This window comes from Paludisphaera rhizosphaerae (assembly GCF_011065895.1).
Taxonomy (GTDB): domain Bacteria; phylum Planctomycetota; class Planctomycetia; order Isosphaerales; family Isosphaeraceae; genus Paludisphaera; species Paludisphaera rhizosphaerae.
In genome coordinates this window covers 229,630-325,132 of the sequence record NZ_JAALCR010000008.1, presented here as the reverse complement: position 1 = coordinate 325,132, position 95,503 = coordinate 229,630, and the positions used below count along the sequence as shown (strand labels likewise).

At 67.5% G+C, this 95,503-nt stretch carries 74 protein-coding genes; 45 read left to right on the top strand and 29 right to left on the bottom strand.

All coding sequences use genetic code 11. The annotated features are described in order from the left end of the window. The 3 genes from G5C50_RS13085 to G5C50_RS13070 all read left to right on the top strand — a co-directional run. Nucleotides 1-1,351, top strand: a 1,351-nt coding sequence (locus G5C50_RS13085) for a M48 family metallopeptidase (RefSeq protein WP_206107678.1), incomplete at its 5' end; no start/stop codon positions are given. Nucleotides 1,352-1,556: 205 nt separating this feature from the next. Further along, nucleotides 1,557-4,535 (top strand): MMPL family transporter, encoded by a 2,979-nt coding sequence (locus G5C50_RS32630; RefSeq protein WP_240907069.1) that lies wholly within the window; start codon nucleotides 1,557-1,559, stop codon nucleotides 4,533-4,535. Between the two features lie 282 nt (nucleotides 4,536-4,817). Beyond that, the gene (locus G5C50_RS13070; RefSeq protein ID WP_165069904.1) at nucleotides 4,818-5,252 is read left to right on the top strand and encodes a hypothetical protein; all 435 of its coding nucleotides are present in this window, start codon (nucleotides 4,818-4,820) and stop codon (nucleotides 5,250-5,252) included. Nucleotides 5,253-5,291: 39 nt separating this feature from the next. Here G5C50_RS13070 and G5C50_RS13065 read toward each other — a convergent pair whose 3' ends face one another. The 4 genes from G5C50_RS13065 to rfbB all read right to left on the bottom strand — a co-directional run bounded on the left by G5C50_RS13065 (nucleotide 5,292) and on the right by rfbB (nucleotide 9,446). After that, nucleotides 5,292-6,053, bottom strand: coding sequence for a nuclear transport factor 2 family protein (locus G5C50_RS13065; RefSeq protein ID WP_165069901.1), 762 nt, complete (start codon nucleotides 6,051-6,053; stop codon nucleotides 5,292-5,294). A gap of 84 nt (nucleotides 6,054-6,137) precedes the next feature. Next, nucleotides 6,138-7,277 (bottom strand): alpha/beta hydrolase, encoded by a 1,140-nt coding sequence (locus G5C50_RS13060; protein ID WP_165069898.1) that lies wholly within the window; start codon nucleotides 7,275-7,277, stop codon nucleotides 6,138-6,140. 126 nt (nucleotides 7,278-7,403) lie between these two features. Then, nucleotides 7,404-8,375 carry a GDP-mannose 4,6-dehydratase gene (locus G5C50_RS13055; RefSeq protein WP_165069895.1) on the bottom strand — a complete coding sequence of 324 codons (972 nt, stop codon included), beginning with the start codon at nucleotides 8,373-8,375 and terminating at the stop codon, nucleotides 7,404-7,406. Nucleotides 8,376-8,441: 66 nt separating this feature from the next. Then, nucleotides 8,442-9,446: a dTDP-glucose 4,6-dehydratase gene (gene rfbB / locus G5C50_RS13050; RefSeq protein WP_165069893.1), complete on the bottom strand. Its 1,005-nt coding sequence runs from the start codon at nucleotides 9,444-9,446 to the stop codon at nucleotides 8,442-8,444. 286 nt (nucleotides 9,447-9,732) lie between these two features. Between rfbB and G5C50_RS13045 the strand changes: the two genes are divergently transcribed. After that, nucleotides 9,733-10,761 (top strand): DUF1559 domain-containing protein, encoded by a 1,029-nt coding sequence (locus G5C50_RS13045; RefSeq protein ID WP_165069890.1) that lies wholly within the window; start codon nucleotides 9,733-9,735, stop codon nucleotides 10,759-10,761. Between the two features lie 19 nt (nucleotides 10,762-10,780). Then, entirely contained in the window at nucleotides 10,781-11,338 is a 558-nt protein-coding gene (locus tag G5C50_RS13040) for a carboxypeptidase regulatory-like domain-containing protein (RefSeq protein WP_165069887.1), read from the top strand. A gap of 264 nt (nucleotides 11,339-11,602) precedes the next feature. On the opposite strand, the gene G5C50_RS13035 is transcribed toward G5C50_RS13040, so the two are convergent. Next, on the bottom strand, nucleotides 11,603-12,529 hold the full coding sequence (locus tag G5C50_RS13035) for a hypothetical protein (RefSeq protein ID WP_165069885.1): 927 nt from the start codon (nucleotides 12,527-12,529) through the stop codon (nucleotides 11,603-11,605). Between the two features lie 474 nt (nucleotides 12,530-13,003). Here G5C50_RS13035 and G5C50_RS13030 point away from each other — a divergent pair, with 474 nt between their 5' ends. Beyond that, on the top strand, nucleotides 13,004-14,161 hold the full coding sequence (locus tag G5C50_RS13030; protein ID WP_165069882.1) for an SGNH/GDSL hydrolase family protein: 1,158 nt from the start codon (nucleotides 13,004-13,006) through the stop codon (nucleotides 14,159-14,161). 19 nt (nucleotides 14,162-14,180) lie between these two features. Here the strand turns inward: G5C50_RS13030 and G5C50_RS13025 are convergent, their stop codons facing one another. Next, entirely contained in the window at nucleotides 14,181-17,543 is a 3,363-nt protein-coding gene (locus G5C50_RS13025) for a hypothetical protein (protein WP_165069879.1), read from the bottom strand. Between the two features lie 275 nt (nucleotides 17,544-17,818). On the opposite strand from G5C50_RS13025, the gene G5C50_RS13020 reads away from it, so the two are divergent. Then, entirely contained in the window at nucleotides 17,819-18,592 is a 774-nt protein-coding gene (locus tag G5C50_RS13020) for an RNA polymerase sigma factor (protein WP_165069877.1), read from the top strand. Between the two features lie 471 nt (nucleotides 18,593-19,063). Further along, nucleotides 19,064-19,489, top strand: a complete 426-nt coding sequence (locus tag G5C50_RS13015; protein ID WP_165069875.1) for a ribosome-binding factor A — start codon at nucleotides 19,064-19,066, stop codon at nucleotides 19,487-19,489. Nucleotides 19,490-19,569: 80 nt separating this feature from the next. On the opposite strand, the gene G5C50_RS13010 is transcribed toward G5C50_RS13015, so the two are convergent. Continuing rightward, a complete protein-coding gene (locus G5C50_RS13010; RefSeq protein ID WP_165069873.1) occupies nucleotides 19,570-20,925 on the bottom strand; it encodes a hypothetical protein in 1,356 nt (451 codons plus the stop codon). Between the two features lie 275 nt (nucleotides 20,926-21,200). Between G5C50_RS13010 and G5C50_RS13005 the strand changes: the two genes are divergently transcribed. Continuing rightward, nucleotides 21,201-21,392, top strand: coding sequence for a hypothetical protein (locus tag G5C50_RS13005; protein WP_165069871.1), 192 nt, complete (start codon nucleotides 21,201-21,203; stop codon nucleotides 21,390-21,392). Nucleotides 21,393-21,506: 114 nt separating this feature from the next. Here G5C50_RS13005 and G5C50_RS13000 read toward each other — a convergent pair whose 3' ends face one another. The 3 genes from G5C50_RS13000 to G5C50_RS12990 all read right to left on the bottom strand — a co-directional run bounded on the left by G5C50_RS13000 (nucleotide 21,507) and on the right by G5C50_RS12990 (nucleotide 25,804). Continuing rightward, nucleotides 21,507-24,146, bottom strand: a complete 2,640-nt coding sequence (locus G5C50_RS13000) for a glutaminase domain-containing protein (protein WP_165069870.1) — start codon at nucleotides 24,144-24,146, stop codon at nucleotides 21,507-21,509. 104 nt (nucleotides 24,147-24,250) lie between these two features. After that, entirely contained in the window at nucleotides 24,251-24,964 is a 714-nt protein-coding gene (locus G5C50_RS12995; protein ID WP_165069868.1) for a hypothetical protein, read from the bottom strand. A 63-nt stretch (nucleotides 24,965-25,027) separates the two neighbouring features. Continuing rightward, nucleotides 25,028-25,804: a sugar phosphate isomerase/epimerase family protein gene (locus G5C50_RS12990; protein ID WP_165069866.1), complete on the bottom strand. Its 777-nt coding sequence runs from the start codon at nucleotides 25,802-25,804 to the stop codon at nucleotides 25,028-25,030. A 162-nt stretch (nucleotides 25,805-25,966) separates the two neighbouring features. On the opposite strand from G5C50_RS12990, the gene G5C50_RS12985 reads away from it, so the two are divergent. The 3 genes from G5C50_RS12985 (at nucleotide 25,967) to G5C50_RS12975 (ending at nucleotide 28,871) form a co-directional block, all read left to right on the top strand. After that, entirely contained in the window at nucleotides 25,967-27,661 is a 1,695-nt protein-coding gene (locus G5C50_RS12985; RefSeq protein ID WP_165069864.1) for an apiosidase-like domain-containing protein, read from the top strand. Nucleotides 27,662-27,791: 130 nt separating this feature from the next. Beyond that, on the top strand, nucleotides 27,792-28,496 hold the full coding sequence (locus G5C50_RS12980; protein WP_165069861.1) for a DKNYY domain-containing protein: 705 nt from the start codon (nucleotides 27,792-27,794) through the stop codon (nucleotides 28,494-28,496). Between the two features lie 84 nt (nucleotides 28,497-28,580). Then, nucleotides 28,581-28,871 (top strand): type II toxin-antitoxin system Phd/YefM family antitoxin, encoded by a 291-nt coding sequence (locus tag G5C50_RS12975; protein WP_165069858.1) that lies wholly within the window; start codon nucleotides 28,581-28,583, stop codon nucleotides 28,869-28,871. 120 nt (nucleotides 28,872-28,991) lie between these two features. Here G5C50_RS12975 and G5C50_RS32310 read toward each other — a convergent pair whose 3' ends face one another. The 3 genes from G5C50_RS32310 to ggt all read right to left on the bottom strand — a co-directional run bounded on the left by G5C50_RS32310 (nucleotide 28,992) and on the right by ggt (nucleotide 33,891). After that, the gene (locus G5C50_RS32310) at nucleotides 28,992-31,406 is read right to left on the bottom strand and encodes a serine hydrolase (protein WP_206107677.1); all 2,415 of its coding nucleotides are present in this window, start codon (nucleotides 31,404-31,406) and stop codon (nucleotides 28,992-28,994) included. Between the two features lie 136 nt (nucleotides 31,407-31,542). Further along, on the bottom strand, nucleotides 31,543-32,061 hold the full coding sequence (locus tag G5C50_RS12965) for a hypothetical protein (RefSeq protein ID WP_165069856.1): 519 nt from the start codon (nucleotides 32,059-32,061) through the stop codon (nucleotides 31,543-31,545). Nucleotides 32,062-32,175: 114 nt separating this feature from the next. Continuing rightward, the gene (gene ggt / locus G5C50_RS12960) at nucleotides 32,176-33,891 is read right to left on the bottom strand and encodes a gamma-glutamyltransferase (RefSeq protein ID WP_165069948.1); all 1,716 of its coding nucleotides are present in this window, start codon (nucleotides 33,889-33,891) and stop codon (nucleotides 32,176-32,178) included. Between the two features lie 294 nt (nucleotides 33,892-34,185). Here ggt and G5C50_RS12955 point away from each other — a divergent pair, with 294 nt between their 5' ends. Then, nucleotides 34,186-35,454, top strand: a complete 1,269-nt coding sequence (locus tag G5C50_RS12955) for a glucuronyl esterase domain-containing protein (RefSeq protein ID WP_206107676.1) — start codon at nucleotides 34,186-34,188, stop codon at nucleotides 35,452-35,454. Nucleotides 35,455-35,699: 245 nt separating this feature from the next. On the opposite strand, the gene G5C50_RS12950 is transcribed toward G5C50_RS12955, so the two are convergent. Further along, nucleotides 35,700-36,521 carry a DnaJ domain-containing protein gene (locus tag G5C50_RS12950; RefSeq protein WP_165069853.1) on the bottom strand — a complete coding sequence of 274 codons (822 nt, stop codon included), beginning with the start codon at nucleotides 36,519-36,521 and terminating at the stop codon, nucleotides 35,700-35,702. 380 nt (nucleotides 36,522-36,901) lie between these two features. Then, entirely contained in the window at nucleotides 36,902-40,186 is a 3,285-nt protein-coding gene (locus G5C50_RS12945; protein ID WP_165069850.1) for a PAS domain S-box protein, read from the bottom strand. A gap of 249 nt (nucleotides 40,187-40,435) precedes the next feature. Between G5C50_RS12945 and G5C50_RS12940 the strand changes: the two genes are divergently transcribed. Both G5C50_RS12940 and rtcA read left to right on the top strand, forming a co-directional pair. Next, entirely contained in the window at nucleotides 40,436-41,371 is a 936-nt protein-coding gene (locus tag G5C50_RS12940) for a hypothetical protein (RefSeq protein ID WP_165069848.1), read from the top strand. Nucleotides 41,372-41,624: 253 nt separating this feature from the next. Further along, complete coding sequence (gene rtcA, locus G5C50_RS12935; protein ID WP_206107675.1) at nucleotides 41,625-42,701, top strand: RNA 3'-terminal phosphate cyclase; 1,077 nt, start codon at nucleotides 41,625-41,627, stop codon at nucleotides 42,699-42,701. A 19-nt stretch (nucleotides 42,702-42,720) separates the two neighbouring features. Here rtcA and G5C50_RS12930 read toward each other — a convergent pair whose 3' ends face one another. Continuing rightward, complete coding sequence (locus tag G5C50_RS12930) at nucleotides 42,721-44,817, bottom strand: ligand-binding sensor domain-containing protein (RefSeq protein WP_165069846.1); 2,097 nt, start codon at nucleotides 44,815-44,817, stop codon at nucleotides 42,721-42,723. A gap of 93 nt (nucleotides 44,818-44,910) precedes the next feature. After that, complete coding sequence (locus G5C50_RS12925; RefSeq protein WP_165069843.1) at nucleotides 44,911-46,482, bottom strand: hypothetical protein; 1,572 nt, start codon at nucleotides 46,480-46,482, stop codon at nucleotides 44,911-44,913. Between the two features lie 119 nt (nucleotides 46,483-46,601). Between G5C50_RS12925 and G5C50_RS12920 the strand changes: the two genes are divergently transcribed. From G5C50_RS12920 to G5C50_RS12905, 4 genes are all read left to right on the top strand, one after another. Then, the gene (locus tag G5C50_RS12920) at nucleotides 46,602-47,609 is read left to right on the top strand and encodes a Gfo/Idh/MocA family protein (RefSeq protein WP_165069841.1); all 1,008 of its coding nucleotides are present in this window, start codon (nucleotides 46,602-46,604) and stop codon (nucleotides 47,607-47,609) included. 64 nt (nucleotides 47,610-47,673) lie between these two features. Next, nucleotides 47,674-48,105: a HEPN domain-containing protein gene (locus G5C50_RS12915; RefSeq protein ID WP_165069839.1), complete on the top strand. Its 432-nt coding sequence runs from the start codon at nucleotides 47,674-47,676 to the stop codon at nucleotides 48,103-48,105. Further along, nucleotides 48,084-48,485 carry a hypothetical protein gene (locus tag G5C50_RS12910; RefSeq protein WP_165069837.1) on the top strand — a complete coding sequence of 134 codons (402 nt, stop codon included), beginning with the start codon at nucleotides 48,084-48,086 and terminating at the stop codon, nucleotides 48,483-48,485. Before G5C50_RS12915 ends, G5C50_RS12910 begins: the two co-directional genes overlap by 22 nt. A gap of 111 nt (nucleotides 48,486-48,596) precedes the next feature. Beyond that, nucleotides 48,597-50,126, top strand: a complete 1,530-nt coding sequence (locus G5C50_RS12905; protein WP_165069835.1) for a hypothetical protein — start codon at nucleotides 48,597-48,599, stop codon at nucleotides 50,124-50,126. A gap of 16 nt (nucleotides 50,127-50,142) precedes the next feature. On the opposite strand, the gene G5C50_RS32305 is transcribed toward G5C50_RS12905, so the two are convergent. After that, a complete protein-coding gene (locus G5C50_RS32305; protein WP_206107674.1) occupies nucleotides 50,143-53,619 on the bottom strand; it encodes a sulfatase-like hydrolase/transferase in 3,477 nt (1,158 codons plus the stop codon). A gap of 149 nt (nucleotides 53,620-53,768) precedes the next feature. Between G5C50_RS32305 and G5C50_RS12895 the strand changes: the two genes are divergently transcribed. The 13 genes from G5C50_RS12895 to G5C50_RS12835 all read left to right on the top strand — a co-directional run bounded on the left by G5C50_RS12895 (nucleotide 53,769) and on the right by G5C50_RS12835 (nucleotide 72,902). After that, on the top strand, nucleotides 53,769-54,995 hold the full coding sequence (locus tag G5C50_RS12895) for a glycoside hydrolase 5 family protein (RefSeq protein ID WP_165069833.1): 1,227 nt from the start codon (nucleotides 53,769-53,771) through the stop codon (nucleotides 54,993-54,995). 76 nt (nucleotides 54,996-55,071) lie between these two features. Then, the gene (locus G5C50_RS12890; protein ID WP_165069832.1) at nucleotides 55,072-57,258 is read left to right on the top strand and encodes a DUF2961 domain-containing protein; all 2,187 of its coding nucleotides are present in this window, start codon (nucleotides 55,072-55,074) and stop codon (nucleotides 57,256-57,258) included. A gap of 212 nt (nucleotides 57,259-57,470) precedes the next feature. Further along, entirely contained in the window at nucleotides 57,471-59,453 is a 1,983-nt protein-coding gene (locus G5C50_RS32300; RefSeq protein ID WP_206107673.1) for a hypothetical protein, read from the top strand. Between the two features lie 203 nt (nucleotides 59,454-59,656). Then, nucleotides 59,657-61,174, top strand: a complete 1,518-nt coding sequence (locus G5C50_RS12880) for a trypsin-like peptidase domain-containing protein (protein ID WP_165069831.1) — start codon at nucleotides 59,657-59,659, stop codon at nucleotides 61,172-61,174. 28 nt (nucleotides 61,175-61,202) lie between these two features. Next, nucleotides 61,203-62,165 (top strand): DMT family transporter, encoded by a 963-nt coding sequence (locus G5C50_RS12875; protein ID WP_165069830.1) that lies wholly within the window; start codon nucleotides 61,203-61,205, stop codon nucleotides 62,163-62,165. Between the two features lie 92 nt (nucleotides 62,166-62,257). Continuing rightward, the gene (locus G5C50_RS12870) at nucleotides 62,258-64,279 is read left to right on the top strand and encodes an ABC-2 transporter permease (RefSeq protein WP_165069829.1); all 2,022 of its coding nucleotides are present in this window, start codon (nucleotides 62,258-62,260) and stop codon (nucleotides 64,277-64,279) included. Continuing rightward, complete coding sequence (locus G5C50_RS12865; protein WP_165069828.1) at nucleotides 64,191-66,113, top strand: esterase/lipase family protein; 1,923 nt, start codon at nucleotides 64,191-64,193, stop codon at nucleotides 66,111-66,113. Before G5C50_RS12870 ends, G5C50_RS12865 begins: the two co-directional genes overlap by 89 nt. Before the next feature lie 131 nt (nucleotides 66,114-66,244). After that, a complete protein-coding gene (locus G5C50_RS12860) occupies nucleotides 66,245-67,306 on the top strand; it encodes a lipid-binding SYLF domain-containing protein (RefSeq protein ID WP_165069826.1) in 1,062 nt (353 codons plus the stop codon). Nucleotides 67,307-67,406: 100 nt separating this feature from the next. Then, nucleotides 67,407-67,955 (top strand): formaldehyde-activating enzyme, encoded by a 549-nt coding sequence (gene fae / locus G5C50_RS12855; protein ID WP_165069825.1) that lies wholly within the window; start codon nucleotides 67,407-67,409, stop codon nucleotides 67,953-67,955. Nucleotides 67,956-68,051: 96 nt separating this feature from the next. Further along, the gene (locus tag G5C50_RS12850; protein WP_165069823.1) at nucleotides 68,052-69,278 is read left to right on the top strand and encodes a mandelate racemase/muconate lactonizing enzyme family protein; all 1,227 of its coding nucleotides are present in this window, start codon (nucleotides 68,052-68,054) and stop codon (nucleotides 69,276-69,278) included. Between the two features lie 248 nt (nucleotides 69,279-69,526). Continuing rightward, complete coding sequence (locus G5C50_RS12845) at nucleotides 69,527-70,729, top strand: DUF6807 family protein (protein WP_165069822.1); 1,203 nt, start codon at nucleotides 69,527-69,529, stop codon at nucleotides 70,727-70,729. Next, nucleotides 70,726-71,496, top strand: coding sequence for a ThuA domain-containing protein (locus tag G5C50_RS12840; protein ID WP_165069820.1), 771 nt, complete (start codon nucleotides 70,726-70,728; stop codon nucleotides 71,494-71,496). The genes G5C50_RS12845 and G5C50_RS12840 overlap by 4 nt, the downstream gene beginning before the upstream one ends. Continuing rightward, nucleotides 71,493-72,902 (top strand): Gfo/Idh/MocA family protein, encoded by a 1,410-nt coding sequence (locus tag G5C50_RS12835; protein WP_206107672.1) that lies wholly within the window; start codon nucleotides 71,493-71,495, stop codon nucleotides 72,900-72,902. Before G5C50_RS12840 ends, G5C50_RS12835 begins: the two co-directional genes overlap by 4 nt. A gap of 110 nt (nucleotides 72,903-73,012) precedes the next feature. Here the strand turns inward: G5C50_RS12835 and G5C50_RS12830 are convergent, their stop codons facing one another. Both G5C50_RS12830 and G5C50_RS12825 read right to left on the bottom strand, forming a co-directional pair. Continuing rightward, nucleotides 73,013-74,614: an ATP-dependent DNA ligase gene (locus G5C50_RS12830; protein ID WP_165069817.1), complete on the bottom strand. Its 1,602-nt coding sequence runs from the start codon at nucleotides 74,612-74,614 to the stop codon at nucleotides 73,013-73,015. Next, a complete protein-coding gene (locus tag G5C50_RS12825) occupies nucleotides 74,611-75,672 on the bottom strand; it encodes a ligase-associated DNA damage response exonuclease (protein WP_165069815.1) in 1,062 nt (353 codons plus the stop codon). Before G5C50_RS12825 ends, G5C50_RS12830 begins: the two co-directional genes overlap by 4 nt. An 82-nt stretch (nucleotides 75,673-75,754) precedes the next feature. On the opposite strand from G5C50_RS12825, the gene asnB reads away from it, so the two are divergent. After that, the gene (gene asnB, locus G5C50_RS12820; protein WP_240907067.1) at nucleotides 75,755-77,704 is read left to right on the top strand and encodes an asparagine synthase (glutamine-hydrolyzing); all 1,950 of its coding nucleotides are present in this window, start codon (nucleotides 75,755-75,757) and stop codon (nucleotides 77,702-77,704) included. A 238-nt stretch (nucleotides 77,705-77,942) separates the two neighbouring features. Next, nucleotides 77,943-78,668 carry a metallophosphoesterase family protein gene (locus tag G5C50_RS12815; protein ID WP_165069812.1) on the top strand — a complete coding sequence of 242 codons (726 nt, stop codon included), beginning with the start codon at nucleotides 77,943-77,945 and terminating at the stop codon, nucleotides 78,666-78,668. 391 nt (nucleotides 78,669-79,059) lie between these two features. On the opposite strand, the gene G5C50_RS12810 is transcribed toward G5C50_RS12815, so the two are convergent. Continuing rightward, a complete protein-coding gene (locus G5C50_RS12810; RefSeq protein ID WP_165069809.1) occupies nucleotides 79,060-79,590 on the bottom strand; it encodes a BON domain-containing protein in 531 nt (176 codons plus the stop codon). Between the two features lie 349 nt (nucleotides 79,591-79,939). Between G5C50_RS12810 and G5C50_RS12805 the strand changes: the two genes are divergently transcribed. After that, the gene (locus G5C50_RS12805; RefSeq protein WP_206107671.1) at nucleotides 79,940-80,632 is read left to right on the top strand and encodes a DUF2306 domain-containing protein; all 693 of its coding nucleotides are present in this window, start codon (nucleotides 79,940-79,942) and stop codon (nucleotides 80,630-80,632) included. On the opposite strand, the gene G5C50_RS12800 is transcribed toward G5C50_RS12805, so the two are convergent. The 7 genes from G5C50_RS12800 to G5C50_RS12770 form a co-directional block, all read right to left on the bottom strand. Further along, nucleotides 80,613-81,425, bottom strand: coding sequence for a DUF1559 family PulG-like putative transporter (locus tag G5C50_RS12800; protein ID WP_165069806.1), 813 nt, complete (start codon nucleotides 81,423-81,425; stop codon nucleotides 80,613-80,615). The two genes, G5C50_RS12805 and G5C50_RS12800, sit on opposite strands and share 20 nt — an antisense overlap. Nucleotides 81,426-81,453: 28 nt before the next feature. Next, nucleotides 81,454-82,230 (bottom strand): DUF1559 family PulG-like putative transporter, encoded by a 777-nt coding sequence (locus G5C50_RS12795; protein ID WP_165069804.1) that lies wholly within the window; start codon nucleotides 82,228-82,230, stop codon nucleotides 81,454-81,456. Continuing rightward, on the bottom strand, nucleotides 82,227-83,051 hold the full coding sequence (locus G5C50_RS12790) for a DUF1559 family PulG-like putative transporter (protein ID WP_206107670.1): 825 nt from the start codon (nucleotides 83,049-83,051) through the stop codon (nucleotides 82,227-82,229). The genes G5C50_RS12795 and G5C50_RS12790 overlap by 4 nt, the downstream gene beginning before the upstream one ends. Nucleotides 83,052-83,095: 44 nt before the next feature. Continuing rightward, on the bottom strand, nucleotides 83,096-83,869 hold the full coding sequence (locus G5C50_RS12785) for a DUF1559 family PulG-like putative transporter (protein ID WP_165069798.1): 774 nt from the start codon (nucleotides 83,867-83,869) through the stop codon (nucleotides 83,096-83,098). Between the two features lie 7 nt (nucleotides 83,870-83,876). Then, nucleotides 83,877-84,701: a DUF1559 domain-containing protein gene (locus G5C50_RS12780; protein ID WP_165069795.1), complete on the bottom strand. Its 825-nt coding sequence runs from the start codon at nucleotides 84,699-84,701 to the stop codon at nucleotides 83,877-83,879. A 116-nt stretch (nucleotides 84,702-84,817) separates the two neighbouring features. After that, nucleotides 84,818-85,630, bottom strand: a complete 813-nt coding sequence (locus tag G5C50_RS12775; protein WP_165069792.1) for a DUF1559 family PulG-like putative transporter — start codon at nucleotides 85,628-85,630, stop codon at nucleotides 84,818-84,820. A 113-nt stretch (nucleotides 85,631-85,743) separates the two neighbouring features. Further along, complete coding sequence (locus tag G5C50_RS12770) at nucleotides 85,744-86,529, bottom strand: DUF1559 family PulG-like putative transporter (protein ID WP_165069789.1); 786 nt, start codon at nucleotides 86,527-86,529, stop codon at nucleotides 85,744-85,746. 214 nt (nucleotides 86,530-86,743) lie between these two features. Here G5C50_RS12770 and G5C50_RS12765 point away from each other — a divergent pair, with 214 nt between their 5' ends. Continuing rightward, complete coding sequence (locus G5C50_RS12765; RefSeq protein WP_165069786.1) at nucleotides 86,744-87,697, top strand: cupin domain-containing protein; 954 nt, start codon at nucleotides 86,744-86,746, stop codon at nucleotides 87,695-87,697. Between the two features lie 300 nt (nucleotides 87,698-87,997). On the opposite strand, the gene G5C50_RS12760 is transcribed toward G5C50_RS12765, so the two are convergent. Next, nucleotides 87,998-89,824 carry a glycoside hydrolase 64/thaumatin family protein gene (locus G5C50_RS12760; RefSeq protein WP_165069784.1) on the bottom strand — a complete coding sequence of 609 codons (1,827 nt, stop codon included), beginning with the start codon at nucleotides 89,822-89,824 and terminating at the stop codon, nucleotides 87,998-88,000. A 278-nt stretch (nucleotides 89,825-90,102) separates the two neighbouring features. Between G5C50_RS12760 and rpsJ the strand changes: the two genes are divergently transcribed. The 9 genes from rpsJ (at nucleotide 90,103) to rplP (ending at nucleotide 95,492) form a co-directional block, all read left to right on the top strand. Then, the gene (gene rpsJ, locus G5C50_RS12755; protein ID WP_165069781.1) at nucleotides 90,103-90,435 is read left to right on the top strand and encodes a 30S ribosomal protein S10; all 333 of its coding nucleotides are present in this window, start codon (nucleotides 90,103-90,105) and stop codon (nucleotides 90,433-90,435) included. Nucleotides 90,436-90,789: 354 nt separating this feature from the next. Continuing rightward, nucleotides 90,790-91,422 (top strand): 50S ribosomal protein L3, encoded by a 633-nt coding sequence (gene rplC, locus G5C50_RS12750; protein ID WP_165069779.1) that lies wholly within the window; start codon nucleotides 90,790-90,792, stop codon nucleotides 91,420-91,422. Nucleotides 91,423-91,466: 44 nt separating this feature from the next. Continuing rightward, a complete protein-coding gene (gene rplD / locus G5C50_RS12745) occupies nucleotides 91,467-92,195 on the top strand; it encodes a 50S ribosomal protein L4 (protein WP_165069776.1) in 729 nt (242 codons plus the stop codon). A 4-nt stretch (nucleotides 92,196-92,199) separates the two neighbouring features. After that, complete coding sequence (rplW, locus tag G5C50_RS12740) at nucleotides 92,200-92,526, top strand: 50S ribosomal protein L23 (RefSeq protein ID WP_165069774.1); 327 nt, start codon at nucleotides 92,200-92,202, stop codon at nucleotides 92,524-92,526. A 115-nt stretch (nucleotides 92,527-92,641) separates the two neighbouring features. Further along, nucleotides 92,642-93,499 (top strand): 50S ribosomal protein L2, encoded by an 858-nt coding sequence (gene rplB, locus G5C50_RS12735; protein ID WP_165069771.1) that lies wholly within the window; start codon nucleotides 92,642-92,644, stop codon nucleotides 93,497-93,499. Nucleotides 93,500-93,583: 84 nt separating this feature from the next. Beyond that, nucleotides 93,584-93,865, top strand: a complete 282-nt coding sequence (gene rpsS / locus G5C50_RS12730) for a 30S ribosomal protein S19 (RefSeq protein ID WP_165069768.1) — start codon at nucleotides 93,584-93,586, stop codon at nucleotides 93,863-93,865. A 106-nt stretch (nucleotides 93,866-93,971) separates the two neighbouring features. Beyond that, nucleotides 93,972-94,337, top strand: coding sequence for a 50S ribosomal protein L22 (gene rplV, locus G5C50_RS12725; protein ID WP_165069766.1), 366 nt, complete (start codon nucleotides 93,972-93,974; stop codon nucleotides 94,335-94,337). A 95-nt stretch (nucleotides 94,338-94,432) separates the two neighbouring features. Beyond that, on the top strand, nucleotides 94,433-95,134 hold the full coding sequence (gene rpsC, locus G5C50_RS12720; RefSeq protein WP_165069763.1) for a 30S ribosomal protein S3: 702 nt from the start codon (nucleotides 94,433-94,435) through the stop codon (nucleotides 95,132-95,134). Further along, nucleotides 95,073-95,492, top strand: a complete 420-nt coding sequence (rplP, locus tag G5C50_RS12715; protein WP_165069760.1) for a 50S ribosomal protein L16 — start codon at nucleotides 95,073-95,075, stop codon at nucleotides 95,490-95,492. The genes rpsC and rplP overlap by 62 nt, the downstream gene beginning before the upstream one ends. Nucleotides 95,493-95,503 lie beyond the last annotated feature (11 nt).

Sequence of the window (95,503 nt, the reverse complement as noted above, 5' to 3'; positions counted from 1 at the left end):
TAAGATCGGTGTCAACGAACCGGGGGAACGAACGACGGAGGAGGCGCGGATGGGGAAGGCCTGGTTGTGGCTGATCGTCGTCGTGGCGGGGTCGGGTCTGGGGATTGCGCGGGGACAGGAGCCGACGGCGGACGCTTCTCCAGCGGTGACCGCGGCGTCCGAAGTCGATGAGAACGCGCCGGTGGCCGTGCCGGAGGCTTCCGAGAAGGCCATGGAGTTCTATCGCACCGGGATGGGATTCTGGGCCTTCAACCGGGTCTGGGGGATCCTGCTGCCAGCGGCGATCCTGTTCTCCGGGTTCTCGGCCAGACTGCGGAACATGGCGTCGGGGAGTGGTCGATGGCCCTGGGCGGTCGCCGTCGCGATTTATGTGCCGCTGTACATGCTGCTGGTCACGCTGGTCGAGTTGCCGCTGGATTATTACCAGGGCTACGTCAGGCTCCACGCTTACGGCCTGTCGAATCAGACGCAGGGCAAGTGGCTCCAGGACCACTTCATCGCCCTGGCCGTCGACGCCGGGGTCGGAGTCCTGATAGCCCTCGGGTTGTTCGCCTTTTTGAGACGGACCCGGAAGCGCTGGTGGCTCTGGATGTCGCTGGCGTCGATTCCCTTCCTGCTGCTGGGGATGATCGTCAAGCCGCTCTACATCGACCCGCTGTTCAACACGTTCGGGCCGATGAAGGACAAGGCGCTGGAGCAGTCGATCCTGAGCCTGGCCGAACGAGCGGGGATCGAATCGAGCCGGGTCTTCGAGGTGGAGAAGAGCGTCGACACCAAGGCGGTCAACGCCTACGTCACCGGGTTCCTCGACACCAAGCGGATCGTCCTCTGGGATACGCTGCTGGCCAAGCTGAATGAGCGCGAAGTCCTCTTCGTCATGGCCCACGAGATGGGGCATTACGTCCTGGGCCACGTCGTCCGATCGATCCTGTTGTCTTTCGCGGTAACGCTGGCGGGGCTCTACTTCGTGCACCGAACTGCGCACGGGCTGATCGACCGCTTCCGGGGCCGGTTCGGATTCTCGGAACTGGCGGACGTGGCGTCGGTGCCGCTCTTCCTGGTCCTGCTCCAGGTCGCAACGCTCGTTCTGATGCCCGTGGCCATGGCTTATAATCGCTATCAAGAGCACGAAGCGGATAGGTTTGCGCTCGATTTAACGGGAACGAAGCACTCCGGCGCGACGGCCTTCGTGAAGCTCCAGCAGGAGAATCTGGGAAACCCGCGGCCCGGTTGGGTCTACCGGGTCTTCCGCGCCTCGCATCCGAGCATCGGCGAACGCATTGATTTCTGCAACGAATACCAGCCCCCCCAAACGACTTCCGTAACCCCGACGACCCCTCCCGGAGGGTGATGGGTGGGTGCGGATTCGGATTGTCGGACGGGGCGATGGTACTTATAAAGAGGATTTGAAGGTCGTCATTCACTGGTCCGGATGAAGGGTTTGCGAGCGACCGACGACGGGTTGCAACCCCACCCGAGCCGGGGACGGCACGAGTTTTTCTGTGATCGAGGGGCGTCGACGGACGGAGCGACGTGGTCCCCAGGAGCCGGGAACGATGCCTCTGCTAGAATCGATCAAGACGGCATCTAGCCGACACCCAATTTGGGTGACGCTGGCCTGGCTCGCGCTGGCGGCGGGCGTCGGACTGAAGGCGCCCGATCTCACCAGGTTGGCCGCGGAAGGGCAATCCAAGCTTCTGGGCGAGGAGGCCGAGAGCCGTCGCGCCGCCGAGTTGGTGCGCATCTGCTGGCCCGATTCGGCCTATGAATCGACGGCCGTCGCAGCCATGACCCGGCCGGGAGGGTTGACCGAGGCCGACCACCGATTCGCGGCCGCCCTGGCGAAGCGATTCGAGGCGGCCGACCGGCCGTCGACGATCCTTCGCGTGCTGGGGCCGGAGTCGCAGAAGGAGATCGCCGAGCGGCTCGTCAGCCGCGACGGGACGGCCGAACTCGTCGTCGCTCCGCTCGACGCCACCAACGTCGCCCCCGCAGCGCATGAGGCCGTCGCCTGGATGCAGGAGCAGGCCGAGGCCCTGGCGAAAGCCTCGCCCGACGCCGCCGGCCTCCAGATCCTCTGGACAGGGGACTCGGTGATCGGACGCGACTTCATGCGGCTGGTGCAGGTCTCGCTCGACCGCGCGGCCGTCGTCACGGTGATCCTGCTGCTCATCGTGCTGATCGTCGTCTACCGCTCGTTCTGGCTGGCGCTCGTGCCGCTGGCGACGATCGGCGTCAGCCTGGTGATCTCGCGGAGCCTGCTGGCGTGGCTCTGCGGCGTGGGCTGGCAGATCTCGCCGCTGGTGGAGCTGTTCCTGGTCGCCCTGCTGTTCGGGACTGGGACGGATTTTTGCCTGTTCCTCTCATGGCGGTTCGGGGAGCACTTCAACCCCCGGAACCCGGCCGGCGTCATGCGAATGACCCTGGCGCGGTCGTTCGTCCCCCTGGTCACCAGCGCCGGGACGATCATGGTCGGGCTGCTGCTGATGGGGACGACCCAGTTCAAGTTGTTCTCCACCACCGGCCCGAGCGTCGCTCTGGGGCTGGCGATCTCGCTGCTGGCGACCCTGACGCTGACGCCCGCCCTGCTGGTCCTGCTGGCGAAGGTCCGGCCGTCCTGCTTCGAGGCGTTCGGCGCCGCGCCGAGCGGCTGGTGGGAGTCGATGGGCCGCAAGGCCATGACCCGGCCGTTCCGAAGCTGGGCGCTGACGCTGGGGGCCATGCTCCCGCTGGCCGCGCTGGCCAGCCAGACCCGGTTCGTGATGGACCTCATCAGCGAGATGCCCGCGGACTCGGAGTCGGCCCAGAACCTCCGGCTGGTGCTGGACAAGTTCGACGCCGGCATGACCGCGCCGGTGACGATCGTCCTGGAATCGGACGTCGACCTACGGGAGTCGACCGGGTTGGCGATGATCGACGACGTGAGCCGGCTCCTCTCAAACCAGCGCCGCAACGGCGAGGTCCGTTCGGCCACCCAGCCGCTGGGGAGCCCGGAGCCGCTCCGGCGGGCGCGGCTGGCCTCGCGGTTCGGCGAGGTGAACCAGGGCTTTCAGCAACTCGCCGATGGGGCCTTGAGCCTGGAAGAAGGGCTCAACACCGGCGCGGCCAAGCTCCGCGCGGCCCTCTGGATGGAGGAGAAGCTCGGCCTGAACATGAGCGGCCCAGCCGCCCCGAAGCCTCCCGCCGAGACCCCGCAGCCGCAGCAGCAGCAGCCGAAGCCCGCCCCGTCGTCCCCGGAGGCGATCGCCCAGGGGATGCGCACGGCCTCGACCGCCATGCTCTGGGCCCAGGGCGCCCCGGCGACGTGGAACGTCCCGGCGCTGGCCTCGGCGTTCAACCAGGTGGCCCTCGAAGGGGCTCAGACGGCCCTTCAGGGGGCCAAGGACGGCGCTCGTCGTCGTGTGGGCGAACGCAACGCCGGCCTCTTCGACGCGGCCGTCCGGCTCGTCGGCGGCGGCGCCGCGCCAAAGTCGGAACCATCGACGTCCCCAGCAACCAACGTCGCGACTGCCCCCGCGGCCCCGACCCAGATCGCGCCCGAGGCCCCTTCCACCCCATCGACGCCGCCGGAGAAGCCCGCCCAGACGCTGCTCCGCGAATTGACCCGGGCCGCCGAGGGCGCAGGGCAGATCGCGGCCGGCGCCGAGCGGGCCCATCGCGAGGTCAGCGCGATCCTGACCGATCCCCTGGGTCGGATCGCCCTCGACCGGCTCCTGATCACGCCCGAGACGGTCGAACAGAACCCGGACCTGCTCAAGAGCTTCGCGGCTTACATCACGCCGGACGGCCGCCACGCCCGGATCGACCTGACGCTCAAGGATCGGGTCTTCTCGGATGGTGCGATGAGCCAGGTGGAGACGATCCGCCGCCGGCTGCAAGACTACCTGGCCGATTACGAGGGCGTGCACGAGGTCCGGGCGTACGTCGCCGGGGCCAACGCCGAGTCGGCCGACGTCCGCAAGATGACCCGCGCCGACCAGGTCCAGAGCTGGTTCGTGGTCCCGCTGGGGGTCTTCCTCGTGCTGCTAATCGCCCTCCGCGATCCGCTGGCCTGCTTCAACCTGGTCGCCACGATGGTCCTGACCTACGCCTTCGCGCTGGGGGCGACCCACCTGGTGTTCGTCACGATGCTGGGGGCGGAAGGGCTCGACTGGAAGGTCCCGTACTTCCTCTTCGTGCTGCTGGTGGCGGTGGGAGTGGACTACAACGTCTTCCTGATGACGAGGCTCCACGAGGAGACCGCCGAGCACGGGTTCCGGGGCGGCATCGTCCGGGCGATCGGCCAGACCGGCGGCCTGATCACGTCGGCCGCGGCGATCACGGCGTGCAGCTTCGCCTCGTTCCTGTTCAGCCCGCTGGGCTCGCTCCAGCAGTTGGGCTTTGCCCTGGTGGTCGGCATCACGGTCGACGCCGTGCTGGTCCGCCCCCTGCTCGTCCCCTGCGGCCACTGGCTGCTGCGGCGTTCCCGCGAGGTCCTGGCCCCCCGCTACAGCGTCTCCACCGAAAGCTTCCGCCTGACCAGCGTGCCGGATTGATTCGATCGGCCCGATTGCGTCGGCATTCCGGTGGCGGCGCGAGCTGAACTCGGGTATAATCCTGAGCGTCGGCGAGGTTCCCGAACCACGACGACGCCTCCCGACCGTCCCGCCCGCGCCCGGCTTCTCCCCGCCGGCCGGAGGACGCTCACCCGCCGTAGCTCCTCAGGCGCTGAACAGAGCGCCCCCACAGGCCCCACCCAACCGACCGCCGCACGGCTCCCTTGAGGGCCGCTGAAGACGAGCGGGGCCTCGTCCCGAGTTGGAGTTTCTTAACATATTATGAAAATTACCCAATTTGAGGTTCTCCTCACCCTGGCGACTGCGCTGGGGATCGGCTGGATCGTTCACGACTACACCGGCTTCGGAACGGTTCCGACGCAGGGTCTTACGGGAACCGTCCGCCTTGGGGGACGGCCGATGTCCCGAGGGATCGTGCGGTTCGTTTCGTTGGACAGCCAGCAGTGCGCCTCCGGCGGCTACGTCAGGAACGGCCGCTACGAGGTCTCCGCCGATCTCGGACTGATGCCGCATCGGTACCACGTCGAGTTCAGCAGCAACGACGACGAAACCATGAAGCAGGCGGCCGCGGCCAACATCCGCGGGGAAGTGCTGGAGGTGAAGGAAGAAGTCCCCGAGCGCTACAACCGACTCAGCCAGATCGAGATCGACCTCTCGTCCGGCTCGGTCCTGGAAGCCGACTTCGACCTGAAGTGAGCCCGAGGGTGAAGGCGTCGATGGGCAGGCTGGGGTGGGTCAATACCCGCTTCGGCCCCAGCCGCCAGAGCCCAGGTGCTTGCGGTCCAGCCGAAAAGGTCCTTGACGACGGCCGTCGGAGCCGCCGGGTGCCGGCGGCGACCCGCCGAGCGCGGGGTCCATCATCCCGCCTTCCATGTTGAACCCCGGACTCCGCCCGAATTCACGGTGGACCGATGGGGCGTTGAGAATGGAGGGATTGAACGAGGTCGCCACGGGCGTGATTCGGTTGACCTTCCAAACCCCGGACTTGGTCTGCTCGAACCCCAGCGACCAGGTCGAATCCGAGCCGCCGCTGCCGGCGAACCCGAACGGCCCCTGCACGGTCCCCTTCACGAGCGCCTTGAATTCGGCCTTCCCCCGTTTCGTCAGCCGTCCGGCGCTGGTTTGAAGCTCGCGAATCCGCACGATGTCGAGCTTCGAGCCGTCCATCGCGTTGCGGATGAGATTCCGGGTCTCGTTGGACGACCGCGGCTCACCCGACTGCACGTACTGGACGTCGGGCGTCAGGTGAGCCAGCACGCCGTCCGCGTCCGAGGCCAGCAGCGCGCGGCGGAGGTCGTAGACGACGGCTTCAATCCGCTCCTCGTCGGTCACCCACATCCATTCCACCGTCAGGACCAGGGCCGCCAGCCCCAGCGCCGTCAGGCCCCAGATCAGGTACTTTCCCTCCTGCCGCACCCTGAGCCCCACGAAACAGAGCGCGGCGACGAAGAGAAGCGCTCCTACCGGCCAGGTCGGGTCGTCCGAGAACATACTCATCCCGCCCCCTCCTTCCCTCTGGTCTTACGACTGTAGTAGCCAGGGGAATTGTCGCCCGATTCCGAGGCCGCGACCAGTCTGATTTTACTCGGATTTCGCGGATTTTGAGTCGCCGGGGGCCTTCTTTTCCTCTTCGCCCTTCTTTTCGTCAGCCTTCTTCTCCTCGGCTTTCTTCTCGTCAGCCTTCTTCTCCTGGGCCTTTTTGTCCTCAGGCTGTTGGCGGCGGACGGTCTGGACGTCGGAGAAGGTGATGGGGACCTGGTTGTAGCGGGGTTCCCACTCGTTGGGGCGGAGCTTGATCTCGGCGTCGAGGAACTTCACAAGGGCCTCGGCGGCGCCGGGCTCCAGGCGGAGGAGTTTGTAGCCGCGGAGGGAGGAGGGGAAGATTTCGATCTTGTTGCTGCGGCTCCGCTCCAGGTCCTTGCGGACGGCCTCGACAGCGTCCTTGGAGGCGGCGTCCTTGGCCCCGGCGCTGATGAAGATGGGGACGCGCAGGGCGAGCGGCGGCAGCACCCGTGACAGCACGTAGCCTGAGCCCTCCGGCTGGGGCGAGATCATCGCCAGCGCCCCGAGGTCGCCGGCGCGGCCTTCGGTGGAGACGGCGGCGCCCGGTTGATAAGCCCAGGCGGCGGCCAGGTTGGCACCCTCGCCGACCCCCACCACGCCCAGCTTGCCGACGTTCAACTCGCCCCGATTGTGGCGGTCCAGCAGGAACTGGTAGGCCGCCTGGAGGTCGTCGGCCATGGACTCCCGTTCCTCGGCCCCGACGTTCCGACGGGGGTTCTGCCCCTGCCCTCGCAGGTCGAACGAGAACACGGCGTAGGTCTCGTCCTGAAGATGCTCGGCGAAACCTTTCCCCTTCAGCGCGAGAACCGCGTCCTCGAAGTCCTTGCGCGAACGGTTGTGCTCATGGACGAGCACCACCACCGGCGCATTGGCGCCGATCTTCGACGGATAGTACGAGGCTGCCAGCGGCGTGCCGTCGAACGACCGAAGTTTGAACGTGTAGTGGTACGTCCCCGGCCCGGCTTTGGGGTCGTCGGCCTGCTTCAGCAGGGGGTCCCCCCCTTGGGGCTGGACCTTCTTCAGGGGCGCGCCTCCCTGGTTCCGCAACGGACGCCCGTTGCGCCGCTTCGGCTCCTGAGCCGCAGCCGCGGCCAGCGTGGTCGCCAGGGCGACCGCGACGACCAGGAGGAACTTCCGATTCGCCAAAGCCTTGCGCATGGGTCGCCCCCGCCGTTCCCGCGTCGCCTCGACAGTTGTTCCGAGCCAGCGGCCCGTTTCCCCAATCCTAAGCCGCCGGCCGAAGAACCACAAGCGGACGCGGAGCGTCTTGCAAGGCGGCCTCGCTCAGCCCCGCGCGGCGACGCGGCGACGGGCGTCGGCCAGCATGTCGGCAAGGGTCTGCTCGATGGGGATCAACGGCTCCCAGCCGACGTCGCGGCGGAGCTTGAAGGCGTCGGCGACGAGGTACGGAAGGTCGATCGGCCGGACCCGCGCCGGGTCGACGCGGACCTCGATCGGGCGAGTCGCCAGCGAGCGGAAGGTCTCCAGGGCGTCGGTCAGCTTCAGGCCCTTGCCGGTCCCCAGGTTGTAGATCTCCCCGGCGCGTCCACGCTCGGCCAGCAGGCGATAAGCGCGGACGACGTCGCGGACGTCGGTGTAGTCGCGGACGACGTCAAGATTGCCGACCTCCACGGCCTCCTTGAGCCCAGCCTCGACCTCCGCGACCTGTTCGGCGAGCGTCGCCAGGACGTACCGCGACGACTGCCGGGGCCCAGCGTGGTTGAACGGCCGGGCCATGACGACGTCGAGGCCGTCGGACAGGTGCATTTGCACGCCCAGCAGGTCGGCTGCCGCCTTGCTCGCGGAGTAGGCGTTGTTAGGCCGCAGCGGGCAGGATTCGGAAACCGGGATGCACTCCGGCGGCGGGTCGCCGTAGCAGACGCCCGAGCCCACCACCACGATCCGGGGCTTCGGCTGCAGCCCCGCGGCCTTCACGGCCAGGAGCAGGTTGAGAGTTCCGCCGAGGTTCAGCGCCCAGGTGCCGCGAGGATCGTCGAAGCTGGCCCGAGGGTTCGACTGCGCGGCCAGATGGTAGATCGCCTGGGGAGCCTTGTCGGCGATCAGGTCGACGAATTCGGCCGGCCGGGCGGCCATCAGGTCGAACCGCTCCACCCGCGCCGAGCGCCCGAGATGGACCAGGTCCTCGGAGAACGCTCCCGAGGTCGAGAAGCCGACGACCTGGTCTCCCTTCTCCAGCAGGTGTTCGGTCAGGTGCCCGCCCACGAATCCACTGATGCCGGTCACGAACGCTCGCACGCGGAGATCCTCTCCAGTTCAGGGGGTGCTGCTGCGATGAACGAACAGCCGGCCGTCGCCGAACGGTCAGCCCTCGCGGTACGCGCCGGACTTCACCCGCTCGACCCACCGGGCGTTGGCCTTGTACCAGGCGACGGTGTCTTCCAGGCCCTGCTCGAAGGTCACGGTCGGCTTCCAGCCCAGCTCACGCTCGGACTTGGCGCAATCGACGGCGTAGCGGCGGTCGTGGCCGGGGCGGTCGGTGACGTACTTGATGAGGGCCTCGGTTTTGCCGGTCAGCTTCAGGACGCCCTTGGTGACGTCCATGTTGAACCGCTCGCTGCGGCCGCCGAAGTTGTAGACCTCGCCGGCCTTCCCCTTCCGCAGAGCGGCGTCGACGCCCAGGCAGTGGTCCATCACGTGAATCCAGTCGCGGACCTGCATCCCGTCGCCGTAGACCGGCACGGGGACGTCGGCCAGGGCGTTGGTGATGAAGAGGGGGATGAGCTTCTCGGGGAACTGGTACGGCCCGTAGTTGTTCGAGCAGCGGGTGGTCACCACGTCCATGCCGTGGGTGTGGAACGCGGCCCGGACGAGCAGGTCGGAGCCCGCCTTGCTGGCCGAGTACGGGCTGTTGGGCGTAAGCGGGGTCTCCTCGGTGAACGCCGGGTCCTTGGGGCCGAGGGTGCCGTAGACCTCGTCCGTCGAGACGTGGACGAACCGGGGGACCTTCGCCGCGCGGGCGGCGTCGAGCAGGTTCTGGGTGCCGATGACGTTGGTCCGCAGGAACGGCGTGGCGTCGTCGATCGAGCGGTCGACGTGGCTCTCGGCGGCGAAGTGGACCACCGCGTCGAAGCCGCCGTCGGCAATCAGCTTGATGACGAACGGCCGGTCGGCGATATCCCCCTTCACGAACGTATACCGCGAGTCGCCGGCCAGATCGGCCAGGTTGTCGGGGTTGCCGGCGTAGGTCAGGGCGTCCAGATTCGTGATCGCAACGTCTGGATATTCCCCGAGTTGCAGCCGGACGAAGTTGGACCCGATGAACCCGCTGCCGCCCGTGACGAGGATCCGCCTGTAAGAGGATGCCATGTCCGCCCCTGTCCAACCCTGAACCATCGACGATTCCGTTTACATACGCGAATCGACAGGGTAATGGCCGCAAGCTTTCACGACAAGGCGGATCGTCGCCGCCCCCGGTTCCAGCTCACCGGAGAACTTCCCGACGACGTCGCGCCGTTTTCACGCAACCTTCATGTCGACGCATAAACTGCTATTGAGGCCCTGTCGCCTCCCCCCTTTGCCGATTTCCCTACCTGTTTCCGCGATCAAGCGCCGGCCGGCGCCGCGGAACTCAATCAGAGAAGAATCGAACGTTATGCGCCTCTCTCGTGGTCGGTCGGGTTTCACGTTGATCGAATTGCTCGTCGTCATCGCCATCATCGCCGTGTTGATCTCGCTCTTGCTGCCGGCCGTGCAGTCGGCCCGCGAGGCCGCTCGGCGGGCCCAGTGCGTCAATAACCTCAAACAGGTCGGCCTGGGCCTGCACAACTTTGAGAGCGCCAACACCTTCTTCCCGCCGTCGGGCATCCGGGCGTCGGGCGTCTGCCGGCCGATGAACATCAACGTCGACGCCTCCGGCGCGCAGCTGCCCAAAGGCCAGCGGGCGGCGAGCTACGTCTTCACGCACATCCTGCCCTACATGGAGCAGCAGGCTCTCTACAGCGCTTACAACGTCAAGCTGGACTTCCGCTGGGCCCAGAACTCGACGGCCATCGTCACGGTGATTCCCACGCTGCTCTGCCCGTCGTCGGCCAACGGCAACAAGTTCGACGTCGAGGCCACCGACAACGGCAGCGACTACGCGGACGCCGGCGGACCGTTCACGAACGTCAAGTGCGCTGTCACCGACTACGCAATCAGCAACGGCATTGAGGCCGGCCTGGCCGCCTCGGGGTTGGTCGACCTGACCTCCAGCGGCCAGTATTCCATGCTTCAGAACGTGACCGGCGGCGAGCCCGACAACATCACCCGGATCTCCCAGGTGACCGACGGCCTCTCCAACACCATCATGATGAGCGAGGACGCCGGCCGGCCCGACTACTACATCGCCGGAGCCAAGCGGCATCCGAGCTACCTCCCCGGCCCGGAGACCGGCGGCGGCTGGGCCGACTACGACACCGGCTACACCCTCCACGGCTACACCGCCGACGGCAGCAAGTACCCCGGCCCCTGCTTCACCAACTGCTACAACAGCAACGAGGACTACTCGTTCCACCCCGGCGGCAGCAACTACCTGATGGGCGACGGCTCCGTCCGCTTCCTCAAGCAGTCGACCAGCATCCGGGTCTACGTCCGGCTCCTGACTCGGGCAATGGGCGAGATCGTCTCCACCGACCAGTATTGATCGAGAGGAGAGATCCACCATGCCACGCCTGTCCCTCATCCTCGCCTCGACCCTCGCCCTCGCCTTCGCTGGTTGCGGCGGGGGCGACGTCGACCTCGGCTACCGCCTCCCCGTCCAGCCCACCTCCGGGACGTTGACCTGGAAGGGGGGGCCGGTGAAGGGAGCGTTGGTGCGGTTCCACCCCGTCGACCCGCAGGCGGTTCGCGCGCCGGCCGACGAGCAACTGGCGGAGCCCTCGCTGACGACCGAGACCGACGCCGACGGCCGGTTCATCATGAGCAGCTACCTCGCCGACGACGGCGTCCCGGCCGGCGACTACGTCGTCACCGTCGCCCCCTCGGCCCTTGAGGCGATCCAGCCGATCGACGCGACGGTCGCCCCGGCGGAAACCCCCGAGGACGTCGCCCCCGCCAAGGGGCGTAAGCCCGCAGCGCCGAGCTTCTCGAAGGTTTACCGCGACGCCGCCACCTCCCCGCTCAAAGCGAGCGTCAAGGAGGGGACCGACAACACGTTCATCTTCGACCTCGACGCCGTCGACGCGAAGCCCGCTCGCAGCCGGACTGTCGCTGTCCGCTGATCCGGCTTCGATTGGCTTCCCTCGCGCCCGCCTGCATCGAAGCCATCGGACGCAAACTTATACGAAGCCAGCCCTTGCTGCGGAAGAATCCGCTGCCGGGGTTGGCTTCGTTCGGTCGTTTTTCCACGATCCGGCATGCCAAGGAACCGACCTGGAAGCGAGCGTCCGCCTCGCTTCCACTAAGTCAGTATGGTTCCAGGAAGCCGTTCGTGTTCGACCAGGGTCGAGTTATTTCCACGACTCGCTTCACAGCCAGTCGCTACTTCAGGCCGAGCGCTTCCGAGCCCGACGAACAGTCCGCCAGGCCAGACCGCTAGCGACGAGCGACCAGGTCAACACCGTGGCGGGCTCAGGCGTCGATGTAGTCTGTGGCACCGGGGTGGTGCTCGGGATGTATGTCCAGTCCATATAGGTCTCGCCGGCGACGCCGTCCAGTCCAGACCCCGCGTAGAAACGGACCCAGAATCCCGTGTTGTCGCCACCCAAATTGGCAAGCGACTTGATGTCCTTGATCGAGAACTCAAGCTGGGGGTGCGAGGGGGAGGGGTCGAAGGCCAGGTTGCCCATGTACTGGGGCATGGTCTTGCCGAACATGTACGCCAGGCCGCCCGCCTCGCGGCTGGTGTCGACGGTGGAAACCGTGTAGCCGTTGATGCCGGGGCCGTTGAGCGACTTGTCGGCCGGGACGCCGGCGATGGCGACGACCTGGCCGGGCTTGCTCGGGTCGGCGGGGTTGAACTTGGCGATCTCCAGGGCGAACGACTTGTCGCTGGTGGGCGTCCCCGCGCCCAGGTGGGCCGGGTCGTAGGACGTGGGCGTGCCCGAGGGGTCGCCGTTGGCCTGGCCGAACGGGGCGTAGGTCCCGCTGCTGTTGGCCCAGGTGTTGACGCCGACGTACAGCACGTTGTTGCTGGACGAGGGGTCCTGGTAGTAGCTGAAGCGGATGTCCTTGACGTTCCAGCCCGAGACCCAGCCGTTGTTGGTGATCCAGCTCGACTGAGCAATGGTTGTCGGGCTGGAGGTTACGGACTGGGTATAGATCTTACCGGTCGAGGCCGAGCCTCCCCCGATGGGGAAGTCTTTCTCGACGTAGCCGGTGAGATTCACGGGAGCCGCCCAACCGACAGGGACGAGAGGGCCGACCAACAAGCCGACGGTGAGGCCCCACAGCCCCAGGCGACGGTGAACCATGACGAGATTCCTTCCGCGTATGGTCGTTTCGCCCCGTGTGAGCCAGGTGGCACGATGCGCAGTCCTTGCGCCGGCCGGGACGATCATGCCCCGCGTTGATGCAACCAGGGCCCGGTGAGCTAACCAGAACTCGGCCAGGCGGTCAAGGTGAACGTCCGCGGCGCGTGCACCTTCGGATTATTTGCCGAATCGTGGTCCGACGCGCTCTTCCCCCCTCGCGGCAGAGGCATGGACACAACTTTTCGACCTGGAATTTCGGCAAACCTGGGAAGCAAGACTCTTGGGCTGAGTTGTGGCCATGCCTCTGCCCGCGAGGGGGTCAGGCCGTTATGGCAGCCACTTTGAATCCCCAGATCAGCCGCCCGTATCCAAAGCCACCGAGCCCTCCGTCCTCGCCTTGGTCGCTCAGCATGGGTAGGCTTGGAACGTCTTGGCGTCTTGAATTTCTCCGGGTGAACAGACCAGGGACCGTCGATGTTCGATCAAGTGAAAGTCAACTTACTCCTTGTTTCGATCATGGGCCTGGTGCTGGCCGTCCCCGGCGGGAGTCGGGCTCAGGAGGCTGCCAGGACGGAATGGGTTGGATCGGAGGAGCTGCTTCGGCCGTTCTGGTTGGGCGAGGTCATGGAGGGGGAGTCCGTCCTGTTCATCAAGGACGAGAAATCGGGCGAGGCCCGCGCATCGGTGCTCTTCCCGATCCGGAAGATGATCGCCGTTCGCAGTTCGACGGGCGAGGTCCAGTTCGAGGAGGGGCGGGACTACGTCTGGAAAGAGGGGTCGCGCGAGATCGTGGTCCCGCCGGGCTCTCGGATTTCGACGTCCACACCCGAGTCACTCCGCCGGCCGGCGAAGAGCCAGCGCCATCAGCTTACGCACCGGGACGGCAACGGCGAGATTTACTTCGGCGGGGAGCTTGAGTACCACAAGCTCCAGACCATCGTCAGCTACGCGCACGAGCCCGGCCTTTGGAAAGCGCCGACGCCGAGGTTCGATCCCGGAGCCCTTCCGACCACGTTGGAGAGGCTTCGGAAGCAAGAGCCGCTGAAGATCGTCGTACTGGGGGACAGCATCTCCACGGGATGCAACGCCTCGGGATGGGCGGGCGGCAAGCCGTTCCAGCCCGCCTATCCGGAGCTGGTGAGCAGGAGCCTGCACGCTCGGTACAAGGGCCGGGTCGACATCGTCAACCTGTCCGTCTCCGGGATGGACTCGGCGTGGGGTCTGACCATGGTCGACAAGGTGGTCGAGGCGGCGCCCGATCTCCTGATCCTGGCCTTCGGCATGAACGATTCCAGCGGAAGGCCCGCCCAGGACTTTCAGGACAAGATCGCCGCCGCCATCAAGGGCGTCCGCGAGAAACGCCCCGAGGTCGAGGTCGTCCTCGTTGCCACAATGGTCGGCAACCGGGATTGGGTCAGGCTTAATCAGGATCTCTTCCCGCAGTACCGCGACGCCCTCGCGAAGCTCTGCGGCCCAGGAGTGGCGCTGGCGGACGTCACCTCGATCTGGAGCGAAATCCTCCGGCTCAAGAAGGACTGGGATCAGACCGGCAACGGCGTGAACCACCCCAACGACTTCGGCCATCGGGTCTACGCCCAGGTCATTTCCTCGCTCCTGATCCCCGTCGATTGAGAGGCCTCGCGCATCCTGTTCACCGCGGCTTATTGGCCCCCTGGGGCTGCTGGATGAGGTCCCGGCCGACGCCCTGGAGGATGTTCATGGCGTCGCGGCCAAGGGAGCCGCCGGATGCGTTGTTAGTGCCGTTGCCTCCTGCGGTCTGAGGCAGGGCGCGGTCGAGGAGGCGGCCGGCCTCGGCCTGGACGTTGCGGCGGACCATGGAGCGGGCGGCTTCGCGAAGGGCGACTCTCAGGCCGTTGCGGTCGATGGTCGGGTGGGCGATCGTGCCGCCGATGGGGACGGTGATCTCGGTGCCGCCGACGAACTGGTTAGCCGCGGCGTTGCCGCCGAGCATCTGGGGCGTGATGGGGACCTTCGCCCGCATCGCCAGGGTCTCGTCGAAGCCGATGGAGCCGTCGATCTTCGCGGCGAGGTCGCCGCTGATCGGGATGGTCAGGCCGCTCTGCTTGACTCGGCCGTCGGCGATCTCGAACTGGAGCGGCTGCGCCAGGGTTAGCTTCTTGATGTCGCGGCCGGTCAGCGAGACCAACTCGGTCGCGAACGGGCCTGGCTCGAAGGCGACGTCCTTGAAGACGAGCTGCCCCAGGACGTTCAGCGTTCCGTCTCCCAGGATGGGAATCGTCGCCGATTCGGTGGTCAGCGAGACCTGGCCGGAGACGTTGCTGGACTTCGCCAGCACGGGGGCGATGAACGCCAGCACGTCGTCCGAAACGGCCTTGTTGATCGCCGCGTTCTCGATCCGGCTCCCCCTCACCAGCCGCAAGGCCAGGGCGTTCGGGTCGTCCACGAACAGGTCCGCGCCCATGGACACCTTGCCGCCGTTGAGCGTCGTCTCGATCGGGTCGAAGACGGCCTTGCCCCCCCCCAGTCGGAGGGCGATCGGCGTCGCGCCCAGTTCCATCCCGAACGCCCGCGCCGAGGCCAGGTCGACCACCAACGCACCCTCCATCCCCTTGAGCATCTGCGACGTCGTCCCCGTCAGCGGGCCCTTCAGGTGATAGGGCCGCACCGTCGCGCGGACCTTCGCCGTGGGCTCCACGGCCCCGGCGATGATCGGGTCTAACGTCTCCCAGCGCGGCTCCAGCACGCCCGAGACGTCGGCCAGCCGTCGCGAGCCGACCTCGGCGATCGTGCCGTTCCCGGCCAGCCGGCCGTAGGCCGTGTTCAGGTCGAGCGTCTTCAGGGCGAGTTTGTCGTCGGCCGGGCTGTAATCGCCGTTGAGGGTGAGGTTGGCCGCGCCTCGGTGGGTGGTGAGGAAGAAGTCGGGCGAGGAGATCCGGGTTTCAAAGCCAAGCCGGCCGTCCTTCGCGCGGGTCCCCTTGGCATGGCCCGTCCAGGGGCCGCCGAAGCCCTGGAGGCTGTCGACCTGGGCCCAGTAGGCGAGCGTGCGGTCGAGCGCTGAGAGGTCGCCCTGGAGCACGGCTTCGAAGCCCAGCGGGGAGTCCCCCTTGCCGATCCCGGAGACCATCATCCCCTGCGGGCCGACGACGATCGACTGCGACGGCTGCGGACCGACCGGAATCAGCACGACGCGGCCGATCGCCGGCTCGTAGGTCCCCCGGGCGTTCACGCCGATCGCCGCGAGCGTCTCCTTCGGGTCGGCCGGTGTGGCGGTCAGGTGGACGGATTGAAGTTCATAGCCCTTCGGATTCGGCCGGGTCGAGACCTTCGCCGCGACGACGCCGGCGGCGGGAGTGGTGATGGGCGTCGTCCCTTCGAGGTCGTAGGTCCCGTCGGCCTTCGCCAGCACGCTGAGCTTCGTCTCGCCGGCGGCCAGGCCGACGCGGACGGCCTGCCAGTCGGCCGGCAGACCGCGGCCGTCGCGGGGGCCTTCGGCCGAGGCGTCGAGTCGGACGCGGTCGCGATCGACGGGGGCCTCGGTCAGCCCGGCGACGTGCAGGTCGGTGATCTCGGCGGCCAACCGCGCCCGGAATTCTCCCTTCTCGGGACGGTAGTCGGCGGCCATCCGACCGCGGCCGGCGAGCTTCACAGCGCCCATGTCGATCAGCTCGCGAGCCTGGGCTTCGACGGCCGCCAGGTCGAACGAGCCGGTCAGCTTCAGACCCTTCTCCAGGTCGCCCGTCGCGGAGGCGTCGATCCCCGCGGCCTTGAGCGAGAACGACTCCACGGCGACGTTGCGCTCCGTCCGGACCAGCGCGGCCGAGAGGGTGGCGGGCTTCTGCAAGGTGAGCGGACGGCCGGATTCCGTGGCGGCCAGGTCGGCGAGGTCGGCCTTCACGTTCAGGCGTTCAATTCCGTCATGAACGCTCGTCGCGGCCTCGATGCGGGCCTGACCCTTCTCGATCGTGATCCCCTTGCGGAGCGGGATCGCGTGCGGCAGGAGCTTCGACGCCGCAGCCAGGTCGACGTGGCCCGTCAGCCGGGTGGGGGAACTGGTCGCGGGCATGTCGCCGACAGCCGTCAACTCGGCGATCGCCGACTTGAGGTCGAGTTTGCGGACCGACCAGCCGGCGGCCGTCTGCTGAACGTCCCAGTCGGTCGCGACGGAGTCGAGCGCCAGGCGGTCGCCTGCCAGGGCGGGACCCTCGGCGGTGAACCGATGCAGGACCGCCCGGCCATGGGCCGACCAGAGGCCCTGAGTGCTGGCGACTTCCAGATTCCCGACGAGGTCGCCCCGGGCCTTCACGCCGGCCCGATGGACGGCGATCGGCCATTGCTCGCCCTTCAGCGTCAGCGTGGGAGCGGCGGCGTCGCCGTTGGTTTGCAGGTCCAGCGACCGCTCGCCGTCGTGGAGCTTCAGGGCCAAATTCATCGGCTTGCCGGGCTGGAGAGTCGCCTGGGCCTCGAAGGCGCTCGCGACAATCGGCTCGGCCAGTTCTGGACTGGCGACGCGCAGGCGGCCCCCCTTCACGACGACCTTCGCCGAGATTCCCGGACCGCCGCTGGCCGCCGGCGCGGCTTGCGCCAGCTGGGCCGGGGGATCGCCACCCCCCAGCAAGCCTTCAAGCGCGTCCAGGAGGTCGATCCCCCCGTCGTCGCGGCGCGTCACGTCGACCGTAGCCCCGTCGACGACGATCGTCCCCAGGTCCCCGCGCGACTGCATCCATCCGATCAGGCCATGGTCGGACTGGACCGTCTCCGCCGAGATCACGGTTTTCCCCTGCCGGTCCACCAGCGCGACGTTCCGCAGAACGACGCCGCGATTCCACGACGGGGCGAAACCACCCAGCTCAATCCGCCCTCGGCGGAGCTTGTCATTGATCTTCTGCACGATCAGGCGGCGGGCGGGAGCGGTTCCGAGCAAGGTGGGAATCGCCGCAAACCCAAGGGCCAGCAAGACCGAGAGAGCGACGGCCCATCGAACGAGGCGTCGAATGCGTCTCGGCGGTTTCGCGGCGACATCCTTGTCCTGCATAACCTGGCGACCTCCTTGTCAGCGCCACCGTGTTGGTCGGTCGGAGCCCGACCATACCGAGCTATCGGACTTTGTCCAATCTCGACTTCGGACGATGGCGCGCATCATGCCGATCAGATCGATCTTTCGGCCGAGGTTCGGCTGTGCGGATTAGGGAGGATGTTGCGTTTTGAAAAGGGCCGGTTGAGATGCGGCTTCAGCGCTTTCACGGCTCCGCGAATCCTGATAATATCGGTCAGGCCCAATGACGCTTTCGAGTCGAGGGGAGCCGAACCTTGACCAACGGGAATGACCTCAGTGATCTAAGCCATATCGACACTCTCTGGCAGATGGTGCGCCAAGCCCACCCGCCGGGAGTGGTGAAAGGGACGCCGGGGGATGACGAGACCGCCACGGCGCGCAGGGCGCTGCTGGAACGCTACAGCGGGGCGGCGCGGCGATATCTCCAGGCCGCCCTTCGGGACCGAGCGGCGGCCGAAGAACTGTCGCAGGACTTCGCGGTGAAATTCATGGGGGGGGCGTTCGCCAACGTCGACCCCGGCAAGGGGCGCTTCCGCGACTTCCTCAAGCAGTCGCTCTACCACCTGATGATGGACCACCATCGCCGCCGAAAATCGGCTCCGCAGGGGCTGGTCGGGGACGTTCCCGCGGCCGGTCCGGAGACTCCCTGGGCCCAGGCCCACGACGAGGCGTTCCAGACAAGCTGGCGGCTGGAGTTGATGGCCCGCGCCTGGTCGTCCCTGAAGCAGATCAAGGGGGATTCCGGCCAACGCTACCACACGATCCTCCGGACGCGCGTCGAGGATCCGGACGCCTCCTACGCCGAGTTGGCGACGCGGCTCTCCCTCCTGCTGAACGACGTGTACGACGCGAACCGGGCCCGCGTGGACGTGCACCGGGCGCGTGACCTGTTCGTCCGAATGCTCGTCAGGGAGGTTCGAGAGACCCTCGCCGACTGCTCGAATGCGGCCCTCGAAGAAGAACTGGCCGAACTCGGCCTGCTGGAGCGCTGCCGGCCTGTGATGGACCGAAGGCGGAACGCTTGTTGAGGACGCCCAGCGAACCTTGACGGCGGTCGGCGCGTCCTGCTGAGACCAGGTTGCCCGCCGTGTGAAGGGGGGCTACAATGAAGTTGCTCGTTCGATCGCGATTCTCGTGAATCGGTCGCGTAGCCACCTCTCCTTTCCTCACGCGAAGGAGGCCGACGATGTCTCATTTCCCCCGCCCTATTGAATCGTCGGGCTCGATTCCTCCGACCCCCTCCGCGAGTCGTCGCTGAGCGTCGCGACGCCTCTCGGCGTCCCCGTCTCTCGCACCGCCGAACCGTTTGACGCGTGATTGCGCGCGGCCGGGGCGCGGGCTTGTGAGTCGGGAGATCAGGATCGGGCCGTCCCCGTTTCGTCCCGTCGCGCGCCCTTCCAATCGATCGGGCGACGGCGGCCGACGCCGCTTTCGCGCGGCTTCGGGATGCGAAAGGACTTCTTCACGCGTTGCCGATTATCAGAGGAATGAGGACGACCATGGGACGTCATTTCCCCCTGCGCCGGAGTGAGGACTGGAATCCGGCCGACGCGGAGGCTCGCGAGGGGTCGAGGTTTCCCGGGGCGCGGAGCCGTCGGGGCGGCCGGGGAGGCGGTCCGGCCGAGCCGGCGGGCCGCAAGGCGATGCAGCTTTGCCATCAGGTGGCCATGACCCTGAGCGAAGTGCTGGCCGAGTGCGGCGACCCGCTGCTTCAAGGGCTGCGGGTGCTGGGCGTCGAGCCGGCTCCTGACGCCTCGCGTCTCTCCGTCGCACTCGCCTGCGACGAGGGGGGCTCGGTCAGCCGAGTCGAGGACCACCTGGCCAAAGCCTCCGGCCACCTCCGCGGCGAGATCGCCCAGGCCATCACCCGCAAGCGGGCGCCGATGCTGATCTATCACATCGCGCCCGATGAGGCCGTCGACTGAGGACCTTCAACGGAAGGAGGCGGCCCCTTTCGGAGCCGCCTCCTTCCGCGAGGGATGTCGTCGCGTTCGCAAGTTCAGACTCAGGAGCCGCGAGCCGAGCGCCCGGTGGAGCCGCTGCCGCGGTTGAACCGCATCGAGGCCATCCGGTTGGCCATGCCGCCGCTGCCGGTCTGGAAGCCGCGGCTCTGCATCGTGCGGTGACGTCCGCCGACGCTGCCGTTCTGCTGCTGGGCGACGGCCGGGGTCGCCTGCTGCTGGCCGCTGAAGCTGTCGGTCTGTGCAGCGGCCGGAGTCGCCTGCTGGTCGACGGTCCCATCCTGCGACGAGACGGCGGGCGCGGCCTGCTGTTGCTGTTGCAGCGAGAACGACGGCGTCTGCTGCTGACCGCCGAAGCTGCCGCCGAACGAGCTGGTCGGCGCCGTCTGCGACCCGGTCCCACCGCCCTGCGGCCCGCTCATCGAGAAGCCGCCGCTGAAGCCGCCGCCGAAACCGCCCATCCCGCCGCCGGGCATCCCCTGCCCCAGGTCGCCCGGGGCGCTCGGCAGGCTCTGATCCTGCGACGAGCTGCCGTTCTGCGTTTGGGCGTCGAGGAGATCCTGGACCGACTGCTGGTCGGTGGCCAGGGTCGTCAGATTGTCGGCCGAGACGTTGCTCGCCGTCTTGACGGCGTCGAGGGCGCTGAAGTACGCCGTGATGGCGTCGTCGGAGACCCCGGCGCTCTCAAGGACGGCTGTGTAGTCCGCCTTCAGCGTCGCCTGCTGATCGGCGGTGAACGTCCCCGAGTCCACGATCGTCTTCTGGTCGTCCTGGAACGTCGTCAGCTTGTCGGAGTCGACGGTCCCCGTCGCGGCGGTCACCAGGTTGTTCTGGGCCGTGCGGAGCGCGGCCAGGAGCTTGGGGGTGACCTCGGAGTTGTCCTGGATCGTCTGCGTGTCGTTGCGAAGCTGGTCGAACGCCGCCTTGAGCTTGTCGGCGTCGGTCGTATCAGTCGACGAGTCGTCGGTCGAGTCAGTGGTCGACGAGTCGGTCGAGTCGCTTGTCGGAGCCTTGGCTCCGAACGGGCCGGAGAGCTTGTCGCCGCCGGCGTAGATCAGGTTGGCGTACGGCCCAAGCTGGGCGGCGGCGCCGGCGTTGACCCAGGCGGTGCTGTCGGTGCTGTCGGTCGTGGAGGAGGAAGCGCCGCTGTTGTTGACGAAGTCGCCGCGGAATGAGAGCTGGGGCCCGCCGGTGTTGAACGACGTGTTGGAGAACTGCGAGATCTCGGCGGGGCCGTTGCTCGCCATATCCATCGGTCCCATCGCCATGCCGAAGCCGCCCGTCATGAGCTTGCGGTCTTCCAGCGAGGCGACGGCCGGCAGGGCCTTGCGGCGGACGCGGCGGATCGGGGCCGAATCGGACGAACGGGGAGCCTCGGGACGGTCCATGTTCGTGGACATGCGATTGAATCCTTTCTGAGGGTTCAAGCCCCGTCGGACGGGCCTCCTGCCGCGCTCCGACGGGGCGCCTCGCCATCCTCGGCGAGGGATAGGGAGAGAAGCGACGGCGTCCGGCGGAGATGAGAAGTGGCGTGGATGATTCGGACCGCCGTACGCAACACCGATCGCCCCAGCGCCGCGAAACCGGCGCGGAATTCCTCGAAAACCCGATTTGTCAAAACGACCGTCGCCCCCCAGTCGCGGTTTTCGACGGGCCGCTCCGATCGCAGGCGGAGATGGTCGCGCGAAGCGGGCGCACCGGGCGAAGTGGGGCGGTCGTCCCGGCGACCGCGCCCGAATTCGACGCCGCGAACAATTCGTTCGTCGGGAACCCGATCAAGCCCGACGGCTCGCCGGACGCGATCGTTCGGGTGAAGGATGAGAAGGACGTCGTCTCGGCGATGAATTCGCCCGCGAGAACGGCCTGAAGCTTGGCGACGTGATGCTTTCGGCGCCGATCCCCCTTCATCCGGCCCTTCGGGCCACCCTCCCCCGTGAACGGGGAAGGCCCTTATGGGACGGATGAAGGGGGCGATCGACGGTCATTCGGCTGGGGCGAGTTTCACCAGGCCGAGATCGATGTACTGACCGCCCTGGGTCTGGCGGCAGTGGACGGCGAAGACGTTCTTGCCCGGCTTGAGGGCCTTGAGGGCTTCGGGGCTGATGCGCATCGGGCGATACTCGCTGGTGTAGCCGTTGAGCTTCGCCGCGCGGACGCCGTTGATGAAGACCTCGGCGTCCTCGTCGTGGTGGATGTAGAGCCGCAGGTCGTCGCCGGCGTCAACGGCCGCGTCGGGGACCTCGATCTCGCGGCGGAGCCAGATGTTCCGGCCGTCCCAGACGGTGTGGATCTCGGCCCCGGGGGTTCCCCGCGTGCCGAAGCCCGACTCCCCCTGCTTCCAGTCGCGGTCGTCGTAGTCGATCGCCGTCCACGAACCGGGGGGCTGCTGGAGGACGTACTTCCACGAGGCCGGCGCGGTCTGCGCCGTGGGGACCAGGTTGACGACCTCGCGGCGCTTGGGCATCGGGGCCCATTCCTTGGGGAGTTCCTTGGCGTCGGCCTTGGCCAGCTCCAGGCAACTGTCCCAGTAGGGGAGCGCGTCGGTCAGGGCGCGGATGAAGACGCCGCCGATCACCGGGCGGGCCTTGAAGCCGGCCTGCTTGGCGCTGTCGGTCCAGTACCAGTCGCTGAACGGGATCCGGTCGGGCGTGTCGTCGAGCATCAGGCGAATCGGCTTGATGAATGATTCGAAGGTCGCCTTGTCGGGCGCCAGCGAGGCCGTCCAGACGATCCAGTCGGTCTTGGTAAACGCCTTGCGCGAGTCGAGCGGAAGGCCGTACTTGTTGAACTTGGTCTGGTAGAACGCCAACTCCCTGGCGGCGACCTCCGGCGGGAAGATTTCCAGGCCGAGGATCTTATCCCAGATCAGGTTGTACTTCTGGCTCCAACTGGCCTGGGGGTCGAAGGTCAGGCGGTAGTGGTCGCCGGCGTCGGCCATGGTCATCCACTTACGGGCCAGTTCCCTGGCCGTGTTCGTGTAGTGGCGGGCCTGGTCGTCCTCGCCGCGCATGGCGGCCATGCGGCCGAACGCGGCCATGCCGAGGATCGCCTTGACCGAAAGGTTCGCGTTGCGGGCCAGGTGGCCGGAGAAGTCGTCGGTGCAGAGCTGGTTGGCCGGGTCGAAGCCGGAGTGCTCGCAGTATTCGGCCCACTTGGTGAGCTGGGGCCAGTACTTGCCGGCGAAGTCGGCGTTCTTCTCGACGTGGGCGATGGCCGCGACCATGAGCAGCATGTTGCCGCTCTCCTCCACGGGCATCTGGTTCTCCTCGGTCCGCTCGCCGCCGCCGTAGACCTGTCCGGTGGCCGCGGGATAGGTCCCCAGGTCGTGAGGGGCGAACGGCCAGGGCCAGCGTGGGGAGGCCGAATAGTCGAGGACTGGCTGGAGCGACGCCTTCGCCAGCACCGTGCTGAAGAGGATCAGGTGGGGGAACTGCGGGTAGATGACGTCCACCGTCCCGATGCAGCCGTTGGACGAGTTCTCCTTCGAGAACCAGAGCGGCATTCCCTTCGAGTCGGCCGCGAGCGTCGCGCCCGCCAGCGACTGGCGATGCGCCAGGGCGCCGATGTCCGCGTAGTCCTTGCCTCCCAGATCGGTGAGGACCTCCACGAGCCGCTTGTCGAAGCGGTCGCAGTACTGTTCATACACGTCCCGGCGCATCTGGTGCTGGAGCAGCAGGGCCGTGAACGGCTGGTCCTTCCCCTTCCCCTTGGCCTTGAGGCGGTGCTTCCAGTAGCCGACGAGCCACTCGTCCATGTAGTCGATGGCGTAGTCGTCGTTATACGCGATCATGGCGAACGTCGAGGCCGGCGTGCCGGGTTGAACCTTCCCCAACGCGGTCGCCAGGGCGATCGACGGGGCGCGGTCTTCGACCTTCCGGGGCGATTCGGCGTCGTCGCGGCCGGGGAGCCCCCCTTCCTTGACGAAGGCGTCGAAGAGGGCCTCGGCCGGTCCGGCGGCCAGGATCGTCCGGGGCTGGCCCGAGGCCAGGTAGAGCGATCCCCAATCGATCCGCGTGCCGTCCCCCCGGCGCTGGAGGATCGGCTGCTCCTGGGTGCCGATCTTCACCGCCTTGATCTCGCCCAGCTCCTCGCGGCCCCAGACCACCGGCTGGTCGGGCGTATGCACGGCCAGTCGGCCCGACGCCCCCAGCAGGACCGAGACCTCGTGCTCCTTGCCGTCGCGCGGCTCCACCTTCCACGAGACGTACGTCACGGGGCTGGAGAGCATGTCCAGGTTGTACGGGATCGCCAGGCCGAGGAACGACAACTCGACGCCGACGGCCTCGTTCTGGAACTTGTAGATCGTCTTCGTCGGCCGGACCTCGACGGAGACCTGCTCCAGCGCGGGGACGCTCTTGGGTTCGGCGCCCATGATCCGGTACGTCTTGTCGTCGACGCGGACCAGGCCGGTGAGCGGCTGGGGCGTTCCCGTCCAGTGTCGGGTGACGTCGTCGGTGAGCTTGTCGGCGTTCGACCAGACGCTGAAGTACGGGTCGTGGGCGATAAGCGGGACCGAGGGGGGACGCAGCGGCTTCGCTTCTTCGGCCCGCGCGGCGGAGGCGCAGGCGACTGCGGCCGCCAGGCCGGCGGCGGCGAAGAAGGCTCGAGAGAGACTCTTCATGGGATCCTCGGGACGGACGGAGAGACACCGGTTGAAAGCCCGATCATAAGGCCTGGCCCCCGACCCGCACCACCCCGAGCGCCTTAGGACGACTTCGGCCGCCCCTAACGCGTCGGGGGATCGAGGAGCCAGAGGCGTCGGATCAGTGCATGGCCTTCGGGGTCGTGTTTCGACAGCTCGGCGCGGACGAAGGGGTAGAAGTCGTTCGCTCCGAAGAGGGCCTCGCTGGCCTCGGCGAAGTATTCCTGCGGGTTCGTCAGCGCGTAATGCCGGCGTTCCTTGCCGTTGATATGAAGGACCCTGTCATAGCTCTTCGAGGCCTCGGCCCGGCGGTGGGCCTCGGCAATCTCCGGATTGTTGAAGCCCCCCTCGACGACCTGGTGATGATACCCGTGGGCCAGTTCGTGGAGGACCATCCAGGGTTGGTCGCGACACCAGTCGAGGAAGTTGCGGGCGTCGGCGATCTCCACGCAGCGGGCCTTGTCCGGGTTCATGTCGTGCTCGACGAGCCACGACGCGGACGGGTGGTAGGCCATGCAGGGGTGATGCGGCTCGTCGCGTTCGACCCAGATCGGTATCGTGCGCAGCTTCGCCACGGCCGGAGCGGGGACCGCTCGCTCGATGGCCCGAAGCTGATCCTCCAGGAGCGCGAGCGTCCGCGACGCCAACTCCGGCTCGTCGCGCGGGAAGGCGCGGTGGATGCGGACGCTCCACCCTACGAGGTCGCGTGTCTCATAGTTCGCCGTCGGTTCCTGTCCGGCGGCCGGCCCGATCAGGAGCGTCGCCGCGGCCAGGACGAGGAGGCCGACACGCGTCAACGCTTTCCGAACGCGCCTTGTTCCAGGTGCCCTCATCCGAGACCCCACGATCGAGACGACGCCTCAGGCGTGGACGGGCTGATAGGCCTTCCAGAGCGACCGGAAGTAGCGGAGGACGCGGTCCGGGTCGGTGCTCTCGGGGATTTCGGCCATGGTGAAGCCGTGGAAACCGTCGGCGGTCAGCAGGCGGAACAGTTCAGGCCAGGGGTAGGCTTCGTCGGTCAGGTCGCGGAGGTGGACGGTCCGGATCTTCCCCGCGACCAGCTTGTAGTTGCCCGCGATCGAGGAGCCCCCCTTGGGAACGTCCTGCGGGTTGGAGTTCCAGCAGACGCCGACGTTGGGGTGGTTCGCCAGCTCCATGATCCGGGCGAAGCCGGGCCATTCGGAGGTCCCGGTTCCGTGGACCTCCACGCGGATCTCCACCCCCTGGCCCTCGGCGTCCTCGCCGACCTCATGCAGCGCGGCGCCGATTCGCTTGAACGCGGTCTCCGGATCCTCCCCCTTGGGGATGCCGTTGGGGCGGACCTTCACCCCCAGCGCGCCGACGTCGTGGGCCAGCCGGACGTACTCCTTGGTGTCGGCGATCATCTTCCTCAGGACGGCTGGGTCCGGGCTGTGGTACTCGAACGCGCTCCCCAGGCCGACGAGTTCGACGGGGGAGTCCTCGAACCGCTTGCGGACCTCGCGGCGGCCTTCGGCCGAGAGCCCGACCTCGACGCCGTGCTTGTGGGTGGTGCGCAGCTCGACGCCGCCGTAGCCCAGCTTCTCCAGTTTCTGGAGGATCGTGGGGAGGTCCCAGTCCTTGGCGATGTTGTACGTGACGATCCCAAGCTGAAGCATGACGGCGGGCCTCCATCGCGAAGCTGTCGGGCCGAGTGGTCCCCGTCATTGTGACCCACCTCACGCGGCTTGCAAGGGGGCGGGCCCTTCCGGCGTCGATCGGGCCGATTTATCATGACCGCCCGATCCGATCGACACGACGCACAGCCTGGGAGGGAGACGATGGTTCATACGCCGCGAACGGTGGCCGGGCGCCCGGCATGGATTCCGTTCCTTCTCGTGGTGATGGCGGCCGGCTTCAACGCCGCCTTCGCCGCGGATCCCCTGCGCGTCGAGGCCGGCAAGGTGGTGGAGGTCGCCTTCACGTCGGCCAGGGATCGGGTCGATCCGTTTCACGAACTGACGCTCGACGTGGTCTTCACCACGCCCGACGGCGCGACGCTGAAAGTCCCGGCTTTCTGGGCGGGCGGGAAGTCGTGGAAGGTCCGATACTCCAGCCGGACGCCGGGCGTGCATCGGTTCGTCTCGGCGTGCAACGACTCCGCGGACGCCGGCTTGAACGGGGTCGCCGGCTCCGTCGAGGTGGTCCCCTATACGGGGGCCAACCCCCTGCTCCGCCACGGCGCGATCCGCATCGCCGACGACCGCCGCCACTTCGCCTACGCCGACGGCGCCCCGTTCTTCTGGCTGGGCGACACCTGGTGGATGGGCCTGACCGATCGCCTGGCCTGGCCCGACGATTTCCAGGCCCTCGCCGCCGACCGGGCGAAGAAGGGCTTCAACGTCGTCCAGATCGTCGCCGGTCTGTATCCGGACATGCCGGCCTTCGACGCGCGCGGCCGCAACGAGGCCGGCTTCCCCTGGGAGCCCGAATACGCCTGCATCAACCCGGCGTACTTCGATGCCGCTGACCGTCGCATCGCCGCGCTCGTCGACGACGGGTTCGTCCCCTGCGTCGTCGGCGCGTGGGGCTACCATCTGCCCTGGCTCGGCGAGGAGAACATGAAGCGGCACTGGCGGAACCTCGTCGCGCGCTGGGGCGCTTATCCCGTCGTCTGGTGCGCGGCCGGCGAGACGACCATGCCGTTCTATCTCGCCAAGGACCGCGCCGGCGACGAGGCCCGCCAGAAGACGGGCTGGACCGAGGTCATCGCCTACCTCCGGTCGGTCGACCCGTTTCATCGGCTCATCACCTGCCACCCGGCGCGGACGGCCCGCGCCAGTCTGACCGACCCGGCCGTCCTTGACTTCGACATGCACCAGAGCGGCCATGGGACCCCTCCCGAGAAGCACGCCGCCCTCGCCGCCGAGGGCTGGAACACGCAGCCGACGATGCCCGTCATCACCGGCGAATCCCGTTACGAGGCCCTGGAAATCAAGCCGATGCTCACCGCGGCCGACGCTCGTAAAGCGTTCTGGGCCCACATGATCGCCTCCGGCTGCGCCGGGGGGACCTACGGCGCGAACGGGATCTGGCAGGTCAACGGCAAGACCAAGCCCTATGGCAATTCCCCCGCCGGCAACAACTGGGGGACGACCCCCTGGGACGTCGCCATGAAACTGCCGGGTTCGGCGCAGGTCGCCGCCGCCAAGAAGCTCGTCGAATCGATCCCCGACTGGAACCACTTCCAGCCCCACCCCGAACAGGCCGCCTGGGCCGACCCGGCCAGCAAAGCCCCCGCGCCGCTGTGCGTGTCGGCCCCCAACGGCTCGCGGCTGGTCTATCTGATCTCCCAGGGCGCCGTCGCTCTTTCCGGCCTCCCCGCCGACAAACCTCTTCAGGTTCGATGGTTCGACCCGGTCGAGGGGACGACGGCTCCGCCGGTCGCATTGACCGTCTCCGCCGAAGGCCGCTCCACCGTGGCGCCTCCGCCGGGCGACCACGACTGGGCGCTGGTGGTTGGGCCGAAAGAGTAACGCCCCGGTCTCCTCCGGGGAGAGACGTTCTACGTTATCGGTGGGGCGCCGCCTTCGAACTCGCTCGGCGGGTTCGAGGCGTGCGCCGCGGTGACGCGCGGGCTCTCCACCTGGGATCGGGAAGGCGGCCATGACGATCCGGCAATTCGACGCTCGCTTCGGGATCCCGCTGCGGTTGATCCTCATCCTGGCCTGCCTTGTGGCCGCGGGGTGCACCACGGGCTACGTGAAGAGCGGCGGCGAGTGGACTTATGTGACCATCAACGAATCGATCGGCCGCGAGGTGAGGAAGGTCGACGCCGACGTCGCGACCTTTCGCGTGCTGGCCGCCCCGGGTTACGCCTGCGACAAGGCCCACGTCTACAAGGCGGGCGTCGTCCTCGAAGGATTCGACGGCGCGACCTTCGAGTTCCTGAAGGGAGACCGCTACGCCCGAGACAAGAACCACATTTACTTCGACGACTCGATCGTCCAGGACGCCGATCGCGACACGTTCCAGGTCCTCGGCCGGCAGTACGCCCGCGACGCCCGGAACGTCTACGACGGCAGCCTCCGCATGAACGTCGCCCACCCCGACGCCTTCCATGTGCTCGACGAAGGCAGTGTCGACGAGCGGAACGGCCTGTCGTACTTCTACTCGACCGACGACCTCGTGAATCGCCTGGGGAGCGAATTCGCCGATCACCAGGTTCTCTACGAAGCCAAAGGTCAGGACGACCGTTATCGCATCGTCATCCCCTCGGCCGGCACCGCCACCGACGGCGAGTGGCTCTATGAGGGACCGAAGCGGTCACGCCGGGTTCATGACGGCGGAGGGCGCGTCGGTTTGCAATGAGCCAAGCAAAGGCACGGATTGACGTCGATCGAGGGATCGCTAAGAATCGAATTCGGTTCTTATTCGATCTCGAAAGGAAGTGCCATGTTCGACGTCAGCCGGGACATCCAGTCGTTGACTGACTTCAAGAAGAGCACGCCCGAATTCATCCAGCAGTTGAAGGAGACGGGCGAGCCCATCGTCCTGACGATCAACGGCAAGGCGGAGGTCGTCGTTCAGGACGCGGCCTCTTACCAGAAGCTACGCGAACTCGTCGAGGCGGCGCGGATCTTTGAGGGGATCCGGGAGGGAATCGAGGACATGAAGGCCGGCCGCACGGTCTCGCTCGATGAACTCAAGGAACACGCGCGGAACAAGCACGGATTATCGCGGTGACCTATCGCCTGAAGATCACGCATCGAGCGCTGGCGGACGCCGACGAGACCTAAGCCTGGATGTGCGACAACCTCGCAAGCTCGAATCCTGAGCTGCTTCGTCGCGGCTGCAACTCTCCTCTCATGACTTCGGCGGCACATAAAGGCGGTTCAAATCCGCGCTCAACTCCTTGACGATCTCCGGATGCTCCGCGGCCTTATCGTGGGCTTCGGCGACGTCTTCGGCGAGGTTGAAGAGGGCGAATTGCCTGCGGTCGGCGTCGGCGAGAAGTTTCCAGGGGCCGCGGCGGACGGCCAGGCGCCAGGGGCCGTCGGGGGAGTTGTCGTACTGCCAGTGGAGCGGGACGGAGCGGTCGACGGTTGAGACGCGGCCTTCCAGGAGCGGTTGCACGTTCGCGCCGTCGGTCGGCCCGGTCGGGGTCGTCCCGGCGAGGGCGCAGAAGGTGGGGAGCAGGTCGTAGAAGGCGACGGGTTCAGCGATCTCCGTCCCCGGTTTGACGCGGCCGGGCCAGCGGACGACGCCGGGGACTCGGAAGCCCCCCTCAAACATCGACAACTTCATCCCCCGCAACGGCGAGGCCGAGCCATGCGAGTGGATCGCCTTGGGGTAGCGGAGGTAACCCTCGGGGCCGTTGTCGCTGGTGAACACGACGAGGGTCTTCTCGCGCAGGCCGTGGGCGTCGAGCGCCGCCAGGAGCCGGCCGACTTCGTGGTCGATGAGGGTGACGCTGCCGTAGTAGTCGCGGGTCGTCTCGTCGGCGACGTCTGAGTACATCGCCTTGTACTCGGCGGGGGTCTCGATCTGCTCGTGGGGAGCGTGGAACGTGACGAACGCGGCGAAGGGGCGGTCGCCGGCTTTCTCGATGAAGCTGATGGTCTCGTCGACCATCACCGACGTGTCGTGCCCCTTGAGCGGGCCGACACGCTTGCCGTTGCGGACGTAGTTGGTCGGGTCCTGATGCTTGGCGTTGTTCTGGGTGGCGAACCAGTAGTCGAAGCCGAAGTCGCCGGGCGTGGGCTCCTGGCCGTCGAACTTGCTGTTGAGGTGCCACTTGCCCGCCAGGCACGTCGTGTAACCGGCTTCCTTCAACCGCTGGGCCACCGTCACCGCCGAACGATCCAGATGCACGCCCGAGCCCTGGTCGATCCAGTCGCGGACGCCCACTCGGTTCGGATTCCGCCCGCTGAACATCGCCGCCCGAGAAGGCGAGCAGACCGGCGCCCCAGCGTACATGGACGTTAAGCGAGCCCCCTCGCGCGCCAGGCCGTCGATCACGGGCGTCTTGATCCGAGGGTGCCCGAAGCAGCCCACGTCGCCGAAGCCAAGGTCGTCGGCGAGCAACACCACGATGTTCGGCTTCGGAGCGTCGGCCGCCGCTGCGGCCCTGGACTTCGACTCGAAGGTCTCGAAGGCGGCCTTCTTGAAGGTCGGCAAAACCGTCTTGCCGCGATCCGTCCACGAAGCCTGCTGGACGAGGAAGACCGTGATGAGCCGTCGGCCCTTGTCGTAGCCTGAGTCCGTGCCATAGGCCCCGCCGTGGGAGAACGTTTTGCCGTCGCCCCCCACGCCGATGCCGAACCCGTAGTGCGAATGGGCCTCGCCCGACTGGTCGGAGGTCATCATCCGGACGGCCTTCTCGGAGAGGATCCGCTTCCCCTCGAAGACGCCGTCGTTGGCCAGCATCTGATAAAACCGGCGCACGTCGTCGGCCGTGGCGAAGAGGCCGCCAGCGGGCATCGGCTGGCGGTCGAGGGAATCGAGCGGGTACTTGAGCTGGCTGATGGTCGTCTCTTCCAGCTTGCCCGCGACGGGCTTGTAAGACTTCGCCACGCGGGCCAATCTCGCGCCCGTGGGTCGAAACGTGGCGTCGACCATGCCCAAAGGCTTGAAGATGCGTTCATTGAGGAACGTCTCATACGGCATGCCGGAGACGACCTCGATGATCCGCCCGGCCGTGTTGATCCCGGCGTTGGAGTATTGCGACTTCGTCCCCGGCTCGAACAGGAGGGGCACAGTCGTGTAGCTGCGGACGCGCTCGGCCAGCGGGAAGAGGTCAAGAGTCGGCTTCTCGATCGGCGAGCTGAACGGCAGGCCGCTGGTGTGGCTGAGAATCTCGCGAACCTTGATCGGGTGGGCCGGCGGCTTCGGCTCGCCTCCCGGTACGGCCACGCGGACGTCCTTGAACTCGGGCAGATACTTCTCGACCGGATCCTCGACGTCGACTTTCCCCTCGTCGACCAGGATCATCAGCGCCGCGCCCGTGATCGGCTTGGACTGCGAGGCGATCCAGAAGACGGCGTCCGTCGTCATCGGCTTTCTCGCCGCCACGTCCGCCCAGCCGACGGCCTCCACGTCCAGCACCTGTTGCGGAGTCGCCACCAGCGTCACCACCCCGGCGACGGTCCCGTCGTCGACGAACGGCTGCAGCCGAGGGGCGATCTTCGGGGCCTCCTGCGCTTGCGCCACGCCGATGAGCGTCGCGAACAGAACGAACGCCTGTGCTAGCCGAGAACGACGGGAGTAAAAGGCCGTCATGTGAAGACTCCAGCAATCAACGGGTGCCATGCCCACGCTTGTCGTGGGCATGCGATCGGCGACGGTTTCGCGATCATCCCACGCCGGTCAATGGCCACGCAAGCACGGCCTCACGCCTGTCGAATCGACTCTTGATTCATCCCCGAATGAAAGCCGGAAGGATCAGCAACAGAGCGGCCGCGATCCAGCTAAAGCCCAGGATTCGACCGGCCCTGTCGTTCGAGCAAGACGACGGCGGCCAACCACCCGCCCAGATCGTGATCACCCAGAAAGTGGCGATGGTCAGTCCAGCGAAGCTCCACAGAACCGCCGGGAAGACCAGCCGAAAATCCGAATCTCGTACGGTGTACCGGAGCGCCGCCATGGCCGCGGATACAGCCAGGGCGATGGCCGGGCCGCTGAATCCGGGATGCCGAAACAGTCGCCCGGCCGGCATGGGACTCTCGTAAATCCACGCTGCAACAACGTGGACGCTCAACACCACCATGATCGAGCACGCCAGGTAGACCGACCTCACAAACAGATGGAGTGAATCACCAGCGTCGAATTCCGCCGACAGGGATCTTCCAAGAGCGAACCCCGAGGCGATCTCGGCGACGGCGATCATCAGGCCGAACATCGAAACGCAGAATCGCGACGGCTTCGGCGTGAGCATCTTTCTGAGATCCCGATAGCTCGCGGTCGGCGCAGAGCCGGTCGCCCCCTCATCCGGCCCTTCGGGCCACCTTCCCCCGCGAGGGGGGAAGGCCGTTGTGGATGAAATGCCAGGTCAGAATCCCATCGCCGCGCCATCTTTGCGCGGGTCGGTGCCGCCGATGAGGACGCCGCGGTCGACGTCGATGCGGATGGCCTGGTAGCCGCCGAAGCCGCCTCGGGATTCGACGAGCTTGTGGCCCTTGGCCTCCAGCGCCTGGCGGACGTCGGGGCCGATCTCGGATTCGAGGGCCGTCGTGCCGCCTCCCTTGGCCGGGACGCCGGTGGGCTCGGTCGAGCCGAAGTGATGGAAGCGTGGGGCGTCGCCGGATTCTTGCACGTCCATGTCGAAGTCGACCATGTTGCAGATCATCTGCGCGTGGCCCTGGGCCTGCATGTCGCCTCCCATCAGGCCGAAGCTCAACCAGGGCGCTCCGTTCTTGGTGACGAACGCCGGGATGATCGTGTGGAAGGGCCGCTTGCGAGGTTCCAGCCGGTTCGGGTGCGCGGGGGCCAGGTTGAACTGACAGCCGCGATTCTGGAGGGCGAACCCCAACTCGCCGGGGACGTGTCCCGAGCCGAAGCCGTTGTAGTTGCTCTGGATCAGGCTGACGGCCAGGAACGAGCCGTCGACGACCGTCATGTAGATCGTGTCTCCCTTGGGATCGCCGGGGATGGGCTTGTCGTTGGCCCGGTTGGGGTCGATGAGCTTGCGGCGACGGTCCGCGTACTCCTTGGAGATCAACTCGCGGACGGGGACCTCAGCCTTGTCCGGATCGGCGTAGTAGCGGCCGCGATCCTCGTAGGCGAGCTTCTTGGCCTCGATCTGAAGGTGCAACGCCTGGGCCGACTGCGGGCCCATGCTCTTGAGGTCGTAGGCTTCCAGCAGGTTGAGCATCTGGAGCGCAGCGATCCCCTGGCCGTTGGGGGGCAATTCCCAGACGTCGTAGCCGCGATAGTTGGTGGAGACTGGGTCGACCCAGCTCGACGTGTGCTCGGCGAAGTCCGACCCCGCGAACAGTCCGCCCACCGAATCCGAATAGCGGACGATCGCCTCGGCGATGGGGCCTTTGTAGTAGGCGTCGCGACCGCCGTCGACGACCGCCCGCAGCGATTTCGCCAGGTACGGATTGCGGAAGACGTCCCCTTCGGCGGGCGCTCGGCCTTCGCGAAGATAGCAGGCGGCGGAGGTCGGCACGCGCGACAACGACCGCGCTGAGAGCCGCCAGTCGCCGGAGATGATCTCGGAGACGGGGAAGCCCCCCTCGGCGTACTCGATCGCCGGGCCGAGGATGTCGGCCCAGCCAAGCGTCCCGAACTTGCGCCTGAGGTTGTCCCAGCCGTCGACGCAGCCAGGGACCGACCAACTCAACGGGCCGCTGGTGGGGATCATGTCCAGGCCCCGGGCGCGGAAGCCGGCGATGTCCGCCTTGCCCGGAGATCGGCCGCTGGCGTTCAGGCCGTGGAGTTTCTTCGACTTCGGATCCCAGACGATCGCGAAGAGGTCGCCGCCGATCCCGCATGACATCGGCTCGACGACGCCCAGCACGGCGTTGGCCGCGATGGCGGCGTCGATGGCGTTGCCTCCCTTCTGAAGCACGCGGATCGCCGCCGCGCTGGCGAGCGGTTGGCTCGTCGCCGCCACGCCGCCACGCGCGATCACCGACGACCTCGTCTTTTGGCCCGCCCCGTGAGGCCGGTCGTGCGCCCGTGCCGACTGAATGCACCCCGATCCCAGATAGGCGAGGCCGGCGAGACCCCCCTTGAGGAACGCCCGTCGCGGCTGGTCCATCGGCATGCTCGGCTCCCGTGTGTGGCCTCTCGGCGAGGATCCCCGGCTGGGTCATGCCGAGCATAACCGCATCGGGAACCGGCCGCCACGATCGATTCAGGATCGTTCATGATCTGGGATGCGATGGATCTTCGTTCCGATCCCACGTCGCCCGTTGCATGGGGCTTCGGGGACGGGCATCATCGACGGAGCGCTGGCGGGGTCGACCGGCGGGAGGAGGCGAAAGCGATGATCGAGTTGTGGTCAGGTCCTCGTCGATGGATGACGCGAGGGCTCATTGCGGGGAGCCTGGTCATGTCGACGGTTTTCGATGCCGAGGTGGAGGCTCAGTCGAAGGCCAACTACGACGAGGCGGCGGTCAAGCCGTACTCGCTCCCCGACCCGCTGCGGACCGTCGAGGGCCGCGAGGTCACCACGCCCGAACTCTGGGTGAAGACGCGTCGGCCCGAATTGCTGCGGCTGTTCGAGTCGCAGGTGTTCGGCAAGACGCCCACGCCGGCGAAGCCGATCGTCGTCACATCGGAGGTCGTCTCGGAGGACTCGCAAGCGCTCGGCGGCAAGGCCGTCCGCCGCGACGTCACGATCCGGTTCGGCGACGGGCCGAACGCGCCGCACATGGACCTGCTGCTCTTCCTCCCCAAGGATGCCTCGGCGACCCATCGCGCGCCGGCCTTCCTGGGGCTGAACTTCGAGGGGAACCACGCCGTCAGCAACGATCCGGGCGTGCGCGTGCCGACGTGCTGGATGCGCGAGACCAAGGACGGCAAGATCGTCGACCACAAGGCGACCGAGGCCGGCCGGGGCTCCGTGTTCGACCGCTGGTGCGTCGACAAGATCGTCGGCCGGGGCTACGCCCTGGCGACGGTCTGCTACAACGACATCGACCCCGACTACGACGACGGCTTTCAGAACGGCGTCCAGCCGCTGTTCTACCGCCCCGGCCAGACGAAGCCCGACCCCGATCAGTGGGGCTCCATCGGCGCCTGGGCCTGGGGCTTGAGCCGGGCGCTCGACTACCTGGAAACCGTCCCCGAAGTCGACGGCAAGAAGGTCGCCGTGATGGGCCACTCGCGGCTCGGCAAGACGGCCCTCTGGGCTGGCGCCCAGGACCAGCGATTCGCCCTGGTCGTCTCCAACAACTCGGGCGAAGGGGGCGCAGCGCTCTCGCGACGGAACTACGGCGAGGACGTCGCCCACCTCAACACCAGCTTCCCGCACTGGTTCTGCGGCAACTACAAGCAGTACTCCGGCCACGAGGAAAAGCTCCCCGTCGACCACCACGAGTTGCTCGCCCTGATCGCCCCCCGCCCGCTGATCGTCAGCAGCGCTGAGGAAGACCGTTGGGCCGATCCTCGCGGCGAATTCCTCTCCGCCAAGGCCGCCGACCCCGTCTACCGCCTCCTCGGCACGGACGGCCTGACCCTGAAGGAATGGCCCTCCCCGGCCGAGGACTCCCTGAGCAAGGGGACCCTCGCCTATCGCTACCGCCCCGGCAAGCACGACGTTTTGGCTTCAGACTGGGACGCCTACCTGAACTTCGCGGATGCTCATCTGAAGAAGTGAACCAACGCCCCCGAAATCCGGACCACAACGGCCTTCCCCCCTCGCGGGGGAAGGTGGCCCGAAGGGCCGGATGAGGGGGGATCGGCTTCGCTTTGAAGTCGTTTCGTTGGATGCGGATCCGACGGCGGTCATCCCCCTCATCTGACCGCTTCGCGGTCTGTCTTCCCCCTCCAGGGGGGAAGACGTCTTGATCGCCGCCGACGAAAAAGCGTCGGATCGTCAGCCCGACGGGAGAGGGAATGAAATTACGTCCCGGGCTTCGCCGTATCGTCAGGCGAGGCGAAGTAGGCCAGGGCCTCGCGATAGGCCCGCTCCACAGCCCGAAACTCGGCGGGATCGCCGCCGGCGTCCGGGTGGGCCTCGCGGGCGAGTCTTCGATAGGCGGCCTTGATCGATTGCGGCGAGCAGGGGAACCTCACGCCGAGCGTGGCGCACCAGGGGTGTCGAGCCGTCAACGTCGCATGCACCTCCCGGATGCCTGCGTCTTCGCTGATGTAGAAGTTCGACCCTCGATGGGGAAACCGCCCCTCGCGCCTCAGGGTCTCACGGTCGACGGCCAGCGTCCGAGGTTTCGGGGCGTCCGGCTCCTGTCCGGTCCACTCCTCCTCGCGGAAGGGTTCGCGGTCGACGTAGAACTTCCCGGCGGTCTGCCGGACGATCCGGTGCCTGACGACCTCGACCTCGCCTCGCGAGCCGGGTTGGTCGCTCTCGGACGCGGCGTACAGGAAGGCGAGACGGGCGGGAGCCTTCGGTCTCGCCGGGGCGTTCGTATCCGGGCGACGGCTTAGCCGGCTCTTGGGCTTCACCCGCGGCGCTGCTTCTTCCCCGCCTCCCGATCGGCCGCCGTGACGCAGGTAGCCGGACGCCCACTTCGTCGGCAGCCGCTTGGCCCCCTCGCCGGCCGCCTCGACGGCCTTCCGCTCGGCCGCATCGGCGTTCTTCTCGTAGCCCCGCGACACGGGGGAAGCCAGGTCTTTGGCCTCCTCCTCGCTCGCCCAGACGAACCAGCACCACCGTCCAATCCCGGCCGAGCAGCAAGCATAGGCCGTCTCTTCGCCCTGAGTCATGTCTGACGGCTCGCTCCGGTATTGGGGATCTGTTCACGCGGACTGATTCTAACGAGCAACGGCGGCAACGGGCGGGGCGATTTCCCGTTCAGAATTCGCCCCGCGCTCCCATTGTATCGATAGACAGACCTTCCATGAGGCCGCCCCCATGACGACGATCGACCTACCTTCCAGACACCGTGCCCACGCTTGTCCCCGTGAGGCGCTCGTCGTAGGCGCACGATCGGTAACAGCCCCATTCTCGTCCCCGTCGATGTCGCCTTTCTGGCCGATCGAAGCCAATCCGCGAGACCCGGAAACCGCGACCAAAGCCTTGTTGCACAACAACTTGCGTCTGACCTCCGAATTGGCTCCGTATGCAAGCGAAGCCAACGGCGGCGTTAGAGTTCGGCGGGGGCGGGCTGGGGCTCGGACCATTCGAGGGAGGCCACGTAGGCGAGGATGGCGTCGGGGTCGACGGGCTTGACGAAGTGGTGGTCGAAGCCGGCCTCGTGGGAGAGGCGGCGGGCCTCGTCGTCGGCGTAGCCGGTGACGGCGACGATGGGGAGCGAGGCCAGTTCGGGACGAGCGCGGAGGTTCCTCGCCACGTCGTAGCCGTTCATGCCGGGGAGGCCGATGTCCATGAAGACCACGTCGAAATCTCGATCGGCCACCGCCTGGAGAGCGGCCGGCCCGTCGTGGACGACCTCCACCTCATGGCCCTCATACTGCAGGACCAACGCCAGGCTCTCGGAGGAGGAGACGTTGTCGTCGACCACCAGCACGCGCCGCGACGGCATGATGATGGGAGGCGCGGATTCGGGCTCGGCCTCGGCGTCGATCGGCGCCTGGGAGTCGACGTTCGGCTCGGCGGCGACGACCGGCAGGCGGACGCTGAACTCGCTGCCGCGACCGAGGCCCTGGCTGCGGGCCTCGACGGTCCCCCCGTGCAGCTCAACGAGGCTGCGGACCAGCGCCAGGCCCAGGCCCAGGCCCCCCTCGGAGCGGTCGAGCGTGCGGTCGACCTGGGTGAAGACGTCGAAGACGCGGCCGAGCATCTCGGGGGGGATGCCTATGCCGTCGTCGCGGACCCGGAAGACGGCCCAGCCGTTCTCCTCGGCGGCGGAGATCTGGATCGAGCCGCCGTCGCGGGTGTACTTGGCCGCGTTGTGCAGCAGGTTGGAGAGGACCTGGGCCATCCGGATCGGGTCCGCCATGACGAAGGTCGGAACGGGCGGGAGCACGATCGACAGGCTGTGGCCGTGGGCGTCGATCTCGGGCCGGCTGGTCTCCACGGCCGCCGTGACGACTGCGGCCACGTCGGTCGGCGTCTTCTGGAGCGCGATCTTGCCGCGATCCACCCGGGCGATCTCCAGCAGGTCGCCGACCAGATGGGCGAGTTGCGAGACCTGCCGGTCGATCACGTCTCGCGCCCAGACGAGGTCCGGGTCGTCGCCTCCCCGGCGCTTGAGCAGGGCGACGGCGTTGCGGATCGGGGCCAGCGGGTTGCGCAGCTCATGGCCGAGCATGGCGAGGAACTGGTTCTTGCGGTGGTCGGCCTCGGCGAGATCCGCGGCGTGGCGGCGAAGCTCGTCCTCCAGATCCTTGCGCTCGGTGAGGTCCAGGCAGAAGGCGACGATCGGCGCGCGGGCGTCGTGGCGGGTCTCGTCGAGCCGGGCCAGGCCCAGCAGGATGGGCAGCGTTCGGCCGTCCTTGCGGCGCACCTGGATCTCGAACGGCGTGCAGGAGCCGTGCTTGGCAAGCTGCACCCGGCAGCGGCGGACCCACCGCGTGGACGTGTCTTCAACGAGGTTCAGCCAGTGGACGCCGCCGTCGGCCAGCTCGTCGCGCGAATATCCCAGCATGTCCAGGAAGGCGTCGTTGGCGTCGGTCAGCGCGCCGGTCATCTCGCCGAAGGCCACGCCGAAGATGTTGGCCTCGACGAGCCTCCGCAGCCGGGCCTCGCTCAATCGCACCTGGCGCTCGGCCGCCTGGCGCTGGCTGAGGTCGGTGGCGATGTTGAGGAAGCCGCGGAGCACTCCCTCGGGGTCGCGGACGGCGGTGACGGCCAGCAGGACGGGGATTTTCGTGCCGTCCTTGCGGACGAAGGTCGACTCGCGGACGTCATGGTCGTCGCGGCGGGCCCGGGCGACGAGGGCCTCGAAGCCCTGGGCGGGGCGGCCGGTCTCGGCGGCCAGATCGGCGGCGCGGGCGGCGACCTCGGCGGTGTCGTGGAGAATCAATGGGGTCGTCCGGCCGATCATCTCGCCGGCCGTGTATCCCAGCATCCGCTCGGCGCCGGTGTTGAAAATCGTGATGAGGCCGGTCGGATCGGTCGCCACAATGGCCGACTGGGTGGAGGCGTCGAGCATCGCGTTGAGCCGCGCGTTGATCTCGATCTGTTCACGGACCGCCTTCCGGCGTTCGGCGAACAGGCCGACCTGCCGGCCGAGCGTCGTGAGCACCTGCAGCAGAGGCTCGTCGCGGGCGAGGGGCTCGCGGCTGAAGAGGGTCAGCACGCCGATCAGCGGGGACTTCTCGGCGTCGGCCACCGGGATGATGACCACGCTCCGGACGCCGCGGCGGGGCGTCTCGGTCCCGGGGGAGGTGCGGTCGGCGGCGATCTCAGAGACCCAGGCCGGAGCGCCGGTCGTCCAGACCCGCTCCATCGGCCCGGCGAGGCTGTTCCCCAGGCCCTCGACGGCCGAGGAGGCGTCGACCCGGCCCGACGACCAGGGCCGACCCGCCGGCCGGGGAGACCGAGCGTTGCGATCCCAGATCCAGAAGGCGGCCACGTCGAAGTCGAGCGTTCGGCCGATCGTCGCCAGCAGGTGGGGGGCTGCTTCGTCCAGTCGGGTGCAGTCCCCCAGGATCCGCATCACGGCGTACTGGGCTTCCAGTCGGCGCTCGGCCCGCTTGCGCTCGGTAACGTCGGTCTGGACCGAGAGGAAGTTCACCAGCCGGCCGTCGGCGTCGAAGAGGGGCTGGATCTCCATCGCCGCCCAGTACGCCCGGCCGCTCTTGGCGTAGTTGAGGATCTCCGCCCGCACTGGCTTCTCGGCGCGGAGTCGCTGGCTGATGAAGGCTCGGACGGCGGGATCGGACTCCGGCCCCTGGAGGAAGGCGCCCGGGACGCGGCCGAGGACCTCGTCGGCGTCGTAACCGGTGATCCGGGTGAAGCCGGCGTTGACCCACTGGATCCGATGGCGGGCGTCGGTGACGATCATCCCCTCCTCGGTCCGGCTGGCGAAGAGCCGGAGCCAGCGGGCGTCGCGGCGAGCCTGGCCGAGGGCCTCGGAGAGCGAGTCGGGGTCGACGGCGGTCTCGCAGTCGGGGCCGTTCTCGTCCTCGGCGTCGGGTGCGGGGGGCAAGACTCGGCCCCCCTTCGCGAGCCTCAGCGCCGCGGCCCATGCGGCGACCGCCTGCCCCGCCGCCAGAATCGGCCGAACGCCGGGAAGAGGATCGCCGAGGGCCGTCGAGAGCGCGCCTGCGGCCGAGAGCGCGACGAACGCCGTTATGGCTCCCAAAACCGAACGAGGCAGCCTGGCCGAGCCGCCGACGGCCCGGCCGAACCGTCGCGCCAGCAGCAAGGCCGCCGCCGCGCAGCCGAGGGCCGTCGCGACGCCCAGCAGGCGTGCGGCGTCAAGGCCCGCCGCGGATGCAATCGCGGCATGCAGGGCCGTCACCAGAGGATCCTTCCACGTCGAATCGTGGCCACGTCGCTCGACCTCGTTGTTCGTCCTGATGCGAGGCTGCGGAGAGTCTTCGTCACCTGGTATAACCATCGGCCCTTCCGCCTACAACCTGATCATTCGAGCAGATGCCCTCGATCGACGAGATCGACTGCGGTTGACGCCTCCGTCAAGTCCTCCTACACTCGCCCCCCGTCGACGGGGGAGGTCCCGGCACTGTTCCTGCGGAAAGGATTCCGCGCCATGCGTGCGTTTCGAGGGCGTTCGGGCGTTACGAGGCGGGCCGCCCTGGGGGGCCTGGCGCTGGGGTTGGCGGGAGCCTGCGGCTGTAACGCCCGCAAGGACGGCATCCGTCCGGACAACCTTCTGGGCGGTTTCGGCTCCAACCGGGGCGAAATGATCGAGCCCAAGCGCGTCACCCTCCGGATGGCGATCCTCAGCCGTCCCTTCCGCGATCCCACCATCAATGACACCGTCTGGCGATCGGTCGACGAGCAGGCCGTCGCCCCTGCCGAACGTCAGGCGCTCCAGGCCAACGGCGTGCGGATCGGCCGGATCACCGGCGACCTCCCGCGCGAGCTGGAAGCCCTGCTCAACGCCCCGCCGCCGAACAAGGTCGAGCCGGTCACGTTCCTGGTTCCGGAGTCGACCCAGGAGCTGTTCACGCTCGCTGAGCCTCTGGATCAGGTCAGCCTGCTGCTGAACCTGGCGGGCCGCGTCACCGGCAAGGACTACAGCCAGGCCTCCGGCTTCTACCGCGTCACCCCCGAGCACCACGACGCCGGCTCGGTCGCCCTGCGGCTCACGCCCGAAGTTCACCACGGGCAGGTTCAAACCTCGTACCAGCCGCTTCAACCGGGGCCCGGCTACTCCCCGCAGGAATTCAAGATCGCTAACGGTCAGCAGCAGGACGCCCTGAGCGACCTGACCGCGAACCTCGTCGTCGAGCCCAACCAGACGGTCGTTCTGGGCTGCCACCCGGATCAGGAGCGCAGCCTCGGGGCGTTTCTGTTCACGGCCTCGGGCGACCAGCCCGATCAGCGGACCCAGCGGATGGTCTTGATCTGGGCCGATCGGAATCAGATGGGGGTGATCGACGAGAGGGGGAGGAAGACCGCCCCGCTCGAGCCCGTCGCCGAGGCCGCCCCGACCCCCGCCCGCGACGAGTCTCCCCGCTAAGGACTCTTTTCGACCCATTCGTACGATCCGGCCCCGGCGGGACGGCGGCCCGTTGACCTCGCACCGCAGGAGCGCGACCATGGAGCCCGAACTCAGCCCCGGAGAACGCCGGCGAATTCCCCTCGAACCGGACGTGGACGGGGCGTGTCGGAGGCGCTGGATCGCCCACGCGGCGCACCCGGGCGGACCGGGGCCGATGCGACCGCTGCGGGCCTCTCCCGCCAGCCCTCGGGCCCCTAGGGGAGCGCGCGCCGTGTCCTCTCCCAAGTCCCCGTCTTCCTCGGAACGTCTCGTCGTCCTCGACGGCTCGCACGGCGAGGGAGGCGGCCAGATCCTGCGGACGGCGCTGTCGCTGTCGCTGCTGACGGGCAAGCCGTTTCGGATCGTGAAGATCCGGGCCAACCGCGACAAGCCGGGGCTTCGCCCCCAGCACAAGATGGCCGTCGAGGCCGCCGCCCGACTGGGCCGCGCCGACGTTCTCGGCGCGGAGGTCGGCTCGCGCGACCTGGTCTTCCGCCCTGGCTCGATCGAGGCCGGCGACCTCACGCTGGACATCGGCACCGCCGGCTCCACCGGCCTGGTCCTGCAGACGCTCCACCTACCTCTGGCGATGCGGTCCGAGACCGCCCGCCGCGTGGCGCTGACGGGCGGGACGTTCAACCCCAAGGCCCCGGCCTTCCTCTTCCTGGAACAGACCTGGCGCGGACATCTGGCGAACCTGGGGATGCCCCTGGCGCTGGCGATGCCCTCGGCCGGCTTCTACCCCAAGGGGGGCGGACGCCTGGAAGCCTGGATCGAGCCCGCCCAGCCTCGCCCCTGGATCCGTACGACTCGGGGAGATCTGGTCCGCATTAGGGGCGTCGCCGGGACTTCGAACCTCCGCGACGACGTCGCCCGCCGGATGCGCGAGCGGGCCCTCTCGCGGCTGGCCGACGAGGGCTGGAACGTGGAGATCGACATCGAGACCGCCTCGTGGCCGAGCCCCGGCCAGGGGGCGGCCATCGCCCTCACGGCCGAGCACGCCGGCACCGCGCCGGCCGCGTTCGTTGGTCTAGGCGAGCGCGGCAAGCCCGCGGAACAGGTCGCCGACGAGGCCGTGGACGAACTGCTCGATTTCCTGGCCGTCCCCGACGCCGCCGTCGACCCCCATTCCGCCGACCAGATCCTGCTCCCCCTGGCGCTGGCCGAGGGCCGATCGGTCTACACGGTCTCGGAGGTCACGGACCACCTCCGCACCAACGTCGCCACCATCCGCGCGTTCCTCGACCGCGAGATCGAAGTCGAAGAGCCCGTCACCCCCGACCAACCCGGCCGCGTGGTGATCTCCTGAGCGACGACAGGGGGCGACTCTAAGGTTCGAGCGCCCTCACGAACGCGACGCCCCGCGCCCCGAGCGAGGCGATCACGCCGTCGGCATGGGCCGGGTCGGCGGCGAGGGCCAGCGCCTCGACGCCGTGGAATTCGGGGATCGCGTCGAACGCCTCCACCGACTTCGCCCCGGCCACGGCCAGGAACAGTCCCTGGTCGCCCCCCAGCCACAGACGGCCCCGGCCGTCTCGGGCCAGGGCTCGCAGCTTCTTCGGTTCGGGCGGGATAGGGAAATCGACCTTGTCGAACTGGTCGGCGACGACGTCGTAGGTACGCATCCCCGCGCTGGTGGCGAATAGGGTGAGGCCGTTGTCCCAGGGGATCGCCGCCTTGAACCACAAGTCCTCGCCGTTCTCAGACAACTCGATCTCCGTCAGCCGGCGCTGGACGTCGGGCGCATCGGGGACGAGTCGCCACGGATGGGCCGAGCCATACTCATAATCGCGGTCGACCACCAGCCAAGGCGGCCCCTTGGGGGTGAGACAGCCGTAAGGTCGGGAGGGCGAGCGAATCTCGCTCCGGGGAGCGACGCGTTTCCAACGGCCGTTGGAGAATCGCCGCAGCCAGTCGTCCATGTCCCAGAGAGTCCCATCGGGCGTGAGGAAGGTTCCCGCGCCTCCCACCGAAGAGGTCTCCAGCCCCAAGAGGATCGACTTGCCGGCCTCGCGACGCGCGGTGGCGACCGTGCCGGGATTGTGTCCGGTCCAGCTCACGGTGTAGATCGTCTCATCTGGGGCTACGAAAACCTGGGTTTCGGCCCACGCCTTGAAGTCGCGTTCGAACTCGGGGGCGTCGCTGTTAGGGTCGATCTGAAATGGCGGGGCCAGGTCGACGGTCTTCCACCCGTCAGAGCCCAGGGTCCAGATGGGAAACTCGTCGTCCTCGATGAAGAGGATCCCTTCGGCTGACTTCTCGATTCGGTGGATTTCTGAGGCTCCGAGCCGGCCGTTCGAACTCAGCGGAGCAGTCTTGCCGCCGTTCAGGACAATGAGCCCCTCCCCGGCAGTCGCGACGACGATCGACTCGCCCACGCGCGACGGGGGTAAGAGCGCCTGGACGGCTGGATAAGAAGCCATGGCGTCGGGGCGGCCGCTCTTATAACGGATGTCGAGTTCATCGGCCGACTTCCAATCTTTCAGCGCCTTGTCGACACGGAAAATATCGCTGTACGAGAGGACTATCAGATCGTCGTCACGCTCGACGACGTGGGTGACGGGGGCGACCGGACCGACGGGCATCTGAGCGAAATCGACGTTCGGCGGCTTGCTTCGAGCCAGCAACACACTCGGCATCAGGGCGTCGACGCGTATGATCCAAGCCTCGGCGAGACCCATATGCAAGACGCCGCCGAGCGCCCAGACCTGGCCGTCGCGCAGCTCGACGAATCCGTAGACTCCCGGCCAGTAGGGCTTGGGTTTGGGGTCGAACTTCGTGGGCGGTTGGGGCGGCGGAGGAATCTCGGCAATCGTGCCTGTCCTCAGGTCGACACGCGCGACGCGGCCGCCCCACTCTCCCCCGTCGAAACCAACCCATAGGCGGCCCTCGCGATCGACGAGGCAGGTGGATATCCCCTTCTCGGTTTTGATCACGCGACCCGCGGCGAGGTCGTGGATTTCCCCCCTCACGACTGCCGCGAACCCCCCTTTGCCGTCGCCAGCCGCCGAACTCCAGCCGATCCAAACCGGCTCCTGCGTCAGTCGAACGACCTCCGTGAGCGCAAGACTTTTTGGGTCAATGCGACCGATCCGGCCGTCGGTCAGGCCGGCGAAGACGGACTCGTCCGGGCCCCGACCGAGGCAGGCGATCGGCGAGTCGAGGTCCCAACGCTCGCGGGCCAGTCGCGGGGTGGGGCCGTCGAATCGCAACAGGCCGCCGGCCGGAGTCGCGGCGATGATCGAATCGCCCGATCGGACGGCCGCAGACAGGGCGTTGACCGGGCGGTGGATGACGGCCTCGACGGCGCGTCCTCCAGCGAGTCGACCCGTCACTCGCTCGCCTCCGACTTGGGCTCCGACCGTCGGGGCGAGCAGGACGAAGGCTCCGAGGTGTAGAAGGGCCAGGAATGAAATTCGTGGCATGGAACGGCCTCGCGTCGAAGGGGTGCGCGCCGCTGGTCGGCTGCGCTCCAGACGAGACGCTTGGGCGATGGTCGGTATTCGCTCCGGCGTGTCTCAGGGCTGTCGGCGAGGCAGCCGCCAGTCGACCTTGCCGCGGTAGGCGGTGGCCTCGTCGAGGAATTCGGCGAGGGGAGGGTCGTAGGCGCGGAGGCCTTCGCGGGTGGCGATATGCTGCGGAGCGTCGGCGGGGGCGGGCGTCTGGCCCTGGGCGTCGAAGTAGGCGAGAACGCCCTCGACCCAGTAGGAGTCGTGGTCGCGGCCGGCGGCGGTCCCGCGCCACTTGCCGGCGGTCTTGGCAGTCTCAAAGAGTGATTTCAGGCGATCGTCGAACTGGACGTCCAGCCGCTTCACTCGCAGTTCGTACTGCTGGATGTTGCGGTCGCGAGGGTTGCGGTCGGGGGCGACCGGGCGACGGCCGGGGCCGCGGAGGACCGCGCCGGCGAGGACGCGCACGACGGGATCGGCGCCGACCATCGGGGCCGAAGGGTCGCCCAGGACGCTCTCCTCGCCGACGACCATGAGCTTCCGTCCCGGCGCGTATTCGAGGCATCGCGCGAGGCCGTCGACCCCCTGCTCTTTCAGGTCCTTCCACTCCGGGAGGTCGGCGATCGACTCGCCCGGTCCCAGCACGACGAGGCGGCAACCCTCGTCGATCAGGGCCTTCAGGACGTCGTGGCGGTAGGCGAACATCTTCCGGATGATGTCGTTGGCTCGCAGGAGGGCGTCGTCCACGACTTCACGGCCGAGGACGGGGAAGCTCCGGGCCCAGGTCGCCTTCGTGTAGTAGGCGTCGAAGCCGAACTTCGCCGGCGGCGGAGCGACGTTGGGGAGCTTCTGGAGCCACGAGTAACGCCAGTCCTGATCGGGGGCCAGTCGAAAAGTCGAACGCGCGAGTTCGTAGCCGGCGGGGTCGTAGACGCGGAGTTGTTCGCGTGAGCCGACCGGGCCGTGGTTCCAGTTGTTGACGCGGTTGCAGTCGAAGTAGCTCTGGACGATCTCGGCCCAGTACTCGCCGGCGTTGCCGGAGGCGTAGGCGTCGCGGTAGAGGCCGGCGTCCATCGCGGCCCGGTAGACGCCGCGAAGCCGTTTGCGCCAGTCGGGCTCGATCGATTCCAGGATTCCGTCGATGGTGTGGGCGAACTCGTGAACGGCGATGCTCTCGTCGTCGTAGCGGTCGAGCGGCAGCGACAGCAGGTTCTCTTCGCCGAAGCTGGTGGGCCGGCCGCCAGTGCCTCGGACGCGCTCGTTGAGGAAGGCGGGATCGGGGGCGTGGCGGTACTCGGGCATCTCCGTGTAGACTTGATCCTTGCCGATGACGACGAGGTACATCTTGCGAGTCGCCATGGCCTTCGCGACGTCGGGACGGCCGGCGAGCATCCGGCCGACGATCTCGCGAGTCCGAAAGAGCGCCCGATCGTCGACGACCGCCGCCGCGGCGACGGGCAGGCCGTCGATGTCCAGGAACTTGCCATAGAATTCCCGGGCCGCGGCCCGATCGGGCTCGTCGACGAGCGCGAAGAACGAATCCGGCGGCGGCGAGACGACCGTCTGGCCGAGGCCTGGAACGATCCCGAACCCGACCGCCAGAATCACAGCGGCGAACCGCCGACGAAGCTTCCTCCCCATGCCGTCCCCCCTCGTCGCCGGCCTTGGATCGTCGGCCGACGATTGCTATCCTGATCGTGACGCGGCTCCCGTGAGGCCCGCGCTGACCCATTGTCCGAGCTAGATTGAAGGAAGTTCTTATGATTCGCGTCGGGATCGTCGGTCTCGGTTTTATGGGCCGGATGCACTATCGCTGCTGGAAGACGCAGCCCGGCGCGACGATCGCGGCGATCTGCGAGGCCAACCCAAAGGTTCTGGCCGACGCCGGCGGGGCTCCCAAGGGGAACGTCCAGGGCGCGGCCGACCACATCGATCTGACGGGCGTGAAGACGTTCACCAGCCTTGACGACATGCTCGCCTCGGGCGAGGTCGACGCGATCTCGATCACCCTCCCCACCTTCGTTCACCCGGAGGCGACGATCAAGGCCCTGGAGGCCGGCGTCCACGTCCTCTGCGAGAAGCCGATGGCGTTGAACCCTGAGGAATGCGATCGGATGATCGCCGCCGCCAAGGCGACGGGCAAGGTCCTTCAGATCGGTCACTGCATCCGGTTCTGGCCAGAGTACGTCGTCACCCGCGACCTGATCCAGTCGGAGAAGTACGGCAAACCGATCGCCGCCACCTTCCGGCGGTTCTCGACCGCCCCCAACTGGAGCCCGGACAACTGGTTCGCCGACGAGGCCCGCTCCGGCGGCCAGCCTCTCGACCTGCACATCCACGACACCGATTACGTCCATCACGTCTTCGGTATGCCGACGACCGTTTCCTCCATCGCCGACGGCCCGCTGGCCTACGTCTCCAGCCAGTATTTCTACCCCGGCGGCCCGGCGGTCGTCGCGGAAAGCACCTGGCGGATGGCCCCGACCTTCGGCTTCGAGATGAGCTTCAACATCGTGCTGGAGAAGGCGACGATCGTCTTCGACTGCACCCGCACCCCCGCCTTCCGCGTTTGCCCCGCCGAGGGCGAGGCCTTCACGCCCGAACTCCCCCCCGGCGACGGCTACACCCGCGAGATCGACCACTTCGCCCGCGCCGTCGCCGGCGAGTCCGTCGAGGCCGTGGTCACCCCCTTCCAGTCCCGCGAAACCGTCCGCCTCGTACTGGCGGAGAAGCAGTCGGCCCGCGAGGGAAGGCGGGTCGACCTCTGAGTCCGCCAAGCCTGGGGCGAGGTCGATGGACCTCGCCCCGGTGCGTCCATAGTATTCACCGACGATGAATCGATCCGACCTCCAGCAACTCGCCGAGGACCGTGTTCTGGGCGCGGAGGCCCTCCTCTCCGCCGCCCGCTGGTCCGGAGCCTACTATCTTGCAGGCTACGCGATCGAATGCGCGCTCAAGGCCTGCATCGCCAGGCGGACGAAGGAATTCGACTTCTACGACCCGGAAATCGCCAAGAAGGTGTTCACGCATCATCTGCCGACGCTGCTCAACCTGGCCAAGCTTGAGAAACAACTTGAACAGGACAGCCAGATGATCATTGCGGGCTCGTCTGGTCTACTCTTGACCGAGAACTGGTCTGCTCTAAAGGATTGGAACGAGCGCAAGCGATATGAGCAGACGGTCGAGGCCGTCGCTCACGCCATCTACGACGCCGTGGCGGACCCTGTCGCCGGAGTGCTTCCATGGATCAAGCAATACTGGTGAAAGAGCAGATCACGGCCGGCGTTGAACTTGTCAGGAAGGTCAACGCCGTGATGCCCATTTCGGCGGCATTCTGGTTGAAGGAGACGGACGTTCCAGGATGGTACCTCTTCATCGCCTCCGATGCCCTTGAGAACGCCGACCCTCGGAAGGGGTATCGCATCGTCCGTGAGGCGGTCGACGCGATGAATGACGGTGGAATCGATCTCTTCCAGGTCAAAGTCATCCCCTCGTCCAACCCATTCGCTCGCGCGGCCCGTGAGATCGTTCACGGTTCCACGCGAACCTCGCCTCACTGGCTTGGGCCGACGCCTTTCGGCGACCGGCTCGTCGAGGGGGCTTGCATTTATCCTGCGAACGTCCTCGACCCCGTCCCTTCCTGACCCGGCCGGAATGGGCTCCCCCTTGATTCCGAGCCGCGCTTCAAGCACCTTCGTACCCGAAGCGTTCAACAAGGGTTGAGCAGCCGATGGGGCGATCGAGGAGGTGCAGTGATGCAGATGGCGACGCGATGGCTCGCGGCGGCGATCCTGGTCTTCGGGCTTTCGACGGCGTCTAAGGCCGACGGGCCGGTGTTCAAGGCGGGGTTCGCCGAGCGCGACGTCTCGCCGGCGATTGGCGCGGAGCAGCCCGGCGGCTACGGGAAGGCCTACCACAAGGCGTTTCATGATGCGTGCAAGGCCCGTGCGGTCGTCTTCGACGACGGCAAGGCCCGGGTGGCGCTCGTCGGCCTGGACGCGCTGTTGATTCGGGGGGAGACCGTCAAGGAGATCCGCTCGGCGATCGAGGCGAAGACCGGCATCCCCGGCGGCTCGGTCATGATCGCGGCCTCGCATTCGCACAACGCCGGCCCCACCGGGATGTTCCTCCCCAACGAGTACGCCGACGCCCCGCCGCTCATCCGGCGGCTCGTCGAGCAGGAATCGGTCGTCGCCGATACGGCCTATCTGGAGAAGGTCAAGGCGGGCGTCATCGACGCCGTCGTCGAGGCCGACGCCAAGCGAGTCGCCGCGAAGGCCGGGGCGGGGTTCGGCAAGGCGGAGGGAGTGGCGTTCAACCGCCGCTTTCTGATGAAGCAGGGCCACGCCATGACCCACCCCGGCGTCGGCAACCCGGACATCGTCGAGCCCGCCGGACCGGTCGACCCCGAGGTCGGCGTCATCGGCGTTTGGGATGAGAAGGGGAAGTTCCTCGGCTGCGTGTTCAACTTCGCCTGCCACGGCACGACCGGGCCCGAGGGAATCTCCGCCGACTGGATCTACTACGTGGAGCGGACCATCCGCGGCCTGATGGGCGAGGACTCCGTGGTCGTCTTCATGCCGGGGATGTCGGGCGACGTCACCCAGGTCGACAACCGCGCTCCTTACCAGACCAAGAGGTCCGGTGAGGTCGTCGCTCGACTCGTCGGCGGCACCGTCGGCGCCGAGGCCTGCAAGGAGCTTGTCGCCGTTGAGCAGCACGCCGGCCCGCTCGCTCCGGTCGTCGCCGTGAGCAAGACCGTCCACCTCAAGCGCCGGCGGCCTTTGCCGGAGCACGTCGCGGCGGCGATGGAGATGGTCCAGAAGGACAAGAAGAGCGTCGACCTGACCGACTGGACGTTCGCCAAGGAGACGGTCGTCCTGGCCCATCGCCTTGAGAAGCATCCCGAGGTCGACGCCGAGGTCCAGGCGATTCAGGTGGGCCCCGCCGTCTTCCTCTCGTCGCCGGCTGAGTACTTCGTCGCCTACGGCCTGGAGTTGAAGGCCGGATCCAAGTTCCCGTTCACGTTCCCGGTTTCGTTGGCAAACGACTCGCTCGGCTACATCCCGCACGAGAGCGCCCTGGACCCGCAGACCGGCGGCGGCTACGAGACCCGTCTGACCAGCTACAGCAACATGGAGCCCACCGCCGGCCGCAAGATCGTCGACGCGTTGGCCGAGATGTGCAAGTCGCTGACCCCCGGGCCCGTCCCCAAGGCCCCGGCCTCCCTCCCGTTCAAGGGGAAGCCCTGGGCCTACGGGGATCGTCGCCCGCAACTCGACTGAATCGCGGGGCCCTCGGCTACTTGCCCCCCGAGGCCCCCTGCTCTTGATACTCACGGTCGAGACGGCCCCAGATTTCGGCCATCTCTCGGACGATCTCGGGCTTCTCGGCGGCGAGGTTGCGGGTCTCGGAGCGGTCGACGGCCAGGTCGTAGAGTTCCCACGGGGCGTTCTGGCCGGCGGCGACGATCTTCCAGTCGCCCCGGCGGAGCGCCTTGTTCTTCTCGTGCCTGAAGAAGATGACGTCGCGATTAACGGCGACGTCGGCGTCGAAGGTTGGGACCAGGCTCTTGCCCGGCAGTGACGGCCGAGGGCGGCCTTCCCACGAATCGGGAGCAGAGAGACCCGCCAACTCCAGCAGCGTGGGGGCGACGTCGATCAGGTGCCCCGGAGCGCGGCGGAACTGACCCTTCGACTTGATCCGCGCCGGCCAGTGGGCGATCAGCGGCGTCGCCACGCCTCCCTCATGGTTCCACGACTTGTGAAGCCGGAAGGGCGTGTTCGACGCGGTCGACCAACCGGGGCCCAGCGAGAGGAACGTGTGATCCGCGCCGGCGGGAGCGTTCGGGTCGTGGCCGTCGCCTCGGATGATCTCCTCGGCGCTGGCGCCGTTGTCGGAGGCGAAGAGGATGAGGGTGTCGTCCATCATTCCTGCCGCCTCCAGCTTCGCCAGGACCTTGCCGACTTCGCGGTCGAGGCGGTCGACCATCGCGGCGTGGATCGCCATCTTGGTCGCCTGGAACGTCTTCTGCTCGTCGGTGAGCGAGTCCCAGGCCACGGCGTAGCCGGCCTCGCCGGGGCCGATCCGCTTCTTCAGTTCGGCTTCGGGGAGGTTCCAACTGGGGATCGTCTTCGGGTCGCGCGGAGACAACGCGGCGTCAAGCAGCCCCAACTCCTTCTGGCGATTGCGGCGGGCTTCGCGAAGGGCGTCCCAGCCTTCGAGGTATCGCGTGCGATAGCGGTCGATGTCCTCCTGCGGCGCCTGGATCGGGAAGTGGGGCGCGATGAACGCCAGGTAGAGGAGGAACGGCTCGTCCTTGTGTTTGTTTTCGTGTTCAGCGAGCCAGTCGACGGCGTGGTCGGCGATGGCCGTGGTGCTGTAGTAGCCGTCGCCAGGCTTAACCGGCGGCAGCGGCTTGTCGTCGATCTGGTGCTTCTTCGGCGTGAAATGGCGGTCGTAGTCCTCAGACAGGTACGACCGATCGAAGCCTCCGGCCAGGACCGGGCCGTCGATGTGCCACTTGCCCGAGTGATAAGCCCGATACCCCGCCGGCTTGAGCAACTGCGGCAGGAGCGCCGCCCACCCTGGGCGCGTCCTCGCAGGGTCGCGGTTGACCTGCTGGGCGTAATAGCCGGTCATGATCGCCGCCCGCGACGGCCAGCATCGCGCCGTGTTGTAGAACTGCGAGTACCGCAGCCCGTTCGCCGCCAGCCGATCCAGGTTGGGCGTGGCGATCTCGCCGCCAAAGCAGCCGAGATCGGAGAAGCCCATGTCGTCGGCCAGGATCAGCAGCACGTTCGGCCGTTTCGTCTTCGGCGGGGCGTTGACGGCCGCTGGCGTCGGCGTGGTCGCCGGTCCGGTGCGGAAAGTGTGGTCATGCGAGAAAGGCGTCGCCGCGACGTTCTCGACGCGAAGCCACGAGCGGTAGCGCGAGCCGTCCGCGCCGGCGGTGGCGAAGTCGCAGAGCTTCACCGTCTTGCCGGCCGTGGTCCTGGCCTCGGCGAGGACGATCGGAGAGTACGGTCCCTTCCATGACGAAGCGGGGACGAGCTTGATGGAGCGAGCGTCGATCGGCTCGGGGTCGTCGGGGCCGTTGTCGTTCAGGCGAGCGTCGTAGGCCAGCAAGACCGGCCCAGCGTAGAGGGCGGAACGGCCTGCGGAAGCCTTCTCGCCGACCCAGGCGCGGGGCGTCATGTCCAGGTCGATCTCGACGACGTCGCCGTCCTTCCACTCGCGATTGATCTTGTGGTAGGTCGCCGGTTTGACGTCGGCTTCAGCCTTGCCGGCGACGCTGATCTTCGTGGCGGTCGACCATTGGGGGATGCGCAAGGCTAGTGGGAAGGTCGTGGGCTGATTGATGCGGACCTTGATGCGGACGCGGCCGGAGGCGGGGTAGTCGCTCTCCGTCTCGAAGCCGACGTTCGCGCCTCCCTTCAGGCGGCCGGAAAGGCGGCCGGCTCCGTACCAGTTCAGGATCATCACGCCGTCGTCGTCGCTGAGGAGCGCCCACTGCGAGACCAGGCCGATCCCCCGAGCCGCATTCACGGAGCAGCAGTTCAAGTCGGGCGAGCCCGGGCGGGACTGGAAGACGATCTCGTGGTAGTTGGCGAGGCGGACGCCATCCATCGGCGTGTTGTAGGTGCTCCACCGGCCTGAGGGGGAGAACATCCCGAGGGCCGAGTTGAGCGTGGAAAGCTCCAGTTCGTCGGCCGTGACGGGGTCGCCCGACTGCTTGAGCATGTCGGCCGTGAGGGCGAGCCAGGCGATGGTGCAGCAGGTCTCGATGGCGCCTTGATGGTAGGGGTCGCCCTGGGCCTGCTCGCCGGAGGAAAAGCCGCCGTTGTCGTGGCGGTCCAGCTCGGCGATGCTCCACCAGAGGTTGGCGAACGCCTTGCGGGCGTCGGCGTCGGCCTCGACGCGCCCCAGCGCGGCGAGGGCCTCCATCGGGTGCAGGCTCTCCCATCGAGGCTTGGGGGTCTTGTAGAACGGTTCATCCGCGAGGCCGCGCCGGAGGTAGTCCCCGGCCAGCGGCTTGCCGTCGCCGCCGACCGCGGCGAACTCGGCGACGACCTGCTTGGCCAACTCCAGGTACTTCGGCTGGCGGGTCTTCTCATAAACCATCATCAGCGCGTGCGCCGGGGCGAGGTTCATCTCGGTCGAGCCGGCGTCGACCATCCTGGGCCGCTTCTCGCCGAGGTAGCGGTTGCAAAGCAGGTCGGCGATCTTGACGGCGGCGGCCAGGGCGTCGGGATCGCCGACGGCCTCATCCCACGTCAAGAGGCCGAGCATCATGTGATAATGCCCCCAGGCGTCCCAGGTGGAGCCCGGCTTGTTGTCGATGTTCGGGGCCGAACCGGTCAGGCGATGCTCCTTCGGGAAGGGTCCGAAGTAGCCGTCGGCGTCCTGCAGCGGCAGCAGCGCCCGGACGAACTCGCGGAGCGACTTGCCCAGCTCAGGGTTGTGCGTGGCCTGATAGACCTGCGACGCGCCCGTGAGGTACTTGCCGGCGAACTCCCCCGACCACGGCAGGAGGTTGCGATAAGGCTGTCGATCGCGGTCGGCGAACATCGCCAGCATGGCGGGGTTCGCCTTCGGGGCTGGCAAGAGCCAGTTCGTCGTAACGGCGTCGAGATAAGCCCGCAACGGGCCCGAGGCGTCCATCCGCATTCCCGCCGGTTTTCGCAACGGACGTTCCGGAGGCGTATCCGGCGGCGCGGCGGCCGTCGCGAACGCCGTGGCGAGGATCGCAAGGACGATGGGCGTGCGGATTTTCATGCCGTGGTCTCTCGGGAGGGTTTTCGCAAGGCGTGGACCTTGTTGGCAATAGACCCGATTCGGACGCTCGCCGCTAGCCACCGCCGCCGTGAGGCGATACCGTCGGAGTCGCCGCCGCCGAGCCTCTTACAGGGATCCAGGAACCCAACATGCAGCGAATCGTCTTCGTCGTCGTGGCACTCCTCGGGAATCTCGCCGCGCTGGCCGAGGGGCCCGTTGAGGCTCGTGTCACGGCCCGAGGCCCTCGGCTCGAACGGGAGGGGCGGGAGTATCGCGCGATCGGCGTGAACGTGCCGCATCTGCACCAGATCTACCTGGGGACCTGGTTCCATATCCCCCACGTCTACGGCACGCCCGAGAAAGCCCGGGCGGCCGCCGAGGAGGCCGTCGCGGACGCCTCGCGCAGCGGGATGGCGTTCATCCGGTTCTTCGCCGGGCCCGGGTATCCGATCGAATCGTCGCGGCTCTACGACCGCGATCCCGCCGCCTACTGGCGAGGCATGGACGAACTATTCGCCCTCTGCAAACGGTCGGGCGTGCGGTTGGTCCCTTGCCTCAACGTCGCCAGCCGTCATCTCGCCTTCGCCGAGCCCCGCAGTGCGATCCTCGACCCCTCGTCGAAGACCTGGGCGGAGAACCGTCGCTACGTCGAGACCTTCGTCAAACGCTACAACGACGACCCCACCGTTCTGGCCTGGGAGCTGGAGAACGAGCTCATGCTGGCCGCCGACGTCGACATGAAGGGGCTCCCACTCCTGCCGCGTGGGGTGTATCCCGAAGGCGCCGTCGTCCGCGAGACCGGCGAGCGCGAGGACTCGCTGACCTGGGAGATGGTGCAGCGGGTCTATCGCGAGCAGGCCGCGTTCATCAAGTCGATCGACCCGGACCGTCCCGTAACGAGCGGCGACGCGGGCGTCCGTCCCGAGGCGACCAGCCGTCGCGAGACCTTCCCGGACTTCCGCTATCGCGACGATTCCTGGCGCGAGCATCTGGCCAATGAACTGGCCGCCCAGCCCGAGCCGCTCGACCTCTTCAGTCTCCACCATTACGGCCCGGGAACCACCGACGCCGGCCCGAAGGGGAATGGTCCCGACGCCCTCGAACGAGCCCGCCTCACGGCCCGCGCGGTCAGGGCCGCACGTCTTCCCCTGTTCGTCGGCGAGATGGGTCAGGACGTCCCCTCGTTCAAATCCGACCCCGACGCCAGATGGGCTCGTGCCTACATCGACATGGCCGAGGAAGAGGGCGTCTCGCTGATCGCCGTTTGGGTCTGGCACTTCCCCTGGCAGCCCGACCTGACCGTTGACTCTCGTTCCCATCCGGCTCTCGTCGAACGCGCCCGGCGCTTCAACCGTCGCTACGCCGGGATCGAGTGATCGACCGGCTTGCTCCGGTCTCGCGCGAGGAGTACGGTGCGGTTTGATCGGAGCCCATCGTAGGGAGGACTCGCCGATGCACCGGGTCGGACTGGCGGTATGGTTGTGCTCTTTCGGCCTGGTCGCCGCGAGGGCGGATGAGCCGCCGGTGATCCCGGTGGGGGCGGACGCCTATCTCCAGTGGGACCAGTGGCCCCTCCAGCGGATCGGCGTCCGCGCTTACATGCGCAGCACCTACGATCGAAAGGGCGGCAACGAGGGAGCGGACGCCTCGCACTTCCTCTACCAGGAGCGCGAGAACTTCAACGTCACACTCGACGTCGAGGGACGGGGCGTACTCTACTTCGCCCGCTACAACCACTGGCACGGCAGCCCGTGGACGTATGAGGTCGACGGCGTGCCGCACGTCATTCGCGAGACCTCCACGGCCGATCCCGACCACCCCGCGCCGGGGTCGGTCTTCCTGCCTGAGCCGGCGTTCGTGAAGCCTCTGGTCTGGACCTGGGCGGACACCAAGGGGGCCGACCTGTCCTGGACGCCGATCGCCTTCGACCGCTCGTTCCGCATGGCCTACGGTCGGACCCACTACGGCACCGGCTACTACATCTACCACCTCTACCCGCCCGGGGTGAAACTGTCGCGCGAACTGCACCCCTGGAGCCTGGAGAAGTCGCCGCCCCCGGCCGTTCTGGAATTGATCGACCGTGCGGGGACCGACCTCGCTCCGGCAGGTCGCGACGGACTGACCGAGGATCACGGACGCCTTCACTTACGTGACGGCCAACCCGCCGCGCTGGCGATGCTCAACGGGCCGACGACGGTCCGAGCCGTGGAGTTCTCAGTCCCGAAGGCCGAGGCCCACGCCTTCGGCCGCGCTCGTCTTCGCGCGACCTGGGACGGTCGCAACGCGCCGTCGATCGACGCCCCCATCGCCCTCTTCTTCGGCGCGGGAACGCTCTACAACCGCGAGCACAAGGAGTTCCTGGTCAAGGCATTCCCCGTCCACGTTCGGTCCGATCCCGAACGCGTCCATCTGGCCTGCTACTTTCCAATGCCCTTTTTCAAGTCCGCGCGGTTTGAGTTGGTCGGGGAGGACGGCCTGACCGTCTCGGACGTCCGCTGGTCGATCCGCCACGAGAAATACGAAGGCCCGGCGAACCACGTTGGCTACTTTCACGCCTCGTACGTCGACCACCCCCACCCAACGGCCGGCGAGGATCTCACGCTGCTGGACACCCGCCGCGTCGAGGGGGGCGGCGACTGGTCGGGCTCGTTCGTCGGGACCTCGTTCATCTTCTCGCACGACGCCGATCTAACGACCCTGGAGGGAGACCCTCGGTTCTACTTCGACGATTCGAAGACTCCCCAGGCCCAGGGAACGGGAACCGAAGAATGGGGAGGAGGCGGCGACTACTGGGGGGGCCGGAACATGACCCTCCCCTTCGCCGGCCACCCCACAGGCGCGAAGGACGCAAAGACCGCCGCGGCTCCCGAGGACAGGATCGAATCCGCCTACCGGTTCCTCCTGGCCGACCTCATGCCCTTCGGCCGTAACGCGACCATCACCCTGGAACACGGCGGCACCAACGAGTCGACCCAGCATTACGAAACCGTCGCCTACTGGTACGGCCTCCCTGCTCCGTCGCTCGTCCCGACCGACGTGCTGGAGATCGGCGACGATGCGAGCGAAAAGGCCCACGCCTACCAATCGCCCGACGCATCGGCCCCCGTCGAGATCGTCTCGCGCTACGAGCGGGGCGTCGACCACGTCAAGGGCCGTGAAGTCTTCCCCGCCCACGCCGAACGGGGACGCTCGACGAAGGGGACCTCCGAGTTCACCCTGAAGCTCGACCCGGCCAACCTGGGCGTCCTGCTGAGAAGGACGCTCGACTACTCCTACCCGAATCAGCGAGCCGAGGTGGAGGTCGCCGACCTCGGGACGGACGGACAGGCCGTGGGCCCCTGGCGGAACGCCGGGATCTGGTATCTGTCCGGTTCGAACACATGCTACTACTCGAACCCCAAGGGGGAGACCGCCCCGACTCAGCCCGTCGAGCAGACTTCCAACCGTCGCTTCCGCGACGACGAGTTCCTCGTTCCGCACGACCTCACGCGTGGGCGGTCCGCGATCCGAGTACGCGTTCGATTCACGCCGGTTCCTCGGTCCTTGCTTCCGGGGCGTCCGGCCGTCGAGACGGCGTGGAGTGAAATCCGCTACACGGCCTACAGTTACGTCTTGCCGGCCTTCGACTCGCCGCGGTAACGTCTTGGTTTCTGAAGAATTTTAGAAAATCTGCAGTGTCGGCGTCGGTTTTTGGGGGTTCAGGCGATCTATGGTTCAGACGGTTTCCTGAGACGTCGAAGTCCGATCCCCCGGGGCCGCCCACACGGCCCTGGGGGAGCTTCGACCTCGGCAAGCCGATTTTCATACGACCGTTGATCGACATCCACGGATCATCCTCCGAGGTCGCACCGATGAACCTCTTGCGCCGCAGCACGTCCGCGCGCCGCCCGCTTTCTCACCACCGGTCCCGATCCCTGGCGGTTCGCCTCGAATGTTTGGAGGATCGCACGGTCCTCTCGACGACGATCTACCCCAGCATATCGGCCTATCTCGCCACGCTGACGACTTCGAGCGACACGACGGCGATCAGTACGGCGGTGACGAATCCGACTCCGTCGTCGTCGGCGGTCACGCCGTCTCAGTTGATCAGCGCCTACGGATTCAGCACCTCGTCGACGACCGGCGCGGGGACGACGATCGCGATCGTCGGCGCGTACAACAACCCGACGATCCAGAACGACCTGGCGGTCTTCAGCAGTTATTACCACCTGGCGGCGGCCTCGTTGACGGTCGTCAATCAGTACGGTTCGACGACGAACCTGCCCCAGACCGACGCCGGCTGGTCGCTGGAGACCGCCATGGACGTCGAGTGGGCCCACGCCGTCGCCCCGGGAGCGAAGATCGTCCTGGTCGAGGCCAACTCGTCGAGCGTCACCGACTTGATGACCGCCGTCCAGACCGCGTCCAAACTGGCGAACGTGGTCTCGATGAGCTGGGGCGGGAGCGAGTGGGCGAGCCAGACGATTTACGACACGGCGTCGTATTTCGCCAATTCGAGCGTCACCTTCGTCGCCGCTTCGGGCGACGACGGCGGCGCTTACGGGGCCGAGTGGCCGGCGAGCTCCCCGTATGTGGTCAGCGTCGGCGGCACCACGCTCTCTTCGAGCGGAACCGAGACGGCCTGGAGCGCCTCTGGGTCGTACTGGTCGGGCTACAGCGGCAGCACCGGCGGCGTCAGCCGCTATGAGTCGCTGCCGACCTATCAGGTCAGTGCGCTGGGATCGTCGGCGGCAACCGGGCGTATCGTCCCCGACGTCGCCGCAGACGCCAACCCGACGACGGGTGTGGCGATCTACACCACGGTGAGCGGGCTCGGCCAGACGGGCTGGTTCAAGGTCGGCGGCACCAGCGCCGGCGCCCCGGTGTGGGCCGGCCTGATCGCCGACGCCGACGCCGCCCGATTCGCGGTCGGCAAAACGGCCCTTAGCTCCAGCCAGACGCTCACGCTGCTTTACAGCCAGTACGGCACCTCGACGTCGCGATCGGCCTATTACACGTCGTACTTCACGGACATCACCTCCGGCGCCAACTACGCCGGCTCGGCGAAGTCCGGCTACGACATCGTCACGGGTCTGGGCTCGCCCAAGGCATCGGCCATCTGGTCGGCCGCGGCGGCCTACGCCGGCGCGTCGACGAGCGTGACCACCACGACGACGACCACGACCCCGATCCGCGTCGTCCCCTCTCGTCCGCCCTTCCGCTATCGTGCTGTGGAGGACGCCAGTTCGACGACCTCCACCGCCGAGGAAACCGTCGCCTCGACGACCACCGCCGTCGAGATCGCCGCTGCCGCCGCTCAGACGGCCGCCGCGACCGCCCCCGCCCAGTCCGCCGCGACGGCTTCGACGGTCGTTTCGTCTTCGGTCGACCTGACGGCGACGGCGACCAGCGCCGCGCTGCCGAACCAGTCGCTTAGTTATCCCGTTTCGTGGTCTCAGAACGGCTCGGAAACGCTCGGCGCAACCGAGTCGACTCCGGCGCTCCCGCCCTCGACCCCCGCCGCTGCCGTCGATCAGGCGTCGACGCCGTCCGAAGCCCAGCCGGAGTCTCCCACCCCCGCGCCGGACCGAGCCCCCGAAGACGCCGTGCCGGCGGCCGAGCCGGTGGATCAAGAGGCCCTCTGGGATGAGGCCCTGGCCGGCGTTCGGATCAGCCGGCCCGCCCCCGCCGACTTCGGCGGCCGGACCTCGAGCGAGGAAGAGGAGGCGGTCGTCGGCGCCGCCCCGAGAATGGCCGCCGCTTTCGGCGCCGTCGCCGTTCTCTGGCACGCCCGTCGCCGCCGCAAAGCCGACGACCGCCGACGCATCGTCTTTTTCGTGCCTTCGGCGAACTGAGCGAGCCTCCTGGGTCTGACGGAAGACGAGGGCGCGATGCACGCGCCCTCGTCTTTGCGCGGGAGGAGAGAAGACGCCGACGGCGTCACGCCGTCCACTCCGGTTGATTTCCCGGAGAGGCTTCCCCAGAATGACTTACCGCTCGGGCGTTCGATCGGGCGGACGAGCGGAAGGATCGAGCCGATCGGGGGGCCGCGTCGAGCATGTCCGACTACGATTCAACCGACGAGGGGTACGGATACGACGCGCCGCCGCCGAGGCCGACGACGCCGCCGGTCCGTCGCGGGTTCGTCATGATCCTGGGGCTGTTGTCGTTGGCCGTACTGGCCGTCTACGGCGTGCCGATCATCGCCGAGCGGGCCGGTCGAGCCTGGGAGACCGGTCGGGCGGAAGCGGCGTCAGCGGCGCTCGCGAAACTGGACGAGCAAGGGGCGGTGAGCCAGGCGTCGCGGCTCTTTCGGCTGGCGACGACGGCCATCTCCCCGGCGGTCGTCAACGTCCGCTCGTTCCGGGGCAGCCCGGGAGTCGGCCGTCACGGCCTGCCCCTGGGAGCGCCAGGGCGAGGGGAAGGCATCCGCAGCGAGCTAGGCTCAGGCGTGGTGATCGACGCGGCCAACGGGTACATCGTCACCAACAACCACGTCATCCAGGACGCCGATCAGATCGTCGTCCGCCTCGGCCCTCGCGACGACCTCCCGGCGCGGCTCGTCGGCGCTGACCCGAAGACCGACCTGGCCGTGCTTCAGGTTAAGACCGAGCTGAAAACGGCCGCCCAGTGGGGCGACTCGAACAAGCTGGACATCGGCGACTGGGTTCTGGCGATCGGCAGCCCGTTGGGTTTCGACCACTCGGTCACGGCTGGGATCGTCTCGGCGACCGAGCGCAACGACCTGCGGATCGCTGAGTACGAGTCGTTCATCCAGACCGACGCCGCGATCAACCCGGGAAATTCGGGCGGTCCGCTGGTCGACCTCTCGGGCAAGATCGTCGGCATCAACACGGCGATCATCACCCAGTCCGGCGGTTATGAAGGGATCGGCCTGGCGATTCCCTCGGCCCTGGCGAAGCGGATCGTCGACGCGCTCATCAAGGACGGCAAGGTGACGCGAGGGTTCCTCGGAGTGGCGATGCAGCCGCTCGACGCCGAGACGTCCAAGGTGCTGAAGTTCCCCAAGGGGACCGACGGCGTGGCCGTCGCCGGCGTCCTGCCCGACGGCCCGGCGGCGAGGGCCGAGTTGAAGCAGGGCGACGTCATCGTCTCGCTCGACGGCCGCCCCGTCCACGACTCGATCGGGCTCCGCTATATCGCCGCTGATCTGGGCGCGGGGATCGCCGTGCCGCTGGTCTACTACCGCGAGGGCGTCGAACGCACGGCGACCGTCACGCTGACCGAGAGCCCCACGAACCCGGAGATCGCCCCGCTGGGTTTCCGCGTCAAGGAGTCGAACGTCACGGGGCCCGACGGCAAGAGCCGGCCCATTGTTGAGGTCGAGCGCGTCGTCGCCTCCGGGCCTGCCTACAACGCCGGCCTGCGGCCCGGGATGTGGATTGTCGCCGTCGAACAGAACCGGGTCGATTCGCTGCTCCAGTTCCTGAGCGTAATTCGCGGGTACGACCTCGAACGGCGGCTCCCCCTGGTCGTCTTCACTCCAGACGGCCGCATCGCTCCCATTCCGATCGTTGGCCCGAAGGCCGAGCCCCCGAACATCCCGATGCCGTGACGGGCGTTCCCCAAGGAGTCGGTCGCGCGTGTCGGATTCGAGCAAAACGTGGGCTGGGGTGGTCTGCGGCATCGCCGCTGGGGCGCTTTGGGGCCTGGTCTTCCTTGCGCCGGAATTGGTCCGCGATTTCACCCCGCTCCAGATCGCGTCGGCCCGCTATTTGGCTTACGGGGCGATCTCCGCGGCTCTCGTCGCCCCCCGTTGGCGCGCGCTGACCGAGTCGCTCGGAGGCCCCCATTGGCGGGGGCTCTTCCGGCTCAGTTTTCTCGGCAACGTGCTTTACTACGTCCTGCTCGCCAACGCCGTTCAACTCGGCGGGATGGCGATGGCCTCGTTGGTGGTCGGGATGCTGCCGGTGACGGTCACGCTGATCGGCAGTCGCGACCCCGGCGCGGCCCCGCTGCGTCGGCTGGCTCCATCGCTATTGCTGGGCGCCGCCGGGGTCGCGTGCATCGCCGGGCAGTCGCTCGGCGGCGACGACACTGGGACGCAATCGACGCGGTTGGTGGGGCTCCTCTGCGCCGTCGGCGCACTCGTCGCATGGACGGCCTATGCGGTGGAGAACGCCCGCTGGCTTGCGCGACTCGACCACGTTTCCGCCTATGATTGGAACCTGCTCGCGGGTTTGACGACGGGGGCGTTGGCCCTGCTCCTGGTCGTCCCCGCCTGGACGTTGGGAGGCCGTTCGCACGCCCCTGCCGCCTGGTTGCGGTTTATGGGGGTGGCGTCCGGCCTGGCGATCTTTGCGTCGATCGTCGGCAACGCCCTGTGGAACCGGATGAGCCGGCTGCTTCCTCTGACGATGGTCGGCCAGATGATCCTCTTTGAGACGCTCTTCGCGCTGGTCTACGCCTTCCTGTGGGAATGGCGGCTCCCGACGGCCGCCGAAGGCCTGGCAATGATCCTGGTGACGGCCAGCGTCCTCTCCTGCGTCTCCGCCCACCACTCGCCCGACGTCGAGAAGGCCGAGGCCGCCTCCGCCCATTTCTAAAGCTCCTTTAAGGCCCCTTGAATTCGCGGCGTTCCCGTTGTCTAATGACCGCTGCTACGACAGGTGTCGTTGGATTCCAGGGAGCGGCGGACATGATGATCGCCCCATTCATCAAGCGTGAGTTCGCGGCCTCGGTTGAGCGTGCGTCGCTGTTCCGCGATCGGCTGGCGGCGGCCGCGTTGGCCGGCGCGGCGGTGGTCGGCTGTCTGGGACTGTGGGACTGGATGGGCTGGGATCGTCTGAGCGTGAGCGGTGCGGCGCGATTCGCGCACACGGCGTTCGCAGTGGTGGCTTTCGTGCAGATGTGCGTCGCGTTCGGGTTCACGTCGTCGCTGGCGGCGGCGATCGCCTCGGAGCGCGACCGGAAGTCGCTGGATTCTCTGCTGGCGACGCGGTTCACCAGCCTCGAAGTCGTCGTGGGCGTCATGGCCGCTCATCTCTTGCGGACGGCGAACGCGACGCTGGCCACGTTCCCCGTGGTGGTCTTGCTCGTTTACTTCGGCGGAGTCGACCCGAGACTTGCCTGGCTTTCGATGCTCGCTGCGGCGTCGACGGCGCTGGGGGTCGCGGGACTCTGCCTCGTCGCTTCGGTCGAGTCGAGGACGACCGTTCGGGCGACGTTCGCGGCGGGCTGGTGGATCTATGTCTGGTACGCCCTGCCGATGACGTTCCTGATAATTCGTCCCCTCGTCTTACCTCCGTTGCCGCCGTGGATGACAGCGCCGCTTCTCTGGGCCCTCGATGGCTCGCCGTTCGGCCTGGCGACGAGCCTGCTGGGGGCGTTCCCCCGACCCTGGGGGTTCGCTGAGGGGGTCTTCCGAATGGCGGCAATTCAGGTCGTCCTGGCGGTCGCCGCGACGGCCTGGGCGACCTATCGTCTGCGGCCGGCCTCGCGTGAGTTGAACGACGCCGAGGGGCGAGCGGGCGCCCTGAAATCGCTCCGCGCGGCCAACCGCTGGACCCCGCCGCGTCGCCCCTGCGGCGACGACCCGATCTTTTGGAGCGAGCAGTTTGCTCGCGGACCGAGGGGGCGCGCACAGCATCTCTCGAACAGGCTCATGCAGTGGTTGGGGACGACGGTGTGCGCGGTCGGCGTTTGGTGGTTCGCCGGGCCGGCCTTCGCCGAACTGCTCTCACGAGGCTATGGGCCGTCGACCGAGGCCTATTACATCCCCGAGGAAAACCCGCTGACGCGCGTGATCGCCGAGCGGCTCGTCGTGGGGACGATCTCACCCCCGGGACCGGGTCGAGCCCGGCTCGAATTTAATCTGGCGATCCGGCAGTTCACGTCGCTGCTCGTCCTGGCGTTCTCGGTGGGGCTCGTCGGGGCCGCTGCCGAGTCGATCAACCGCGAACGTCTCCGCGACACCTGGCTCGGGCTGCTGGCCACTCCGCTGACAGGCCGCGAGATCGTCCGCGGCAAGTCACGCGGTGCTCTCTGGAGGACTCGGGAGGCCGTTTACTGGCTGATGACGCTCTGGCTTCTGGGGCTGGCTTCCGGGGCGATTCACCCGCTTGGGTTCCTGGCCGGACTTGTCTGGCTGGGGATTTCCTATCCGCTCTACAGTTCGCTGGGCGTCACCGCTGGGCTCAATGCCGAGAAGGCGAAGTGGCCCCTCGATCCCGCCGGCTGGCCCCGCGCGCTTGCGGCCATCGCCGGAGTCACCCTGCTGACATCGGTCATTCCTCCGATCCTGGCCATGGCTCCCCTCTTCACCTGGGAGGAGGTTGCCGCAGTCACTCAGGGCGGTGCGGTTCCCTGGCTCAAGCGGACGCCGTTGGCCCCCTGGGTCGGCTCGCGGAGCGTCGCCGTCGCCTGGCTGGTCGCGACGGCCGCCATCGCGGCATGCACGGTCGCGTTTCACGCCTCGTTGACCGGCTCCTTTGACGCCGTGGTCGGCCGCCCTCACCGGTCGGGCAAAGGGGACGATACACCGAATTCCTGCGCAGACAGGATTCCGGTCCACGCTAAGATCCCCGCCGGGCTGCCCTCTGCGATGATTTGGACCGGTGAGGTTCTCGCGGATGATTCCGACTCGGCGTCTCTTGTGTCTGACTGCGACGGCCCTCACGCTGGCGACGGTGGGAGGCTGCGCGTCGATCGTCGTGCATGAGAAGCCCATCGCGGCGCGCGAAACCCATGAGTTGATCGAGGCCGAGGCGCTCGTGCCGGCGGGGAACCGTCGCGCGCACGCCCTGATTCGCACTGGGCTGGAACTGGACCGGAAGCACCCCGCCTGGGCCGTCACCTACTTCCGCGACGCCGCGCTGGAGGCCCTGCCGATGGTCGTCGGCGGCGGGGCGAACGAGGATCTTCCGCCCGAGGTGCTCGACGCCCGCAGCGCCTATCGCCGGGCCATCGAATACATGCTGGCCACGGCCGACCGCCGGGTGAAGTCCGAGGGGATCTCCTGGAAAGAGGCGATGGAGCAGTCCGGCGTCGGCGTCGGGGGCCAGGTCGGCATCTACGACGCGGCGCTCTGGCAGGAGGTTCTGCCGGCGCAGCAGTTCGAGGTTAAGGGCTTCCACCGCACGGTGGCGCGGGGGGGCGTCGGCGCACCGGTGGTGATCCGAATGGCCCGCACCGTCGAGGACCGCGCCAAGGCCGTCGAGGGGGGCGTGGACGTCACCGACCCTTCGGAAAGGCACTTCCCGGCCCAGCTCTTCCGCTCGTCGTCGGCCGTGATCCGTCCTGGTCGACCGGGCGAGCCGTCGGCCGTTCTGGTGCTGCATGATCCGACCCAGAATCCGGACATGATGTGGAGCCCCAACGGCGGCCCCGCTCTCCCCCTGGCCTACGACATGACCATCGGCGTCGCCCGCCAGTTCCACGAAGGGAACCTCGACCTCGTCGGTCGGCTTGGGGTGCTGTATCCCTCGGAGTACGACGGCAGGACGGGCATCTTCATGATGGACCCATATCAGCCGGGCAAGATCCCCGTGATCTTCGTCCACGGTCTGATGTCCAGCCCCGGCGCCTGGGCCGACGCCATGAACGAGCTTCGCGGCGACCCCGAGCTGCGTAAACGCTACCAGTTCTGGATGTTCTTCTACTCGACCGGCAATCCGATCCTGACTTCCGCGGCGCGGCTGCGGCAGTCGCTGGTGTCGATCCGCGACGAGTTCGACCCGCTCGGGAAGGACCCCGCGCTCAACGACATGATCCTCGTCGGCCACAGCATGGGAGGGCTGCTCTCGCGGATGATGATCAGCGACAGCGGCGAGTCGCTCTGGCAGGCCGCCTCCGACAAATCGCCGGACGAGGTCGTGCTCGATCAAGAGCAGAAGCAGATGCTGGTCGATTCCATGTTCTTCGCACCGGTGCCGACGGTCACCCGCGTCGTCTTCGTGTCGACGCCTCACCACGGGAGCCCGTTGGGGGACGCGTGGGTCGGTCGGGTCGCTTCACGGCTGATCCGCGTTCCCAAGGACGTGCTGGACATTCAGGGGGCCCTGGCAAAGCTCAACGGGAGCGACGACCTCGGTTGGCAATTCAAGGGGGAGCGCTACGCCACCAGCGTGGCCCAACTCGGACTGGCCAACCCGGTGCTCCAGGCGATGTCCAAGCTGCCGATGCGCGACGAGGTGCCGTTCCATTCGATCATCGGCTACAACGGCAAGGAGCCGCTCCCCGAAGGGGGCGACGGCGTGGTGCCTTACCTCAGCGCCCACCTCGACGGCGCGATGTCGGAGTTGATCGTCTCCAGCGGTCATAGCGCCCAGGAAACGGACGCCGCTATCCGCGAGATGCGCCGGGTGCTGGCCGTACACTACAACGAATACGCCTCCGACCGGACCGCCATGGCCGCGGGCAAGCAGCCTCCCGTGCACGTCGCCCGTCCCGACGGCCGGACGCCGATCCGTTTCGACGATGCCGCGTCTGACCCGCGTGTCCGCGTCAACACCGCCCGATCGGACGAGCCGCTGGACCTCCGCATCATCCGCTGAGGGCCGTCGGCCGAAGCCCGGCTCGACTTGACGAAAAATCGGAACGGTTGTAAACCCGCCGCATCTTCCAGGCCGACCGTTCGGCCGTCGGGAACAGCGCCGTCGCGCGACCCCAGAAAGCGAGAACATCGATGCGGACCCCGAATCGGATGCGGTCGGCCGCCTTGTGCTGCGTGCTCACTTGGCTCGCCGTGACCCCCGCGATGGCCCAGAAGCCTCCCGACGTGGTCGTCGGCCAGGCGATCCAGGCGATGAGCGAGGTTACGCGCAACCCGAAGACCGGCATGCCCCGGCTGGTGATGCGCAAGGCCGAGGGAATCGCCATCATCCCGAACATGGTCAAGGCTGGTTTCGTCATCGGCGCCCGGTTCGGCCGGGGCGTGCTGCTCGTCCGTCAGGCCGACGGCCAGTGGAGCAACCCGGTTTTCATCCACCTGGTGGGGGGCAGCTTCGGCTTCCAGGCCGGCGCCCAGAAGACCGACCTGATCCTGGTCTTCCAGACCCAGCGCGGTCTCGACCGCTTCATCAAGGGGAAGGACAAGCTGACCCTCGGCGTGGACGTCGGCGCGGCCGCCGGGCCGGTGGGCAAGCGGTTCGAGGCCGGCACCGACGTCGCCTTGAAGTCGGAGATTCTGTCGTACTCGAACACCCGAGGCGTCTTCGCCGGCGTCTCGGCCGAGGGGGGAACGCTCCAGATCGACTGGCGGGCGAACATGGCCTACTACGGCCGGCCCGTCTCCGTCGGCGAGATCCTGGCCGTCAACAGCACGCTCCCCGTCTCCGCCGAGGCCGGCACGCTCCAGGCGCTCCTGTCTGAGAAGACCGCCTCCCCCGTCCCCGTCGTCGGCCGCCCCGCGGAGGTGATCGACGGCGAGCCGATCATCCTGGACGAGAACGGCGACGAAACCGTCATCGAGGGAGCGGTCCCGCGGACCTCCAGCCGTCCGAGCACCACCACCGCCCCGCGCACCCGTCCCCGCGTCGTTCGTCCCGAGCCGGTGATCGAGGGTGACGATGACCTTGACCCGCTCCCCAGCGCCAAGCCCGGCCCGAAGCCTTCGATGCGGCCCAACGAGGAAGATCTGCCAGCTGCGATCCCCTCGCGTCCGAAGGTCGAGTCCAGGCCGAAGGCCAAACCCAATCCCGACGCCGACCTCGACGACTTCCCGGCCCTCGATCCTCCGAAGCGCTGAGAGGGACGAGACGACTGCCGGTCCCGCCCGCTTCCGGCGGCACGCGCCTTCGGCTATCCTCGGGGCCTCGTAAACGACGAGGCCGAAGAGGAGTCAGACGATGAGCGATCGGATCGTGCTGCGGACGGGCGAGGCGTTGGTGGAAGGGGCCGAGGACTACCTCTGCGCCGAGCCTGAGGTGGTGATCGGCGAGTTGGACGGGCCCGTCGGCCACGCGCTGGCGAATCTGGTGGGCGACCAGGTGAAGGGGCATTCGCGAGTCTTCGCGATCCTCAACAGCGACGTTCAGGTCCGCCCGGCGACGGTGATGGTCAGCAAGGTGACCGTCAAGGACTCGAAGTACACCAACATCCTGATGGGGACCGTCCAGGCGGCGATCGCCCACGGGGTGCTCGACGCCGTCCGCGCCGGCGACATCCCCCGCGACAAGGTCAACGACCTGGGGATCATCTACTCCGTCTGGCTGGATCCGTCGGTGACCAAGGTCGAGAATCTCGACCACAAGGCCCTCTTCGACGTCCACCGCGAAGCCACGGCGAAGGTCATCCGCAAGGCTCTCCGAATCGAGCCGTCGATCGACTGGCTGCTGGAGAACCAGGACAAGGTGGAGCACTACTTCCACAAGCTGGGCGTCGACGGCGAGCTTTGAAGCGCCGGTCGCCGCACGCTTGATCCACGCATCCGGGCCTCTTCTAATTGAGGTTGCCGGGCCTTCGGTCGATGCGGCCCGGAGGGAGCGTGCGGAATGCGAGCGTCGCGGAGGGCCGCGTTACGAGGCCTGCTCGGACTGGGGGGGGCGGCGATGCTGCTCCCTCATTCCACCCGGGGAGCCGTCATGTCGGCGAAGATCGCGGCCGTGGAGGCGTTCCCGGTCGTCTACCCGGTGGTCGGCCGGTTCAAGTTCCTGGAGACGCCCGACGGCAAGCCGGGCGGCCGGGCGTCCGTGCTGGTGAAGATCACCAGCGAGGACGGAGCGGTCGGCTGGGGCCAAAGCGTTCCCATCCCGCGCTGGAGCTATGAGACGCTGGAGACCGTAACCACCACGGTCCGCAAGTACCTCACCCCAGTCCTGATCGGCCGCGACGCCTTCGACGGCGACGCGATCCAGGCCGAGATGAATCACGCGATCGCGCCGTCGTTCTCGACCGGACAACCGATCGCCAAGGCGGGCATCGACCTGGCCCTCTTCGACCTGACCGGGCGGATCGAGGGGAAGTCCGCGGCCGAGCGCTGGGGCCGCGAGGGAAAGGGGAAGCGTAAGGTCGTCCTGAGCTGGACGCTCAACCCCAAGACGCTGGATGATGTGGAGCGCCTGATCGCCGAGGGGAAGGCGCGGGGCTATCGCCACTTCAACGTGAAGGTCGCGCCCGATCCGCAGTTCGACCTGGCCCTCTGCCGGATGGTCAAGAAGCTGATCCCCGACGGCTTCCTCTGGGCCGACGCCAACGGCGGATACGACGTCGAAACGGCCCTGGCCGTCGCCCCCAAGTTGGCCGACGCGGGCGTCGCCGTGCTCGAACAGCCCCTGCCCGCGAACCGGCTGGGCGGGTATCGGAGGCTCGTCCAGCAGAAGGCCCTGCCGATCCTGATGGACGAGGGAATCGTCTCGTCGGTTGAGTTGGAGGAGTTCATCGAGCTGGGCCTGCTCGACGGCGTCGCCATGAAACCGGCTCGTTGCGGCGGGCTGACCGAGGCCCGTCGCCAGGTGGAGATCGTTCAGCGCCGAGGCCTGCGGTTCCTGGGAAGCGGTCTGACCGACCCCGACCTCGCCCTGGCCGCCGCGCTCCAACTCTACGGCGCTTACGACCTGCAATACCCCGCCGCGCTCAACGGCCCCCAGTTCCTCGGCGCCAGCCTGCTCAAGCGGCCGTTCGTCGTCGAGGACGGCTCCCTGGCCGTCCCCGAAGGACCCGGGCTGGGCGTCGAGATCGACGAATCCCGCATCCCCGAACTGCTCGCGAGGGACGTATGAGAACGATGATCGAGGTACCAGCGAAGCCGCGTCGCCCGGAGGGACGGGTGAGGGTCGTTGGAGTTCGGATTGAGCGTTACCGAGGAAAGTCTTCCCCCCTGGAGGGGGAAGACAGATCGCGAAGCGATCAGATGAGGGGGACGACCGCTGTCGGGCGTGCATCCGGGGCTTCGCTCCCAGGGCCTTGCCGATCCCCCCTCATCCGGCCGCTTTGCGGCCACCTTCCCCCGCGAGGGGGGAAGGCCGTTATGGTTCTCGCCTTCTCGCTGGTCCTCGCTTCCTCAGTATCCGCAGACGACTCGATACTCTCGGTCCCGGCCTCAAAGGAAACCCTCCGCGTCTCGGTCTCCGCGCCGGCCGGCTTCGAGGGGAAAGCCCTGAAACTCGTCGAGCAGGCGCGTGGGACGGCATCCGCTCCAGCCTTCATCGTCCCGAACCGCAAGGCCGACGGCTCGCCGGCCGAGGGTGCGGGACGGCTTGTCGCCGACATCCCGGGAACGTCGGAGAGCGGCGAGCGTCGGTTCAAGTTGGAGACCGACTCGGCCGCGACGCACGCCTCGTCGTTCACCTTCCGCAACGTCGACCGTCGCTCGCTGGGGCTCTGGGAGAACGACCGGCCGGTGCTGGTCTACAACCACGGCGTCATCAGCCATGACGGCCTGCCCGAGGATCGCTCGCGGAGCAGCTACGTCCACCCGCTCTATGGGATCGAGGGCGAGTCTCTGACCGACGACTTCCCCGCCGATCATCTCCATCACCGCGGCCTCTTCTGGGCCTGGCCGCACGTCATCGTCGGCGGCAAGGAATACGACCTCTGGCTGCTCAAGGGCGTTCATCACGAGTTCGGCCGCTGGCTGGCTCGCGATACGGGGCCTTCCGGGGCGCTCTTGGGAATCGAGAACGGCTGGATGGCCGACGGCCGCAAGCTGCTCACCGAGCGCGTCTGGCTCGACGTTCACCCGGCGACCCGTGATTCCCGGATCGTCGATGTGACGCTCGTCCTGGAGCCGGGCTCCGATCCGGTGACGCTCGACGGTGCGGCGGGCAAGAGCTACGGCGGCTTGAATCTCCGATTCGCCCCGCGCCACGACCTTGTCATCACCACCCCCAAGGGGAACGGCCCCGACGACCTGCTGATGACGAAGCTCCCCTGGGCCGACTTCTCGGCGAAGTTCGCCGCTGCAACGGAGACCACTGGCGCAGCGATCCTCGTGGCCCCCGAACACCCCGACTTCCCCCCCAATTGGCTCACTCGGCACTACGGCGTTCTGTGCGTCGGCTGGCCTGGCGTGACGCCCAAGACACTGGAACCCGGTCGGCCGACGGTCCTTCGCTATCGCGTCTGGATCCATCGCGGCCCTGCCGACGCCGCTCGCCTCGACCGCCTGACCGAAGCCTTCGCCCTCGAAGGCAAAGCCGCATGGCTCCCCACCGGAGACACCAAGCCATGATCACCCGCCTGCGATTCGCCCCTCTGTTCCTCCTCCTGTTGGTTCCCGTCTCGGCCTTCGCGGCGGAGCCTCGGCTGCTGGTCTACACCCGCAACTACACCCCTGACGGCAAGGGGTACGTCCACGCCAACATCGCCCACAGCGTTGAGGCCTTGAAGGCCCTGGGCGCTGAGATGGGCTGCGTCGTGGATTCGTCCGACGACCCCGCCGTCTTCACGCCCGAAAACCTCAAGAAGTACAAGGTTCTCATCTTCTCCAACAGCAACAACGAGGCCTTCACCGACGACGCCCAGCGCGAGGCCTTCAAGGGGTTCATCAAGGCGGGAGGCGGTTACGTGGGGATCCACTCGGCGACGGGCTCCGAGCGGACCTGGCCGTATTACTGGTCGATCGCCGGCGGCAAGTTTCGCCGACACCCCAAGCTTCAGAAGTTCACCGTCCGCGTGAAGGATGCGGAAAGCCCGGTCGCCGCCGGCGTCCCCTCGACCTTCACCTGGGAGGACGAGTGCTACTATCACGAGTTCCTCAGCCCCGACATCCACCCCGTCCTCGTCACCGACCCCACGAAGATCGACGACGGTAAGATCAAGGCCGACCCCGGCGGCCTGCTGGGCGACTCCGTCCCCCTGGCGTGGACCCTCAAGGCCGACGGCGGCCGGACGTTCTACCTGGCTCTCGGCCACAAACCCGAACACTACGACGACCCGCTCTACCGAACGATTCTCCGCAACGGAATCCGATGGGCGATGGGGGAGTCCAAACCATGAACACGCAAAGTCATCTCGATTCTCGAGCGACCCGACGAACGGTTCTTCGTGCGATGCTGGGCGTGGGGGCGATCGGCTTCCCGACGATTGTGCCCTCCCGCGTTTTTGGGAGTTCGGCGCCGAGCAACCTGATCCACGTCGCGCAGATCGGCTGCGGCCGGATCGCGCGGACGTCCGAGATGCCCGGCGTTCTGCGTCACGCGGACCTCGCCCGGTTCGTCGCTGTGTGCGATCTCGACGACGTCCGCCTGGCGGACGGCAAGACGATGATCGAGGAATCATACGCCCGACGCCTCGGGGCCGAGGGCTACGCGAAGGTGAAGACCTATCACGACTATCGGGAGATGTTGAAGGACCCGGCGATCGACGCGGTCTGCATCAGCACGCCCGACCACTGGCACGCCCAGCCGGCGATCGAGGCGGTTCTCGCGGGCAAGGACGTCTACCTCCAGAAGCCGACCTCGCTGACCGTCCACGAAGGCCGGCAGGTCGCCGACGCCGTGAAGAAGACCGGGCAGATCCTTCAGATCGGCAGCCAGCAGCGGTCGGATCCTCAGTTCCTTCGGACCTGCGAGTTGGTTCGCAGCGGAAAGATCGGCAAGGTCGTCCGCGTCGAGATCGGCCTCCCGATCGACCCCGCCGGCGGCGACCCGACCCCCACGCCGCCCTCGAATCTCGACTACGACATGTGGCTGGGCTCGACTCCCTTGGTCCCCTACACGCTCGACCGCGTCCATCCTCAAACGCCCGATATCAAGAAGCGGTACGACCGCCCCGGCTGGCTGCGCTGCGAGCAGTTCGGCGCGGGGATGATCACCGGCTGGGGGGCTCACCACGTCGACATCGCTCATTGGGGGCTGGGCGTCGAGCACTCCGGTCCGGTCGAGGTCCACGCCACGGCCGAATTCCCGAAGGCCGGCCTGTGGGACGTCCACGGCCCGTACCACGTGGAGGCCCGCTACGCTGACGGCGCCTTGATGGTCATCAGCGACAAGCTTCCCAACGGTGTGAAGTTCATCGGCGAGGACGGTTGGATCTGGGTGACCCGCGGGAGTTACCCCGTCCCGGCTGGGACGAATCAGACGAAGTCGATGGACGCCTCCGATCCCCGACTCGTCGACCCGACCACGCCCACGGGATCGGTCAAGCTCCACGCCAGCCCGAAGCATGACCATCACCTCGACTGGCTGACGAGCATCCGGACCCGCGCCGAGCCCGCCGCGCCGGCGGAAGTCGGCCACCGATCCAATTCCGCCTGCCTCATCGCCCACATCGCGATGAAGACCGGCCGCACCCTGAAGTGGGACCCCACCGCCGAACGCTTCATCAACGACCCCGAAGCCGACAAAATGCTCCACCGCCCCCAGCGCTCGCCGTACGGGACGGACGCCCTGGCAACGGGTTGAGCGAGCAGGCTCGGAAGGGCCCTCCGTAAGGAGCGCCCCAAACCTTCTCCCTCGCCCGTGGGGAGAAGTGACGTCGTCGGTGGCCCTGAGGCCGCGATCGATCGTCCAGTTCACTTCTCCTCTCCCGGCAGCATGGCGCGGATTGACTCCAGCGAATCAGCCTCCTCCGCCGGCTTGTCGTGACGCCAGCGGAGGATGCGTGGGAAGCGGACGGCGATGCCGGACTTATGCCGCGGCGAGCGCTGGATGCCCTCGAAGGCCAGCTCGAAGACGAGCTCCGGTTTGACGGTCCGCACAGGGCCGAACTTCTCGACCATGTTGCGGCGGACGAAGGCGTCGACCTGGGCGATCTCCGCGTCGGTGAGGCCGGAGTAGGCCTTGGCGAAGGGGACCAGTCGGCGGTCGTCGTCCCAGACGCTGAAGGTGTAGTCGGTGTAGAGGCTCGCCCGCTTGCCGCTGCCGCGCTGGGCTGCGGTGAGGACGGCGTCGACGGTGAAGGGATCGACCTTCCACTTCCACCAGTCGCCCCGCTTGCGGCCCACATGATACGGCGAGCCCCGGCGCTTGAGCATCAAGCCTTCCGCATGGTGGTCCCTCGCCTGGAGCCGGGCCGCTGCCGTCGCCTCCCATGTGTCGGCGACGACCAGAGGCGAGAGGATCATCCGGTTGGGCTGCGCGACCTTCTCGACCAGACTCGCCAGCCGCGTGCGCCGGGACTCGAAGGGCTCGGCGCGAAGGTCGCGGCCGTCCATCTCCATCAGGTCGTAGGCGATCAGTACGACGGGGACCTCGGCCAGGATCGTCTTCCCCACCGTCTTGCGGCCGATCCGCCGCTGGAGCTGCGCGAACGGGAGCGGAGCGCCGTCGAGGTACGGCAGGATCTCGCCGTCGATCGCGGTTCCCTCGGGCAGGAAGGCGCCCAACGTGGCAAGCTCCGGATAACGGTCGGTCACCAGTTCCTCGCCCCGAGACCAGAGGAAGGTGTCGCCGCCGCGACGGATGAGCTGTGATCGGATGCCGTCCCACTTCCACTCGGCGATCCAATCTTCGAGCGGCCCCAGGGTCTCGGGCTCTGCTTCCAGGCCGTAGGCGAGGCAGAAGGGATACGGACGCGAGTGGTCGGCGTCGTCGGATTCGGCCGCGAGTAGGCGTGCGATGAAACCGGGGCTCGGCTCCCAGTCGCCCATCAGACGGTGCGCGACGACCGCCGGGTCGATCCCACCCGCCTTCCCCAACGCCCGCGTCACGAGCTGCTGCGAGACCCCCACGCGGAAGCCGCCGCTGATGAGTTTGTTCCAGACGAAGCGTTGGGGACGATCCATGGCCCCCCACGCTTCGAGCATTGCGGCGTGCTGCGTCTCCTCGTCGGCCCCGCGGAGAGGCAAGAGCCGGTTCTCGACCCACTCGGCCAACGGTAGGTCGGTCGACTTCTCCGAGGGGGGGAGCAGGAGCGCGACGGTCTCGGCCACGTCTCCGACCGCGTCGTACGACTCCTGGAATAGCCAGTCGGGCACGCCGGCCTCGGCCGCCGCCCACTCGCGGAGCTTCTTCGACGGCACCACCTGCTTCGGCTTGCGGCCGATCAGGAAGTAGACCGCCCACGCGGCGTCAGCCGGCGGGGCCTCGGCGAAGTATCGGGTCAGCGCCTCGACCTTCTCGCCGGTCCGGGTCGTCTCGTCGAGGTCTGCGTACAGGCGGGCGAAGTCTTTCATGACGCCTCCTCTACCGCCTCAGCCTCGGTCTCCATCGCGTCGACCTCGGCGCGATCCTGGGCGTCTCCCTCGCCCTCGTAGCGAGTGGCGAGGATCTCCGCATCGAGCCCCTGCTCTCGCAGGTAGCGGACGACGACCGCCGTGTAACCGTGGGTGACCAGAACGCGGCTTGCGCCGGTGGCCGCGATCGAGCCCAGCAGGCTCGGCCAGTCGACGTGGTCGGAGAGGACGAAGCCGCGGTCGAGGGCCTTGCGCCGCCGCGTCCCCCGGATGGTCATCCAGCCCGAGGCGATCCCCGTCGAGGCCGGCCCGAACTTGCGGGCCCAGGGCGTCCCTTGTGCCGAAGGAGGGGCGACGATCATCGCGCCTCCCCAGCTCTTGCCCTTCGCGGCCGTTCCCGCATAAGCGGTGGGCGGCAGGGCGACGCCGGCCTCGCGATAGGCCCGGTTCAGCTTCTCGACGGCCCCGTGCGTGTAGATCGGGCCGATGGACGGGTCCAGCCCGGAGAGGAGCCGCTGCGACTTCCCCAGGGCGTAGCCCAGCAGCAAGCTGGCCTTGCCGGCCTCACGGTTGGCCCGCCACCAGGCGTTGATCTCGTCGAAGACCGACTGCTGCGAGGGCCACCTGTAGATCGGCAGGCCGAAGGTGGACTCGGTCACGAAGACGTGGCAAGCGACGGGCTCGAACGGGGTGCACGTGGCGTCGGGCTCGACCTTGTAGTCCCCCGAGGCGACCCAGACCTCGCCCCGATGCTCCAGCCGCACCTGCGCCGAGCCCAGGATGTGCCCCGCCGGGTGGAGCGAGACCCGCACGCCGTTGATCTCGACGGCCTCGCCGTAGGGGAGCGAGTCCACGACGGCCTCGCGGCCCATCCGGATCTGAAGCACCCCCTGACCTTCCGCCGAGCAGAGATACCGACCGCATCCCCAGCAGGCGTGATCGGCGTGGGCGTGCGTCACGACGGCCCGCGGCACGGGCCGCCGGGGATCGACGAAGAAGTCGCCGACCTCGCAGTAGAGGCCCGCGTCGGTCGGTTTTAGGAGGTCGCCGGTGCTCATCGGATCATTCTAGGGTTGAGGGTTCGGATGTCCAGTTATCGCGTCGTGTTCTTGCATCCACGTCTTTCCCGCGATGGAAGGCTTGAGTTACGCTGAACCGGCGGGAGCGACGGCGAGGCGGGATGCGGGCGAAGGAGCCGGCGGCGGCATGTGTGGGATCGCGGGATTCGTGAACGGGGGCGGGCGAGAGGCCGATCGGTCGACGATCGAGGCCATGACCGCGAGTCTCGCCCACCGCGGCCCGGACGGCGACGGCGTGCACGTCGCGGGACCGGTGGCCCTGGGGCATCGGCGGCTCTCGATCATCGACGTCGAGGGCGGCGCCCAGCCGTTGCCCAACGAGGACGACTCGATCTGGATCGTCTACAACGGCGAGCTGTACAACGAGCCCGACCTCAAGCCCGGCCTGGAGGCGAAGGGCCACCGCTATCGGACTCGCTGCGACACTGAGACCTTCGTCCACCTCTACGAGGAGGAGGGCGAGGCGTTCGTCGAGCGTCTCAACGGGATGTACGCCCTGGCGATCTGGGACGGCCCCCGGCGGAGGCTGGTGCTGGCCCGCGACCGCATGGGGCAGAAGCCGCTCTACTACGCTGAGCTTCCCGGCGGCGGTCTGGCGTTCGGCTCCGAGCCCAAGGCTCTGCTCAAGCATCCCGAGGTCTCCCGCGAACTCGATCGCGACGGCCTGGCCCGTTATTTGTTTTATGAGTATGTGCCTGCGCCTTATTCCATCTGGCGGGGTGCGAAGAAGCTCCCGCGCGGGCATGTGCTGGTCTGGGAGGAGGGCCGCGTCCGGGTCTCGCGGTTCTTCCCGAGGGCCGGCGACCCGCGTGATCCGTCGCCCCCGTCCTTCGAGGAGGCGGCCTCGCGGTTCTGGGGCTCGTTCCGCGACTCGGTCGCCCGGCATCGGCGTTCCGACGTCCCGCTGGGGGTCTTCCTGTCGGGGGGCGTCGATTCGTCGAGCGTCGCCGCGGCGCTCTGCGAGGTCGAGCCGGCGGCGAACGTCCATACGTTCTCGATCGGCTTCGAGGACCCCAGCTTCGACGAGAGCGGCCCGGCGCGGGAGGTCGCGAAGTTCCTGGGGACCGATCACCATGAGCGGGTCTTCTCCATCGAGCAAATGATGGACCTCTTGCCTCAGGTCGCCGGCTGGCTCGACGAACCGTTCGGCGACGCTTCGATCCTCCCCACGCATTTGCTGAGCCGATTCGCCCGGGAGCACGTCACGGTGGCCCTCGGCGGTGACGGGGCCGACGAGTTGATCGCCGGCTATCCGACCTTCAAGGCCGAGCGCGCCGCCCGCGTTTTCCGAAGCCTCCCCCGCCCCGCCCGGGCGCTGGCCGAGGCGGCCGTCGGCCGCTTGCCGGTGGACCACCGCAACTTCTCGTTCGACTTCAAGCTCAAGCAGTTCCTCCGAGGGGCCGCCGAGGCCCCCGCCCTGGCCCACCAGCGCTGGTTGGGCTCATACTCCGGTCCCGAGCTGGGCCGGTTGCTGATCGACGGGCCGCTCGACGTCGAGGCCGAGCATCAGGCTCTCGCTGACCGGATCGCGGCTGAGATTCCCGGCGACCCCCTGGGGCTTTCGCTGGAGCTATACCAGGAGACGTACCTCCCCGAGGACATCCTGACGAAGGTCGACCGCGCGAGCATGGCTTGCAGCCTGGAAGTCCGGGCCCCGTTTCTCGACGCCGACCTGGTGGACGAGATCCGCTCGCTCCCCTCGTCGTACAAGTACGGCAAGGGGACGACCAAGCGGCTGCTCAAACGGGCGGCGGTGGGTCGGGTGCCGGACTCGATCCTCAGGCGGTCGAAGAAGGGCTTCGGCATTCCCGTCGCCCGCTGGCTGCGAGGTCCGCTCACCCCGCTCGTCGACCGCCTCCTGAACCCCGACCGCATCCGGGCCCAGGGCCTCTTCCGTCCCGAGGAGGTCGCCCGCCGAGTCGCCGAGCACCGCGACGGCTCGCGCGACCATCGCAAGCCCCTCTGGACGCTGCTCATGTTCCAGCTCTGGTACGAACAATGGATCGGATGATGCCAAGGGGGACGACCGGCCCAGATCGCGCAAACGATCTTGCATCGATCGGAGCCGTCGCCAAGCGGTCTGCTCTCCTTGAGGGGGTGACCGGCGCCGGACGGCTCGAAGCCGTTCTGAACTCTCAAGCTCCTGGATCTCCACCCCTCATCCGCCCCTTCGGGGCACCTTCCCCCTCAAGGGGGGAAGGCCGTTGTGGACTCGGACACGCCCTCGGGTTCTCATCCGAGGAGGTCGGATGAGGATCCTCGTCGTCTCCGACGTCCACGGCAATCGTGCGGCCCTCGAAGCGATCGACGAGCCGCACGACGTCTGCTTCTGCCTGGGGGACCTGGTCGATTACGGGCCAGAGCCGGCGGCGTGCATCCGTTGGGCGATGACCCATGCGGATTACTCGGTCCGGGGGAACCACGACCACGGCGTCGCCCAGGAGGTGCCGGTCCGCGGCGAGGTCGGGTTCCGCTATCTGACCCGCGCCACCCGCCCCGACCAGTGGGACGCCCTCGACGCCGAGGAGCGGAAGTATCTGCTGCAACTCCCCGTCACTCAGCGGGTGACCCTGGGCGACCGGCGATTCCTGCTGGTCCACGCCACGCCCCGAGACCCCCTGGACGAGTACCTCCTGCGCGACGAGGCCGCGTGGGCCCGTCGGCTGGAGTCCGTCGACGCCGATATCATCTGCGTGGGCCACACCCACATGCAGTTCAAGTTGAAGGTCGGCGACAAGCTGGTGGTGAATCCGGGGAGCGTCGGCCTCCCTCGCGACGGCGACCCCCGCGCCGCCTACGCGGTGATCGAGGACGGCCGCGTCGAGTTGAAGCGCATCCCCTACCCGGTCGAGGAAACCGTCGCCGCGATTCAGGCCTCCCCCTGGCCCGACCGCGCCAGGACCATGCTCACCCACGTCGTCCGAACCGGACGCCTCCCCCAGCCCTCCGATCCCTCCGCCGACGAGGAAGATTGACTTCGATTGGGTCTGTTCGCAGCCTGGAATTGGCTTTGCATTCAACGTTAAAGCTAATGGTTGAGGCGGGTTGCGGCCGGCCGAAGCTTTGGCTTCGTTCGGTCGCCTTGACTGCGGTTCGCCGCGCACTTTCCTGCCTGTCGAATTGTCAATGAGCCGTCGAAATCCAAGGCTTCTATTATGATGGTACTCATAACCCGCAAACCTGTTCGGCGGTCGGACGTTCGCTGAACGCCGGTGGAGCGGGCGGCTTGGGTTGTGGCGGTTTTCGGGTTTGCGCCGGCGAGCGACTGGTGGAGGAAAGCGAAACGGGCGTCGCTCCCGAATTGGCCGTGGGTGCAACGCCCGTCCTGGAAGCTGTGATCGCGAACCAGCACGATCAGCCGTTGGATCACGGCTTGACGGTGGCCGGCGGCTCGATGACGACCGGCGGCTGGGCCGGGGCGACGGGCTTGGAGGTGATGACCTTCGGCGCCGGCGTTCTCTCGATGACGGTTCCGGGCGGTTTGGTTTCGATGATCGTGGTGGTCGGCTTGGCCTCGATGACCTTCACGTCCTTCATCAGGGCCAGTTCGTCGACGACGGTGGTGACGCCGATCGTGTTCTCAACCAACTCGACGGCCGTCTTCCGGGCTGCGGCGTCGATCACTGAACCGCGGAGCACGACCGAGCCATCAGGCCGGACTTCCATTTGGATCGTCGAGGAAGTCAGTCGCTTGTCGCTGCGAACGCGATGGACCACAGACGCGGCCAGGTCCCGTTCCTGAACGGCGACCTCGGTCCGGTTGACGGCGTTCTCCACCCCCTGTCGGATGGTCCTCCCCGCGTTGTCGAGCGCCTCCCCGGCGCGGTTGAGAATCCCCTGGGCCTGGGCGGACGAGGCGCAGGCGACGATGAGCAAGGCGGCGAGCGTGCGGAACATATTTCGGCTCCCGTCGAAATGCATCGGAACGACCCGGACGGACGCCCATCCGGGGGCATGTCCTGACCCAGACGCAATCGGGGCGCCGGACTGAAGAGCCGCCCGAGATCCTTGCACGACGGCTTCCGCGACGATCGTCAAGATCCGGGTTTTGGGTGCGGACTGCATGATCGCACCCTCGTCCGCCGTCGAGGATAATGAAGGCCCCGTTCCCGGACCTTGCGAAGGGCGTCGCCTCTCGGGAAGGACCGCCGTCATGCGATGCTGCCTCGCCATGCTGCTGCTCTCATCCGCTCTGGCGACGGGGACAGAGCCGAGCCGAGGCCCTTATCCGCGAGGAGGCTGACCGTTGAGTCTGGCGACGTTCCACCCGAGCGAGGTCGTCACCCGAGGGCGCGTGCTTGGCGTGCTTGCGGTCGCGCTGGTGTTGAAAATCGTCGCGGTGACGATCGGGAACTATCGCAGCTACGTCCCGCCCGATTTCTCGACGGGCTTCCTGGAAGGGCGCGAGGCTTACTTCTGGGGCGCGTATCGCTGGGCTTTCTACACCCACATCGTCGCGGGGCCGATCACGCTGCTGCTGGGCCTGTGGCTGGTGAACGACCGGTTTCGGATGCGTTTCCCGAAATGGCATCGGCGGATCGGTTGGACCCAGGTGGCCTTGATCCTGCTGCTGACGACGCCGAGCGGCCTCTGGATGGCCTGGTACGCGGCGGCGGGCCCGGTCGCGGCGGTGGGACTCGCGGGGTTGGCGTTCGCGACGGCCGCGACCGCGGCGCTCGGCGTGAGGGCCGCGACGCGAAGGCGATGCATCCAGCATCGCCGATGGATGTGGCGCTGCTATCTGCTCCTCTGCTCGGCCGTCGTGCTGCGAGTCCTCGGCGGCCTGGGGACCGTCCTGGGCCCCGTCGGCCCGTGGTACGACCCGCTCGCGACCTGGCTGAGCTGGCTCGCCCCGCTGGCGGCGTTCGAGATCCGCGAGCGACTGCGGGAGTTTCGGGCGAGGTCGGCGTCTGGAATTGTTACCACTCCTCGGGCTTGATCGTCTCGCCGCCGTCGACCGATCGCAGGGCCGTGTGGAACGAAGGCTCGATCGGCGCTTTGAGGGACCTTACATTCCCATCGACGAAGGCTGCATTGAGCGTGCCCCGGCGCCGGGCTTTCGTGTTCGGACCAAGGCCGATGACGATTCCCTCCTTGGCATCGTCCGGGGCCATCCAGGTCCAGGGAAGTTCGAGATGTCGGACGCTTTCATGCGGCATGCACTCGATCACCGCAAGAGTCGAATCCGGGGGATCGGTGATTGTCGCCAGGGGGCGGGGTTCGGTGGGCAACAAGAACGCGTGGGGCCCGACGCACGCCAGGTAGCTCGTCGTCCAGCCCTCTCCGACGCCATGCACCGGACACTGGTAGACGGCGACCGCCGATTCCCGAGCCTTCTGGTTCGCCGGGTCCTTCCAGGACTTCGAGAGGTCGATCGACCGATACAGATCCTCCTCGCCCAGGTAGGGAAGAATCAGCGTTCGCCAACTATGCAAGATCTGGCCCTGGGCGTCGACCGAGCAAGCCGGCGGCAAAGCACCGTAATCGTTGGCGTAGGACTGCAGCGCAACCATGATCTGTCTCAGATTACCGGCGCATTGGGCGCGTCGGATGGGCTCCGCCGATCGGATCGTCGGCAAGAGGATCGCCGCCAGCAATAGCAGGGCGAGTGCCGCCGTGAAGAGCAAGGCAAAGCCCGCCATGGAGATCTTGACGACCCTGCCGGCCCAGATCTCGCCTGGCTTCTTGGCGAGGTCGCGGAATTCGGGGTCGTCGGCGGGGAGGATGGACATCGAGCCGGCCTCTCTTCGAGATCGCACGTCAATACTGATCGGAACTCACGGCCTTGCCGCCGTCGACTGTGATCAAAGCCCGGCGGATTTCTTGCGTAAGAGGGGCCTTCAGGAACCGGACGCTACTGTTGGCGAATCCGACGTTCAGCCCGCCGGGATGCTGGAGCTTCGAACCCGAGCCCAGGCCCTCGATCATGGCCTCGTCGGCGTCCTCCGGGGACATCCAGGGCATCGCTTCCTCGGGGCTGACCTCGACCACGGCGAGGGTCGACGCCTGACCGTCCGTGATCGTGGCGATGGTGCGCGGCTCGGTCGGCCGCAAGAAGGCGTGCGGGCCGACGCTCGCGCGAAAGACCGTCCTGTTCGATCGCCGATCGTAGGCGGATGGGCAGCGATAGATAGCCAGGGTGGTTTCGAACGCCTTGGCGTTAACCGGGTCGTTCCACGGCTTCGAGAGGTCGATGGTCTGATAAATGTCGGCCAAATCAAGATACGGCAGGATGAGCGTCCGCCAACTGTGGAGGCGACGCCCGTCAGGAGCGACGGTGTACGCAGGCGGAAGGACGCCGCCGTGGGCCTCGGCGTAGCCGTTCAGGCCCAGCATGATGTTCCTTAAATTGTTCTGGCACTGCGCGCGTTTCGACGCTTCTCCCGAGGAGCGGGATGCCGGCAGTAAAAGCCCGATCAACACTCCCAGGATGGCGATCGCGAGGAGGGCCTCGCTGAGGAGAAAGCGTCGCCGAGGGGCAGGCTTCGCCTTCGCGACGTCGCGGAACTCGGGATCGTCGCCGGTGGGGAGGGTCATCGTCTGGGTCTCTTATCGAGTCGAATTCGAAAGTCGTACGATCGTTCATACGGATTCGAGTCGACGATCTCGCCGCCGTCGACCGAGATCAGAGCTTGGCGAAGCTCGGCATTCGTCGTCGCCTTGAGGAAATGGATGCCGGCGTCGGCCGAACTGACGATAAAGCCGTCCGCATGCGGGAGTTTCGCGTGGCCTCCGAGCTTCAAGACCATCGCTTCGTCGGCGTCCTCGGGTGCCATCCAGTGGACCGCGTCCTCCGCGGCGACCTCGACGACCGCCAGGGTCGTCCCTCTGTCGTCGGTGATCGTTGCGAGCGGCCGTGGGTCGGTGGGGAGTAGGAAGTTGCGCGGGCCGACTATTGCCCGGTAGACGGTCCGATTCACGGGCAAGTCGGTCAGATTCGGGCAATGAAAGACGCTCAACGGCTCCGCGAACGCTTGAGCGTTCACCGGGTCGTCCCAGGGTTTCGAGAAATCGATCGAGTTGTAGGCGTTGCTGGAGTCGAGTGCGTCCAGGATAAGTGCGCGCCAACTATGGAGTCGGCGGCCGTTTGCGTCTACGGTGTACGCCGGAGGAAGTGCCCCATGCCTCTGGGAATAGTTCTCCAAGGCCAGCATGATCTGCATCAGGTTGTGGGCGCAGCGGGCGCGTTGCGCGGATTCGAGTCCCTGGGCGACGAACGCCGACGTAAGGAGCGCGATCGCCAGCAGAGCGACAGCAAGTCCCGCGAGGGCTCCGAACTGCCGGACACCTCGGCGCGGGCCCCGTGATATCTGATCTTCGTGGCGGAACATGGTTTCGTCGTTGTGAGGGAGGGGCACGGGCCTGGCTCCGCTGTGGGTCGAGTTCGAGGAATGTTCGCACGTCAGTACTGATCGGAACTCACGGCCTCGCCGCCGTCGACGGTGATCAGGGCCCGGCGGACGGCGGGCGGGATGGTCGCTTTGAGAAATCGGACGCTGCCGTCGGCGAAGCCGATGTTCACGCCGCCGGAATGCTGGAGCTTCGAGTCGGGCTCGAGCTTCAGGATGAGAGGCTCGTCGGCGTCCTCCGGACTCATCCAGGGGACGGCGTCTTCGGGGGCGACCTCGACGACGGCGAGCGTGGCCGCGGTTCCGTCAGAGATCGTCGCGAACGGTCGCGGCTCGGTGGTGCGCAGGAAAGCGTGCGGGCCGACGCTTGCTCGGTAGACCGTGCTGGTCGTCGGCGGATCGTCCGCGCTGGGGCACCAGTAGGGGTGAATGGGCGTCGCGAACGCCTTCGAGTTGGACGGATCATCCCAGGGCTTCGCCAGGTCGATCGCCTGGTACAGGTCGTTCTGCTCGAGGAACGGCAGGATGAGCGTGCGCCAGCTATGCAGCCGTCGGCCGTCGGCGTCCACCGTATAGGCCGGTGGCAGGGCCCCGTAGACATCGGCGTAGTTGTGCAGGGCCAGCATGATCTGCTTCAGGTTGTTGACGCACTGGGAACGCTTCGCCGCCTCGCCCGCTGTTCGGACGGCCGGCAGCATGAGCGCGACCAACAACGCCAGGATCGCCGTGGTCAGGAGGGCCTGAATCAGGCAGGATCGACCGCGCGAGGCGGATTTCGCCTTTGCGGGGTCGCGGAACTCAGGATCGTTGCTGGAAGGGAGAGTCACGGGCCTGTCACCACTCTTCGGGCTTGAGCATCTGGCCGTCGTCGACGGGCTTGATCGTGTCGACGCCGTCGATCGGCCGGATCGTCTCACCGCCGTCGACCGAGATGAGGGCTCGGCGGACTTCGGGCCTGATCGTCGCCTTGAGGAACCGGATGCTGCCGTCGGCGATCCCGGCGTTCAGACCGCCGACGTGCTGGAGAGTCGAGTCCGGCTCAGGCCGTAGGATCATGGCCTCGTCGGCGTCCTCGGGAGACATCCAGGGGATGGCGTTCTCGAAAGCGACCTCGACGATCGCGAGCGTCGACGCGGTTCCGTCGGTGATGGTCGAGATCGGTCGCGGTTCCGTGGGCAGCAGGTAGGCGCGCGGGCCGACGCTCGCCCGGTAGACCGTGGCGTTCGTCGGCGGAGCTGTCGTGCTGGGGCACGAGTAGACCATCACCGGCGTCGCGAACGCCTTGGCGTTGGCCGGGTCGTCCCAGGGTTTCGAGAGGTCGATCGATTCGTAAAGGCTGCGCTGTTCGAGGTAGGGCAGGATGAGCGTTCGCCAGCTATGCAGCCGCCGGCCGTTCGCGTCCACCGTGTAGGCCGGCGGCAGCGCTCCCTCGGAGTCCGCGTAGTTCACCAGGGCCAGCATGATCTGCTTGAGGTTGCAAACGCATTGCGAGCGTCTCGCCGCCTCACGCGCCGCGCTCACGGCCGGCAGCAAGAACCCGATCAGCGTGATCGCGACGGCCGCTCCCACGAGAGCCGCAATGTGGCGGCCTCGGCCTGATCCGGCGGCCTTCTTGGGGATTTCTTGGAGGTCGGGATCGTCGCCGGGGAAGGTGGACATGGGCGGAGTCCCCTGGGTGCGACCTTGTGTTTTACAGATGTCGCTGCGCACTCCCGAGAGTACCGCACGTCAACGACGAAATCCATAGGGGTTTTTGGATTGCGCCGGGCTCATCGTTACTTGATGACCTGCTCGCGCGAGACGGCCTCGCCGCCGTCGACCGAGATCATGGCCCGGCGGACTTCGGGCGCGACGGTCGTCTTGAGGAACACGGCGGAACCGTCGGCGAAAGCGGCGTTGACGCCGCCGGGATGTTGGAGTTTCAAGTCCGCCCCAGGCCGCAGGATCATCGCCGCGTCGGCGTCCTCCGGGGCCATCCAGGGGACGGCGTTCGCCTGGTCGACCTCGATCACCGAGAGCGTCCAGGCCGGATCGTCGGTGATCGTCGCGAGCGGTCGCGGTTCCGTGGGCCGAAGGAAGGCGTGCGGGCCTACGCTCGCTCGGTAGACCGTCTTGTTCCACGACTTGCCGCGCAGCTCCGGGCAGCTATACGCAGGATCGACGATGATGCACGGGCAGTCGTAAACGCTGGCTACTGTCTCGAATGCCTTCGCATTGGCCGGATCGTTCCAGGGCTTCTTGAGATCGATCGAGTCGTAAAGTTCGCGGTGTTCCAGATAGGGGAGGATGAGCGTCCGCCAACTGTGCAGCGGTCGGCCGTTCGCGTCGACCGAGTAGGCGGGCGGCAGAGAGCCCTGGTCCTCGGCGTAGTTGTTCAGGGCCAGCATGATCTGCTTCATGTTGCTGAGGCATTGCGCCCGCTTCGCGTTCCACCGCGCCGAGCGGTAGGCCGGCAGCAAGAGCGCGGACAGAAGCACGAGGGCGCAGACGATGAAGAGAAACCGGACGACCAACCCGCGGCAGCCCGAGCCCGAGGACTCGTTGGGAACCTCGGGGAAATCGGGGTCGTAGCCGGAGAGGGTGGACATGAGCGTGATTTCTCTGAGCGGGAGCTAGTTTTACAAATGTAGTTTATCTCTCGAGGATCCACCACGTCGGCGGGGAAATCCATGGGGGCTTTCGGCCGGGCCAGCGAACACGATCACCGGATGAGCAGGTCGCGTGAGACGGCCTCGCCGCCGTCGACGGTGATCAAAGCCCGGCGGAGATCGGGCCGGAGTTCTGGAGACGCGAAGATGACGGAACGGTCGGCCGTCGTCAGGTGCAGGCCGCCGGGGTGCACGAGTTTCGAGTCGGCCCCGAGGCCCTCGATGATGGCTTCGTCGGCGTCCTCGGGCGACATCCAGGGGACGGCGCTTTCGTGGTCGACTTCGATGACGGCGAGGGTCGTCGCCTTGTCGTCGGTGATCGTAGCGAGTGGTCGCGGCTCGGCGGGACGCAAGAAGGCGTGAGGGCCGACGCTCGCCCGGTAGATGGTCTTGTTCGAGAGCCATCCGGCCAGATTCGGGCATTGGTAGACCTGCAGCGGCGTCTCGAACGCCCTGGCGTTGGCCGGGTCGTTCCAGGGCTTCGCGAGGTCGATCGACTCATAGAGAGATCCCTGGCCGAGATAGGGGAGGATGAGCGTGCGCCAGCTATGCAACGGACGGCCGTCCGCATCGACCGTGTAGGCCGGCGGCAAGGCTCCGTGTTCCATCACGTAGGCGTTCAGGGCCCTGGCGATTTCTCGCAAGTTGCCCATGCACTGCGATCGCCGAACCATCGTGGGGCTGCCGAGCCGCAGGGACGGCAACAGAATGGCGATCAGGACGACGAGCAGAGCCAGCAGCCATAAGTAGTCGACGAGGCTGTGTCGACGCCGCGGCGTCGGAGCCTTCTTCGAATCGGCCGCGCCGAATTCGGGGGCGTCGTTGGGGAGGATGGACATCGCGGATTCCCCCGCTTCTAACTGGCGCATCGGACAGGCGTCATGGGTTGGTCTCTCTTGAGGGTATCGCGCCGGAGTCGGGAGATCCATCGAGACGCCTACTCGATCCTGGGGCGGTCGCGATATGCTGAAGGTGTCGCCGCCGAGCGGGAACGCGGGCCAGGTCCTGCGACGCGCAGGGGGCGAAACTCTCCAGCCCGGGAGGAGGTCGAACATGGTGGCCACGACGACTCGCGAGAAGACGGCCGACGAGGTGAGCGAACTGACGCGCGACGGCCAGTACTTCGAGTACAGCCGCGCCGCCGACCCCATTGGCGCGGGGATCATTCCGCCGATCCCGTTCGCCGACTTCCCCGCCTCGCTGCACGAACAGGGACCGACGGGAATCATCCCGCTCGACCTAAGCGAGAAGCTCGGCCAGCCCGGGCCGGCGACGAGCCCGAGCCTGCTCGCCAGCTTCATGCACATCCTGCCGGGCGAGTCGATCCGCGTTCGGCCGAATGCGTCGTCACAGCTTTACTACGTGATGCGTGGGCGGGGGCGGACCGATTTCGGCGCCAAAGTCTTCCCGTGGAGCACCGGCGATTTCGTCACGCTCCCGGCCGGCGACGACGCGGTCCACTTCGCCGACGAGGACGCCGCGCTGTACTGGGTCCACGACGAGCCGATGGTTCGCTACCTGGGCGCGAAGGTGGAGACCCCCACGTTCCGCCCCACCCTCTACCCCGCCGCGGAGGCCAGGGCCGAACTCGCCAGGGCCGAGGCCGACCCCCACGCCAAGAACCGCAACCGCGTCAGCGTGCTGCTGGCGAACAAATCGTGCCCGCTGACCCGGACCGTCACGCCGACGCTCTGGGCGATGTTCGGCATCCTCCCGGTGGCCGCCGTGCAGGCCCCGCACCGGCACCAGTCGGTGGCGCTCGACCTGATCCTCGACGCCAAGCCCGGCTGCTACACCCTCGTCGGCCAGGAACTCGGCGCCGACGGCCGAATCGTCGACCCAATCCGCGTGGACTGGCATTCGGCCTCGGCCTTCGTCACCCCTCCCGGCCTCTGGCACTCCCACTACAACGAGTCCGGCGTCCCCGCCTACCTCCTCCCCATCCAGGACGCCGGCTTGCAGACGTATCTGCGGACGCTGGACATCCAGTTCGGGAGGAATGTGTAACGAGCTTTGACGGAACCTCGGCGGGCTGTCATGCTACGTTCTTCCCGACCACTGGCTCGTGGGGGGCGAGTCCGAAGTCGAAAATCGTCGTAGGTGAAAAAGGCGGTCGCGGGATAGCCGCACGCGTGTCGCGCGATCGGCGGCCTATGTGGGCCTACGACCCCCCCCAGCTTTTGTGGTTGAAGATCAAGCCCCCTGTTTCTTACGAGCCAGCAAGGCTCGCACCTCGGGGACGAGTTCGGTCGGGACCGCCATCATCGTCTGAACACCGAGAGGCTGGGCCAGCGTCGTCAACCGAAATCACCACGGCCCCAGTGTGATGGTGATGGTCGTCGTCGCGGACGGGACGGGGTCGAACTTCGAGGGGACCTGGGCCTGGCCGGCCGGCGCGGGGGGGACGGGGCCGGGGTTCTCGTCGTAGCTGAAGCCGTAGGCCATTCCCATCGGGGCGCCGGTCTTCGTCGACGCCGGATTGGTCGGGCGGACGAAGATCGCGGAGTTGTTGATGGTCGCGGTGTGCATGAAGAGGGCAAACTCGTTCTGCGTCTGGCTCGCCGGATACCAGTTGGACTCGGTCCCCCAGTACTGGCTGGCGTAGCCCGTTTGCGAGGGAGTCAACGGGCCCGGCATGCCCTGGACGCTCGGCACGACGGCCACACCTCGGTTCAGGGCCGAGTCGATCTGGTTCTCGATGTTCAGCAGGACCGTGGCCTCGCTTCCGGTCACGCCCTGAGTCGCGGCGTCGGCGAAGAAGCCCGAAGCGCCGAAGGTCATCGCCCCGCTCGACGCCTTCATGATCGACAGGTCGGGGATTGGCGAGAAAACGACCTGATCGTTGGTCACGGCCCACGGCAGAGCGTGCTTCAGCGTCACCACGGTGTTCCCCGACCAGTCGCGGGAAATCCCCGTGATGTAGTTGGTCGCCTTGCCGTCCTTCTGGTCGAAATACTGACCGAAGACGTACATCCCCACTTCCAGCGTTCCCGCCGCCGGGGCGTTCGTGAGCGTGATCTTGTTCAACTGCGCGGAGTTCTCCCCTCGGAGCCCGCCCCGGGCCCTCCCTCGGAGGAAGGCGGGCGTCGAGCGAAGCGTCGTGCTCGCTGTGATGGCCTGGCCGTTGGCCCCGACCGCCACGTTCACGCCCACTGGGTTGAAGACGTGTAGCTTGTCGCCGTTCCCCTTGAACTCCAGCCCCTCGAGTTTGACGAGTCGCCAGGGGAAGACGGGATTTCGCAAGCTCCCGTACTGATACGTCCCCTTCTTCGCGACGTACACGTGCCCGTCCGAGCCCGTCACGCTCCAGCCGCTCGAGGCGAAGAGCGTATTCAGAGACGTGTCGAAGACCGTGTTCAGCGGGTCCGTGGTCTTCGACGGGAGCGGGTTCGTCCCGGAGGTCTGCATCAGGTATGTGTATGGGTTCAAAAGCTGCTGCGAGGCGTCCACCTTGAGAGACTTGTAGGCCTCGCGCCCGGGCACGGTCATGAAGGCCGTGTACGCCCTGGCGATCGCCGATCGGTTAGCGCTCGCCCCCTGCAAGGGCTGGCCGACCTGGCCGAGGTAGTCCCCAGCCGCGTTATGAGGCGTCAGCGTGAGCGGGAAGTTGAAGGCGTCGACCGTCGAGAGGTTGATGGTCGGCAAGCCGCCGGTCGCGGGCTCGGTCAGCTCGACGTACTCAAACATGTATTGTGAAGAATACGAAGGCTGCTGCCCGAACGGGAAGGTCGGCCCCGCCTGGTTCGTACCCATCACGTAGAAGTAGATCCGGCCGCCGTCGATGGGCTGCGAAGAGTCGAAGACGATCGAGCTGAACTGGCCGGCGCCCCCGCCGACGGGATAGCTGTCGACCTCGAGATCCGTGTTCCCCGCCGGGCCGAAGACCAACTGCCCGGCCGTCGCGCCCGGCTGCAGGGTCAGCCCGCTCGCCGTCGAGAATCCGCCGACGTAGACGGGATGCTTCGAGGCGTCGAGGTGGGTGTTGTTGACCAGAGGCATGGTGTAGGTGGTCAACAACGCTCGGGCTTCCAGGGCCTCCGCCCGAGCCACGAGCCGCGGCCGACGGCCCGGCCTGGCGGCGGCGCGAGGGGCTGACGGATGGACCCAGACGGGCGACAAGCGGGGCCGGAACATCGCGAGGCTCCTGGTGTTCGATCCATTCCGCGGGCCGTCGAGCCCACTGGCTGCTCGAAACGTAAGACGCCGCCGCGTCAAGTGGAACGATCACGATGCCAAGCGTGATGGAGAGCTCCGCGTGAGGGTCGCAGCGAAAATTCCATGAAAAAAGGGCGATGCCGGCCGTTGACGCCCTGGGGGGGTCGCGATACACTCTTACTTTCCTGCGTGACGTGCGATTTGGGCGAGACGGACTCGCCCCGGGTCGGCCGGGTTTCGGGAAGGACGTGATTGCGGTGGCGGGCATCAGCAACGAACGCATTCGGATCCGGATGGAAGCATACGATCACACCATCCTGGACCAGTCTGCCAAAGACATCGTCGACACGGCGAAGCGGACCGAAGCCATCGTGCACGGACCGATCCCCCTCCCGACGCGGATCGAGCGGTACACCGTGCTCCGCAGCCCGCACATCGACAAGAAGTCGCGGGAGCAGTTTGAGATCCGGACCCACAAGCGACTGATCGACATCGTTCAGCCGACGAACAAGACCATTGACGCCTTGAACAAGCTGAGCCTGCCCGCGGGCGTGGACATCAAGATCAAGGCCTCGCCGGCCGGCGCCTGAGCGCCCGGGCCGAGCGAGCGGTATAAAAGAAAGAAACGCTTGCAAATTCCGGGCGGCGGCTGGTAAAGTCGTCGCTTCGGGTTCATGGCTTCCCGGACCGCGTACGACTGGTACGTGCACGTCCGGACGCGTCGGACGCCTCAATCGGCCCTCGGCCGAGAGACAGCCCCGACGCCGGATTAGGGATCGCCGATAAGCCTGGCTGCGACCCTCCCGCCGAAGCCCGCCTCCCCACCCCAGGTTGAATTGGAACACGCCTCGCCGCGAGGCCCGCCGGCGTCTCGGAAGCACTTGCTTCGGGCCCCGGCATCGGCCGGCGGTAGCGCCGCCACCGGTTGCACACGGAGTTCGACGATGCGAGTGGGACTGCTGGGACGGAAGATCGGCATGACCCAGATCTTCCAGGAGGACGGCACCGCCGTCCCGATCACGGTTCTTGAGTGCGGCCCCTGCACCGTGCTTCAGGTCCGCACCGACGAGGTCGACGGCTACCACGCGGTTCAGCTCGGCTTCGACGACAAGAAGCGGAAGAACGCCACCCAGGCGGAGCGGGGCCACGCCAAGAAGGTCGACGCCGAGCCCAAGCGGTACATCCGCGAGATCCGCCAGGAGTCGGCCGTCGACGTGCAGCCGGGCCTCAAGCTGACCGTCGAGGTGTTCAACGAGATCAAGAACGTCGACGTCACCGGGACCAGCAAGGGTCGCGGTTTCAGCGGCGTCATCAAGCGGCACGGGTTCCGCGGCCTGCGGGCGACCCACGGCGTTAAGCGGATGCACCGCCATCCCGGCTCCTCCGGCCCCAGCGCCGACCCGTCGCGGACCCGTAAGGGCATCCGCAAGCCGGGTCAGTTCGGGAACGCCCAGGTGACCGTGCGGAACCTCGAAGTGGTCCGGATCGACCCGGCCAACAACCTGTTGCTGCTCCGCGGCGCCGTTCCCGGCCCCAACGGCGGCTACCTGACCGTCCGTCAGACCAACAAGGCCTGAGCCGGGTTCGCGGACCGGACCCTCCGAAATTGGAAGCGACCGCCATGCTGACGATTCCCGTTTACAACGTCGACGGCGCCAAAGTGGGCGACGAGCAGGTCGACCCCGCCGCGTTCGGCGGCGAGGTCAACAAGCAGCTCCTTCACGACGTCGTCCTGATGCACCTGGCCGCCCGCCGGGTCGGCACCGTCAACACGCGGGGCCGGGCCGACGTCGCCGGGTCGGGCAAGAAGCTGTTCCGCCAGAAGGGGACCGGCAACGCCCGCGCCGGCGCCAAGCGGACCAACAAGCGGAAGGGCGGCGGCGTCGCCTTCGCCCGCCGCAACCGCGACTACCGCTACAGCATCCCCAAGCGGGCCGTGCGGGCCGCCGTCCGGATGGCCCTGCTCTCCAAGTTCCAGGACGGCCAGGCGCTGGTGATCGACGGCCTGAAGCTGGACGCCCCCAAGACCCAGGTGGTCGCCAAGGCCCTCAAGGCCATCCGTCGGCCCGACCTGACCGAGGCCGAAGCGGCCGAGGCCGTCGGCGAGACCAAGGCCGTCGCCTCGCGGCGGACCCTGGAAGGCCGTTCGATCCTGCTGGGCCTCCCCGCCGCCGACCCGACGCTCTACCGCAGCGCCCGGAACATCGAGGGCGTGCAGGTGGCGCCGGTCGCCGAGTTCAACACCTACGACGTGCTCAAGCAGCGCTACCTGATCCTCACCCGTGAGGCGCTGGCGGCCCTGATCGAACGCGTGAAGTCCCAGCCGGCGCGTCGCGCCGTGGAGGCCTGATTCCATGGTTACGCTCCGCCGGGCTCCGGCCTACACCCGTAAAGGCCCCGCCCTCGACCCCCACCAGGTGGTCGTCCGGCCTCTGATCACTGAGAAGGCGACGCACCTCTCGGAACGGCACAACGCCTACACCTTCGAGGTCAACCAGCTCGCCGGCAAGACGGAGATCAAGGAGGCCGTCGAGGCCCTGTTCAACGTCAAGGTGAAGGACGTCCGGACCCAGAACCGCAAGGGCAAGCTGCGGCGGGTCCGCCTCCAGCAGGGCCGCACCCGGAGCTGGAAGAAGGCGATCGTCGCCCTCCACGACGACTACCGGATCGACTTCTATTGATCAGCTGAAGGATGGGACGCGGCGGGCCCGGTCGCCCGCCCCCCGGGACCACCGACGCCGCGAAGACGAGCGAGGGGCGCCGGCCGCAGGCCAGTCCCCTCGAGAGGAATAAGCGATGGGCATCCGCTACTACAAGCCGACCAGTCCGGGCCGCCGCAACGCGTCGGTCTCCGACTTCTCGGAACTGACCGACAAGAACAAGAAGCCTGAGAAGTCGCTGACCGAACCGCTGAAGAAGACCGGCGGCCGGAACAACCAGGGCTTCATCACGGCCCGCCACCGCGGCGGCGGCCACAAGCGGATGTACCGGATCATCGACTTCCGGCGCAACGACCGCGACGGCCAGGTCGCCCAGGTGACCCACATTGAATACGACCCCAACCGCTCGGCCCGGATCGCGCTGATCGTCTACCCGGACGGCCAGAAGCGGTACATCGTGGCCCCCGAAGGTTTGAAGGCCGGCATGGCCGTCGCCTCGGGCCCCGACGCCGAGCCCAAGCTGGGGAACTGCCTGCCGCTGTCGAAGATCCCGACCGGCATGTCGATCCACAACCTCGAGATGCAGCCCGGCGGCGGGGCCAAGCTCTGCCGGTCGGCCGGCGTCTCGGCGACGCTCACCGCCCGCGAAGGCGACTGGGCCCAGATCACGCTGCCCTCGGGCGAGGTTCGCCGAATCCCGTCGACCTGCCGGGCGACGATCGGCGTGGTCGGGAACGCCGACCACATGAACATCCGCCTGGGCAAGGCCGGCCGGAAGCGCTGGCTGGGCCGACGGCCGCACGTCCGCGGCATGGCGATGAACCCGGTCGACCATCCGATGGGCGGCGGCGAAGGTCGGTCGAAGGGCCACACGCCGCAGTCGCCGACGGGCGTGCTGGCGAAGGGCGGGAAGACCCGTCGTCGTCGCAAGCAGTCGAACAAGATGATCATCCGCCGTCGCACCAGCGTCCGCTACGGCCAGTTGAAGATCTGACCGCGAGCCCCGCCCGAGGCGGCGGGGCCCTCACCCGACCGCCTCCTGGCCGACCGACATCGCAATCAAAGGGAAGACGCAGACATGGGACGTTCGCTGAAGAAGGGGCCGTACGTCGTTGAGCGGCTGCTTGAGAAGGCTGCCAAGTCCGACGCCTCGGGGAGCCGCGAGCCGATCAAGACGTGGGCGCGGTCCTGCACCATCGTGCCTGAGTTCATCGGCAAGAACTTCGCGATTCACAACGGCAAGACGTTCGTGAAGCTCTACGTGACCGAGGACATGGTGGGCCACAAGCTCGGCGAGTTCGCCCCGACGCGGACCTTCCGCAGCCACGGCGGCAAGGCCGCCAAGGGCGCCCGCAAGTAATACGAGGCGGCCTTTCCCGGCCTCCTGAAACATTGGATCGAAGACGAGAAAGGTCGAGGACGGCGGGGCCGGCCCCGCCCCGTCGGACTGAAAGCGAGACCCCGGTATGAGCAGCACAGTCGCCGAATACACGGCCAGCCACCGTTTCGCTCGCATCTCGGTGCGGAAGGTCATGCCGCTGTTGGACCTGATCCGCGGGAAGTACGCCGACGATGCGCTGGACGTTTTGAAGTACATGCCCCACCGCGGCGCCCGGCTGGTCGAGAAGGTGCTGAAGAGCGCCATGGCCAACGCCGAGGACCGGGGGGTGAAGCGGGTGGGCGACCTGGTGGTCGTGGACGCCCGGGGCGAGGGGGGCCCGATGTTCAAGCGGCTGATGCCGCGGGCTCGGGGCATGGCCTACCTGATCCGCCGCCGCAGCAGCCATATCATCGTGGGGCTCGAGGACTACTCGAAGTTCGACGAGGAGTGAGCCGACCGCGAGGCCCCGGCCGGGCGATTCCCGCCGAGGACGACGAGACGCGAGGAAACGAGATGCGAATCCAACAAGGCGGGGGACGCTGAGCGATGGGCCAGAAGGTGCGACCGACCGGGTTCCGGGTGGGCGTGATGGAGGACTGGCGGAGCCGCTGGTACGCCTCCAAGCACGAGTTCAGCGACCTGCTGGTCGAGGACTTCAAGATCCGGAAGTTCATCAAGAACAAGTACGGCTTCGCCGGCATCCCCAAGATCGAGATCGAGCGAACGCGGGACGCGGTCACGGTGCTGCTGTCGACGGCCCGTCCCGGCGTCGTGATCGGCCGCAAGGGGGCCGAGGTCGAGAAGCTCCAGGAGGAGCTGCAGAACCTCACCGGCCGCCGGATCGAGATCAAGATCGTCGAAGTCGGCCGTCCTGAGATCGACGCCCAGCTGATCAGCGAGGACATCGCCGAACAGCTGCAGAAGCGGTCGAGCTTCCGGCGGACGATGAAGCGGGCCCTCGAGCAGACGATGGACGGGGGGGCCAAGGGAGTCAAGATTCAGCTGTCCGGGCGGCTCGGCGGGGCCGAGATGTCGCGGACCGAGGCGGCGGCGCAGGGGTCGGTACCTCTGTCGACGCTGCGGGCGAAGATCGACTACGGATTCGCCGAGGCGAAGACAGCCCAGGGGCACATCGGCGTCAAGGTGTGGGTCAACCAGGGCGACTATTTGAAGACGGAGGCCGTCGATGGCGCTGATGCCCAAGCGGGTCAAGTATCGAAAAAGCCAAAAAGGCCGCGTAAAAGGTAATGCGACGCGGGGCAACTACGTGTCGTTCGGCGAGTACGGACTGCAGACCCTCGAGCCGGGGCGGATCAGCGCCCAGACGATCGAGGCGGGCCGCGTGGTCGCCAGCCAGGCCGTCAAGGGTGGCGGGAAGCTGTTCATCCGGATCTTCCCCCACAAGAGCGTGACCGCGATTCCGGCCGAGACCCGAATGGGCAAGGGCAAGGGCGAGGTCGAGTTCTGGGCCGCGGTCGTCAAGCCGGGGACCATTCTGTACGAGATCTCGGGCCTGACTGAGGACGCCGCGCGAGCCGCGTTCAACCGGGTGGCCCACAAGATGCCCGTCGCCTGCCGGTTCGTGACCCGGCGGCCGACCGTCTGAGCCGAGCCCGC

Coding starts and splice junctions, on each gene's coding strand:
- G5C50_RS13015 (WP_165069875.1), top strand. CDS start 19,064: ATGGGACGTCATTTCCCCCTGCGCCGGAGTGAGGACTGGAATCCGGCC.
- rfbB (WP_165069893.1), bottom strand. CDS start 9,446: ATGGCATCCTCTTACAGGCGGATCCTCGTCACGGGCGGCAGCGGGTTC.
- G5C50_RS12930 (WP_165069846.1), bottom strand. CDS start 44,817: ATGCCACGAATTTCATTCCTGGCCCTTCTACACCTCGGAGCCTTCGTC.
- rplC (WP_165069779.1), top strand. CDS start 90,790: ATGCGAGTGGGACTGCTGGGACGGAAGATCGGCATGACCCAGATCTTC.
- G5C50_RS12810 (WP_165069809.1), bottom strand. CDS start 79,590: ATGTTCCGCACGCTCGCCGCCTTGCTCATCGTCGCCTGCGCCTCGTCC.
- G5C50_RS12890 (WP_165069832.1), top strand. CDS start 55,072: ATGCACCGGGTCGGACTGGCGGTATGGTTGTGCTCTTTCGGCCTGGTC.
- G5C50_RS12765 (WP_165069786.1), top strand. CDS start 86,744: ATGGTGGCCACGACGACTCGCGAGAAGACGGCCGACGAGGTGAGCGAA.
- G5C50_RS12955 (WP_206107676.1), top strand. CDS start 34,186: ATGTCGACGGTTTTCGATGCCGAGGTGGAGGCTCAGTCGAAGGCCAAC.
- G5C50_RS12985 (WP_165069864.1), top strand. CDS start 25,967: ATGGTTCATACGCCGCGAACGGTGGCCGGGCGCCCGGCATGGATTCCG.
- G5C50_RS13040 (WP_165069887.1), top strand. CDS start 10,781: ATGCCACGCCTGTCCCTCATCCTCGCCTCGACCCTCGCCCTCGCCTTC.
- G5C50_RS12910 (WP_165069837.1), top strand. CDS start 48,084: ATGGATCAAGCAATACTGGTGAAAGAGCAGATCACGGCCGGCGTTGAA.
- G5C50_RS12845 (WP_165069822.1), top strand. CDS start 69,527: ATGGTTCTCGCCTTCTCGCTGGTCCTCGCTTCCTCAGTATCCGCAGAC.
- G5C50_RS12850 (WP_165069823.1), top strand. CDS start 68,052: ATGCGAGCGTCGCGGAGGGCCGCGTTACGAGGCCTGCTCGGACTGGGG.
- G5C50_RS32305 (WP_206107674.1), bottom strand. CDS start 53,619: ATGAAAATCCGCACGCCCATCGTCCTTGCGATCCTCGCCACGGCGTTC.
- rplV (WP_165069766.1), top strand. CDS start 93,972: ATGAGCAGCACAGTCGCCGAATACACGGCCAGCCACCGTTTCGCTCGC.
- G5C50_RS13045 (WP_165069890.1), top strand. CDS start 9,733: ATGCGCCTCTCTCGTGGTCGGTCGGGTTTCACGTTGATCGAATTGCTC.
- G5C50_RS12940 (WP_165069848.1), top strand. CDS start 40,436: ATGCGTGCGTTTCGAGGGCGTTCGGGCGTTACGAGGCGGGCCGCCCTG.
- G5C50_RS12975 (WP_165069858.1), top strand. CDS start 28,581: ATGTTCGACGTCAGCCGGGACATCCAGTCGTTGACTGACTTCAAGAAG.
- G5C50_RS13000 (WP_165069870.1), bottom strand. CDS start 24,146: ATGAAGAGTCTCTCTCGAGCCTTCTTCGCCGCCGCCGGCCTGGCGGCC.
- G5C50_RS12915 (WP_165069839.1), top strand. CDS start 47,674: ATGAATCGATCCGACCTCCAGCAACTCGCCGAGGACCGTGTTCTGGGC.
- fae (WP_165069825.1), top strand. CDS start 67,407: ATGAGCGATCGGATCGTGCTGCGGACGGGCGAGGCGTTGGTGGAAGGG.
- G5C50_RS13060 (WP_165069898.1), bottom strand. CDS start 7,277: ATGCGCAAGGCTTTGGCGAATCGGAAGTTCCTCCTGGTCGTCGCGGTC.
- G5C50_RS12800 (WP_165069806.1), bottom strand. CDS start 81,425: ATGTCCATCCTCCCCGCCGACGACCCCGAATTCCGCGACCTCGCCAAG.
- G5C50_RS12895 (WP_165069833.1), top strand. CDS start 53,769: ATGCAGCGAATCGTCTTCGTCGTCGTGGCACTCCTCGGGAATCTCGCC.
- G5C50_RS12825 (WP_165069815.1), bottom strand. CDS start 75,672: ATGAGCACCGGCGACCTCCTAAAACCGACCGACGCGGGCCTCTACTGC.
- G5C50_RS13065 (WP_165069901.1), bottom strand. CDS start 6,053: ATGAGTATGTTCTCGGACGACCCGACCTGGCCGGTAGGAGCGCTTCTC.
- G5C50_RS12775 (WP_165069792.1), bottom strand. CDS start 85,630: ATGTCCACCCTCTCCGGCTACGACCCCGATTTCCCCGAGGTTCCCAAC.
- G5C50_RS12830 (WP_165069817.1), bottom strand. CDS start 74,614: ATGAAAGACTTCGCCCGCCTGTACGCAGACCTCGACGAGACGACCCGG.
- rplW (WP_165069774.1), top strand. CDS start 92,200: ATGGTTACGCTCCGCCGGGCTCCGGCCTACACCCGTAAAGGCCCCGCC.
- G5C50_RS12840 (WP_165069820.1), top strand. CDS start 70,726: ATGATCACCCGCCTGCGATTCGCCCCTCTGTTCCTCCTCCTGTTGGTT.
- G5C50_RS12770 (WP_165069789.1), bottom strand. CDS start 86,529: ATGTCCATCCTCCCCAACGACGCCCCCGAATTCGGCGCGGCCGATTCG.
- G5C50_RS12815 (WP_165069812.1), top strand. CDS start 77,943: ATGAGGATCCTCGTCGTCTCCGACGTCCACGGCAATCGTGCGGCCCTC.
- G5C50_RS12990 (WP_165069866.1), bottom strand. CDS start 25,804: ATGCTTCAGCTTGGGATCGTCACGTACAACATCGCCAAGGACTGGGAC.
- rplD (WP_165069776.1), top strand. CDS start 91,467: ATGCTGACGATTCCCGTTTACAACGTCGACGGCGCCAAAGTGGGCGAC.
- G5C50_RS13070 (WP_165069904.1), top strand. CDS start 4,818: ATGAAAATTACCCAATTTGAGGTTCTCCTCACCCTGGCGACTGCGCTG.
- rplB (WP_165069771.1), top strand. CDS start 92,642: ATGGGCATCCGCTACTACAAGCCGACCAGTCCGGGCCGCCGCAACGCG.
- G5C50_RS13005 (WP_165069871.1), top strand. CDS start 21,201: ATGGTCGCGCGAAGCGGGCGCACCGGGCGAAGTGGGGCGGTCGTCCCG.
- ggt (WP_165069948.1), bottom strand. CDS start 33,891: ATGGACCAGCCGCGACGGGCGTTCCTCAAGGGGGGTCTCGCCGGCCTC.
- G5C50_RS32300 (WP_206107673.1), top strand. CDS start 57,471: ATGAACCTCTTGCGCCGCAGCACGTCCGCGCGCCGCCCGCTTTCTCAC.
- G5C50_RS12835 (WP_206107672.1), top strand. CDS start 71,493: ATGAACACGCAAAGTCATCTCGATTCTCGAGCGACCCGACGAACGGTT.
- G5C50_RS13030 (WP_165069882.1), top strand. CDS start 13,004: ATGTTCGATCAAGTGAAAGTCAACTTACTCCTTGTTTCGATCATGGGC.
- G5C50_RS12795 (WP_165069804.1), bottom strand. CDS start 82,230: ATGACCCTCCCCACCGGCGACGATCCCGAGTTCCGCGACGTCGCGAAG.
- G5C50_RS12950 (WP_165069853.1), bottom strand. CDS start 36,521: ATGACTCAGGGCGAAGAGACGGCCTATGCTTGCTGCTCGGCCGGGATT.
- rpsC (WP_165069763.1), top strand. CDS start 94,433: ATGGGCCAGAAGGTGCGACCGACCGGGTTCCGGGTGGGCGTGATGGAG.
- G5C50_RS12870 (WP_165069829.1), top strand. CDS start 62,258: ATGATGATCGCCCCATTCATCAAGCGTGAGTTCGCGGCCTCGGTTGAG.
- G5C50_RS12925 (WP_165069843.1), bottom strand. CDS start 46,482: ATGGGGAGGAAGCTTCGTCGGCGGTTCGCCGCTGTGATTCTGGCGGTC.
- G5C50_RS12920 (WP_165069841.1), top strand. CDS start 46,602: ATGATTCGCGTCGGGATCGTCGGTCTCGGTTTTATGGGCCGGATGCAC.
- G5C50_RS12880 (WP_165069831.1), top strand. CDS start 59,657: ATGTCCGACTACGATTCAACCGACGAGGGGTACGGATACGACGCGCCG.
- G5C50_RS12865 (WP_165069828.1), top strand. CDS start 64,191: ATGATTCCGACTCGGCGTCTCTTGTGTCTGACTGCGACGGCCCTCACG.
- G5C50_RS12980 (WP_165069861.1), top strand. CDS start 27,792: ATGACGATCCGGCAATTCGACGCTCGCTTCGGGATCCCGCTGCGGTTG.
- rpsS (WP_165069768.1), top strand. CDS start 93,584: ATGGGACGTTCGCTGAAGAAGGGGCCGTACGTCGTTGAGCGGCTGCTT.
- G5C50_RS12760 (WP_165069784.1), bottom strand. CDS start 89,824: ATGTTCCGGCCCCGCTTGTCGCCCGTCTGGGTCCATCCGTCAGCCCCT.
- G5C50_RS13025 (WP_165069879.1), bottom strand. CDS start 17,543: ATGCAGGACAAGGATGTCGCCGCGAAACCGCCGAGACGCATTCGACGC.
- G5C50_RS12860 (WP_165069826.1), top strand. CDS start 66,245: ATGCGGACCCCGAATCGGATGCGGTCGGCCGCCTTGTGCTGCGTGCTC.
- rplP (WP_165069760.1), top strand. CDS start 95,073: ATGGCGCTGATGCCCAAGCGGGTCAAGTATCGAAAAAGCCAAAAAGGC.
- G5C50_RS13035 (WP_165069885.1), bottom strand. CDS start 12,529: ATGGTTCACCGTCGCCTGGGGCTGTGGGGCCTCACCGTCGGCTTGTTG.
- G5C50_RS12965 (WP_165069856.1), bottom strand. CDS start 32,061: ATGCTCACGCCGAAGCCGTCGCGATTCTGCGTTTCGATGTTCGGCCTG.
- G5C50_RS12780 (WP_165069795.1), bottom strand. CDS start 84,701: ATGTCCACCTTCCCCGGCGACGATCCCGACCTCCAAGAAATCCCCAAG.
- G5C50_RS12905 (WP_165069835.1), top strand. CDS start 48,597: ATGCAGATGGCGACGCGATGGCTCGCGGCGGCGATCCTGGTCTTCGGG.
- G5C50_RS32310 (WP_206107677.1), bottom strand. CDS start 31,406: ATGACGGCCTTTTACTCCCGTCGTTCTCGGCTAGCACAGGCGTTCGTT.
- G5C50_RS13010 (WP_165069873.1), bottom strand. CDS start 20,925: ATGTCCACGAACATGGACCGTCCCGAGGCTCCCCGTTCGTCCGATTCG.
- G5C50_RS32630 (WP_240907069.1), top strand. CDS start 1,557: ATGCCTCTGCTAGAATCGATCAAGACGGCATCTAGCCGACACCCAATT.